Origin of the sequence: Streptomyces sp. NPDC091272 (genome assembly GCF_044757485.1) — a bacterium.
GTDB lineage: Bacteria > Actinomycetota > Actinomycetes > Streptomycetales > Streptomycetaceae > Streptomyces.
This window is the reverse complement of record NZ_JBIVVC010000006.1, coordinates 1-114537: the sequence shown is the minus strand read 5'-3', so window position 1 is coordinate 114537 and position 114537 is coordinate 1. Positions and strand designations below refer to the sequence as shown.

Genomic DNA, 114537 nt, shown 5'->3' with positions numbered 1-114537 from the left:
ACAGGAGAAGTCACTGCGGCGCCGAGCGCCGCCACGTCCGTCGTTCGTCATGAGAGGCAGCCCGTCATGATCACCCCCTCACCGCGGACCCTGCGTCCGCTCCTCGCCCGCCACGCCGACGCACTGGCCAGGTTCGAAGCGCATCCCGGCGAAGAGTCCGCGCGCGTGGTGGAGGATCTGAGATACACGCTGTGCGTGATCACCGGGACCTCCCGCATCGAGGACGCGCTGGCCGCGGCGGAGCGGATCCTCCAGCGGGCCGCGGCGCCCGTTCCCGTTCCCGTCCCTGTCCCCGTACCGTCCGCCGTACCCACCGCCGCCCCCACTCCCGTCCCCGCCTGCGCGCAGAGCTCCGAGGCCCTCGCGGCGTGAGGGCCGGGAGTGCGCGTCGGCCCACTCGCGAACGGTGTGCCGCACCTCTCGATTCGCCGGCCCGCGCGGGGTCACCCGGTTGACGGGCCATCGGCCTCGGACGACAGAAGAGCACGGGAAAGGCAAGAACGAGTACGTGATGAACTGGGTACGGGACGTCGGGGCATGGCTGGCACGGGCCTGGCGGTCCTCGGGGCACGAGCGGAACACGGTCCTGGTGATCGTCAAGAGCGCGCTGGCGGCGACTGCGGCGTGGTGGGTGGCGTACGACCTGATCGGCGCGACGTCACCGGCGTTCGCCCCGTTCTCCGCGGTGCTGATCATGAATGCGACGGTCTATCAGTCGCTGTGGCAGGCCCTGCGCTACACGGCGGCGGTGACCGCCGGAGTGGCCGTGCAGGCCGTGCTCGGGTTCCTGATCGGACCCGAACTGTTCGTCTTCCCGCTGGTCGCCGTCATCGCGCTGGCGATCGGGCAGTGGCCCGCCCTGGGGGAGCAGCGCGCCCAGGTGGGCACGGCCGCGTTCTTCGCCTTCTCCACCTACACCATGGCCTCCGCCACCGGGGACCAGGCCGTCCAGCTCGGACAGATCGTGCTCCTGGTCCTCATCGGCTGCGGGATCGGTCTCATCGTCAACCTGTGCGTGGCGCCGCCGCTGCGCTACCGCGGTGCCGAACAGGGCATCCAGGTGCTGAGCCAGGAGGTCGAGGCACTGCTCGACGACATGGCCGACGGCCTGCGCGACGGGGACGTCTCGTCCGAGCGCACCGAGGGCTGGATCGCGGCGGGCAAGCGCGCCCAGCGCTCGGTCGACCAGGCACGCGCCGGTCTGACCACGGCGGAGGACAGTCTCCCGTTCAACCCGCGGCGCCTGCTGCCCGCCCACCGCGGCTATCTGACCTTCGACCGCTACCGGCAGGTCCTCGTGTCCATGGAGCGCGCCGTCTACCAGCTGTCCTCGCTCAACCGAAGCCTGCACCGGTGGCAGGAGACGGAGAACACCTACAGCTACGCCCCCGTACTGCACACCTACGCGGACTTCCTCGTCTCCCTGCGCGACGTCGCCCATGTGCTGTCCTCGATCGACAGCGACACCCTCACCGAGCAGGCCCAGGAGGCGTGCCGGCTGTCGGGCACCGCCCAGGAGAAGCTCCAGGACGTACTCGGCTCGGCGCAGGAAGCGGATCTGCCACTGGCCGACTCCACCCGCCCGTACGGCGTGCTCATCGTGGAGGCGACCAGGCTGATGGAGGAGTTCCAGTACACCTGCGACGCACTCCTGACCACCGCTGACGCGTAGCGGGCCGGGAGCGGGCGGTCCGGGGCGCCGAGCTCGGGTGCGGCCCGGTTGAGTTTCGGCGGGGCGGGGGCGGGCAACGGGTTTCCATGGGCGACGGGCATGGCGGTATCCGGTTGGTACAGACGGTGCTCGACAGCACCGACGCGCGGCAGCTGGCGGAGTTCTACCGTGTGCTGCTGGGGCTCACCTACCGCCCGGGGGACGAGCCGCCCCCGGTGGGGCAACCCGACGAAGGACGGGACTGGCTCGTGCTGAGGGGCCCGGCCGGCGGTCCTCGCATCGCCGTCCAGCAGGTGGCCCGGCTCAGCGCGCCCACCTGGCCGCAGGGCCCGGTCCCGCAGCAGCTGCACCTCGATCTGAGCGTGCCCTCGGTGGCGGAGCTGAGGACGCAGCACGGCCGTGTTCTCGCCCTGGGGGGCACCCTGTTGGCCGACCGCGAGCTGCCCGCCGACGGCGACGACGAGGTGTTCCGCGTCTACCGTGACCCGGACGGCCACCCCTTCTGCATCTTCGTCGAGCAGTCGGGGGCGGACACGTAGGCGGGAGCGGACACGGCTTCGTCGAGTGGGCGGGGGCGGACACATGGGCGGGGGCGGATCTGGGCGGGGGCGCACACCTGGGCGCAGGTACATACCCGGCCGGCTCAACCGCCCGTACGCGTACGGCTCCTCCGGGTCCACGACAGGAGCTTGTCCACGTCCCATGTGTTCACCACCCGGTCCGCGGGCACTCCGCACTCCTCTGCCCGCGCGCACCCGATCACCTGCCAGTCCAATTGGCCGGGGGCGTGCGCGTCGGTGTCCACGGCGAACAGCGTCCCCGCCTCCACCGCCCTGCGGAGCAGCCGGCGGGGCGGGTCCAGCCGTTCCGGGCGGCTGTTGATCTCCACCGCCGTTCCCGCCCGCGCGCACGCCGCGAACACCGCGTCCGCGTCGAACTCCGACTCCGGCCTGCCCCGGCCCGTGACCAGCCGGCCGGTGCAGTGGCCCAGTACGTCGGCCCTGGGGTTGCTGACCGCGGCCACCATCCGGCGGGTCATCGCCGCCGCGTCCATCCGCAGTTTGGAGTGCACCGACACCACGACCACGTCGAGCCGGTCCAGCAGCTCGGGCTCCTGGTCGAGCGCGCCGTCGTCGAGGATGTCGCACTCGATGCCCGTCAGCAGCCGGAAGGGCGCCCAACGGGTGTTCAGCTCCGCCACGAGATCCAGCTGCTCGGCCAGCCGCTCCGGCGACAGGCCGTGCGCCACGGTCAGCCGGGGTGAGTGGTCGGTGAGCACGGCCCAGTCGTGCCCGATGTCCCGCGCCGTGCGTCCCATCTCCTCGACGGGGCTGCCGCCGTCCGACCAGTCGGAGTGCAGATGGCAGTCGCCCTTGAGCAGCGCGCGCAGCCGGCCACCCGCGCCGTCCGCCACGAGCGGGGTGCGCGCCTCACCTTCGAGCCGCTCCAGATAGGCGGGCACCTCGCCCGCCAGGGCCTCCGCGATCACACCCGCGGTCTTGGGGCCGATGCCCTTCAGCCGCTCCAGGGACCCCTGCGCCGTGCGCTCGGCCAGCTCGGCGGGTGCCAGCTCGCGGACCACTGCCGCGGCGGTACGGAAAGCCCGCACGCGGTACGTCGGGGCGCCGTCGCGCTCCAGCAGGAACGCGATGCGTTCGAGTGCCTCCACGGGCCCCATCGCCCACCTCCTGCCGCATCCGGGGTCCGGCCACGTCCGCCCCGCCCCTCCAGGCTCCCCCGACACCCGCCGCGCGGCACCTCGGCCCGCCCGGGAGCCGTCGTACGCCTCGAACCGGGCCGCGGGTCCCGCTACGCCGGTGGCCCTTCCCGGGGCCGGGGCTGCCCCTCGCCCAGCCCGGCCGCCGCCGGGTCAAGCAGGCGGGCCAGGAAGGAGCGGGTACGGGCGTGCCGCGGCGAACCGATCACCTGGTCGGGGGTGCCCTCCTCGACGATGACACCGCCGTCCATGAAGACCACCCGGTCCGCCACCTCCCTGGCGAAGCTCATCTCGTGCGTGACCACGAGCATCGTCATCCCCTCGTCGGCGAGGGAGCGCATCACCGCCAGCACGTCGCCTACCAGCTCCGGGTCGAGCGCCGATGTCGGCTCGTCGAAGAGCATCAGCCGCGGGTCCATCGCCAGCGCGCGGGCGATGGCGACGCGTTGTTGCTGGCCGCCGGAGAGCTGCGCCGGGTAGGTGGACTCCTTGTCGGTGAGCCCGACCCTGGCCAGGCGCTCACGCGCGATCTGTGCGGCCCGTGCCTTGCCCCGTCCCAGCACCCGGCGTTGCGGCAGGGTCAGGTTCTCCAGGGCCGTCAGGTGCGGGAAGAGGTTGAACGACTGGAAGACCATGCCGATGCCGCGGCGCACCTTGTCGATGTCCACGTCCGGATCGGTGACCTCGTCACCCGCCACCAGGACCGTGCCCGAGGTGGGCTCCTCCAGCAGGTTCACACACCGCAGCAGTGTCGACTTGCCGGAGCCCGAGGGGCCGATGACGCACACCACCTCGCCGTACGCGACGGTGAAGTCGATGCCCGAGAGCACCTCCAGCGCACCGAACGACTTGTGCAGGGCCCGCACCTCGATCGCCGGCGCGCCGGCCGGCGCCGCCGGGGACGGAGAATCCTTCACCGTGCTCACCTCGCCCTTGACGTACGTGCTTCGAGCCGCCGGACGAGATGGCCCAGCGGCAGGGTGATCACCAGGTAGCAGAGCCCGGCGATCAGGATCGGGGTCAGGCTGCGGTTCTGGTTCAGCGCGTCCCTGCCGAACTTGGCCAGCTCGTACTGGGACAGCGAGAGACCCAGCAGATACACCAGGGACGAGTCCTTGGTCAGCAGGATCAGCTCGTTGGTGAGCGGCGGCAGCACGATGCGCAGTGCCTGCGGGATGACGATGGACACCATCGCCCTGCCTTGCGACATCCCGAGCGAACGCGCCGCCTCGGTCTGCCCCTTGGGTACGGCCAGGATGCCCGCCCTGATCGTCTCCGCCATGTACGCGGCGCCGACGAGGCCGAGCGCCAGCATCACCGTCACGTACTGGTTGAGCGACATCTGGAAGGCCAGCGGGACACCGAAGCCCAGCGCGATGAAGACCAGGAGCGCGGGCACCCCGCGGAAGAACTCGATGTACGCGACGGCCAGCCAGCGGTACGGCGGAACCTTCGAGAGCCGCATCAGGGCGAGCAGCAGCCCCAGGGTCAGGCCGAAGCCGAAGCCCAGCAGGGTGTAGAGGACGGTGTTGACGAGCGCGGTGGTGATGATGTCGGGGAACTGCGCCTTGGCGACCTCGACGTCGAAGAAGGCGCGCCGGATCTCGCCCCAGTCGGCGGCCAGCGCGACCACGAGCGCGACCACGAGGAGAGCGGCGTACTGGACGCCCCGTACCGCGCGGGTCCGTTGTCGTCGGGACATGGACATCGGCAGGGGTTCCTCACTTCTTGGGAGCGGCGGGGAACCACTTCTGGTACAGGGCGTCGTAACGGCCGTCGGACCGCGCGGCCTTGATGACCTTGTCGATCTCCTTGCGCAGGGCGGTGTTGCCGGACCGGACGCCGATGCCGTACTTCTCGCCGGTCTCGAACTCGGTGGTGACCGCCAGGTCGGCGTTCTTGCGGACGTACTCGAAGAGGACGCCGTTGTCGTTGACGGCGGCGTCGACCTGTCCCGTCTTCACGGCGGTGAGCAGCAGTGCCACGTCCTCGAACTGCACCGTCTCGACGCCCGCGCCGTTCTTCTTCGCGTACGTCTCCCCGGTCGTGCCCTGCTGGACCCCGAGCTTCTTCCCCTTCAGGCTCGCCAGCGAGGTGTAGGGGGAGCCCTTCTTGGCGATCAGGGCCTGGGTGGCGTCGAAGTACGGCCCGGAGAAGTCCAGGTTCTCCTCCCGCACCGGCGTGATGGTCATCCCCGCGGCGGCGAGGTCGCACTTGCCCGCGTTCAGGTCCTCACCGGTCTGGATGCCCTCGAAGGGCGTGTCGACGACCTCCTGGGTGACCTTGAGCTCCTTGGCCACCAGATCGACGATGTCGACGTCGAAACCGACGACCTCGCTGCCCTTGCGGAACTGGAAGGGCTCGTACGGCAGGTGGGTGCAGGTGGTGAGTTTTCCCTCGGTCACGAGGGTGATCTCGGTCCCGCCGGACCCGGCGGTCTTGGTACTCGTACAGCCGGTGGTCACAAGGGTGAGCGCGGTGACGGCCGTGACGAGGGACAGCACGGTGCGAGCGGACAAGACGCCTCCTGGGTCGTGGTGCGCGTGCGATGCGCGTGAGCCCTGCGGAATCGTGGTGCGCGTGCGTTGCGCCGATCTTGCCACCGCCGGTGCCGGATGTCTCCAGAGCGCCGGACATCGCCGTTCGCCGACGGTGTTGCCCGGGGCATTGCGGGGGGTTACGACCGGTTCCTGCGGTGCGGGGCGGCCACCGGGGCCGAGGGCGGTTGGTCACAGCAACGTTCTCGCTGTAGCTTCAGATGACGGCGAACAATCCGACCGGCTTCACCGGTTCCTCCGGCAGCGCCTCCAACTGCGTACGCCCGATGACGGATTCGCCCCGTATGAGCACGTGAGCACGCCCGACACCGGCGCGCCGCGCCGCCACGCCCGGACGCCGGGCCTTCTCCCCGGGTCGTGAGCTGCCCGGTCCGACCCGAGCGGGCACAGTCCTCTGCGCCGCCTCACGCATCAGACCTGAGCGCGCACAGTCCTCTGCGCCGCTTCACACAGCGGCTTCCGGCCTCCGCCGGGGCTGCCGCCCGGCTGCGACCGCGTTCACCGGGTCGCGCCACTTCGAAGGGATCATCGTGCAGCTGAGCGAGTTGTTGGCCGGACAGGAACACCGGGTGCTCCAGGGCGACCCGAGCACCACCTCCATCACCGCGGGTGTGACCTTCGACGTCGACCGGGTCACCACCGGGTCCGTCTTCGTCGCCGTGCCCGGCCACCGCGGGGGCGGGATCGCCGCCATCCCCGCGGCGTTCGCCCGCGGCGCGGCGGCCGTCCTTGTGGAGGGCGCCGACCCCGCGCTGTCGGAGACCCTGTGGCCCGCGAGCAGGTGCGCCGTGCGGGTGCCGGACGCGCGGAGGGCGGCGGCCGTGGTGGCCTCGCGGTACCACGGCGAGCCGGGGCGGCGGATGGACATGGTGGCGATCACCGGCACCAACGGCAAGACCTCGGTGTCCTACATGGTGGAGTCCGTGCTGCGGATCGCCGCGTCGGCGAAGGTCGGCGTCATCGGGACGGCGGGCAGCCGGATCGGCGACGAGCAGATCCCGATGCCGCCCTCGGTGCTCACCACCCCCGAGTCGCCCGACCTCCAGTACCTCCTGGGGTACATGCGCGACCGCGCGACCACCAGCGTGGTGCTCGAAGCCACCTCGATGGCGCTGCTGACCCACCGGGTGGACCGCACCTTCATCGATGTCGGGGTGTTCACCAACCTGACCCAGGACCACCTGGACGACCACGGCACGATGGCCAACTACCGCGACGCCAAGCTCCGGCTGTTCCAGGGGCTGTGCCGGCGCGCGGTGGTCAACGCCGACGACCCGGTGGGCGCCTCGATTCCCGCGATGATGCCGGGCGCGGTGACCACGTACGCCCTCGACGTGCCGGCGGACTACCGGGCGACGGACCTGGAGGTGAGTGCCTCGGGCACCCGGTTCACCCTGTGGCACGAGGGGCGCGCCCGCCAGGTGTCCATCCCGTTCCCCGGCCGGTACTCGGTGGCCAACGCGCTGGCCGCGCTCGCCTCCTGCCACGTGCTGGGGCACGAGCTGGAGCCCCTCGTCGACGCGCTCGGCCAACTGCCGCCCGTACCGGGCCGGTTCGAGCGCTTCGAGACTCCGGACGACGTCTCGGTGATCGTGGACTACGCGCACTCCCCCGACTCCCTGGACAAGGTACTGACCACCATCGGCGGCTACTCGCGCGGCCGGGTGATCACGGTGTTCGGCTGCGGCGGCGACCGGGACACCACGAAGCGGGCCGACATGGGCAGGATCGCCGGAACCCACTCCGACCTGTGCGTCCTGACCTCGGACAACCCCCGCAACGAGGACCCGGGGGCGATCCTGGACGAGATCACCCCCGGGCTCCTCGGGACGGGCACCCCGTTCGAGCGGCTGGCCGACCGGCGCGAGGCCATCGCCTTCGCCCTGTCGGCGGCGGCACCCGGGGACATCGTCCTCGTCGCGGGCAAGGGCAGCGAACCGCACCAGACGGTGCGCGAGGAACTGATCCCGTTCAGCGACATGGCCGTCGTGCGCGAGCTCGCCCTCCAGCAGACCGCCGCGCGCTTCCCTGCGGCGCCGCCCGCCGTGGCCGGCCGTACGCGGCCGGCCGCCGGAGCGCCGCGCGCGCCGTTGGCGCACGAGGTGGGCCGACCTTAAGGTGCGGCCATGACACGGACCTTGGATCCCGCCCGTACCGCACTGGTACTGGTCGACCTCATGCCCCGCATCATCGGCCTGCCGCTCGCGCCGCGCTCAGGCGACGAGGTGCTGCGGGCCGCGTGCGAACTCGCGAAACAGTTCGGCGCGGCCGGGGCGGCGGTGCTTGCGGTGCGGGTGGAGCGGCCGGGGGAGGAGCGGCAGCCACCGGGCAGCGAGCTGCATCCGGACGTGGCCGGGCTCGCGGACGCCGTGGTCGTCAAGCGGACCACCGGCGCCTTCCAGGACACCGCTCTGGACGCACTGCTGCGCGAGCGCGGCGTCACCACGCTGGTGCTCGGCGGGATCGCCACCAACCTGGGCGTCGAGTCCACCGCCCGGGTCGCCGACGACCTCGGCTACAAGCTGGTGTTCGCGGAGGAGGCGATGACGGCCCTGACCGCGCAGGAGCACGAGGCGGCGGTCCGCCTCAACTTCCCGCGCATGGGAACGGTGGTGGCCGGTGTGGATCTGACGGTGTCCCACCAGGACAGTCGGCCCACGGCGTAGCCCGACGCGGGCGCGGGCGCATGCCGCCGGGTAGCTGCGGGCACTCGAATTCGACGTCGTCGCAGCGGAGTTGGTGGAGTGAGGACGCATGCGTGCCGCAGACTCCCCGGGCCCGCGGCGCGACGGAGGTACTGGCCCGTGCGATGTGCGTGTACGCCGCGGTGTGGCTCCACCGGCGCAGCCACCGGGCGAACGTCCGCAGCGTACTGGCCGCCATCGAGAGCGGCCCGGCGGCCCCGCCCGTGTAGCCGGCCCGAGCGCGGTCACCGGACGGGCGAGGCCACTGCCAGCAGCGATTACCCGTCGGCCCGGGGCGGTGTGCACGCGTTGACGCGGACGGACATCAGCGCGATGTCGTCGTTGCCGTCCGGAGGGAAGCGGTGCAGCAGGTACGCGCAGAGGTCCTCCGGGTTGCGCGGGGCCTCGCCGTGGGCGACGGCCAGGTGGCGCAAGGAGTCCTCCATGTCCTGGTTGCGGCGCTCGATCAGTCCGTCCGTGACGAGCAGGAGGTCCGAGTCCGGCGGTACCTCCACGCGCGTGGGCGGCGGGTGCGGCAGCCCCATGCCGAGCAGCGGGCCGTGCTCGCGCAGGTAGCGGCTCGCCCCGTCGGGAGTGCGCAGCAGGGGCGGCAGATGACCGGCGTTGGCGACCTGCACGGTGTCGCTGCCGGCCTCCAGGAGCAGGATGCACAGGGTGACCATGGTGCCCGGCTGGACCGTGCAGAGCAGCCGGTCAAGGCGGTCGAGGACGGCGTCGGGCGGGTGCCCTTCGGTGGCGTACGCGCGCAGGGCGTGCCGGACCTGGCCCATCACCATCGCCGCGTCCAGCGAGTGGCCCGCCACGTCACCGACGGCGACCACCAGGCCCGCCGGGGTCTCCAGGGCCTCGTAGAAGTCGCCGCCGATCTCGGTGTGCTGGCTGGCGGGAAGGTAGCGCACGGCCAGTTCGGCGCGTGAGGTCTCGGGCAGCGACTCGGGCAGGAAGCCGCGCTGGAGGGTGAGCGCCAGCGCGTGCTCCTCGCTGTAGGCGCGCAGCGCTTCGAGGGCGAGCGTGCAGGCGTGGGCGAGCTGGGCCAGGAGCTCCTCGTCGTCCGGGCCGCCGACAGCGTCGGCCGGCACCGCGAGATGGACGGGCGGTCTGGCCGGCTTGGCTCGCGCGGACACCATGGTCAGCGTCGGGTACGGGGAAAGTACGGCCGGGGCCGTCGCCCACTCGGCGGTCCTGACCGTACGGACACCGGTGCCGGTGCCGAGCGGAATCCCGGTGCCGGTGCCCGAACCCGGCGCGTCCCCGAACCGGCCGCCCGACAGGAAGGGCCGGCCGGTGAGGGTGGAGCCGGGCGGCGGCCCCGGAGGCGTCGAGCCGTACCCGGGGGCCGGCTGGTGGGGGCCCATGTCGGGCAGGGCGGACGGCCGTGGGGCCGCGGCGACGTGGACGTGCCCCTGCTGCACGGTCAGGGCGACCGCCGCAGGCGCGTCCAGGAGGTCGGCCGCGCTGTCGGCGGCGGCCTGGGCGAGGGTGCGCGGGTCCTCCGCGCTGTACAGCGCCAGCGTGGCCTGGTTGAGCCGGTGCAGCCGCCTGGCCAGGGTCTCCGCCCGGCGTCTGGCGCGCGCGTACCGCAGGGTCGCGGTGACGGTGGCGAGCATCTCGTCCGGGGCGATGGGCTCGGTCAGATAGGCGTCGGCGCCCCGGTTGAGGCCCTGGGTGCGGTCGGTGACCGTGATGGCGGAGGCGGAGATGTGGATGACCGGCAGCGAAGCGGTGGCGGGGGCCGACTTGATGCGCTCGCAGACGTCGAAGCCGGTCATGTCCGGCAGCCGCACGTCGACGACGGCGACCTCGGGCAGCTGTTCGGCCGTACTCAGCAGGGCCAGCGCCTGGGTGCCGTCCTCGGCCTCGACCACGCTGTGGCCGGCGCGGCGCAGGGTGGTGCTGACGACGTAGCGGTTGGTGGGGTTGTCGTCCACGACCAGGACCAGCGCGGGGGCGGATTCGAAGAGGAAGGGAGTCATGCGGTGTCGTGGTCCTCCGCAGCAGGGGAAGGGGCCGCCCCGGCGTCCGGTGGGCGCAGGGAGAGGGCGGAGGCGATACGGGCGGGTGTGAGGTGCGTCTTGCCCAGAACTTCCCGGGCATGTGTGAGACGGGAGCGGTCCACGTCGCTGAAGTCGGCCGAGGTGAGGACGACGACGGGCACGTGCGCGGTGCCCGGGTCGGCGGCGAGCTGCTGGAGGACCTGGTAACCGTCCAGCACCGGCATCATCAGGTCGAGCAGGATCGCCTGCGGGTCCAGCTTCTTCACGGTCTCCAGGGTGGTGGTGACGTCGGTGACCTCGACGACCTTGAGGGCGATCCGGTCCAGGGCGGGGCGCAGCGAGGCCACGAACGCCGGATCGTCGTCGATGACCACCAGGCACGCCATCGGGTCGGGTTCGGGTCCGCCGGTGGCGCCCTGGCCGGGGACGCCCAGCTGCGGGTCGGCGGGCAGCTCGACGGTGACCCGGGTGCCCTTGCCCTGGTCGCTGCTGAGGGAGAGTCGGCCACCGAGCAGTTCGGTGAGCTTGCGGGCGTACGGCAGCCCGAGGCCCGTGCCGCTGCGTCCGCGCTGGTGCGGGCCGCGCACCTGGTAGAACTCCTCGAATATCCGGTCCTGCTGGTCCGCGGGGATACCGACACCGGTGTCGGTGACGGTGAAGACGAACCACGGGCTGCCGTTGCGGTCCTCGGCGCCGAGGGTGAGGCGGACGGTTCCGGCGTCGGTGAACTTCAGCCCGTTGGACAGGACGTTGCGCAGCACCCGGGTCAGCATCACCTCGTCGGTGACCAGGTGCAGGCCCTGCGGGACGTCGGGGATGTCGAGGACCACACCGGGCTGGGCGGTGCTCAGCAGCGTCCCGCGCAACTGGTGGAGCAGGGTGAGGAGATCGGTGGGCACCATGTGCGGGTCCAGGCGGCCCGACTCGGCCTTGGCCACGTCCAGGAGCTCCTCGACCAGCGCCAGCATGGTGTTGCCGGAGCCCGCGATGAGGGAGATCTGCTGGACCTGCTCCTCGGACAGCGGCTCGCCCTCGGGCGCCAGCAGCAGGTGGGCGAGGGAGATGACGGAGTTGACCGGGGAGCGCAGTTCGTGGCTGACGTTGGCCCAGAACCGCGTCTTGGCCTCGCTGGCGAGGCCCAACTGGCGGGTCTTGTCCTCAAGTTCCGCGTAGAGGGCCACGACGCCGCTGTTGGTCTTCTCCAGTTCCTGGGCGAGTTCGGAGTAGAGGGCCACCACCCCGCTGTTCGTGTCCTCCAACTCCTCGTTGAGCTGCTGGAGTTCGTCCTGCTGCTGCCTGGACTCCTCCAGGGCGGCGAGGAGCTGGCGGTTCTGCGCCCGCAGTGCTTCGAGTACGTCGACGTCCTCGGAGCCGCGCAGCTCGACGCAGGCGCGGGCCGCACGGTCCGCGATGGCCTCGACGGAGCCGTGCAGCACCTGTCCCACGACGAGTTCGGCGCCCCGGCCGCCGTCCGGCGGCCTCGGGTCGTAACGGCACTCGTCGAGCAGCCGGTCCGCGGCGTGCACGAGTTTGGGGTCGAGGACGGTGGCGTCGTGCCACCGGAAGCGGGCGAGCAGCCGGGGCGGCGCGGACGGGTCGAGCCCGTCCACCCGCAGGGTCACGGCGAGCCCCGCGGCGCCCACCAGGCTCTGGGCGAGCTCGCTCAGCACCGTCACCAGCCGGACCGGGGCCGAGCCGGTGAGGTCGAGGATCCGGCACGCCTGCTGACCGGAGCGGCGCAGGACGAAGACGTCCTCCGCCGCTCCCAGCGGGAGGTCCAGCAGGTCACTGACGAAAGGTGACAGGCTCTGCCCCGGGTGCTGCTCGGTCATGACCGGCCCGGCCCGCCGCGCCGCCCGGTCATGACCCGGGCGTGGTGATCACCACGATGCCGGCGTCGTCCCTGCGCACGCCGGCCTGTCCGAGGATCTGCCCCGCGATCATCACGGGCTGCCGGCTGAAGAGGCCGGGGAACTCGGCCGGCATCCAGCGGTCCTTCAGGCCGTCGGAGTGCAGGACGACCGTGCTGCCCGGGGGCAGCGGGGCGTCGAAGGTACGCAGGTGGGGCAGGTGGCTGCCGACGATGCCGGGCAGCGAGAGCAGGGCGCCGCGGCGGTGGCCGTCCACGGCGAAGGCACTGATGTTGCCGACGCCGCACGCCTCGACGCGGTGCGTGCGGAAGTCTGCCGAGACCACGCACAGGGCGGCGCCGCGGGTGCCCCTGAGCGCTTCGTGTATCTCCCGCACGATGTCGGTGAGGGTGGTCCTGGAGGTCTCCTGGAAGACCTGCCGGGCGCGTTCACTGGCGCGGGCGGCCAGCGGTCCGTGCCCGAGCCCGTCGCACATCATGGCCATGACGCGGCCGGTGCCCCCGGTTTCGGAAGGCTCGGCCCTGGCCGCCCAGGCGTCGCCGCAGACGCTCTCGCCGCTGATCGGCCTGGTGAGACCGCCGACGTGGCGTGCCGTCGTCCGGGCCGCCCCGCGGTCGTCGCCGGAGCCCGGGGCCCAGAACCGGGCGAGGACGAGGGTGCCGCGGTCGGCGAGGGAGTGCACGTCGAACTCGTCGGAGAGCCGGGCGACGGCGCCCAGACCGATCCCGAGGGTGCCGCCCTGCGAGTGCCCGTCCCGCAGCGCCGTCTCGACGTCGGGGATGCCGGGGCCGGAGTCCAGGGAGAGCAGTTCGAGCGCCGCCCCGTCCGCGGCCCGGCTCACCCGCAGGATGAGCGCGCCGTCGTCGGCGTGCCGCATCAGGTTGGTGGCGACCTCCGTGGCGGCCAGCTCGACCTGTGCGACACGGACGTTGGTCATGCCCAGGCGCAGGGCGAGCGTGCCCGCCTCCCGGCGCGCGGCCATGGCGAGCGCCTCACCGGCCCGCAGCCAGACGACGTCCTCGGCGGCGGAGAGCAGGGTGGCGTTCACCGCACCCACTTCACGACGCTGACGGTGGTGCCGGCACCGGGCGCCGTACGCAGCTCGAACTCGTCGACGAGACGGCGTGCGCCGCTCAGGCCAAGACCCATGCCGCTGCCGGACGTCCAACCGTCCGTCAGCGCCAGTTCCTGGTCCGGGATGCCGGGGCCCTCGTCCTCGAACTGGACCCAGACGCCGCTGCGGCCGTTCACCGTCACGAGGCCGGTGCGGGCCACGCCGCCGCCGCCGTATATCAGGGTGTTGCGGCCCAGTTCACTGGCCGCGGTGACCAGTTTGGTCTGGTTCACCAGGGACAGACCGCTCTTCTGGGCCAGGGTGCGGACCGACTGCCGCGCCTTGACCACGTCACCGCTGGTGGCGATCGGAACCGATTCGACCTGGCTGGCCTCGGCGGCGAAATCTCTCACCTCTGCGCCGAGGGATTCCGGTGCAGCCGCTTGATCTGCGCCATTCCCTGTTCGAGGCTGAGGGCGGTACGGACGCCGTTGAGCGACAGGCCGAGCTCGACCAGGGTCATGGCGACCGCGGGACGCATGCCGACGACCACCGTCTCGGAGCCCAGCACCCGCGAGATGGAGGCGATGGTGGCGAGCATCCGGCCGACGAAGGAGTCGACGATCTCCAGGGCGGTGATGTCGATGACCACGCCCTCGGCGCCGGTGTCGACGATGCGCTGGGAGAGGTCCTCCTGGAGGTCCAGGACCATCTGGTCCTCCAGGTCGGTCTGGATCGAGACCAGCAGGATCTGACCGATCTTCAGGACCGGTACGCGGTCCGTCACAGCAGCCCCTCCGGACGGACCTTCTCGGCGGCCTGGATCTCGGCGAGCGCGGACTGCAGGGCGGCGGCGAGGGTCGCCTTGGTGGCGATGTCACCGAACTCGATGCCGAGCGCCACGATGGTCTGTGCGATCTGCGGGCGGATGCCGGAGATGGTGCACTGGGCGCCCATCATGCGGGCCGCGACGACCGTCTTGAGCAGGTGCTGGGCGACCTGGGTGTCCACCGCGGGCACACCGGTGATGTCGATGATGGCGTGCGTGGAGTTGGAGTCCAGCAGACCCTGGAGCAGCTTCTCCATCACGACCTGGGTGCGGGCGGAGTCCAGGGTGCCGACCAGCGGCACACCGAGGATGCCGTCCCAGAGCTTGACCACCGGGGTGGACAGTTCGAGGAGCTGCTCGGCCTGCGAGGAGATGATTTCCTCACGGGTCTTGGCGTGCTCCTCGACCGTGAACAGGCCGAGGTCGTCGAGCAGTTTGGAGAGCTTGAGGTAGGCCTGGGCGCCACCCTCGGTGTTGACGAGCGCGGCCTCCAGCACCCCCTTGAGGGAGAACACGCACAGCGCGGTCTCGGTCGGGGTGAAGCCCCGCCGGGCCCGGGTGCGCGACAGCTCCACGAGGAGACTGCGCACCTCGCTGAAGTGCTCGCCGCGGCTCGCGAGGCCGCCCTGCTTGAGGGCGCCGAGGAGCGCGCCGTAGATCTCGTTGAGTTCCTGTGCGGCCTCGGCCGCGCTGAGCCGCCCCCGCAGGGTGGCACTGACGGTGCGCACCCACTCCTGCGCGAACTCGTCGCGATGCGTCTCCAGCAGTGCCAACAGCTCCAGGGAGCTGTCGTTGTTCGTCTCATCTACGTTCGCCACGCGTACCGCACCCACCCCACATTGGATTTTCACAAGTATGTCGACACTACGGCATGCCCGTGCTCCGACTGAAAAACTACGTCGGCCGAGGTAGACATTATGGGCTCGGCGTGGTTATGGTTTTCTCGTAGCCCAGAGAGACAAAGAAACGCAGTTCGCAGTTCCGTCAAGCAAGCAGTTGTTCATCGAGGGAAGAACGGAGGAGCGGACGCCATCAGGATCGCCCGGACGGAAGCCGTTGGGTCCGGGTACCGCAGGACATCGACAGTGAGGTGGTCTCCGGTCAAGCAACCGCGATCCCCGCAGCCCCGACCTCAGACGTGTCGGGCCCGCGGAAACAGAGAGCCGGTCTCCACCAGGAACCGGCGGATGGTGTAGCAGTTCCTTCGGGGCCCGGGTGCCGCACAGGCAGCCGGGCCCCTCCAGCGCGTTCCAAGAGAGGTGCCAATGGCAGCAGACAACACGTTCGACCGACTCGACGACGACGACTATCCCGCCTACACCATGGGCCGGGCCGCGGACATGCTCGGCACCACCCAGGGCTTCCTGCGCGCCCTCGGCGAGGCCCGCCTCATCACCCCGCTGCGCTCGGCCGGCGGGCACCGCCGTTACTCCCGCTACCAGTTGCGCATCGCGGCGCGCGCCCGGGAGCTCGTCGACCAGGGCACCCCGATCGAGGCCGCCTGCCGGATCATCATTCTTGAGGACCAGCTCGAAGAGGCACAGCGCATCAACGCCGAGTACCGGCGCACGGCCAAGGCGGCGGGCCCGCCCGCCGCGGCCACCGGCGGTTAGCGTCCCACCCGGACGGTGAGCTGGCCGCGATACTACGGCCGGTTCGCCTTGCCGGCGCTCATGGGCAGTTGCCGCCCCTGCTCGTGCCAGAGCCGGGCAAGAGCGTCGAAGATGGGGGTACCCGCGTCGGCGGTGCGACCGGAGGGCAGGACGCGGGTCCAGACGGGAGCCGGGGGCGGCGAGACAGGTGCTTGTGTCTGCATGACGTGGCCAACGACCCAGCCCCTCCTCATGTGCCGGGCCGAGACCGTTTCGACACGTACAGAAACCTTTCCTCGGTCCGCGGGGCAGTTCCGACGCGGAGCGTCGGGGGCCGTCCGCCGGTCCGTGGCGCAGTTCCGACGTCAAGCGTCGACGGCCGTCTGCCGGTCCGTGGCGCAGTTCCGACGTCAAGCGTCGACGGCCGTCCGCCGGTCCGCCGCGGAGCTCCGGCATCAAGTGTCGAGAGCCGTCCACCAAGCCAAGACTTCAAGTCGTGACGGCCCGGCGCCGCCCAACTCCCGCCCGTGTGCAATCTATTGACACCCAGGTTTCCGGAGTTCTACGTTCCTTGACGTCTGAGAGCGCTCTCGATAGGCCCTTCCCGTCAAGACTTCGAGGTGCCGTCCATGTCAGGTCCCCGCTCACACCCCGCCCCCCGCAGCAGACCGGCCGCCGTTCTGGTGCTGGCAGCCGCCCTGGCCGCCGTCGGTCTCGGTCCCGCCGCCTCGCCGGCCGCGGCGGCGACCGTGCCGGTCGGTTCCGGCAGTTACTCCGACACCCGCCCCGCCGGAACCTCAGGACCCACCACCAACACCGGCGCCCCCGTCACCCCCAAGGTCACCCCGGCGGCCAAGGGCAAGCCCGTGCCCACCAACGACTGGTGGTCCTCCCTGGCCTTCCAGCGCTACGGCGACAACCCGTACTCCACCCCGATGTACGGACACCCGCTCACCTACCAGGCCACCGCGGGCGGTCTGGAGGTCGGCTACCCCACCAGTCCCGCCGTCGTCGGCGACGGGCGCCAGTACGAGTACGCGCACAAGCGCGACCTCACCCTCGGCCTGAGCGGTCTCAACTCCGCCAACACGCAGGCCGACGCCTGGTCCGACTGGACCGTCACCCCGTACTGGTCGGACGGCACCCGCACCCTGCGCACCACCATCGGCCACGGCCTGCCCTTCGTGTACGCCAAGGGCTCGGGCGGCAACGCCCAGATCACCACCGCCGCCGCGCCGGCCGTCTTCGCGGACCAGGGCAACGTCCTCGGCATCACCGTCGCGGGCCACCACTACGCCCTCTTCGCGCCGACCGGCACCGACTGGAACGTCTCGGGCTCCACGATCACCGCGGGCCTCGGCGGCAAGGACTACTTCTCGCTGGCCGTCCTCCCGTCCACCGACGCGCTGGCCACCTACAAGAAGTACGCGTACAGCTTCGTCACCGGCTCCAAGGCGACGTGGTCGTCGGCAGCGGGCTCGGTCAGGGCCGGCTACACGCTCACCACCCAGCCCCAGGAGGGCAGCGAGACCGGCACGCTCCAGGCCCTCTACCGCCACCAGTGGCTGCACACCACCGACCCGCTGACCGCCTACACCTATGTGTCGCCGCGCGGCACGATGAAGGTCCGCGAGTCCACCACCTTCACCACCACGCAGAAGTCCTCACCCGTACTGCCCGCCCTCCCGAAGTCCTCCGGTGTCGACGCGGCCCGGCTGAGGACGTACCTCAACGAGGTGGCGAACGCGCCCGACCCGTTCTCCGGAGCGGCGGACACGTACTGGACGGGCAAGGCACTCGGCCGGCTCGCCCAGCTCGTCCCGGTCGCCGACCAGATCGGCGAGGGCGCCACCCGCGACAAGCTCCTCGGGCTGCTCAAGGGCCGGCTCCAGGAGTGGTTCACGGCCGGCGGCGCGAGCGAGTTCTCGTACGACAAGGACTGGAAGACCCTGACCGGGTACCCGGCGTCGTACGGCAGCGACACGGAACTCAACGACCACCACTTCCACTACAGCTACTACGTGTACGCGGCGGCCGTCGTCGCCCAGTACGACCAGGCCTGGGCCGCGGACTCGGCGTGGGGCGGCATGGTCAAGACCCTCATCAAGGACGCGGCCAACCCCGCGCGCGGCGACACCGCGTTCCCCTTCCTGCGGGGCTTCGACGTCTACGCGGGCCACAGCTGGGCCTCCGGGCACCAGGGCTTCGCCGCGGGCAACAACCAGGAGTCGTCGTCCGAGTCGACGAACCTCAGCGCGGCCCTCGTGCTCTGGGGATCGGCCACCGGCAACACCGAACTCCGGGACCTGGGCGCCTACTTGCTGACCACCGAGTCGGAGGCCGTCGCCCAGTACTGGTTCGACGCCGACCAGCAGGTGTTCCCGGCCGGCTTCGGCCACGACACGGCCGGCATGGTGTGGGGCAGCGGGGCGGCGTACTCGACCTGGTGGACCGCGAACCCCGAGGAAATCCACGGCATCAACGTCCTGCCGGTCACCGGCGGCTCCCTCCACCTGGCCGGGCACAAGGCGGCGATCCGGCGCAACCTCGCCGAGCTGGTACGGGAGAACGGCGGCCCCGCCGTCGAGTGGCGCGACATCCTCTGGGAGTTCGAGTCGCTCGCCGATCCTGCCCCCGCGAAGGCCAAGTGGGACGCGGGCAACGCCGGTTACACCCCCGAGCAGGGCGAGTCCAAGGCGCACACCTACCACTGGATCGCCACCCTGGACGCGCTGGGCGCCCCCGACCCGACGGTGACGGGCGACATCCCGACCTCGGCGGTCTTCACCAAGGGCACGGTACGCACCTACGCGGCGCACAACTTCGGCGCCTCGCCCCGCACGGTGACCTTCTCCGACGGCGCGACCCTCTCGGTCCCGGCCCGAAGCACGGCGACCGGCACCGGGACCGGCGGCGATCCGGACCCGGACCCGGACCCGGACCCGCCCACCGGGAACCTCTTCCAGCTCCGCACCGGGGGCACACTCACCACGGCGACCGGAGCCACGGCCGGCAGCGACACCGTCGCGTCCGCGGGCGGCACGAACCACGACGGCACGCCGTTCCAGCCGCTGGTCTACGAGGCGAAGAGGGTCAACGGCACCCTCACCCCGGGCAAGGCCACCGCCTTCCGCCTCCAGCTGGACGCGGGGACCGCGGTCGGCCTGGGCCAGCAGGCCAGGGTCAGCTACGACCTCACGGGCGACGGCACCTTCGAACGGGCGGAGACCTACCGGTACTTCGCCACCGACCCGGCGCCCGGCTGGGAACCGTACAGCGAGGGCAGCGGTCTCAGGTCGGCCACCGGGTCGCTGGGAGACCTCAAGGGCGGGACGGTACGCCTGGAGGTGTGGTCGGCGATCGGCAACGCGCCGGCGAAACTGCGGACCGGTACGACGGACTCGGTCCTGACGATCCCGTTCGGCTAGCCGGTCCGTCCGGCCGGCCGATCCGGCAGGACCTTGCACACGAACGGCCGCCGACGGGGAGCTTCCGGCCCCGTCGGCGGCCACCGTCCTGAGGGGCGTCATCCGCCGCCCCCGTGCACCGCCTACCCGGAAACCCTCCGTACCAGCACGGTGGGCGTGATCACCGGCTCCGGGACCGCCGCGTCCTCGCCGTGCGCGCCCAGCATCCGCATCAGCAGCCGTACCATCAACCGGCCCATCTCCTCGACGTCCTGACGGACCGTCGTCAACGGCGGGTCGGTACGCCCCACCACCGAGGCCATGTCGTCGAAGCCGACCACCGCGACATCCTCCGGAACCCGCAGCCCCCGCTCGCGCAGCGTCCGCAGCGCCCCCGCGGCCATCAGGTCGTTGGCGGCGAACACCGCGTCCAGGTCCGGCCGCCGGTCGAGCAGTGCGGCCATCGCACGGGCACCGCTCTCCTCGGTGAAGGCGCCCTCGCCGATCAGCCCGGCCTCGGCGGCCGGCAGCACATCGCGGTAGCCGTCGGTCCTGTCCAGCGCGGAGGTCTGGTCGAGCGGGCCCGTGATGTGCGCGATGTTCCGCCGCCCGAGCGCCACCAGGTGCCGTACCGCTTCGCGCGCCCCGCCCCGGTTGTCGCAGTCGACGTACGGCACACCTGGGCCGTACACCGCCCCCGGCCGCCCCCCGAACACGCACGGCACCCTCATCCGACCGATGATCGCGGGGAGTTCGTCGTCGGCGTGCAACGAGAAGGCGAGCGCGCCGTCGACATGGCCGCCGCCCAGATAGCGGCCGATACGCTCGTAATCGCCCTGCCCCTCCACCCACAGCAGGACGAGCTGGGAGTCGTGCGCCGTCAGCTCCCGGCTGATGCCGCGTATCTGCTGCGCGAAGAAGGGGTCCGAGAAGATCCTGAACTCCGGCTCGGCGATGATCACGGCGACCGCGCCGTTGCGCCGGGTGACCAGGGTGCGGGCCGCGTGGTTGGGGACGTACCCCAGCTCGTCGACGGCCCGGTAGACCTTCTCCACCAGGGTCGCCCGGACACCCGCGCCGCCGTTGACGACGCGCGAGACGGTGGCCCGGGAGACACCGGCGCGGGCCGCGACCGCTTCCAGGGTGGGGCGGGCCGTACCGAACCCAGGAGTCTGCTCGGGCAAGGGGCGCTCCTCGGCTACGTCGCTCGGCTGCCGCAACAGGCTACCGGTACCGCTCAGCGAGCTCACCTCCTGTCCGATCCTGCCCGAACGTCTGATCCCGCGACGGCGAACAGGGTGACCGGCCGGGCGGCGTCCCCGCGCATCCTCCGTGCTGTCCCGGTCGTTCTCGGGGTATGAAGAAACTCAAGCTCGTGCTGGGTCCGGTTCTCGCGTCGGGGTTCGCGGCGGCTGCCTTCACCGCGCCCCCGGCTGCCGCTCAGGCTCCTCTGCCCCCCGTGCCGCCCGTTCAGGCCGACGAGGTACCGTCCGCGCCGGACCTCCTGGCCGAGCCGAAGTGCTCCTGGCCCGAACTCCGGGGAAGCGCCCTGGGGGCCGCCGAGCGCGCCATCGGACACGACCGCCCCGATGTCACGGTGGTACCCGTCCCCGAGGGTTCCGCGGTCACGATGGAGCTCAGGGAGGACCGGGTCCGGGTCGTGCACGACGCGGCCGGACGCGTGGTGGGGAGCCCGCGGTGCGGCTGACCGGCTGCCGCCCTTCCTCGCCGGTCGGATCTCGTCGGAGCCCGGCGGGCCGAGACTGTCGAGAACGCGCCACCGGCTCCGTCCCAGGGGCATGAGCGGCCACCACCGGCCGCACGAGAGCGAGGGAGAGGCCACCATGGCTGTGCAGCGGATGGACAACGTCGGCATCGTCGTCGAGGACCTGGATGCCGCCGTCGCGTTCTTCGTGGAACTCGGACTGGAGCTGGAGGGCAGGGCGGAGGTCAAGGGCCCGGTCGCCGACCGGTGCACCGGACTCGACGGTGTGCACTGCGACATCGCCATGGTCAGGACCCCGGACGGCCACAGCCGGCTCGAACTGGCGAGGTACCGCAGCCCGGCGGCGGTCAGCACCGGTCCGCGCGACAAGCCGCACAACATCCTGGGCACGCACCGCGTCATGTTCGCCGTCGACGACATCGAGGACACCGTCGACCGACTGCGCCCGCACGGCGCCGAACTCGTCGGCGAGATGGCCAGGTTCGAGGACAGCTACCTGCTCTGCTACGTCCGCGGCCCGGAGGGCATCATCGTCGGACTGGCCCAGCAACTGCACTGAGACCGGTGCCCGGACCTCGCAGCGGTGTGCCACCTCCTGCCCCCTGCCGAAGAAGGGGGACCAGGAGGAAGCACCTGCGGGGTCTACTCCTCGGGCGGGACGCGGTCGGTGAGCAGGTCGGCGAACCAGGCCGCCTCCTCCGCGAGTTCGTCGTCCTCGGCGGCGACCATGCGCAGCAACCGCATGAGGTCATGGGCCTCGTCCAGGGTGAACAGGGCGAGACGTGCAGCAGTAGGTCCGGTGGTGCCGGCCAGCGGCATCTCGGGTGTTTCGGGAAGCGTCACGATCCTCCAACGGGCCCCTCGGGCGATGGGATACGCGTCGCCCTCATATGATCACCCGTTCCGCCGAGCGAAGGCGGCTTCGAGGCGCGGCACGTAGTCGGCGAAGGCCGGGGCCCAGCAGCCGTAGTTGTGGCCGCCGTTGCAGGTGGGCGACAGCGAGGCGCCGTTGCCGTAGTCGACGAGGCGGCTGGGGATGTTCAGCTGGTCCAGGCGGGCCTTGACGTTCTTGGACGCCACCGCGGTGCGGGCGTCGAACAGGTCGTTGTTGCCCGTGTAGATCGTGACGTCGGTGGCGGACAGCTTGGCGAGGTTCGCCGGGGCGGCCGGGTCGACCGCCTTCCACACCCGGTCGGCGTCGAAGATCGGGTAGGGAGAACCGAAGATCGCGTCACTGTCCACGGCCGGGCCGTGGTCGGGACAGCCGAGTGAGCTGCTGGAGCCGCAGATGGCGCCCGCCAGGCTGAGTTCGGTGGCGAGGACGACCCCGCGCATCTCCGCGAGCCCGAGGTCGATGGCGCCCGACAGGGTCGCCACGTGCCCGAACAGGTCGGGCCGGGCCTGTGCGTAGTGCAGGGAGCCGAAGCCGCCCATGGACAGTCCGACGACGGCGCGCTGGGCCCGGTCGGTACGGGTGCGGAGGTTCGCGTCGACGAACGGGACGACCTGGGTGAGGTGGAAGGTCTCCCAGTTCGCCGCCCCCACGGCGGTGTTCTGCATCAGCCAGTCGGCGTACCAGCTCTTGAGGCCGCCGTCGGGCACCACGGTGATCATCGAGTCCGAGCGCAGCGCCGGGGCGGCGACGACGTCGTTCACGTTGCCGCCGGCCCCGTGCAGGAAGTAGGTGACCGGCCACCGCCGGGCGGTGTCGGCCTCGTATCCGGCGGGCAGCAGGATGCGGATCTTGTGCCGGCCGGACAGCTGCTCGGTGGTGACGGTCAGGGTGAAGTCGGTGGGGCTGTGCACCTCGGTGCCACCGGGCACCACGGTCAGGCCCTGCCCGTCGCGGAAGACGGGGATGCCGGCCGAGGAGGCCTGCGAGGCGGGCGTCTTGGCGGTGGTTGCCTGCGCGGCGGTTGTTGTGGCCGGGACGGCGGCGGCCGGGGCGGTGGGCTGGGCGCCGGCGTGTGCCGCGCCGGTGCCCGTCAGGAGGGCGAGCGCCAGGGCCGCGCCTGGGACGGTGAGGCGGTGGGGAGTCATCGGGGACCCTTCGTCGAGGAGGCTCGCACCGCGGTGGGCCGCCGCGAGCAGGACACCCGAATGCTGCTGTCCCGTACCGCCCGACCGACAGGCCACGCCACCGGCCATCGGTGACCGGCCGGTGTCACCTGGTGCGTCCGCCGGGCGGCGGCGGGCCGCGTCACGTGGCGCGTCCGTCGGGTGGCGCCGGGGCCGGTGTTACTTGTCGCGTTCACCTGTCGGTGCCGCCCGGGGCGGGAAGGTGGCCGGCGCGAAGTCCCGGTGGCGGTGGCGGAACGCGGTTCCGAGGTGGTGCTGCAACCGGACGTGGCGGAACTGGTACACCGCACCGGTCCTGCGCAGTACCCCTCGCCGATAGGCGTCGTCCAGGAAGGCGGCCGGATTCCAGGGGAGCCGGCCGGTCAGGGGCAGCAGGAAGCGGGCGAGCAGGAGCCACTGGCCCCAGGCGGTGAAGGTGAGCAGATAGGCCGTCGCACCGCCGAGGCCACCGATCCCGCCGATGAACAGCCCGTCCTCGAACCCCCAGACCAGGGCCCCCAGCGAGTCGTGCAGCAGCAGGACGACCAACCGCCCGCCGAAAGCGATGGCCAGGGCGAAGGTGGGCGCCAGGATCAGGAACTGCCGGATCACCGTGGTGCGGTTGGCGAGCAGCAGACCGACCGGGGTTGCCGCCGCGGTGACGTCCACGGGTGCTTCGAGCATGGCGACGAGGCCGAAGACCAGACCGGCGGCAGAGCCGAAGATCAGCGCGAAGACCACCATGTTGATGAGGGTGCCCTCGACGAGGCGCGGGTCGACGAGGGACCCACCCGCCGCCAGCGTCCGGCCGACGGTGAGCACGCAGGCGCTGCCGATGCCCATGAGGGCGCCGCCCAGGAGGCCGTGCCCGAACCGTACGGCGAAGGTGCGCAGGGGCCGGCGGGCCAGGCCGTCGTGCGTGGCCCTCAGTGTCAGCCGGGCCCGGGCGGGCTCGGGGCCCGCACCTCCCGCGGCCCGGTCCGTGAGCGCGTAGACGCAGCCGAAGGCGAGCCCCGCGGCGGGGCCCATGAGGCAGCCCTGCAGCAGGAGTTCGACGAGGTCGAGCGGCATGAGCACCAGCCCCACCAGCCAGTTGGCGAGGGTGATGCTCAGGCCGGTGGCCAGGACGACGGCCAGGGTCCGCCGGGAACGGGACACCGAGTCGCCGAGCTGCCACCACGCGAGGTCCTGCCGCTCACGGTCGAGGCGTACCAGATGGTGGGCGAGGTGCCCCAGCCAGTGCTCGGCGCGCGCGGAGTCCGCGTACGGCGTTCTCGGCCGTTGCCCGTGGGTGTCCCGTTCGGGGACGCGACGCCGGTAGACGGCGGGCACGAAGCCTGCCAGCAGGTGCTCCTCCAGGCTGCGCACCGAGGGGAAGCGGGAGGTGTCGAGGAGTTCGGCGGGATCGCGTCCGGGAGTCTCGCTGTACAGGGTGCGGGCGAGGATGACCATGAGCGGGGTGGTCAGCGCCTCCGCGAGCTCCGTACCCGCCGGGGCGCCTGGTGCGCGGAGCTTCGTGAGCACGGCGTCCCAGCTGCTGCGGGAAGCGTCCGCGTCGTCCGCGTTTACTGCGTTGTTCGTGTCGTCCGTGTCCCTTCCTGTTTCTGCGGGCCGGACGTTACGGGTGGTACGGGGGAGGTAGTCGGCGAGGTCGTCCAGGGTGAGGTCGGCGAGCTCGACGCCGCCCGCCCAGACGAGCGGTGCGTGAGCCGCCCGGACCGCTTCGGCGTACTCGTCACGCCGGCTGGTCACGACGAGCGGCGCCGAGGTCGCGTTGAGGGCGTCCAGCGCGTCGCGCCGCAGACCTTCGGCGATCTCGTCGAACCCGTCCAGCACCGGGAGGATCAGATCCGCGTCGACGAGCGCGGCGGCCAGGGTCGACCCGTGGGAGCCGCGCCGGGCCAGATGGGGGTGGTCGCGCAGCAACCGGGCGACGATCCAGTCCCGCAGCGCGGTGGCCGACGGGTCCCAGGAACCGACGCTGAAGATGACCGGTACGCGGCCGTCCGCCGGCGCCTCCAGGAGGTCCAGGGTGAGTCTGATGGTGAGGATGGACTTTCCCGACCCCGCCCGCCCGAGGATCGCCAGTCGGCCGGAGGGGATGCGGCGGTACACCTCGGCCACGCTGCGCAGGTCGCCGTCGAGATCCACCTCGGCCGGCGCTTCCCCGGGCCCGAGCCGCTGGATGTTCTCCGCCCGGTCGGTCAGGGCGGCGGGCGCAGGCCGCCAGCGGACCGGCAGGGGGAACGGGTCGTGGACCCGGCGCTGCGCCTCCTCGCGCCGCCAGCGACGCCGGACCTCGGTCGCCATCTCCCTGGCGGCAAGGGCGAGGGCTTCGGGTACGGGTACGGGCGGGCGTACGGGCGGGCGTACGGGCGCGAGCGCCGGCACGGGCGTGGCCGTGGGCGCGGGCACAGGCTCCGATCCGGGCGTGCGCCGCGTCTCGACTTCCCGCTGCGCCCCGTCGTCCTCGGCCGGAGCCCGGTTCAGGGGTCCTGACCCGGCGGCTGGGACGCCCCGCGCTCCGGCGAGGGTGGCGGCCAGGCGCCCTCGGTCCCGCTCTCCGAGAGAGAGCGCTTCCGCGAGGAGGTTCACCGTCCCCATCCGGTGGTTGGTGGACCCGCCGCCCTCCAGCCTGCGGATGGTACGCACGCTGACCCCGGACCGCTCAGCCACCTGCTCCTGGGTCAGACCGGCGCTGTCGCGCAACTCCCGTAACAACGTGCCGAGACTGTCTGCCACCGAACGTTCCCCCTACTCCCCAGTACGGACGGCGGTGAGCCTACCCGTGGCCACCGGCCACGGATGGCCGGTTCCCTGGCCTGGCCGGCGGACATGACCAAGGTCACCGTCGGGTTCGGTGCCCCGCCCGCACCGATCGCGAGCGAGGAGTCGATGTGGCCAACCGCTACTGGTGCAGCGAGTGCACCTTCAGGACGCCCTGGCTCGCCGGACCCGAGGGGCGTCGCCGCCAGATCGAGCACTACGCCCGCAAACATCCCGGGACACAGCCCGGGGGACAGGTCGAAACCCGCCGGAGGTGCGCGGGCGGGGACCGCGGGCGGCGTCACCTGTGCGCGGTGGTCGTGCTGGCTCTGCTGGTGACGGCGGTCGCGCTCGCACTGGTGATCATGGCGACCGGGCACCGCCGGTGACCGTGACGGCCGCGCGTAGCCGCTGTTCCGCAGCCGCGGCCCCCGGGTCCTTCCGGTTGCCGCCGGAGCCTGTGTGAGTGAGCTTGTTAGGGGTACTGGAGGCCGACAAGGATCTTCCCGGTGCGCCGCAGGCCCCTCTATTCGCAGGAGAGAACATGACTCACCCCGAGCAGGACCCGAACCAGCAAGAAGGACCCGCGGACGGTGGCGCGGCCGGCAAGCCGGGCGTGCACGACGGTGGCGCCGACGGCGGTGCGGAAGGGCCCGCGGACGGTGGTGCGGCCGGTACGCCCGGTGTGCACGACGGTGGCGCGGACGGCGGTGCGGAAGGGCCCGCGGACGGTGGTGCGGCCGGTACGCCCGGTGTGCACGACGGTGGCGCGGACGGCGGTGCGGAAGGACCCGCGGACGGTGGCGCGGCCGGTACGCCCGGTGTGCACGACGGTGGTGCCGATGGCGGTGCGGAAGGACCGGCGGACGGTGGTGCGGCTGGTACGCCCGGCGTGCACGACGGCGGCGCGGACGGCGGAGCCGAAGAGTCCGGCAGGGCAAATTGAGCATTGGCTCCCTCACCGTCCAGGACACCGCGGCCGAGCAGGGCCGCGGTGTCCTGGCGGAACGCCTCATCCGCAGCAGCCGTGACGAATTCGCCCGCCACGTGTGGGCGCGCACCCCTCTCCTCACCCGTGCCGCGAGCGACTTCTCCGACCTCTTCTCCACGGAGGCCGTCGACGAACTGATCGCGCGCCGTGGACTGCGTACGCCCTTCCTCCGCGTGGCGAAGAACGGAGCCACCCTCCCCGACTCGTCGTTCACCTCTTCGGGCGGAGTCGGGGCGACGGTTGCGGACCAGTTGGACGACACCGCGCTGTGGCGCAGCTTCGCCGACGGCGCCACGCTCGTCCTGCAGGCGCTCCAGCGCACCTGGGAGCCGGTCGCGGACTTCACCTCCCGGCTCGGTACGGAGCTGGGCCACCCGGTCCAGGCCAACGCCTACGTCACCCCGCCGCAGAACCGCGGTTTCGACGCGCACTACGACGTGCACGACGTCTTCGTGGTCCAGATCGCCGGCACCAAGCGCTGGGTCATCCACGAGCCCGTACACCCGGACCCGCTGCGGGACCAGCCGTGGACCGACCACAAGGCAGCGGTCGCCGAGGCCGCCAAGGGCGAACCGCACATCGACACCCTGCTCGCTCCCGGGGACGTCCTCTACCTTCCGCGCGGCTGGCTGCACGCGGCGCAGGCGCAGGGGGACGTCTCGGTGCACCTGACGCTCGGCGTGCACAACTGGACGCGGCACACGCTGGCCGAGCAGCTCGCCCAGTCCGCTCTGGCGCTGCTGCGCGACGACCCCGGAATGCGTGGTTCGCTGCCGCTGGGCGTGCAGAGCCCGCAGGACGAACTCGCCCACGTACGGGAACGCCTCGCCGCCGCACTCACCGAGGCCGACCCCGCGCCCCTCTTCCAGCGGGCCCGCCGAAGCCAGGCCCGCCCGGCCCCGATGGGACCGCTGTCCCAGCTCGCGGCCGTCACCTCCCTTGCCGGGGACACCCGGGTACGCCTCCGTGAGGCGCTGGCTGCGCGGCTGGAGGGCGGGCGGCTCACCACCCGGGTGGGCTGGCTGGACTTCGCCGAAGCGGACCTGCCTGCGGTACGACGCCTCCTGGACGGCGACGCGCACACCGCTGCCGAGCTCGGGCGCGAACTCGTCGAACGACTGCTGCGCGCGGGCGTGTTGGTGCCCGCCGGCCAATGAGGCGGCGCCCCGCGGACGAGTGGCCACGGTGACGGCGCAGCCTCGCTTCTTCTGTGCCGACGCCGCCCGCGAGCGGGGGGACGCGCTCGCGGGCACCGCGCCGTACGGCTCCGTCTGGATCCTCGTGGAGTACCGGGGCGGCTGGCCGCCCAACGGCTACGACGGGCTCGATCTCGACCCCGCGACCAAGTCCCACGTCTACGCGGCGGCCCAGCGGGTGCGCGCCCGCATCCTGCTGATCAGGCGGCACGGGCGACGCCCGGTAGAAGGCCCGAAGCGGTGGGCCGTCCTGCACGGCGAACGCGACGGTGCGCACCGCCAGCAGTGGGGCACCTGGGACGACGACCAGGACTTGGCAGCGATCGCCGACGCACTGGACGCCCCAGGTGAAACCGGCTGCCCGCCCGTCCTGCTCGTCTGCGCCCACGGCCTGCACGACACCTGCTGCGCCCTGCGGGGCAGGCCGGTCGCGCGAGCGCTCGGGGACCGCTGGCCCGAACTGGTCTGGGAGTGCACGCACATCGGCGGCGACAGGTTCGCCGCCAATGTCGTCGTCGCACCGGACGGCGTCTACTACGGCAACCTCGATGCCGACGCCTCCCTCACCACCGTCGAGCAACACCTGGCCGACCGCGTGCACGCCCGTCATCTGCGCGGTTACACCGACCTCACACCGGCCCAACAGGTCGCGGTGGTGGCGGTGCTCGAAAGCGCGGGGCCCGCCGGGCGACGCGACTACCTGGTGGAGCGGACGGTGCGCGACCAGGACCGGTGGTTCATCCGGGTGTCCGGCGGGCCGGCGGGACTCTCGACGTACGACGTCGAGGTCCGCTCCCGGCGCGAACCGGCGACGCGGCTCACCTGTCACGGACGGTTCCGCAGCTCCGCCCTCTCGTACGAGGTCGTCTCCCTGCGGGAGCGGGAGGTCTGACGTCGGAGCCGGCAGAAGCACGACGGGCCCGCCACCGAGGAGATGGCGGGCCCGTCGTGAAAGGGTTGGGGGTCAGGCCGCGAGAGCCCACTTCAGGAGGTCGCCCGGCTCGGAGGCCACTCGATCCTCGCACGTGGCGCAACCGGTGGCGCGCTCGGCGCAGGTGGGGGCGCACGGCGCTGTGTGCTGTTGCCGCCGGTCCCGGAGCATGGCGCAGCAGACCGCAATGTAGGCGGGTCCCGTCGTGATCGCGGCAACGGCGATTTCAGTGATGTCCATCGGTCTCACCTCCAGGGGCTCCATTTCGTGTTCCGTTCACGTTAGGGGAACGTCCGGCCGGCGGGGAAGAGCATTTCCGGCGCACTCGTTCCGGCCACGGTGACACGGGCGTGACCTGATGGCGCGCATTCGTCGCCGCCGTGCGGGCACAGGGGCACATACGACAACTCCGTCGGAACGGAACAGAGATGAGAGTGATGGCATGTCCTACCCCAACAGCGCCCAGTCGTCCAGCGATTACGGTCAGACCCACCCGGGCGCGGGAGTGAAGCAGGGCAACGGCATGGCGATCGCGGCGCTGGTGCTCGGCATCCTGGCAATCCTGTCCTTCTGGACCGTCATCGGTGGCATCCTGCTCGGCGTGGTGGCAGTGGTCCTCGGCATCATCGGCGCCCGCAAGGCACGTGGCGGGCAGGCACCGCACCGCACGATGGCGATCATCGGGGCGGTGCTCGGCGGGCTGGGGCTCGTCGCGTCCGTGGTGATCATCGCGGTGGGCGCGTCGATCCTCAACTCGGACGAGTTCAAGGGCTTCAACGACTGCGTCCAGCACGCCAAGACGCAGAGCGAGCGCGACGCGTGCGCCAAGGACTACAACAAGGACATGAACAACTGACCGCCGACGGGCCGGTCGAGCCCGTCGACACGCTCAAGCCCCGCCGTACGGACCGGGAGGGCGGGCCGGAGGGCGAGCCAGGAGAGCGGACGCGTAGGCCCGGCTCGCCCCGCGTTGCGTCGTCGTTGCCAGTTATAGGTATCTTGCGGCGGTGCCCGATCCGCTTCCGTCCCCCGACGACTCCACGCCCCCGCCCCCTCCCGTCACCACGGGCCACGGGGTGATGGGCCAGTACCAACTGGGGCAGGCGTGCGTGCTGGTGGCGTCCGGTGACCTGGACGCCAACACCACCCCTGCTCTGCGCCAGGCCCTCGACGACGCGGCCAGGGCCGCGTCCGTGCTCGTGCTGGACACCCGGCACGTCACCTTCGCGGACTCCTCCTTCCTGACCGTTCTGGCCCGCGCCCACCAGGCGGGCGACTTCCGGGTGGTGGGGCTGCCGCCGTCGGTGCTGACCATCCTGAAGATCACCGGTCTCGACATGGTCCTGCGCCGTTACGACACCGTGGCCGCCGCGGTCGCCGTCCCACCGCCGCGGCGCTGAGCACGCCGATGCCGAGCACGCCGATCCCGTTACAACCGTCCCGGCCGGGTAGGGAAACCCGAACCATTGCCGGACGGAAGGCAGAACCGCATGACGGGCAAGGTTTCGGCAGAGGCGTCAGAGGCGTCAGAGGCGGCCGACGGTAGCGGCAGCGGGGTGGAAAGCGACGCGTGGTGGAAATCCGCGGTCGTCTACCAGGTGTACCCCCGCAGCTTCGCCGACTCCGACGGCGACGGCATCGGCGACCTCGCAGGGATCGCCGACCGGCTGGACCACATCGCCGCTCTGGGCGTCGACGTGGTGTGGCTGTCGCCGGTGTACCCGTCGCCGCAGGCCGACAACGGCTACGACATCAGTGACTACCAGGACATCGACCCCGTCTTCGGCGATCTGGAGACGTTCGACCGGCTCCTGGCGGCCGTGCACGAACGGGGCATGCGGCTGGTGATGGACCTCGTGGTCAACCACACCTCCGACGCCCACGCCTGGTTCCAGGAGTCCCGCGACCCGGCGAGCGCGAAGCGGGACTGGTACTTCTGGCGCTCACCGCGCGACGGGCGCGAGCCGAACAACTGGGGTTCGTTCTTCTCAGGACCCGCCTGGACGTACGACGACCGCTCGAACGCCTACTACCTGCACCTCTTCTCGTCCCGGCAACCGGATCTCAACTGGGAGAATCCCCAGGTCAGGCAGGCCGTGTACGCGATGATGCGCTGGTGGCTGGAGCGTGGCGTGGACGGCTTCCGGATGGACGTCGTCAACCTGATCTCCAAGGACCCCGCCCTGCCGGACGGTGTGGTGCAGGGCGACGGGCCGTTCGGTGACGGCTCGCCCTCGTACCTGTGCGGCCCGCGCGTGCACGAGCACCTGGCGGAGATGCACCGCGAGGTCATGGCGCACCGACCCGGCCGGCTGCTGTGCGTCGGGGAGATGCCGGGGGTCACGGTCGAGCAGGCCCGCCTCTTCACCGACCCCGCGCGCCGCGAACTGGACATGGTCTTCCAGTTCGAGCACGTCGGCCTCGATCACGGCCGGGACAAGTTCGACCCGCGTCCGCTGCGCCTGACCGACCTCAAGGCGTCCCTGGCGCGCTGGCAGACGGGGCTGGCCGGGACCGGGTGGAACAGCCTGTACTGGAACAACCACGACCAGCCCCGCGCGGTCTCCCGGTTCGGCGACGACTCACCCGCCCACCGCAGGCGTTCGGCGACGATGCTGGCCACCGTCCTGCACCTGCACCAGGGCACTCCGTACATCTACCAGGGCGAGGAACTGGGCATGACCAACGCCCCGTTCGCCTCCGTCGAGGACTTCGCGGACCTGGAGTCCCGCAACCACCACACCGAGGCCGTCGCGGCCGGCGCCGACCCCGATGACGTCCTGCGCGGGCTGCGGGCCATGGGCCGGGACAACGCGCGCACCCCGATGCAGTGGGACGCCTCCCCGCACGCCGGATTCACCACCGGCACCCCGTGGCTGCCGGTGAACCCGAACCACACCGAGATCAACGCCGAGGCCGAGCGCGCCGCGCCGGACTCGGTGTACCACCACTACCGGCGCCTCATCGAGCTGCGCCACACCGAACCGGCCGTCGTCCACGGCGACTTCACGCTCCTGCTGCCCGACGACGAGAGGGTCTACGCCTTCCTGCGTACGTACGAGGAGACCGCGCTGCTCGTCCTCGGGAACTTCACCGGCGACACCGTCCGGGTACCGCTGCCGGACGGCTGGGCGGGGGCGGAGCTGCTGCTCGGGAACGTTCCGGGGCAGCCGGCGTCCCAGGACTCGCCGCCCTCCCCGGTTTCCCCGCCCTCCTCTGACCTCGCGGGCGAGGGCCCGCCGAACCGTGGGCAGGCCGGCGACCTCGTGCTGGCGCCCTGGGAGGCGCGGGTGCTGCGCGGGGCGGCGCCCGGCGCCGGGTGATCCTCTCCGGCCGGCGCCGATGATCCCCGGCATCGGGGGCACGCGCAGCCCATGACCGTCTACGGATTCCATGCCTCGCACGAACAGGCGCCCCCTGCCGCCCTGTTGGCGGCCGCCGTCCAGGCAGAACAGGTCGGCTTCACCGCTGCGATGTGCTCGGACCACTTCTCGCCCTGGAGCGCGCGCCAGGGCGAGTCGGGGTTCGCGTGGTCGTGGCTGGGGGCCGCCCTGCAAGCCACCGAGAGCATTCCCTTCGGGGTGGTGAACGCGCCCGGCCAGCGCTACCACCCCGCGATCGTGGCGCAGGCGATCGGCAGCCTGGCGTCGATGTACCCGGGCAGGTTCTGGGCCGCGCTCGGCAGCGGCGAGGCGTCCAACGAGCACATCACGGGCGCGCCCTGGCCCCGCAAGGACGTCCGTAACGCCCGGCTGCGGGAGTGCGTCGACGTGATCCGGGCGCTGCTGCGGGGCGAGGAGGTCAGCCACGACGGCCTGGTGACCGTGGACCGGGCCCGGCTGTGGACCCGCCCCGAGCAGGTGCCGCCGCTGGTCGGAGCCGCGTGCAGCGAGGCGACCGCCCGCTGGTGCGCACAGTGGGCGGACGGGCTCATCACGGTGAACGCGCCCGTCGAACAGCTGCGCCGGATCGTCGACGCGTACCGGTCGGCCGGCGGGGCGGGCCCGCTGCACCTCCAGGTCCATGTGAGCTGGGCACCCGACGAGGAGAGCGCCCTCGCGCTGGCCCACGACCAGTGGCGTACCAACGTGCATGGCCCGCCCGCCAGTTGGGACCTGGACTCCGCAGAGGTCTTCGACCTGGTCAGCGAGCACGTCACGCCCGAGCAGGTGGCCCGCTCGGTCAACGTGTCGGCCGACCTCGGGCGGCACACCGCCTGGCTCCAGGAGTACGCCGACCTCGGCTTCGACGCGGTCATGGTGCACCACGTCGGCCAGGAACAGGGCGCCTTCCTCGACGCGTTCGGCGCCAAGGTGCTGCCCCAGCTCGACGTCACCCGCGCACCCTCCTACTCGGCAGGCGGTTCCCGATGAGGCTCACCCGAACGTCCGACCTGTGGTGGAAGAACGCCGTCGTGTACTGCCTGGACGTGGAGACGTACCAGGACGGCGACGGCGACGGCACCGGCGACTTCGCCGGCCTCACCCAGCGCATCGACCACCTGGTGCGCCTGGGCGTCACCTGTGTGTGGCTGATGCCCTTCTACCCGACCCGTGAGCGCGACGACGGCTACGACATCACCGACTTCTACGGGGTCGACCCCCGCCTGGGCACCCTGGGCGACTTCACCGAGTTCGTCCGTACGGCCCGCGACCGGGGCATCCGGGTCATCGCCGACCTGGTGGTCAACCACACCTCCCGGGAGCACCCCTGGTTCCAGGACGCCCGCTCCTCGAAGGACTCGGCCCACCGCGACTGGTACGTGTGGCGCGACGAGCCGCCCGAGGACGGCCCGAAGGACGTGGTCTTCCCCGACGCCGAGGACAGCGTGTGGGAGTACGACGACGCCACCGGCCAGTACTACCTGCACCGCTTCTACAAGCAGCAGCCCGACCTGAACATCGCCAACCCCCGCGTCCGCGACGAGATAGCCCGGATCATGGGCTTCTGGACCCAGCTGGGCCTGTCCGGCTTCCGGGTGGACGCGGTGCCCTTCCTCCTGGAGACCGACGGCCAGCAGGACGCCGGTCAGCTCCCGGACCCGCACGAGTACCTGGCCGACCTGCGCGCCTTCCTGGGCCGGCGCAGCGGCGACGCGGTCCTGCTCGGCGAGGTCAACCTGCCCTACGACGACACCGCGCTCTTCTTCGGCGAACCCAGCTCCGGCCGGGGCGACGAGCTGACCATGTGCTTCGACTTCATCGGCATGCAGCAGATGTACCTGTCGCTGGCCCGCGGCGATGCCGCCCCGCTGGCCCGGTCCCTGCGCGAGCGCCCGGCGGCGCCGCGGGACGCGCACTGGGCCACCTTCGTGCGCAACCACGACGAGCTGACCCTGGACAAGCTGTCCGACGCCGAACGGGCCGAGGTCTTCGCGGCGTTCGGCCCGGAGAAGGACATGCAGCTCTACGACCGCGGACTGCGCCGGCGGCTGCCGCCGATGGTCGACGGCGACCGGCGCCGCCTCGAACTCGCCTACAGCCTGCTGTTCACACTGCCCGGCACCCCCGTCCTGTTCTACGGCGAGGAGATCGGCATGGGCGAGAACCTGGCCGCCGATGGCCGCCAGGCGGTGCGTACGCCCATGCAGTGGACCGCGGACGAGCACGGCGGCTTCTCCACGGCCGACCCCGCCCACTTCCCCAACCCGGTCGCCGACGGTGCCTTCGGACCGGCGGACATCAACGTGCACGACCAGTCCCGCGACCCCGGCTCCTTCCTCGCCCACATGCGGCGCCTCATCGAGCGCTACCGGGAGTCGCCGGAACTGGCCTGGGGCGATTTCGAGCTGCTGGACAGCGGGGACACGGCTGTCCTGGCCCACGTCAGCTCGCTGCCGGAGGGCACGGTGATCGCGGTGCACAACTTCTCCGCCGAGGCCGCCACGGCCACCCTGTCCGTGCCCGACGCGGGCGCGAAGGCCGAACTCACCGACATCCTCACCGGCGCCACGCACAGCACCGGGGACGGCGGACGGCTGCGGCTCGACCTGGAACCGTACGGGTACCGCTGGCTGCGCCTGGCGACCCCGCGCGACGACCCGGACCGGACGACGGCCTAGGGCTGTTCGCCGTTCTCCTGGAAGGCCAGGAGCAGACCCGCCGCCACGCTCACCGCGATGGTGGCGGGTTCCTTGCCGGTGATGTCCGCCAGCCCGATCGGCGTCCTGATCCGGTCGATCGTGGCGTCGGCGTGGCCGCCCTCCTCGGCGAGGCGCTTGCGGAACCTCGACCACTTGGCGGAGGACCCGATCAGCCCGATCGGGCCGAGCCCCGGAGTACGCAGAGCGGCGTCGCACAGGGCGGCGTCCTCGGCGTGGTCGTGGGTCATGATCAGGACGTGGGTGCCGGGCGCCAGCTCCGCGAGCACCTCCTCGGGGAGGAGGGGCACATGGTGCGCGTGCACCTGCGCCACCGCGTCCGAGAGGACGGCGAGCCGCTCCTCGGACACCATCTCAGGACGGGTGTCGACCAGATGCAGATCCAGGTCGTGGCGGGCCAGGATGCGGGCCAGCTCCATGCCGACGTGCCCGACGCCGAAGACGGCCACCGCCGGGACCACGGGCAGCGGTTCCAGCAGCACGGTGACGGCTCCGCCGCAGCACTGCACGCCGTGCGGCCCCGACGCCTTGTCGTTGAGGGCGAACTCCATCAGTTCCGGCTCCGCACGCGAGACGTCGATCAGCTCGCGCGCCCGGTCGATCGCGACGGCCTCGATGTTGCCGCCGCCGATGGAACCCCACGCCTGTGTCCGCCCCACGACGAGTTTGGCGCCGGCCTTGCGGGGGGCGTGGCCGCGTACGGTCGCGACGGTCACGAGCACGCCGGTCTCCCGGCGTTCCCGCAACCGCGCGACCGCGGCCACCCAGGTCATGTCAGGCATTGCTGAGCGCGCTGGTGCTGGTGTTGCCCCGGGTCGCGGACGCGGCTTCCTCGTGGCCCTCGCGGGTCGACTCGATGGCCCAGTACACCGCCTCCGGAGTGGCCGGGGAGGCGAGCTCCACGCTCGCGCCGGCGGGACCGAACGCGGCGGCGGCCTGCCGCAGCGCCTCGCGTACCGAGAACGCCAGCATGAGGGGCGGCTCGCCGACGGCCTTGGAGCCGTACACCGCGCCTTCCTCGGTGGCGTTCTCCATCAGCGTGACGTGGAACTCCTCGGGCATCTCCGAGAAGCTCGGCAGCTTGTACGTGCTCGCCGCCTGCGTCTGGAGCCGGCCGCGGTGCGGGCCGTCACTGGTGTCCCAGCGCAGGTCCTCCAGCGTCAGCCAGCCCGCGCCCTGCACGAACCCGCCCTCGACCTGACCGATGTCGATCATCGGGGAGAGGCTGTCGCCGACGTCGTGCACGATGTCCACGCGCCGGATCCGGTACGCGCCGGTGAAGCCGTCCACCTCGACCTCGGTCGCGGCGGCGCCGTTGGAGAAGTACTTGAACGGCGTGCCGCGGAAGGCCTTCGCGTCCCAGTGGAGCCCCTCGGTCCGGTAGAAGCCGGCCGCCGAGAGCTGCACCCGCTGGAAGTACGCGGTGCGCACCAGGTCGTCCCAGGCCAGCTCCTTGTCGCTGCCCAGGACCCGGGCGACGCCCTCGACGATGCGTACGTCCGAGGCGTTGGCGCCGAGCTGGCTGCCGGCCACCTGGTGCAGCCGCTCGCGCAGCTGCTCGCAGGCGTTCTTGATCGCCCCGCCGTTGAGGTCCGCGCCCGCGCTGGCGGCGGTGGCGGAGGTGTTGGGCACCTTGTCCGTACGCGTCGGGGCGAGCCGCACCTTGTGCAGCGGGATGCCCAGCGTCGTCGCTGCCACCTGCATCATCTTGGTGTGCAGGCCCTGGCCCATCTCGGTGCCGCCGTGGTTGATCAGGACGGAGCCGTCCTTGTAGATCAGCACCAGCGCGCCGCCCTGGTTGAAGGCGGTGAGGTTGAACGAGATGCCGAACTTGATGCCGGTCAGCGCCAGCGCCCGCTTGGTGTGCGGGTGCGCGGCGTTGAACGCGGCGATCTCGCGCTTGCGGTCGGCGATGTCGCCGTTCTCCTTCACCTGCTCCCAGACGGCGGAGATCCGGTCGGCCTGGGTGACCAGCTGTCCGTACGGGGTGGTCTGGCCCTGGCCGGGCTGGTAGAAGTTGCGCTCCCGCAGCTCCATCGGGTCCAGGCCGAGCAGCGGCGCGACGCGACCGAGGATGTCCTCGATCACGAGCATGCCCTGGGGGCCGCCGAAGCCGCGGAAGGCCGTGTTGGAGACCGTGTTGGTCTTCGCGATGCGGCCGGCGACCCGGGCGTTGGGGATCCAGTACGTGTTGTCGATGTGGCACAGCGCGCGGGCCAGCACCGGCTCGGAGAGGTCCAGGCTCCAGCCGCCGTCGGCGGTCAGCGTGGCGTCGAGGGCCTGGATGCGGCCCTCGGCGTCGAAGCCGATCTTCCACGAGGAGTGGAAGCCGTGCCGCTTGCCGGACATGGTGAGGTCCTGGGTGCGGTTGAGCCGGAACCGCACCGGGCGGCCCGTGAGCTTCGCGCCGAGCGCGGCGATGGCCGCGAACCCGTGCGGCTGCATCTCCTTGCCGCCGAAGCCGCCGCCCATGCGCAGGCACTGCACGGTGATCTCGTGCGCCGGGACGCCGAGGACGTGCGAGACGATCTCCTGCGTCTCGGAGGGGTGCTGGGTGCTGGACTGGATGAACAGCTGGCCGCCCTCGTCGATCAGGGCGAGCGCCGCGTGCGTCTCCAGGTAGAAGTGCTCCTGCCCGGCGAAGGTGAACTCGCCGGTGAACACGTGCGCCGAGTCGGCGAAACCGGCGTCGATGTCACCGGTCTCCATGTGCGGGCGGGCGCCGTGGAAGCTCTCCGCCTCGATCGCCTCCTGCACGGTGACGATCGCGGGCTTCTCGTCGAGTTCGACCTCGACGGCCGCCGCACCGATGCGGGCGGCCTCCAGGGTCTCGCCGAGCACCCAGGCGACGGCGTGGCCGTGGAACATGACCTCGTCGGGGAAGAGCGGCTCGTCGTGCTTCATGCCGGCGTCGTTCTCGCCGGGCACGTCGGCGCCGGTCAGCACGCGGACCACGCCGGGCACGGCGAGCGCGGGCTCGGTGCGCAGCGCGGTGATGCGGCCGTGCGCCTTCATCACCTGGACCGGGTAGGCGTGCAGGACGTCCTTGGTCCGGTGGATGAGGTCGTCGGTGTAGAGCGCGGTGCCGGTGACGTGCTGGTAGGCGCTCTCGTGCGGCATGGAGACGCCGACGGTCGGCTTTTCGGGGCGTTCGGACAGATGGCTCATGACGAAACCGCCTCGGTGGTCTGGGCGTAGAGCTTCCGCAGGCTCGTGCCGAGCATCGCGGAACGGTAGAGGGAGCTGGCACGGTGGTCGCTCATCGGCGTGCCCTCGCCGCGCAGTACGCGGGCGGCGGCCTCGACGGACTCGCGGGTCCAGGGCTTGCCCTCCAGCGCCGCCTCGGTGGCGAGGGAGCGGATCGGCGTGGCGGCGACGCCGCCCAGACCGATGCGGGCCTTGCGGACGATGCCGCCCTCGATGTCGAGCGCGAAGGCCACGGCGACGCTGGAGATGTCGTCGAAGCGCCGCTTGGCGATCTTGTGGAAGGCGGTGACCCGGGACAGCGGCGTCGGGATGCGCACCGCGCGGATCAGCTCGTCCGGGCGGCGCACGCTCTGCCGGTAGCCGGTGAAGTAGTCGGCCAGCGGCACCACGCGCTCGCCGTCGGCGTCCGCGAGTACGAGCGAGGCCTCCAGCGCGAGCAGTACCGGCGGGCTGTCGCCGATGGGCGAGCCGGTACCGAGGTTGCCGCCGAGGGTGGCGCCGTTGCGGATCAGCCGGGAGGCGAACTGCGGGAACAGCTCCGCCAGCAGCGGTACGGTCCCGTCGAGACGGCGCTCGATCTCGGTGAGCGTGACCGCCGCGCCGATCTCCAGGTAGTCGGACTCGACGCGCAGCTCCCGCAGTTCGGGCAGCCGGTCGATGGCGACGACGCAAGTGTCCCGGCGGGAGCGGATGTTGACCTCGACGCCGTAGTCCGTACTGCCGGCGACGAGGACCGCCTCCGGGCGCTCGCGCAGCAGCCGGACGGTCTCGTCGAGGGTGGCGGGCCGCAGGAAGGTGCTGTCGCCCTGGGTGTACGCGGTGGCGGCCGGGGCCGGCGGGGACTGCTCGCGGCGCTGGGCCAGCGGGTCGTCCTCGGCAGGCTCGCCGACGGCGTACGCGGCGTCGCGGATGGGGCGGTAGCCCGTGCAGCGGCAGAGGTTTCCGCTCAGCGAGTGCAGGTCGAAGCCGTTCGGCCCGTGCTCGGGGTCGGAGCCGTCGTCCGTCGTCCCGGCGGCGTCGCTGGTGTCGGCCGACGCGTCGTGCGCGCAGCGGTCGGGCCGGTAGTACTCCGAGGCCATGCTGCAGATGAAGCCGGGGGTGCAGTAACCGCACTGGGAACCGCCGCGGACCGCCATCTCCTCCTGCACCGGGTGCAGCGTGGCGGGCGTGCCTGCCTCGCCGGGGGTGGCGAGGCCCTCGGAGGTGATGACCTCCTGGCCGTCGAGCGCAGCGGCCGGGATCAGGCAGGCGTTGACCGCCACCCAGTCGGTGGGCCGGTCGACACCGGGACGGGCCACCAGCACCGAACAGGCACCGCACTCACCCTCGGCACAGCCCTCCTTGGTGCCGGTGAGGCCACGCTCGCGGAGGAAGTCGAGCACGGTGGTGTGGGGTGCGTCCGGAGCAAGAGGGGTTTCGTTCCCGTTGACCGTGATTCGCGCGCTTACCATGGCAGAACCTCTTTTTGGTGCGCAGTCGACCTAATCGCCAAAGTGGCCATTTCAGGAGCTTTCTTTGTTCGGTGGCGCAGCCTTCGGTGGCGCGTCCCGAGTAAACGGGTGCGCAGACCGGCACGCGAGGAGGCGCGCGCCGTGCCGCAGGCAGGGGAGAGAGTCAAGAGATGCCGGGGAGCCGCGAATCGGCGGGCCGGCGGAGGGGCCGCGTCAGCAGCCGTGTGCCACCCGCCCCGGCACCCAGGCGGCGCGCCGGACGAGGCGCTGCAGGTCGGAGATGATCGACATCCGACTTCGCCTCCTTCCGGCTCGACGGCTCACGGGTTGATCTGTTCGAAATTAGGTCGCCGCAGGCCGACGGGTCAAGGAACCTGAGGCAACGCGCAAGCACTTAGGCAGAAGCTACGAGCAAGAAAACGAATGCTCCAAAGCGGGCGCCACGGGCCACGACGGCAACGCACACCGGACGAAGGGGGGCTTTTCGTCCGGTGTGCGCGGGTGGGCCGGTGCGGGCGACGGGGATGGGGTCCGTCGTCGGCCGGTGCGGGCCAGGAGGGGTGCCGTCGGTGTGCGGCGGAGTGTGTGCGCGGCGCCGACAGGTTGGCCGCCTCGGCGTGTCCTCGGCGGTCAGGCGCTGACCGCGGACTCGTCGGCGGCGAACTTCTCCACGAACTCCCGTGCGCGCTCGTCGAGTTCGGCGTACTGCTTCTCCCGTGCCGTTCCCGCGACCGCGTCGCCGACTCGCAGGTTGCCCTCGGCGTCGACGCGTTGCGGGCGCTCCTCCGCGTCGGTGAGCAGAGCAACGGTGGAGCGGGAGAAGCCGCAGTAGTAGGCGATGCCCTCGCTCAGGTTCGTCTCCAGGATGCTCTGTATGCCGGCCACCACGGGGTCGTCGCTCGTGGCGCCCGCGAGGCCCAGCCACAGGATGCGCTTGCCGGCGAGGCGGGGCTTGCTGCGGCCGTAGGCGAAACCGTAGGTCCAGACGCGGTCGATCCAGCCCTTGAGTATGGCAGGCACGGACTGCCAGTACACCGGGAAGACGGCGACGATCGCGTCGGCGTCGAGGACGCGCCGCATGTGGGCGTGCACCTCGGCCGAGTACGGCTTCTCCCGGTTGCTCCAGTCCGGCTGGTCCGCCTCGTTCATCCGGGGGTCGAACCCCTCGGCGTGCAGGTCGAGCAGGTCGACGCGGTACCCGGCGGCTTCGAGCCTGGCGACCGCGCGGCGGGCCGTGTGCGCGGTCAGGGAATCGGTGCGGTGGTGTGCGACGACGACGAGGGCGTTCCTGGCGTGGCTGTCGTGGCTGTCGTGCTGTGTCACGGTGACTCCGATGGGTGTCGGCCGGGTCTCGGCAGGTCCTGGGCGGTGCGATGTCTCCAGTACAGTCGCGGCGGCGTAGATGATCCATAGGAGAAACGCTCCAGAACATAGGAGATCGTCTACGATGCGTTCCGTGGATCCTCTGAGTTCATTGCTGAGTGGCATACGGGCCGAGGGCTCGGTCGTCACTCACGCCGTACTGTCGGCCCCCTGGGCCATCCGCTTCGCCGACGCCGCACCGCTCACCATGATCAGCGTGCTGCGCGGCGGGGGCACCCTGCTGCTGCCCGACGGCACTCGGCGCGCGGTCGAAGCGGGTGACACCGCCGTCGTGCGCGGCCCCGCGCCGTTCCATCTCGCGGACCACCCCGCCGCGGTCCTCGGCGCGCACACCACGTACGAGATCGCCTGCTTCACCGATCCCGAGTGCGGCGGCCAGGAGCTCAGCGGTATCCGGTGGGGCGCCGAGTCCAGGGAAGCGACCGCGCTGATCGTGGGTGCCTACCGCGCCGCGGGCCACCGCCACGAGCGGCTGCTGCGCGCCCTGCCGCCCGTCCTCGTGGTCACCGAGGACGCGGAGGTCTGCGCGTGGCTGGAGCAGGCCGCGGCCGACGCCGCCCAACTCACGGCCGGTTCCCAGGCGTTGATGGACCGGCTCCTCGACTGGGCCCTGGTCTGCACGTTGCGTAACTGGTTCGACCAGGCCGGCGCCGACGCGCCGAGCTGGTACCGGGGTCTCGCCGACCCGGTTCTCGCCCCCGCCCTGCAAGCCTTCCACGACCGGCCCGCCGGCGCCTGGACGGTGGCTTCGCTGGCCGCGCGAGCTGGTGTCTCCCGCGCCCTGTTCGCCAAACGCTTCACCCAGCTGATGGGCCGCCCGCCCCTCGCCTACCTCACCGAGTGCCGCATGGACGAGGCGGAGACGCTGCTGGCCGACACGGACCTCAGCATCGCGCAGATCGGCAGGTCCGTCGGCTACGCCGACGCCTTCGGCTTCAGCGCCGCGTTCAAACGTCACCGGGGCCTGAGCCCCAGCACGTTCCGCGCTACGGCGGCGTAAGTTTCGGGTCGCCGTCCGTCGGCGGTTCGCCGCGGATGGCGCCGCGGGGGGAGGCGGAGGGGGAGGGGGCCTGTCCGGCAGGGAGATCGGGGGGCGATTCACCCGCGGCGAGGTGCTCCAGGACCTCGGCGAGTTCCCGGCAGGCGCTCTGCACCGATCGCCGGGTCGCGCGCTGATCCGCGACCATCGCCGACAACAGCAGCGCTGTCAGTGCCGCCGCCCCGTTGAAGGCCTGCAGTTTGACCATGATCTCGTTGGGGGACAGGCCGACGAAGGCGCCGTGCTGCGTATTCGCCTCGAAGGTGGTGAGCACGGATGCGAACAGCGCGCACACCATGCTCCCGGCCAGCTGGAAACGCAACGCGGCCCAGATGAGCAGCGGAAAGACCAGAAAGAGCAGGCTCATCTCACCCAGTACCGCCAGCGGCACGATGATCACGGCCGCGATGCCCAGGCACACCATCTCCTTCCAGCGCTTCAGCTTCAGCGGTCCCGCCGCTCCCATCAGCACCAGCAGGAGCGGAGTGACGAGCAGGACCCCCATCGCGTCGCCCACCCACCAGGCAAGCCATACGGACCAGAAGTCCGCCGTCCGGAGCGAGCCCGTCACCACCTGCACCCCGACCCCGGTCGTCGCGCTGAGCAGCATGGCACCGAGCCCGCCCAGGAACACCAGGGCCAGACCGTCCCGCACACGCGAGACTCCGGGCCGGAAACCGACTGCGCGCAGCATCAGACAGGCGCAGATCGGGGCCAGGGTGTTGCCCGCCATGGTGACCAGGGTGGCGGGCTGGGGCGTGGTGAGGGAGGCGATGACGAGGAAGGAGCCCACGGCGATCCCCGGCCAGACCGACAGGCCGTAGACGAGCAGAGCGGCGACCGCGACGCCGGTGGGCGGCCAGATGGGGGTGACGGTCGCACTTTCGACGGTGAGCCCGCCGAGCAGACCCAGACGCCCGGACACGTAGTACAGCAGAGCTACGGCCAGCGTCTTGAGGACTGTCTCCGATGACCGAGGAAATCGTCGGGTCACCGGTACGGAGGGCAGGCGAAATCGTCGGGTCACCAACACAGCAGCCATTCGACACCGGGCGGAGCGTTTCGGCCATGCGAGCGTCGGCGCCCGTCCGCGAGGTACGCACGGTGATCGAAGGGTACGTACACCCTCCTGCGAGCCCCGCACGCTGTCCCTGCGAGCCCCGCACGCTGTCCCCGAGGCCCCGCACGCTGTCCCTGCGAGCCCCCCACGCCGTCCCTGCGAGCCCCGCACGCTGTCCCTGAGGCCCCGCACGCGTCCCCGGGAGCCTCACACGCCGTCCCCGCGAACCCCGCACGCCGTCCCCGGGACTCCGCTACATCGCGCCGCCGTCGTGGCCGATGACGAGAACGGCGGCATCGTCCTCGTGTCCCACCGTGTCCGCCAGCCTCATCACGCCGTCAACGAGGGCCTTGATGCCCAGTCCGGCAGCGGCGGTGATCTCGGCGAGCCTCGTCACCCGGTGCAGCCCCTCGTCGAGGCTCAGCGAAGGACCCTCCACCACCCCGTCGGTCAGCAGCACCACCACGCCACCCGTGGTGAGCCGGTGGCAGACCACCGGGTACTCGGCGCCTTCGAGTACGCCGAGCGGGGGACCGCACTCTCCCTCGTCGACACCGGACCGGCCGTCCGCCGTGGCCCAGATGTGCGGGATGTGGCCGGCCCGTGCGCATTCCAGGACGCCGGTGGCCGGATCGAGCCGGAGGAAGATGCAGGTGGCGAAGAGGTCCGCGCCCAAGGACACCAGGAGGTCGTTGGTACGGGTGAGCAGTTCGCCCGGATCGTTCGTCACATGGGCCAGCGCGCGCAGGCCCACCCGGACCTGCCCCATGAAGGCGGCGGCCTCGATGTTGTGCCCCTGGACGTCTCCGATGGACAGACCGATGCGCCCGTCGGGCATGGTGAAGGCGTCGTACCAGTCCCCGCCGACGTTCAGCCCGTGATGGGCGGGCATGTAACCCGCGGCGAGCCGGATGCCGGGCGGGTCCGGAAGTGTCTGCGGCAGCATGCCGCGCTGGAGTGCCACCGCGAGTTCGACCCGGGAACGCTGCATCTTCGCGAGTTCCCTGGCCTGGGTGGTCAGCTCCCCGAGCCTGCCGAGCAGGTCGCCCGCGTCGTCGGTGTCCTGCCTGCAAAACATTGACCGTCCCGGTTCCGCGAGAGCACCTCACGTCAGTTCAGTGGCTTTCCGGCCGACGGTGGGGCCTCGCGGCCGGTGCGCCGTCGGCGTGACCTCGCGACCAACTCTGCCCGGGTACGGCCCCGGCCGCACCCCGTCACGGTCCTCGCAGCCAGTCGGCGGGCCGGGGGTCGGCTGTCCTACTCGGGCAGGGCGCGGGCGCGGGCATGGACGCATGCGGTGCCGGGCGCGGTGGTGGGGATACGCATGCGGCGCAGCAGGTCACGTGTGGTGCGCAGGGTCAGCGTGCTGCGCCAGGTGATGCCCGGGTGACGGGAGTGCAGGTGTGACAGGGCGCGGGTGGGCAGTCCGCTGGAGAGGAAGCGCTCGTCGATGTCGACACCGGTGATCACGCCCTCCTCGCAGGTGGTGCAGAGCCGGTAGTGGACCTGTCCGACGACCTTGCGGATGTGGACCAGGAGGAGGCACTCGCTGTTGCCGGGGCCGGGGCCGGGGCCGGGGCCGGGGCCGGGACCGGGACCGGGGCCGGGACTGCGGCCGGGGCCGTCGCTGGCCCCGGTGCTGGTACCGGTGCCTGGACCGGGTTTCTCATCGGTGCCGGTGCCGGTGCCGGGTTCGTCGGGGATCCGGGTGGAGAGGAACTCGATGTCGCGGTAGGCGAGGATCCTTCGGCGCAGCCGCCCGCCGAGCCCCTTGCGGCGTCCGTGCCGCGCCTCGTGCGGTGGAGCCTCGCGGCCGGGGCCGGAACGGAAGAGTGCGCTCGTGGGACGTGCGTGTTCTCCGGACATGGACCTCGTGTGCCCGCCTGGCCGCTCCTGACGCACTCGCGACAGGAGCAAGGCACAGGAGGCCACCGGCCCGGGGGCACGGAAACTGCGCCCGGCCCTGTATCCCGGGGGCGCGGGGCGGTGGACCATGCCCCGCGCCCCGCGTCCCCGCCCCCTCACAGCTCCCGCAGCACCTCCAGCCGTACCGCCGCCGACGCCTTGTCCAGTGCGCTGCGGCACTCCTCCTGTGTCGCTCCGACCGTCGTCACCAGCGCGTAGCGGCTGGAGACGTGGCCGTTGGGCGGCAGGCGCAGTTCCTGGCCCGGCAGGGCGATGGCCTGGGCCGTGTCCACCGGGTCCGGAAGGGCGGCCGTGTCGATGACGACCTCGCGTGCGATGCAGTCCCTCTCCGGGTAGTGGAAGCGCACGGCGGCGACCCGGCGCCGGTCCGGCGTGGTGTCCGGCTCCCTCCCGCAGGCCACCCGGGCCGCGACCAGCGCCGCGTCGATGCCGAGCGCGAGGCGGCCGATGTCGGGGATGCGGTCGCCGCCGATCCTGGCGTTGATCTCGACCACCTTCGGGCCGGCCGCCGTGAGCCGCAGCTCCGTGTGCGTCCAGCCGGTGGTGAAACCGACCGCCGCGTGCGCGGCGGCCACCACGTCGAGCACGGCCGGATCGGTGAGCAGCGGGTCGTCGGCGTCGACCAGGTGACCCGTCTCCTCGAAGTACGGCGGGAAGCCGCACTCCTTGCGCGCCACGAAGGCAGGGTGCATCCGTCCCTCGTACCAGGCCGCGTCCACACTGATCTCGGGGCCGTCCAGGTACTCCTCCACCAGGACGTCCCCCGCCGCCACCTCCACCGCGCCCGGCGCCGTCGCCCCGCGCGCCAGCCGGAAGAGGCGGGCGAGCTGTGCGGGCTCCTCGACCTTCGACACCCCCGTACTCGCGTTCAGCGCACGGGGTTTGAGGACGAGGGGATAGCCGACCAGAGCAGCTGCGGTACGTGCCTGGGGCAGTGAGGTGACCAGCTCGGAGCGGGCCTGCGGCACCCCGGCCTCGCGCAGCGCCTCACGGGTGGCCCGTTTGTCGCGGCAGCGCAGCATCGCCTCCGGTTCGCCGCCCGGCAGACCGAGCAGCCTGGCCAGCTCGGCGGTGTGCACGACCCGGGTGTCGTCCCAGGTCAGCACAGCCTCGTACGGGATGTCGCGGACGGCGTCGGCCATGGCCTGGACGTCCGTGGTGTCCAGCACGGTGTGCCCGCTGAGAAAGGGCCCCTCCCACAACGGCGCCCGCTCGGCGAGGAGATGGACCTCGTACTCCTTCGCGACGGAGCGCAGCAGGTACTCGCGGTACGCCTGCGAGCCCGCGCCGACCAGCAGCAGCGTCATGACCGCACCCCCGGCCCCTCGACACGCGCCGCGGGCCGTGTCCCCGGCCCCTCGGTGCGCGCCGCAGGCCCTGCCCCCGGCCCGTCGAGGTGTGCGGCGAGTGCCCGTACGGTCCGGTGCAGGTACAGCTGCGGCAGCGGGAAGGCGGGCATGCCCGACGCGCGCACGGCCGCCAGCATTCGTACCGCCAGCAGGGAGTTGCCGCCCAGGGCGAAGAAGTCGTCGTCCGGACCGATCCGGAAACCGAAGACCTTCTCCCACACCGCGCGCAACCGCGAACCGGTGTCGTCGCCCTCCGGCACCGGCTCCCCCTCCTGTGCTCCGCCGGTGAGCGGTTCGGGCAGCCGTGCCGTGTCGACCTTGCCGTTGGGCGTCAGGGGCAGGGCGGGCAGGGCGGTCAGTGTGGACGGCACCATGTGTTCGGGCAGGAAGCGCGCCGCGTGCCGCCTTACCTCCGCGGTGTCCCCCTGGACGCCGTCGCGGAAGACCACGTACCCGTCGAGACGTGCGCCCGCCGTGTCGGCGGTGTCGCCCGCCTGGCGCAGGACCACCGCGGCGGCCCCCACGGCCGGTGCGTCCAGCAAGTTCGCCCGGATCTCGTCCAGTTCGATGCGGAAGCCGCGCAGCTTCACCTGGCTGTCCAGGCGCCCGAGGTGCTCCAGGCGCCCGTCGGGCAGCAGTCGGCCGCGGTCGCCGCTGCGGTACATCGGGCCCGGCGCGTGCGGGTCGGGGAGGAAGCGCCGGGTGGTCAGCTCCGGCCGGTTGAGGTACTGGCCGGCCACCCCGAGGCCGCCCACGTAGATCTCGCCGGGGACCCCCGGAGGTACCTCACGGCCCTCCGGGTCCAGGACGTACAGGTGCCAGCCCGGCAGGGCGGGGCCGACCGAGCGCGAGCCCGCCAGCGCCTCGCGGCGGGTCACGGTCTGCGCGGTGACGTGCACGGTCGTCTCGGTGATGCCGAACATGTTGACCAGGCGGCACGTCCACTCGGGATGCCGGTCGAACCAGAAGCGCAACGGCCTCGTGTCGAGCGGCTCCCCGCCGAAGACGACCAGGCGCACCGAGTCCGAGACCCGCTTCTCCCGGTCGGCGGCCATGAGCTGGGCGAAGGCGCTCGGCGTCTGGCTGAGTACCGTCACCCGCTCGGTGGCGAGCAGCGCCGCGAACTCGGCCGGCTCGCGCGACGCCCAGTAGGGCACCACGACCAGGCGTCCGCCCGTCGTCAGGCACCCCCAGATCTCCCACACCGAGAAGTCGAAGGCACTGGAGTGGAAGAGCGTCCAGGTGTCGTCGGGGCCGAGCCCGAAGTCCTGCTGTGTGGCGTGCATCAGCGCGCCGACGTTGCGGTGCGGGACGACGACGCCCTTGGGGCGGCCGGTGGAGCCCGAGGTGTAGATGACGTACGCGGCGCCGTCGGCCGGCAGGTCGGCCGCCTCGAAGGGATCGCGGCCGGCCCCCGCGAGCGTGTGGGGACGCAGGGTCCGTACGCCCTCCCGCCGCGGGAAGTCCTCCGACTCGGTGATGACCAGGGTGAGTTCGGCGTCCTCGCTGGTGTAGGCGAGCCGCTCGGCCGGGTACGCCGGGTCCATCGGCACGTACACCGCCCCGCAGGTGAGCACCGCGAGGAGCACCACGACCAGGTCGAGCGACCGGTCCAGGCAGACACCCACCCGGTCACCCGGCAGGCAGCCCAGGTCGCGGAGACCGGCCGCGTACTCGTCGGCCCGCTCAACGAGTTGACGGTACGTCAGCTCGGTCTGCTCGTACGACACGGCCGGTGCGTCCGGCGTGCGCCGGGCCCAGGACCGTACGACCTGCTCGATGCGCTCCTGCGGCACCTCGGGGGCGCGGCCGAGACCGCCGAGCACGGCCAGTTCGCGCAGCCGTTCCTCGTCGAAGAGCGGCACCTCGCCCACCGGGGTGGCGGGGTCGGCGCCCGTCAGCGCGCGGTGCGCGGTGACCAGCATGCCGGTCAGCCACTCGACCGACGCGTCCGCGAACGCGTGGTGACGGTGGTGGGCCACACCCTCCAGAACGGTGGACCCGTCGTCGGCCACGTGCACCGACAGCGCGTGCACCGGGTCCAGGAAGGGCCGGTGCGCCAGCGGTTCCGCCTTGACGCCCTCCCCGGTCAGGGCCTCCGGCGCCTCCGTGGTGACCAGCGAGGCGAGCGGGGCGGGCCCGGACGCGGGTACGGCCCCCGCCACCTGCTCCAGGTACCGCGCCACCGTCGCGGACGCGTCGACCGTGAAGGTCAGCGACCGCTCGGCGTCCACCCCGAGCGTCACCTCGGAGCGGCCGGTGCAGCGGGCGAGCACCAGACCCAGTGCGGCCCGGAGCGTGAGCGAGGCGGGAGCGCCGCCGGCCGCCGGGACCGAGAAGCGGTGCAGCCCCGTCGTCGTGGCGCCCGGTGTGCCGAGCCCCCACTCGGGGGCCTCGGCCCGGTCGAGGCCGGCGAGCGCGGTACGCAGCCGCTCGCCCTGCCCCTGCGGTACGGCGACCGGCCTGACCGGCTCCACGAGCAGCGCCTGCACCAGGTCGTACGGGTCGGCCAGCACCGCCCGGTGGGCGACCACGACCAGGTCGGCCGCCCCGCCCTCGTACCGCAGCAGGACCGTGCGCAGCCCGGGTCCTGTGCGCGGGTCGGCGGGCCGCGACAGCTCCCGCTCCCGGTGCAGCGCGGCGGTGTCGGAGTCCGCGCCCGCGGGCACGTCCTCGACCCACAGGCGTACGCCGTCGGCGACCTGCGCGAGGTTGCGGCGCAGCCGCTCGGTGTCCGCGCCCGTGTGCAGCCGCAGCGCGAGCGCCTGGCACAGTCGTCCCGTGTCGTTCATCGTCTTCCCCTCCGGGTACTTCTCGCGGGCGCTCACCGGCTCGTGAACCCGCCGTCGACGGTGACCGTGGAGCCCGTCACCTGGCGCGAGGTGTCCGAGCCGAGCCACACCGCGGCCCCCGCCACGTCCTCGGGCTCGATCAGCCGGTTCATCGGCTGGGCCGCCACGAAGGTCTCCTCGTGCTCCTCGACCGGTACCTCAAGGGACCGGGCGATCTCGGTGAGCATCCGGCCCTCGGCGGCGTCGTCGTCGCGCACCGAGCCGGGGCACAGCGCGTTCACGCGCACCCCGAACGGTGCGAGGTCCAGCGCCGCCGCCTTGGTCAGACCGACCAGCGCGTGCTTCGCGGTGACGTACCCGGCGAAGTGCCGGTAGCCGACCAGCCCCGCCGTGGACGCCACGTTGATGATGCTGCCCGCGCGCTGCGCCGTCATCGCCGCGCCCACGGAGCGGATCATCCGCCAGGCGCCCGAGACGTCGACGTCGAGCATCAGGTCCCACTCGTCGGGCGTGATGTCGTGGACCGTCTTGCCCGAAGGGGCGGCGATCCCCGCGTTGTTGAGCAGGACGTCGATGCGGCCGAACCGGTCGAGCGCGCCCTCCACGACCTCGCGCACGGCCGCCAGGTCGCGGACGTCCGCCGTCGCGGTCGACACCGCGGCGCCGCCCTCCTCCCGGCAGAGCCGGGCGGTGTACGCCAACTGGCTGGCGCTGCCCAGCGGGTAGGGGACGCCGTCGAGATCGTCGCTGATGTCGGTCAGCAGCAGGTCCGCCCCGGCGCGGGCGTACGCCAGGGCGCACGCCCGGCCCACGCCACGGGCCGCGCCCGTGACGAGAGCGACCTTGCCGGTGAGCGGGCCCGCGGTGAGTACGGCGCTCATCGGCCGACCCCCTGGGCGGCCAGTTCCTCGTCGAGGAGCCGGACCAGACCGGCGGGCGAGTCCACCAGGTACATGTGACCGCCGGGGAGCTCGACCTGGCGGCAGCCGCCCGTGGTCGCCGCGTCCCACTCGGCGGCCTGGGCGCGGTCCACCAGCTCGTCGACCTCGCCCCTGATGGAGACGATCGGCACGTTCAGCGGCACATCGGAGGGTGCGCGGTAGCTCTCGTGCATCTCCACGTCGGCCCGCAGCGGAGGCAGCAGCATCTCCCGCAGGTCGGGGTGTTCCAGCGCCGGGTGGGTGTACCCGGCGAACTCCTTGACCTGCTTGAGGAACGCCTCGTCGGTCAGCCCGGTGGCGCGGGCCTCGCGCTGCGTCCACGGCCCCGGCGAGCCGCTGACGAACAGCTTCACCACCTCGGGACCGCCGAGCGCGACGAGGCGATGGGCCATCTCGTACGCCAGGACGGCGCCGAGGCTGTGCCCGAACAGGGCCACGGCGGGGCTGCCCGCGACCTGGTCCAGGACGCCGGGCAGCAGGTCGTCGACCGCGGACACCACATCGGTGTACAGCGGCTCGCCGAACCTCTCCTCACGCCCGGGGAGCTGCACCGGGCTGATCAGTACGGTGTCGCTGCCGTACTCCTGGCAGCGGCGGAACGCGGATGCTCCGGCGCCCGCGAACGGGAAGCACAGCACGGGGATCTGCATGTCAGCCCTCCAACTCTGCGGCGGACGCCCACGCCCGCGCGATCAGTTCACCGGTGCCGGCGGGGTTGCCGCGCACGAAGTAGTGCCCGCCGCCCGCGAGTTCGCCGAAGCGCACGTCGGTCGCGACGCGCTCCCAGCAGCGGTACTCCTCGACGGCGTGCGCAAGGCCCTTGTCGTCGTCGGCGACGACGACCGTGAAGGGTGCCTCGATGCGCCAGTCGGGCTCCTCCTCGGTCACGCCGATGAAGTAGCGGTAGCCCCCGCACACGTCGTGCCGGAACAGCTCGCCCATGAAGGACGTGTAGCGCCGGTCGAGTCCGTCCAGCTCGCTGTAGCCGGTCTCCTCGACCATGTACGAGATGATCTCGTCGTCGGACCAGGTCTCGATCATGTCGATCGACGCCTGCATGTCCTTCGCCGGCGGCAGCAGCTTGGACCCGATGAACACGTGCCTCAGGTCGAAGCCGCGCTCCTCCAGGACCCGGGCCAGCTCCACCGTGACGGCGGCGCCCCCGCAGTGTCCCCACAGGATGAGCGGCAGATCGGCCTTGCGCTCGATCTCCTCCACGGTCCGCCGCACCGTCTCCAGGACGTCGGTGAACTCGCCCGGGTGGCTCGGGCTGTGTCCCGGCGGCTCCAGTCCGTACACCACGAGCGACGGGTCGAGCTTCTCGATCTCCTCGGCCAGCGGCTTGAAGTTCACCGGGTGCCCGCAGGGGTACGGCACGCACACCACGGCGGCCCTGGCGCCCTCGGCCTTCGAGGAGAGCAGTTGCAGCAGCTCCTCCACGGCCTCCTCCTGCCCCCTGCCGTCGATGAGCGAGGCGAGTGCGGTGAGGCGCGGGACCCGGGTCAGGTCGGAGAGCGTGACCAGCCCGTCGAGCTCCAGGACGACCCGCAGCGCCGACAGGGAGTTGCCGCCGAGCGCGAAGAAGTCGCCGTCCGCGCCGATCTCCTGTGCGGTCAGCCCGAGGACGTCCTGCCACGCCTCCCGGATCCGCGCCACGGTCGCCTCGGTGGCCGGGCCCGCGGGCCCTTCCGCCCCCGGCAGCACCTCGTCGGACGGGGAGCGGCCCAGCAGCGCCAGGTCCTCCTCGGCGAGCAACTGCCGTGCGCCGTGCGGCGCGTCTGGTTCGGCGGCCATCAGTTCCAGGACGCGGACGAAGTAGCCGCCGATGCGGTCGATCTGCTCCTCGTCGTAGAGGTGGGTGTGGTAGTGCAGGCAGAGCTGGACCTCGTCGTCGAGGAAGTGCCGGGAGAACTCCGTACGGAACGGGAACTCCGTCTCGGAGTCCACCCGCATGTCGAGCATCGAGAACTCGGGCAGTTCCTGGAGGTTCTTCAGCAGGTAGAAGTGCGTGAAGTTGAAGGTGGTCCCGAACAGGGTGCGCTGCGTGGCGAGGTCCTGCTTCATCTTCGCCATCGGGTAACGCCGGTGCGGCAGCAGGTCCAGCTCCGCGCGGTAGACCCGGCGGATCAGGTCCGCCCAGCTCCCGCCGGACAGGTCGACCTGGAACGGCACGCTGTTGAGGTGCAGGCCCAGGGTCGTCTCCGCGCCCGGCAGCTCGGGGCGCCCGCTGTGCTCGTAGCCGGTCATCACCCGGTCCTGGCCCGAGACGAGGCCCAGCACCTTCATGTGCGCGGCCAGCAGCACGTCCTTGAAGGGCACCGAGAGGGCCTCGGCCGTCGCCTCGATGCGTTCGGTGAGCCCGGTGGGCAGCGCCACGTCCCGCAGTACGACCCGGAAATCGTCGGTCGCCACCGCGTCCGCCTTCGGCGGGACGTCGGCGGGCACCGCGCCCTCCATCACGTCCAGCCAGAACTCCCGCGACGCCGGCGAGCGCAGCGCCTCCGACTCCAGCCCGACGAAGTTGCGCAGGTGGTTGTCGACCGCGGGCCGCGTGGTGTCCCGGCCGTCACGCACCTGGTGGTAGAGCTCGAAGAGCTGGGTGTGCAGCAGCGAGATCGACCAGCCGTCGAGCGCCGAGTTGTGCTGGCTGACGGTGTAGCGGTAGAGCTCGTCACTGAGCACCTGGACGTGCAGGGTGACCAGGCCGCCCTCCTCCCACACGAACCGGCGGGCCTTCTCGGCCGCCAGCCACTCCTCGTGCCAGGCCTCCTGCCCGGCTGCGTCGAGGTGGCGCAGGTCCGCCACGGTCAGCGGCGGCGGGACCTCGCGGTGCACGACCTGGAGGAACTCGCCGAAGCCGGTCAGGTGGTACGTCGTCCGCAGGATCGGGTGCCGCAGGGTCAGCAGCCGCACCGCCTCCGTGAACGCCTCCGGCTCGAAGGAGCCCGTGATCGAATAGCTCAGCACGTCGTGGTACTGGCCGAGCCCGCCGGTGATCTCCGTCTGGAAGATGAGCCCCGCCTGCAGCATCGACAGCGGGTAGGCGTCCTCCGCGTCCGCGGGCAGCAGCGCCCGGTCCTCGTCGGAGACCAGCTCGAACGGCTGGAAGGCGCCCCGCGCGGCGACGTCCTCGGCGACCGTCGCCGTCCTCGCCTCCGCCGCGATCGACTGCGCGAGCAGCGCGATCGTCTGGTGCTTGAACAACTGCTGGAAGGTGAAGTCGAGACCCGCGGCACGGGACTTGGCGAGCACCGACACGAAGTGGATCGAGTTGCCGCCCAGCGCGAAGAAGTTGTCGTGCACGCCCACCTTCTCGCGGCCCAGCACCTCCTTCCAGATCCCCGCGAGGACCTCCTCGCGCTCGTCGCGGGGGGCGACGTGCACCGGCGCCTGCTTGCGCAGGGCCTCGGGACGGCGCAGCGCGGCCCGGTCCAGCTTGCCGTTGGCGGTGAGCGGCAGCTCGGCCAGCGACACCACCCGGCCCGGCACCATGTACTCGGGCAGCGCGGCCCGCACGTGCTCCTTGAGCTCGGCCTCGGTCGCCTCGCCCGTCAGCACGACGAACCCGCGGAGCGACGTCTGCCACCCGTCGTCGACGGCCACGACCGCGGCGTCGCGTACCGCACGGTGGCCGAGCAGCCGCTCCTCGATCTCACCGGGCTCCACGCGGAACCCGCGGACCTTGACCTGGAGGTCGACGCGGCCCAGGTAGTCGAGGGTGCCGTCGGGCAGCCTGCGGGCCCGGTCGCCCGTGCGGTACAGCCGGTCCTCACCGGTCGCCGCGCGCACCGCGTCGCCGGAGACGAACTTCTCGGCGGTCAGCTCCGGGCGGCCCAGATAGCCGCGGGCCACGCCCACCCCCGCGACGTGCAGTTCCCCGGGTATGCCGACAGGTGTCTGGTGGCCGTCCGCGTCGAGCACGTACAGCCTGATGTTGTCGATCGGGCGGCCGATGGGCAGCCGGGCCCGGTCGGTGAGTCCCTCGACGGGCTGGTGCGTGACGTCGACGGTGGCCTCGGTCGGCCCGTACAGGTTGATCAGCCGTACGCCGGGCAGGAGTTCGGCGAACCTGACGGCCTGCGCGGTGCCCAGGGCCTCGCCGCTCGCGAAGACCTGACGCAGCGCACCGGGCCCGGCGCCGGCACCGAACCTGGCCAGGTGGCCGAGGAACATGGTGAGCATGGAGGGGACGAAGTGCATGGTGGTGACGCCGTACCGCGCCAGGGCGGCCACGAGCGCGGCCGGGTCCTTCTCCGCGCCCGGCGCCGGCAGGGCCAGCGCGGCGCCGGTGAACGACCACCAGAACAGCTCCCACACCGATACGTCGAAGGAGACCGACGTCTTCTGGAGCACCACGTCCTCGGGCCCGATGGGGTAGGCGTGCTGCATCCAGGTGAGCCGGTTGACCGCGCTGCGGTGCTCCACCACGACGCCCTTGGGGCGCCCGGTCGAACCCGAGGTGTAGATGACGTACGCCCCGTCGCCCGCGCCGGACACCGGTTCCAGGGCCGAGGAGTCCGCCGCGTACGACAGCTCGTCGTCCAGGTCGACGCCCTGCGTGTCACCGGTCAGCGGGGCGAACCGCGCCTGGTGCAGCACGAGGGGGGCGCCGCTGTCGGTGAGCAGGTGGTCGATGCGGGCCTGCGGGTACGAGGGGTCGACGGGAAGGTAGGCGCCGCCGGCCTTGAGCACGGCCAGGACCGCCGTGATCAGCTCGGGCGAACGCTCGGCGACCAGCGCGACGACCGAGTCCCGGACGACGCCCCGCTCGCGCAGGGTACGGGCCAACTGGTTGGAGCGCGCGTCGAGTTCGGCGTACGTCAGGCTCCCGGCGTCGCTCAGCAGGGCGGGCGCGTCCGGGGTACGGGCCGCCTGCGCGGCGAACATGCCGTGCAGGGTGGCGTCCGCGTCGAAGGGGTGCTCGGTCGCGTTGCTCGCCGTGACGAGCGCCGCGTCCTCGGAGGTGCGCAGGTCGATCTCGGCCAGGGCGGTGTCGGGCGCGGCGGAGGCCCGCTCCAGGAGCAGGGCGAAGTGCGCCCCGATGTGCGCGACCGACGCCTGCGTGTAGCGGGTGGCGTCGTAGGAGAGCGTCACGAGCAGCTGTGCGCCGTCGCGGGACGCGGTGAAGCGGATGCCGTCGCCCGATGTGTCCGGGGCATCGTGGAAACCGTCGAGGTTCAGCGCGGTCGCGAAGACGCCGGCGTGGCCCAGCTCGGCGGCGAGTGCGGCGACCGCGAAGTCCTGGTGGGTCTGCGCCTCGCGGACGGCGGACGCCACCCGGCCGAGCAACTCCCGCAAGGAGCCTGTCGGTTGGACGCGCACCGGCAGGGGGCCGCCCGCGAACTCGGGTGCGGCGCCCCGCGTCGGCTGGGACACCACCACTTCCTCCTCCCCGGTGTACCGGCCGAGGAGGGCCGCCAGGGCTGAGGTGAGGACGACGGACAGCATTTCCGGCTGGTTGCGGCTGATCCGGTCGAGCCGTTCGGTGAGCGTGCTGCCGAGGCGGACGGCGTGGGTGCCGTGCTCCGGGCCTTCGCGCCCTGCCTCGGCCGCCGGGAGCGGCCTGAGGTCGGGAAGGAAGCCGGGTGCCTGCGTGAGCGAGGCCAACTGGGATCGCCAGTGGGCGGCCTGCGGCTGCGAGGCGGAGCGGTTGGCCTCAGGGTCGAGCAGTAGCATGCGTTTCTCCTGCACTGAGCTGTGAACCGTCAGAGAGCGAAGCGGTGAACTGTCAGAGGGCGGTGCGCCGCCGGATGCGGCGGACCGTCGAACGCGCTGAACCGTGGGAGAGGGCGAGCCTTCGGAGGTGGCGCACCTCGGAGGTGGCGCCCCTGCGATGCGGCGGGCCTTCAGAAGTCGAAGTCGAAGTCGGGTTCCGGGGCAGGACCGGGCGCCGTCGGTTGCGGCGCCGGTGCCCGGCCGAGTGCGGGCAGGAGCGAGACGAGCGTGGCCGAGGGGTCGGTGGCGACCGCGTCGAGCAGCCGGACGAAGTCGTCCCGCCAGGCGCAGACGGTCTCCCTGCGCAGCAGCCCCGATGCGTACCGCCAGGCCACCCGCAGCGCGCCGGCCACCTCGTACACCTGCAGATCGAGGTCGAAGACCGACTGTCCGGTCTGTTCCAGCCGCAGCGGGACCCTGGCGCCCGCGAAGTCGACCGTGAGGTAACGCCCGCTGTGCAGCGCGATCAATGCGTCGAACAGCGGGGTGCGGCTGTAGTCGCGTACCGGGGCCGCCAGGGCGACCAGGTCCTCGAAGGGGAAGTCCTGGTGTGCGAAGGCGTCGTCGGCGGCGTCGGCGATGACGCGCAGGTAGGCGGAGAAGGGCAGGTCGGGCTCGGCCGTGCCGCGCAGGACCACCGTGTTGGCGAACATGCCCACCGTACGGTGCAGCCCTGGGACGGTACGTCCGGAGACCGGGGTGCCGACGGAGATGTCACGGGTTCCCCGCAGGGCGGCGAGCAGCATGCCGTAGGCGGACGCGAGGACGGCGAAGAGCGTGACCCCGTGCTCCCTCGCGGTGCGCCGAAGCCGGTCGGTGAGTTCGCCCGTCACCTCGAACTCGACGGTCTCTCCCGGCAGTTCGCGCAGCGCGGGACGGGCGTGGTCCGTCGGCAGGTCCGCCGGGTCGCACGGCGTGCCGAAGGCCTTGCGCCAGTACGGTTCCTGCGCCTCGCGCAGGGCGGCCCCCGCCGGGCCGGTCAGCCAGAGCGCGTAGTCCCGGTAGCGGGGCGTCGGCGCCGGCGGGGAGCCGCCGGCGTAGAGCGCGGCCAGATCCTCCAGGAGCGGCGCGAGCGAGAATCCGTCCACCACGATGTGGTGCAGATCCATCCGCAGCGTCACCCCGGACGGGGTCCGGTGCACGTCCGCCCGCCACAGCGGGGCCCGTGCCAGGTCGAAGGGGCGCACGAACTCCGCCACCGGCCCCGGCGGCCCGTCCAGCACCCTGACCTCGGCGTCGACGTGCGGCTCCACGCGCTGTCGTACCTCCGCGCCCTCCATGACGAAGCTGGTGCGCAGCGCCTCGTGGCGCTCGGCCAGCCCGGCGAGGGCCGCGGCCAGCCGGTGCGGGTCGGTGTCGGCGGGCAGTTCGAGGCTGAGCGGCACGTTGTAGTGCACCGCCCGGTGGTCCTTGGCCTGCTCGAAGTACAGCTGCCGCTGCTGCGGCGCCGCCGGGTAGGTCTCCTGCTCGGGCGCGGCGGGTACGAAGTGGGAGGCCGCGGGCGCCGCCTCCCGCAGCAGTCGCGCGAGCGCGGCCGGTGTACCGGCGCGCAGCACGGCGCTGACCGGGCAGTGCCGGCCGAGACGTTCCTGCACGCCCGCCGCGACCAGGGTGGCCGTGAGCGAGTCCGCTCCCAGGTCCCGCAGGTCGTGACGGACCCCGATGCCGCTGATCCCCAGGGCCCGCTCGGCGAGCTCGACGACCACCCGTTCGGTCTCGTCCGCCGGAGCGGCGTAGTCCGCCCCCGACAGCAGGTGCGAGCCGTCGGGGTCCGGCAGCCGGGACCTGTCCACCTTGCCGCTGTGGTTGAGCGGCAGCGCGGGCAGCGGCACCAGGTAGGAGGGGACCATGTGGCCCGGCAGCTCCGCGGCGAGCCGGTCGCGCAGGTCACGCGGTTCGGGCGGGCGCGGCCCCGTGTAGTAGCCGCACAGGTACTTGTCCCCCCTGCCCGGCCTGGACCTGGCCACCACCACGGCCTCGGCGACGTCCGGGTGGGCCAGCATGGCCGTCTCCACCTCGGCGGGCTCGACCCGGAAGCCGCGCACCTTCACCTGGAGGTCACGGCGGCCCAGGAACTCGATGACCCCGTCGGCGCGCCAGCGCGCCAGGTCGCCGCTCCGGTAGAGCCGGGCCCCCGCGGGACCGAAGGGATCGGGGACGAAGCGGTCGGCCGTCAGCTCCGGGCGCCCCAGGTAACCGCGGGCCACCCCGGCGCCGCCGAGGCAGAGCTCGCCCGGCACCCCGACGGGGCACGGGCGCCCCTGCTCGTCCAGGACGTAGGCCGTCGAGTTGGAGACCGGCCGCCCGATCGGGATGCGGCCGAGGTCCGACCTCTCCAGGCGGTGCGTCACGGAGAAGGTGGTGTTCTCCGTCGGGCCGTAGCCGTTCACCAGGACCACGTCCGGGCAGGCGTCCATGGCCTTCGCGATGTGCACGGACGACAGGGCGTCCCCGCCCACCACCAGTTCGCGCAGCGGCCGGAAGATGCTCGGGTCCTGCTCCACCAGCTGGTTGAACAGGGGCGAGGTCAGCCACATCGTGGTGATGCGCCGATCGGCCAACTCCCTTCCCAGTGAGGGTGCGTCGAGCACGACGTCGGCGTCCACGAGACGCAGGGAACCGCCGTTGAGCAGGGCGCCCCACATCTCGAAGGTGTTCGCGTCGAAGACGATCGATCCCGTGGGCAGGATCCTGGTGTCGGGGCCGAGGTGCACGTACTCCGCGCCCTTGACCAGCCTCACCACGTTGCGGTGCACGACCTCGACGCCCTTGGGCTTGCCGGTGGTGCCCGAGGTGTAGCAGACGTACGCGAGGTCCTGCGCGGTGCCCGTGATCCCGGCGGGCGCCTTGGTGGCACCCGATGCTGCGGCTGCACGCGGAGCCGCGACCGAGGCGGGCGCCGGCTTCGCCATGCGGGCGTGCGTGCAGGGGCGAAGGACCACCCCGTCGAAGGCGAGGTCCGCCGGCAGGTCGCCGCTGGTGACCAGGGTGCGCACGGACGAGTCCGCGAGCAGCCAGGCGGTGCGCTCGGCCGGGTAGTCGGGCTCCAGCGGCAGATAGGCGCAGCCCGCCTTGAGGATGCCCAGCGCACCGACCACGAAGTCGGGGGTGCGGCCGGTGCGCAGCGCGACCCGGTCTCCGGGTGCCGCGCCGCCGGCACGGATGCGCTCGGCCAGTTCGTCGGAGAGCAGGTTGAGTTGACCGTACGTCAGCTCCTGTGTGCGCCAGCTGATCGCCGCGGCCAGGGGCGTCAGCCGGGCCTGCTCCATGAACAGGCCGTGGACGGTGGCCGTTTCGGGGTACGGGCGTGCGGTGGCGTTGAAGGCGCCGACGACCAGGTCCCGCTCGCCGTCGGCGAGCAGTTCCACGTCCCGGACGAGGGCCGCCCCGTGGTCCCGCAAGAAGGCACCGGCCAGAGTGAGTTGCCCAGCCATCTGCCGCACCGAAGCGTCCTCGAAGAGGGAGGTGCGGTAGCCGATGAGCAGGTCGTCACCCTCGCACGACAGGTCCAGTTCGTACGATCCGCCGGACGTGGACGTGGACGTGGACGTGGACGTGGACGTGGACGTGGACGTGGACGTGGATGCGGGTGGGGGTGTGGACGTGGAGGCAGCTGCGGCCGAGGTCGCGGAGAGGTCCGTGTAGCGCACGGCGGTGCCGGTCGCCGGTCCCTGCGGTCGGACACCCGACGTCCTGGCGAGCAGAGCGGTGACGGGTTCGTCCGGGTCCACGGTCAGGGTCAGCGAGCCCACGCCGCCCTCGGCCGTCCCGATGTCGAGGAGCAGCCTGCGCTGGCCGGTGTGCCGGTGCAGCACCACGGCCAGGGCCGCGAGGGCCGTCGGCCCGCCCGCGCCCGGCACCCGCAGGGTCCGGACCGGACCGGACACGGACTCCCTGGTGCGGGGACGGTCGGTGACCAGGAGCACGGCGGCGCCGTCCTCGTCGGTCAGCGGTTCAGGAGGTGGCGGATACGGCGTCGGGGTCTGAGTCCCGCTGCTTTGCACGCTGGTCATCGGCTGCTGTCACCCCCAGCCGGAACGGGGTGCGGCGGAAGAGCACGACGGTGAGTACGCCGGGAGCGGCGGCGAGTGCGGAGACGACCAGGATGAGCGCGCTGTAGTGGCTGCCGGCCAGCAGCACACCGCCGAGTGCGGAACCCGCGGGCAGGGCGCCCGCCATCACCGTGCGCATCAGCGTCATGGCCCGGCCGCGCATCGCGTTGGGCACCCGGGTCATGCGGACCACGCCGCCGAGCACCGTCATGGGCGCGGAGAGGATCCCGTTCAGCGCGAGGCCCAGCAGGATCCACGGAAGCGCGGTCGGAAGGAGCAGGAACAGCACCGCACCGGAAAGGAGTTGGAGTATGCCGATACGGAGCATCTGCCGTTCGGAGGTCTGCACCGCCCCCGATACCAGGGAGCCGATGAGCTCGCCCGCCGCCATCACGGCCAGCATCAGACCGAGAATGCCGGGGCCCCCGCCGAACTCGAACTTCGCGAGCCACGGAAGCGCCACGATCAGGGCGCCCGCCGAGACGTTGAAGGCACCGAAGGCCAGGGTGAGTACGAGGAGGAACCGGTCCCGCACGATGAGCCGGAACACCGGGGCCCAGCCGGCCTTGGAATCCTTGGTCCCGGGCGTCCCGGTCGGTTCGGGGCGGCCCATCGGAGCCTTGATGCGGCTGATCAGGAAGGCGAAGACCAGGTAGGTCACGGCGTCCAGGATGAGGACGTGGGGGGCGCCGACGGCGGTGATCAGGGCCGCGCCGATGGCCGGGCCGAGGACGTTCGCCGCGCCCATCGCCGTGGCCTCCAGGCCGGAGGCAGCCTGCAGCTTGTCCTCGGGGACCAGTTCCGGCAGCACCGCGGGGGTGCCGGCCAACGGGATGATCTTGAGAAGTCCGTAGATCAGCGCGACCACGTACAGGTGCCAGGTCTGGAGCGCGTCCGTGAAGGCGAGCAGCGGGACCAGGGCGACGACGAAGCCGCGGAACACGGAGTCGTAGATGAACAGCTTGCGCCGGGAGAACCGGTCGAGCAGTGGTCCGACGACGGCCCCGCCCAGGATCACCGGGAGGGTGAGACACACGCCGAGGACGCCGAGCCCCGCGGCCCCCGCCTTCTCCAGCGTGATCCACGCGAGGGCGGCATAGGTGGCGCCGTCCCCGAGGAGATTCAGGACGAGGGCCGACCAGAGCAGTCGGTAGTCACCGATGCGCAGGATGGCCAAATATGCTTTCACGTTCCACACCGTTCAGTAGGCCGAAATGGCAGGAGAATATGGCGGGACGGCGTGCAGAACACGCCAGAACCGCTACGGGTGTGCGAAGGAAAGGCGCCGGCCTCTGTCTTGCCGAGAGAGTTGTGCGGGCATGCGGAAAGGCGACAGAGAAATTGGCGTCAAGTGTTTGAGCTGCGAATTAATGCGTGATCCGGCGTTGCATGCCGGAAGCCCCCGTAGTTGTGCCCCCCAGAAGTGCCCCCACCTCAGTTCTGCTGTCACCAGAGGCGACGTAGGTTTTCCGCCGCTTGTTCTAACAGCTCCCCCGGGGGCCGTCAAGCATGGTTTGTGGAGGGTTCCGGTTGGCTGGATATCGCCTTGATGCTCGCTCGAAGACCTCTCTCGACCTGGTGAATATCGCAGGAGCGGCCGGTGTCCGGGGGCGGTGGGACGGGGCATGTTCTGAACTACGCCATGAAATCGGGCGTTCCGGTGCACGACCGTTCCAGGCCGCCGGGTCCTCCGAAAGAGGGAAAGTCAGCCTTTCCCTGCGGGTGCGGCCCTCTTGGCGTGTTGCGGGCCTATTCCGGGCCCGGCCCGGCCTGGACCGCAGCACCCGCCGGGCTGCCGTACAGCACCAATAGCAGGTGCCGCGCGGTGCGTACTTTCGTAACCGCACTTCGAAAGTCCGGGGCCTACGACGAAGTGATTGCTGACAGCGCATCGGTCCCGGAGCGGGGGTAAGGGTTTTCTTTGCCGTTCCTTGCCAGAGCCCGTTCTTCACGATGTCGCGCATGCGAAGGGTGGCGCGGAATCTTTCCTCCGGGAAGTGGCGGTCCCTTTCCGTGACGGACCCGCTGGGCCGCTTTCGCCCGCGGGGGCGCAGAGGCGCCGGGGGCCGTCGTGCACGGCCGCCGGGCAGCAGGGCAGGCCGGCGGTGTTTCGGCAGTCCGCCTGCCGGATTCGCACGGGTATGCGCATGTAGCAACACAGTGCCCCCGGCCGGGCGTCCGCTTGCCGGACACCTCCGCGCTCCCGCGCGTCGGCACGGGACCGTACCGAGGACCGCGGTGCGGACCCCGACGGGTCGCCCTCCCGTCGCTCTGTGTGAGAGGCCGCCGCCACCGCGCCCGGCGCGCGGGCCCGGTTCTTCGCACCCGGGCGTTTGCGTTTCCCGGACCGCTACGTGTCCAGGCCGATTTCCGTCCACTAGGCCGGGAGGGCCGTGGCGGGGGGCGTCGGTTGACGCGCTGCCCGTACGTGGCAGTTGGCGCGCCGGAGAAGGGTGACGAGTGGCGACACGCACAGGGCGCCGGTGGCGCAGTAAAGCCGAGCGGCCGGGCCCCGGGTGGCGCAGACGCAGGTGCGCACCACGGGGGAGGAGCGCGTACTGCACACCGCGCACAAGGATCGCGCGGACCCGGGGGACAACGGACGACGCGGGCGGATTTATCGCCCAGTTCATCGTGGGGTGAGGGCGGCGCCGAGTTCACGGTGCGGCAAGTGGCGCCGAGTTGCTGGTTTGGTACGGACGGCGCCGAGTTCAGGGTGCGGCAAGTGGCGCCGAGTTGCTGGTTCGGTACGGGCGGCGCCGAGATACTGGTTACGTACCAGTGGCGCCGAGTGCGTCGTTCGGTACGGGCGGCGCCGAGTTACTGGTTACGTACCAGTGGCGCCGAGTGCGTCGTTCGGTACGGGCGGCGCCGAGTTCATGGTTCGGCACGCGGGCCTGCTCGGCGCGTTGCTCAGGGATGCGCCTTGGCGGTGCTGGTGCTGGTGCTCGGGCCGGAGCGGGGTCTCGTGGCGGTGTGGCGGGTGGCCGCGGCCTGAAGTGCCTCGCGCACCGGTCTGGACGGGGCGGGCCCGTGGGCGCTGTCCGCGATGCGCTCGGCGATCTCGTGCAGCTTGACGTTCGTCCGCTGGGAGGCATCGACCAGGATCTGCCAGGCCTCGGCCGGCGTGCACCGGTAGGCGGCCATCAGAACCCCGAGGGCCATGTCGATCATCGGGCGGGAAGCAAGCGCCCTTCGTAGCCCCTCGACCTCCTTGCCCAGCCGCAGGCGCTCGGCCGACCCGTCGGACACGGCGCAGGAACAGGGGTTACCTGACCCGAGGTGTGTCCCGTTTCCTCGCGGGGCGTCGGATCCGACACTGTCCATCTGCTGCCTCCCAAGCCGCCACCGCAACCAGGCGCTCGGAACGTAGCACGCCGGCCCCGGTCAACCGGCGGGGCACACGGTCGGCTCGCGCAGTCGGTACGTACCGACAGGCCGCCGCGGCTGCGCATCGTCCCGGCTGTTAGTTTTCCGGTCGTGCGAGGACACCATGAGCAGACCAGGGCGGCCTATGACGGGGTCGTCGAGCTGTACGCGTCAATGTTCGACGACCGGCTGGAGACGCAGCCGTTCGCGCGGCACATGATCGGCGCGTTCGCCGAGCTCGTGCACGGTACGGGGAACCGGCGGGTGGCCGACGTGGGGTGCGGCCCCGGGCATCTGACGTCCCTGCTCCAGGACTTGGGACTGGACGCGTTCGGGCTCGACCTCTCCCCGGCCATGATCGAGCATGCTCGGCGTGCCCGTCCGGCGTTGCGGTTCGACGAAGCTCGGATGGAATCCCTGCCGATCGAGGACGGCGCCCTCGGCGGGCTGCTGGCCCACTACTCGACGATCCACACACCGCCCGCCGCCCTGCCCGCGCTGCTCGCCGAGCAGGTGCGCGTGCTGGCTCCCGGAGGGCTGCTGCTGGTGTCGTTCTTCGGGACGCGGGGGCCGGAGCCGGTCCGTTTCGACCACAAGGTGACGCCCGCCTACAGCTGGCCGGCGGAGCGGATGACCGAGTTGCTGACCGGGGCCGGACTCGCCACCGTCGCTCAGCTGCTCCACGACCCGGCCTCCGAACGCGGCTTCCTCGACGCCCACGTGCTCGCCCGCCGTCCGTAGTGCCCCCGGTACCGCGGCTGGCGACCGCCGCGGGGCCACGGCACACACGCCCGTGGGATGATTTGCCATGTCGGCAGCGTGTCGACCGTGGGAAGGGGGCCATCGCATGGCCGCAGGATTTTCGGCATGGAAAGTCAACCAGCAGTACGCGGTGAACGACCGCACGGCCCTCAACGGCAAGCACTACCTCTGCCTGGTGGCGCACAAGTCCAACTCGGCGAACAACCCCAAGGGCGCCACCAAGATCTGGAAGCGGTACGAGACCTGACAGATCGGCCCCCGGCGGGGGTGCGCGCCCACTGACCCGGGCGGCTCCCCCCCCAAGCTCGACACACGAATGTAAAACAGCCGTCACACAGAGCCGGAATGCGGTGCCGGCCCCCGACGGTTCTCGCAGGCATGACTATCGGAGTAGCACTCGACGCGACCGGCGCCGACAACCAGATCGACGGCTCCGTGCGGCTCGCGCACGAGGCCGCCACCGCCGGGCTGCGGTCGGCCTGGTTCGGACAGACCTTCGGGGCGGACTCGCCACAGCTCGCGGCGATCGTCGGGCGGGAGGTTCCTGCCCTTCAGGTGGGCACGTCGGCGATTCCTGTCTTCGGCCGCCACCCGCTGCTGGTCTCCAGCCAGGCCCAGACCGCCCAGGCGGCCACACACGGCCGCTACCACCTCGGACTGGCACTCGGCACCAAGCTGCTGACCGAGGCGGGCTTCGGCATCCCGCACGAACGGCCCATCGCGCGGCTGCGGGAATTCCTCACCGCCTTACGGCAGTTGACTGAGACCGGTACCGCGGACTTCCACGGCGAACTGCTCACCGCGACCACACCGATCCCCGCGCGCGTGCCGGGCGCCGAGGCGGGCGTGCCGTTGCTCGTCGCTGCGATGGGGCCCCAGGCGCTGCGCGCCAGCGGTGAGTTGGCCGACGGGATCCTGCCCTACCTGGCGGGACCGCGCGCACTGGGTGAGCACATCGTTCCGGCCGTCACCGCGGCGGCCGAGGCCACCGGCCGGCCCGCCCCCCGTATCGTCGCGCTGGTGCACGGGGTGGTCACCGACGAGGTGGACCGGGTCAGGGACAAGGCCGCCGAACAGCTCGCGTTCTACGAGCAGTTCCCGTCCTACGCGCGGGTCATCGGGCTCTCCGGCGGACGGCGCGCGGTCGACGTGGCGGTGATCGGCGACGAGCGGAAGGTCACCGCCGAGGTGCAGCGGTACCGGGATGCCGGGGCGACGGAAGTGGTGTTCTCGGGCACGGACCTCGCCGGAGAGGCCGACCGCCTGCGCACCTGGGCACTGCTGGGAGAGCTGGCGGGCTGAGGCCCGGGAAGGGAGGGGCCCGGGGGAGCGGCGGGGCCGAGCGGACCTCCTCCGCGCACCGCTCGGCCCGGGGGAGAGGCGGGGCCGGGCGGACCTCCTCCGCGCACCGCTCGTCGGATCTTCCCCCGCGCGCCGCTCAACGGGTCTGCGGAGCGATGTCGGCGAGCAGGTTCTCGACGAGCTTCCTGATGTCGTCGCGGATCGGACGTACGGCCTCGATCCCCTGGCCGGCGGGGTCCTCCAGTTGCCAGTCGAGGTAGCGCCTGCCCGGGAACACGGGGCAGGCGTCACCGCAGCCCATGGTGACGCAGACGTCGGACTCCCGCACGGCGTCGGGGGTGAGGACCTTGGGACGCTGCGCGGAGATGTCGATGCCGACCTCTGCCATGGCCTCGACGGCGGTGGGGTTCACCGCGGCTCCGGGGTTGGAGCCCGCGGAGCGGACCTCGACCCGGTCGCCGGCGAGGTGGGCGAGCCAGCCGGCGGCCATCTGGGAGCGGCCCGCGTTGTGGACGCAGACGAACAGCACGGTGGGCTTGGCGGGCATGATTCTCTTCCTCGTCCTGGCGAGGGCACCCTGCCCTCGGTCGCCACGGTCAGCACCGGTCGGTATCAGTGGCGAGTGATGTGACAGTATCAGTGCATGCTGACTTCAGTCGACAGTGATGTGATGCGGGTGCTGGCCGACCCCCTCCGTCTGCGGATCGTGACCCTGCTGGCCCGCGAGACCCTGTGCACCACACACCTGGTGCAGGAGACCGGGGCCAAGCAGACGAACCTCTCCAACCACATGAAGGTGCTGCGCGAGGCCGGGGTGGTGGACACGGAGCCGTGCGGACGCTTCACGTACTACAAGCTGCGCCCCGAGGTCCTGGAGTCGCTGTCCGCACAGTTCGCCGGACTCGCCGCCACCGCCCGCGCCACCGGCGAGAACAAGCGAGCCTGCTGATGAGCGGCGCGCGACCGGCAACAGCCCCGGCCCCGAGCGGCGGTGCGGCGTCCGTGGTGGCCAAGCTCTCCACCCTGGACCGCTTCCTCGCCGTGTGGATCCTCCTCGCGATGGCGCTGGGCCTCGGCCTGGGGCGGCTCGTGCCCGGCCTCAACGACGTCCTCGCCAGGATCGAGATCGGGGGCATCTCGCTGCCGATCGCGGTCGGGCTGCTCGTCATGATGTACCCGGTCCTGGCGAAGGTCCGTTACGACGGACTCGACGCCGTGACCGGCGACCGGAAACTGATGGTCTCCTCGCTGGTCGTCAACTGGGTCGTCGGCCCCGCGGTGATGTTCGCCCTGGCCTGGCTCTTCCTCGCGGATCTGCCCGAGTACCGCACCGGCCTGATCATCGTCGGTCTGGCCCGCTGCATCGCGATGGTCGTCATCTGGAACGACCTCGCCTGCGGCGACCGCGAGGCAGCCGCCGTACTGGTCGCCCTCAATTCCGTCTTCCAGGTGCTCGCCTTCGGCCTGCTCGGGTGGCTCTACCTGGATCTGCTGCCCGGCCTGCTCGGCCTCGGTGACGGCGAGCGCCTCGACATCTCCATGTGGAAGATCGCCCTCAACGTGGTCGTCTTCCTCGGTGTCCCCCTGCTGGCCGGGTTCCTCACCCGCCGACTGGGCGAGAAGAAGGCGGGCCGCGAGGCCTACGAGGCGAAGTTCCTGCCGAGGATCGGACCCTGGGCCCTCTACGGCCTGCTGTTCACGATCGTCGTCCTGTTCGCCCTGCAAGGGGGGACGATCACCTCGCGACCGCTGGACGTCGTACGGATCGCGCTGCCGCTGCTGGTGTACTTCGCGGTGATGTTCTTCGGGACGTTCCTGCTCGGCAAGGGCCTGGGCATGGCGTACGACCGCACCACCACCCTCGCGTTCACCGCGGCCGGCAACAACTTCGAACTCGCCATCGCGGTTGCCGTCGCCACCTTCGGCGTCACCTCGGGCCAGGCCCTGTCCGGAGTGGTCGGCCCGCTCATCGAGGTCCCGGTCCTGATCGCCCTGGTGTACGTGGCACTGGCCTGGCGCAGGAAGTTCGCACCGGCCCCCGCGAGCACCTGAGCTGCCGCAGCCCTCCGCGGCGGGAGCGTGCGTCATGGCCTGCTAGTTCTGCCGGCGGATGTCCAGCATGCAGAAGACCTTGTCGTAGCGTTGCTGCCCGACCGCGACGTAGTCGGGCAGCCTGCCGTACTCGGTGAAACCCAGCGACCGGTACAGCCGCAGGGCACGGGTGTTGTCGCCACGGGCGTCCAGCGTGAGGACCTCGATACCCGCATGCCGGGCGTCGTCGACCAGGGCGGCGGTCAGCGCCCGGCCGACACCACGGCCGTGTGCGGCAGCGGCCACCGCGATCTTCTCCAGATCGGCGTGCGGCCGATGGGTGGGCCGGGTGTGCCGAAGCCAGTACCCCAGCCCGACCAGCCGACGGTCGAGGTAGGCGACACGCAAGGACGCGTCCCCGGCCCGCACCGCGGAGACGACATGGCGCAGAAGTTCCGCCACCTCGTCGTGTGCGGGTGGGTCGACCCAGCCCAGCGCGGCGCCTCCACGGACCAGTTCCGACAGGATCCGGTGGGCGGACTCCGCGAAAGCGGCCCGGAGTTCCGGGTCGGACGTCAGCTGCCCGGCGTCAAGGACGCCGAGCTCGGCAGACGCGCCGCCGGTCGTGGCCGGGTTCCTTGCCTTCATGACCGGGAGTCCAACCAGCGTGTCGGCGCCGGGCGGAAGCTCGCTCGCCCCTGCCCGTGCGTACGCACGTGATGACGTATCGGGCAGCGGGGCGACAGTGCGCCCGGCCACCCGTGCACCCGGCCGGGCGGCCTCAAGACGACTCCCGCACGATCAGCCTGGTCGGCAAGGTCACCTGCTGCCGCTCCGCCCCGTGCCGCGTGATGTCGGTCAGGATCCGGGCCATCGTGCGGCCGAGTTCCTCGACCGGCTGACGCACCGTGGTCAGCGGCGGGTGGGTGTGGCGGGCGAGCACGGAGTCCTCGAACCCGACGACGGCGACGTCGCCCGGCACCTGCCGGCCCTGCCGGCGCAGTTCGGCCAGGGCGCCCACCGCCATGAGGTCCGACGCGGCGAAGACAGCATCCAGATCCGGTGCGCGTTCAAGAAGCGAACGCATGGCGTGACGCCCCCCTTCCTCGGTGAAGTCCCCGCCCGCCACCAGGGATTCGTCGGCGTGCACCCCCGTCCCACCGTGGGCGTCGCGCCAGCCGGCCAGCCGGCTGCGGCTGACGTCCATGTCGAGCGGGCCGGTGATGGTGGCGATGCGGCGGCGACCTCCGTCCAGCAGGTGCCGGACGGCCGCCGCGGCGCCGCCCGCGTTGTCGGAGTCGACGTAACTCAGGTTCTCCCGCTCGTCCCGGCGGCCGGCCAGCACGGTCGGCAGGCCCATCTCCTCCAGCATGCCGGGCAGCGGGTCGTCCGCGTGGACCGAGACCAGCAGCACGCCGTCGACCCGGCGGGTGGTCACCGAGGCGATCATCTGGTCCCGTTCGGACCGGTCGCGGACGAGCGTCAGTTGCAGCTGTGTCCTGGTGTCGGCGAGCGCCGCGCTCACCCCGCGGATCAGGGCGGCGAAGTACGGCTCCGAACCGAGCCGGCTCTCGGACTCCGGGATCACCAGGGCCACCGAGTCGGTGCGGCTGGTCACCAAACCCCTGGCCACGGAGTTGGGAACGTAGTTCAGCTCCTTGATCGCCGCAAGGACCCGTGCGCGGGCCTCCGCGCTGACCAGGTCCGAGCCGTTGACCACGCGGGACACCGTGGTCCGCCCCACACCGGCGCGCGCGGCGACGGTTTTGATCGTGGGCTGTCGGTTGCCTGGCATGGGCTCCTCCGGACGGCTGCCGCAGCATCGCCGCGGGGGACGTGACCAGCCGCAATTGTGGCAGACATCCCGGCGGCGGCAGCACCCGTCCAGCGTCATGAAACGAACGCGGGCCGACCGTTCGGGCAACCAATTGTTTACAAGCCATTGACATGAGCGCTCGACACCACGAGTCTTCGATCCGCCGGTGGGCACGTTCCCAGTCAACTTTGGGCACGTACCCACAACGCATTTGGCCGCCTTTGCCCCACCCCCTTGAACCGTCACCGGTGCGTCAGCGCCGCCGCTAGGAGGAAGTCATGAGTACTGCTCGCAGGACATCGCGTACGAGGGTGGTCGCCGCCGCCGCGACCGCCGGTGCGCTCGCGCTCGTCGTCGGTTGCGCAGGCGCGGACGGGTCGGCGACGGGCGGCGGCACGAAGGACGGCAAGGTCACCATCACCATGGGCATGTACGGGGTGATGGGGTTCAAGGAGACGGGCCTTCTGGAGCAGTACGAGAAGGAGAACCCGAACGTCGACATCAAGGCCGAGACAGCCGGTGACGAGCAGACCTACTACACCGCCCTGCAGACGCGGCTGGCCGGGGGCAAGGGCCTGAAGGACATCCAGGGCATCGAGATCGGCCGGGCCAAGGAGATCGTCGACACCCAGGCCGACAAGTTCGTGGACTTCGCCGACGTGAGCGGCACCGACCACTTCCTGCCCTGGAAGCAGTCCCAGATCACCACCGCCGACGGCCATGTGCTCGGTCTCGGCACCGACATCGGCCCGATGGCCATCTGCTACCGCAAGGACTACTTCGAGAAGGCCGGTCTGCCCACCGACCGTGCGGCCGTCGCCAAGCTGTGGCAGGGCGACTGGAAGAAGTACGTGGCGGTCGGCCGCACGTTCAAGAAGGACTTCAAGGGTGACGGCGTGGCGTACATGGACGCGGCCAGCGGTCTGTTCAACGCCATGGTCTACGGCCACTCCGAGCAGTACTACAACGCCAAGGGCGACCTGATCTTCGACAAGAATCCCGCCGTCAAGGAGGCCTGGAGCCTCGCCGCCGACGCCGCCGAGGGCGACCTCTCCGCCAAACTGCGCCAGTTCCAGCCCGGTTGGGACCCGGGCCTGGCCAACGGCACGTTCGCCACGGCGGTCTGCCCGGCCTGGATGCTCGGTCACATAGGGGAGAAGGCAGGGCCCGCCAACAAGGGCAAGTGGGATGTCGCCAAGGCCCCCAAGGGCGCCAACTGGGGCGGTTCCTTCCTCGGTGTGGTGAAGCAGAGCCCGGTGCAGGAGGAGGCCAAGAAGCTCGTCGCCTGGCTGACCGCCCCCGAGCAGCAGGCGCACATCTTCGAGAAGCAGGGCAGTGTGCCGTCGTCGCAGCAGGCGTTGCAGGCGCCCGAGGTCCAGAACGTCACCTCCGAGTACTTCAACAACGCCCCGATCGGCCAGATCTTCGGCGCGGCCGCCCGCGAGATCCCGGACAAGCAGGTCCTCGGCCGCAAGGACGGCACGATCAAGGACACCTTCTCCCAGGGACTGGCCCTGGTGGAGCAGGGCACCGCGCGCGACAAGGCCTGGCAGACCACCGCGCAGCGCATCGAGAAGGCAGTCGGCTGACCGTCGTCCACCGGGCCGTCCGGGCCCGCCGCACGACGTCGGCGGGCCCGGGGCAACGGCCCACATCCCTGCTGTCAGGAAGGAAATCCGGTGGCCACCTCCACCAGCAAGGCCAGGACCGGCCGGCGCCCTGGGCCGTCCCGCGCGCCGGGCGAAGAAGACGCGGGCGGCCGGCGGCGCGTCCCGCTGCTGCACCGGCTGGACGTCAAGGGCGCGCCGTACGCGTTCGTCGCCCCGTTCTTCGTCGTGTTCGCCGCGTTCAGCTTCTACCCCCTCGTCTACACCTCCTGGATCTCCCTGCACCGGGTGGAGCTGGCCACGCTCGACCTCATGGAGTGGGTGGGTCTCGACAACTACATCGACCTGTGGAACGACCCCCGGTTCTGGAACGCCGCCGCCAACACCGTCACCATCGGCGTCATCTCCACGGTGCCGCAACTGCTGTTGGCGCTCGGTCTGGCCCATCTGCTCAACTACAAGATGCGCGGCTCACTCTTCTTCCGTATCGCCTCGCTCGTGCCGTACGCCACGTCGGTGGGTGCCGCCGCCCTCGTGTTCACGATGCTCTTCGAACGCGACTTCGGCATGATCAACTGGGTGCTCGGGCTGGTCGGTCTGGACCCGGTGAACTGGGAGGCCGACAAGTGGCCCGCCCAGGCCGCGATCTCCGCCATCGTCATCTGGCGCTGGACCGGCTACAACGCGCTGCTCTACCTGGCCGCCATGCAGGCCATCCCGGCCGACCGCTACGAAGCGGCGGCCCTCGACGGCGCCTCCCGCTGGCAGCAGTTCACCCACGTCACCGTGCCCGGCATCCGCTCCACGATCGTCTTCACCATCGTGCTCTCCACCATCGGCGCGACGCAGCTGTTCGGCGAGCCGCTGATCTTCGGGCAGGGCCCCAACGGAGTGACGGGCGGCGCCGACAACCAGTACCAGACGCTCGGGCTGCTGCTGTACGAGGAGGGCTGGAAGAACTACCAGATGGGCCGCTCGGCGACCGTCGCCTGGGCGATGTTCCTGCTGCTCGTCCTCGTCCTCCTGGCGCACCGGCTCATCAAGCGCCTGCGCTCCCGTACGTCCTGACCAGGAGCCCCCATGACCACAGACAGCCTCCCGGCCCGGACGGACCCCCGGCCCCGGACCGCCCCGGAGAAGGCCGCCCGCACCGGCCGCCGGCTGCTCGGCCAACGCGCCGGCCGTCAGCACCACGCCGGTCCGCTCGCCTACATCCTGCTCGCGATCACCGCCATCGTGTCGATCTTCCCGCTGTACTGGACGATGGTGGCCGCCTCGACCGACAACACCCGGGTCAGCCAGACACCGCCACCGCTGCTGCCAGGACCCAACCTCCTCAGCAACCTCGCCCGCGCCTGGACCGAGGCGGCGATGGGCAAGGCCATGCTCAACAGTCTGATCGTGGCCGGTGTCATCGCGCTGTCCACGGTCATGTTCGCGACGCTGGCCGGGTTCGCCTTCGCCAAGCTGCGCTTCAAGGGCCGCAACGTCCTGCTCATGCTCGTGATCGGCACCATGATGGTGCCGCCCCAACTCGGCGTCGTCCCACTGTTCATGATGATGTCCGAGCTGGGCTGGTCGCAGGAGCTGCCCGCCGTCATCTTCCCCACCCTGGTGAGTGCGGTCGGCGTCTTCTTCATGCGGCAGTACCTTGCCGAAGCGCTGCCGGACGAACTGGTCGAGGCCGCCCGCGTGGACGGGGCGCACTCCCTGCGCATCTTCTGGAGCATCGTGCTGCCCGTGGCACGGCCCCCGATGGCGGTCCTGTTCATGATCACGTTCGTGCACGCCTGGAACGACTTCTTCTGGCCCTTCGTGGTGCTCGACATCACCAACCCGACCGTCCCCGTCGCCCTCACCCAGCTCAGCGCCGGATACGTACGCGACCAGTCCCTGATCATGGCCGGCGCGCTGCTCGGCACGCTGCCGCTGCTGGCGATGTTCGTCGTCTTCGGGCGTCAGATCGTCAGCGGCATCATGGCGGGCGCCGTCAAGGGCTGACGCCCCCACCCACGGCAGATCGTCCCCCCACCCACGGCAGATCGTCCCCCCCACCCACGGCAGATCCCCCCCACTCACGGCAGATTGTCCCCCCACGCACGGCAGATCGTCCCCGCGCCGACGGCCGCTCGTCCCTGCGCCGAGCGTCCCCTTCTCACCCCACTTCGCACACTTCACCAGGAACGGACACACGTGGTCACCGAAGCGCACCAGCACACCGTCCCCACCCCGGAGCCCGCCCGCACCTTCCCCGAAGGCTTCCTGTGGGGCTCGGCCACCGCCTCCTACCAGATCGAGGGTGCTGCGGCAGAGGACGGCCGCACGCCGTCCATCTGGGACACCTACGCCCGCACCCCCGGCCGGGTCCGCAACGGCGACACCGGGGACACGGCCACCGACCACTACCACCGCTGGCGCGAGGACGTCGCCCTCATGGCCGACCTCGGCATCGGCGCCTACCGCTTCTCGCTCGCCTGGCCGAGGATCCAGCCCACCGGCCGCGGCCCCGCCGTACAGAAGGGACTCGACTTCTACCGGCGGCTCGTCGACGAACTGCTGGCCAAGAACATCCAGCCGGTCGCCACCCTCTACCACTGGGACCTGCCGCAGGAGTTGGAGGACGCCGGCGGCTGGCCGGAGCGCGCCACCGCCGAGCGGTTCGCGGAATACGCGGCCCTGGCCGCCGACGCGCTGGGGGACCGGGTCCACACCTGGACCACCCTCAACGAGCCCTGGTGCAGCGCCTTCCTCGGCTACGGCTCCGGCGTGCACGCCCCCGGCCGCACCGACCAGGTCGCCGCCCTGCGCGCCGCCCATCACCTCAACCTGGCCCACGGCCTGGCCGTCCAGGCGGTACGGGAGCGGACCCCCGCGGACAGCCGGTGCTCGGTCACGCTCAACATCCACCACGTGCGCCCGCTCACCGGCAGCGACGCCGACGCCGACGCGGTCCGGCGCATCGACGCACTGGCCAACCGGGTCTTCACCGGCCCGATGCTGCGGGGCGCCTACCCGGAGGACCTGCTCAAGGACACCGCGGCGCTGACCGACTGGTCCTTCGTCGACGACGACGACCTCCGGCAGATCCACCAGCCGCTGAACTTCCTCGGCGTCAACTACTACACCCCCACCCTCGTCTCCCAGGCCGACGGAAGCGGCGCCCACACCTCGGACGGACACGGCAGGAGCGCCCACAGCCCGTGGCCGGGCGCGCGCGAGGTCGCCTTCCACCAGCCGCCGGGCGCGACCACCGCCATGGGCTGGGCCGTCGACCCCAGCGGTCTGCACGACCTGCTGCGCCGACTGGCCTGCGACTTCCCCGGCACGCCGCTGGTCATCACGGAGAACGGCGCCGCGTTCGACGACTACGCCGACCCCTCGGGCAACGTCAACGACCCCGCCCGCATCGCCTACTTGCACGGCCATCTCGCCGCCGTCCACCAGGCCATCGCGGAAGGCGCGGACGTACGGGGCTACTTCCTCTGGTCGCTGCTGGACAACTTCGAGTGGGCACACGGTTACAGCAAGCGCTTCGGCGCCGTCTACGTCGACTATCCGACCGGCGCCCGTATCCCCAAGGCGAGTGCCCGCTGGTACTCCGAGGTCGCGCGGACGGGCGTCCTGCCGGCCTGACCGGGTTCCGGTGCACCCTCCTCGAAGGGTGGTGCCGAGACACGAGCCCGCCCCGTCCCCGGCATCCGGGGGAGGGGGCAGGCTCGTGCCGCTCTCACTCCCCGGGGTAGCGCACGCCGATCAGGGCGCGGACCGCGTCCAGCGTGTCCATGACCGCGAGGGTGCCGGCCAACGGCACGAGCGGCGACTCGGTCAGCCCCGACCGCAGGCACCGCATCACCTCCTGCGCCTGGTGACCGTATCCGTTGCCCCGCTGCGGCGGTGCGGTGAACTCCCGCGGCTCGTGTCCGTCGCGGTGGAGCACGAAGGAGGGCGGGTTGTAGAAGTCGGCCGGTATCTCGATGCGCCCCTTCGTGCCGTACACCACCGCCCCGTGCTCGTCGTCGGCGAGCAGCGAACACGACAGCACGGCCATGGCCCCGCCGGGGTGTCCCAGCAGGATGCCGGTCTGTTCGTCGACGCCCCGCGGCGACAGTCGCGCGTGCGCCGTGACCGACTCCGGGGCGCCGAGGAGCAGTTGCGCGAACGACACCGGGTAGGTGCCCAGGTCCAGCAGCGCGCCACCACCGGCGGCCGGGTCCCGGAGCCGGTGCTCCGCCGGAACGGTCACCCGGGCCCCGAAGCGGGCGTGCAGGGAGCGGATCTCGCCGATGGCGCCGTCGGCCGTCAGTTCCACGACACGGCGCACCAGCGGATGCACGTACGTCCACATCGCCTCCATCAGGAACAGACCCCGCCGCGCGGCGAGTTCGGTCAGGAGGCGGGCCTGCCGGCCGCTCAGCGCGAACGGCTTCTCGCACAGCACCGGCTTTCCGGCCTCCAGGCAGGCCGTCGCGGCCGTCACGTGGTGTGCGTGGGGGGTGGCGACGTAGACGACGTCGACCTCGGGGTCGGCCGCCAGCTCGTGCGGACCACCGTGCACCCGGGGGATGCCGAACCGACGCGCGAACTGCCGTGCGCCGGCCTCCGACCGCGACCCGACGGCCGTCACCCGAGCACCGGGCTCACGCGACAGGTCCTCGGTGAAGGCGGCGGCCATGGCGCCGGTGGCCAGAATTCCCCATCGGATGATCTGCTCGCTCACTCGCCACTCCTGATTCCGGTGCGTGCGGGTGCGTACGGATGCACGCGGCTGCGTACGGATGGCGCTCGGATGCGTACGGCTGCGTGCGTGCGGCGAAGCCCGCACAGCCCTCGCCGCACCCACCGCACTCTATGGGTACGTTCCCATTCGCGGAACGGCTACGTCACAGGTGCACAGGCCGTCGCGTCATGGCCGTTGGGCGGGCCGTGCGCACGCGGCGGTTCCGCCGGGCAGACGGTGGCGGTTGTCGGCCACCAGCCGGTAGAGACCGTGCGCGACCCAGCGCACGGGCGGCAGCGTGAGAAGGGCGCCCACCAGCGGCCATGCCCCGCCCGCACTCAGCAGAGCCTTGGCCACTGCCTGCGCGCCCCCGTACACCGTGCCCACCGGAGTCACCCACAGCACTTCGTACTCGGCTCGCTCCTGGCGGACGCCGAGTGCCTCCAGGTCGCTGAACTGCCACGCGACGACCTCGCAGCGAGGCCGGACGTGCCGTACCGCGAACTCCGCCGAGGCGGTGCAGAAGCCGCAGTCGCCGTCGAAAACAAGCACAGGCAGAGTCCTCATTGCCCCATCATGGCGGACCGGTGCATTCGGTGCGTCCGTACGTGTGTGGCCCGCGCGTGTGTGCCGCAGTTCCACCCCGTCCATCCCGTCAATTCCGCAGCCAGACCCGCAGCGGAGCGACCGGCTGGAAGCCGTGGCGGACGGCCGCCGTCAGATCCTGCCCGTGCTCGTAGCCGACCAGGGGCAGGCCCGGGAACAGCCGGTGCGCCGCGTCCAGCACGAGCGGCCATGCCGCGTCGGGGCCGCCGTCCAGGGCGAAGATGTTGGAGATTCCGACCGCGTGACCGCTGCGGCCGGCCACCGCTCCGGCCACCACCCGGCCGTCGGGCGACCGTCCGGCGAGCACGAAGGTGGCCGGGTCGTCGAGCAACTCGGGACGGAAGAGGCCGGCGTCGCCGTTCCCGCCGTCCCAGGCGTGCGCCCAGTCGCGCAACAGGTCCGCATCGCGCACCACGACCCAGCCGAGGTCAGAGACACCGGCGGGCGCGCCTGCCGGGCGGTGGATCCACTGCGCCTCGAACAGCACGCGGAAGCCGGCTCCCGACAGGTCGAGGTCGGCGAAGCTGTCCTTGACCGAGGCGCCGGGCGCGGTGACGTCGATACGCGCCGTCAGCGCGGCCGGGTCGGCGCCGGGTACCAGCGTCACGGCGTCGGGGTAGTAGAGGGGAGTACGGGCCGAAGCCGTCCAGGCCTGTCCGTCGAACGAGCTTGCCACGTCGTGTGCTCGGCTCATCGCCGCGCACCATTCGGCGTTGTTGCGGGCGGCGATCTGGACCAGGAGCTGCTGCGGTGTCGTCACGAGTGGGGAGCATGCCCTGCACAGGACGGATCGTCGAACGGTTTTTCGACGGCGCGGACACGGAGGTCATCGCGGTGGCGGGCGCGCGGGACAGAATTGAGAGAGCCCGTTCCCGTGCTCGTCGTCCTCGACCAACCTCGCGAAGCTGTCCTTCGCGCCCCAGGAGGAAACCGCCATGACCCAGCCGTTCCCGACGGTTGAACCGTACGCGCACGGTTTGCTCGATGTCGGCGACGGCAACCAGATCTATTGGGAGACGAGCGGCAACCCGGACGGAAAGGCGGCCCTGTGCGTGCACGGCGGCCCCGGCAGCGGGGGGCGCCGCGGCAGTCGTCGGATGTTCGATCCCGAGACGTACCGGATCGTCCTGTTCGACCAGCGTGGCTGTGGCGAGAGCACACCGCACGCCTCGGACCCGGACGTCAGCCTCGAACTCAACACCACGCACCACCTCGTCGCCGACATGGAGCGGCTACGTAAGCATTTGGGCATCGAGCGCTGGCTCCTGTACGGCGGCTCCTGGGGCTCGACGCTGATTCTCGCGTATGCCGAGCGTCACCCCGAGCGGGTCTCCGAGATCGTCGTCGCAGGCGTCACCATGACCAGGCCCGAGGAAACCGATTGGCTCTACCACAGGGTCGGCCGGCTGCTGCCCGGCCCCTGGGAAGCGTTCCGCGACGCGCTGCCGGAGGCGGACCGGGGAGGCAACCTCGTGGCGGCCTACAACCGACTGGTGAACAGCCCGGACGAGGCAGTCCGGGTAAAGGCGGCCCAGGACTGGTGTGCTTGGGAGGACGCCGTCATCGCCCACGAGGCACTGGGCAGGCCCGGCGCGTACAGCGACAAGCCCGGCGATGCGCTGATGGCCTTCGTGCGGATCTGCGCGCACTACTTCGCGCACGATGCTTGGCTTGAGGACGGTCAACTACTGCGCGAGGCGGGCAGGTTGGCGGGGATTCCTGCGGTGCTGGTGCACGGCCGGCTCGACCTGGGGAGCCCGCTGAAGACCGCGTGGGAGCTGGCCAAGGCGTGGCCGGACGCGGAACTCAAGGTGATCGACGACTCGGGCCACACGGGAAGCCCCGCGATGCAGGACGCGATTCTCGCGGCGACGCGGAGGTTTGGGGGAGGGTGAGGGGTGAAGGGCCCCGGCCCGGGGGCCGACGCGGACGCGGCGAGGAAGCCGGCGGTCTGGCCGATGATGCGGCGCGCAGTGGGCGGTACTGCGGCCCGCTCCGGCCGTCGACCTGAGCGGTCCGCTCCGGCCGTCGACCTGTCCATGGGTGGGGCGAACCGGAGCGGGTGCACGTGGGGCGCCGCGCGGTGTACTGGATGGACGTGGCGCGATCCCTGCACCTGTGCGGCCGGCCGGACAAGGCGGTGACGGCGCTGCCGGCTGCGGAGAAGGAAGCGGAGGAGGAAGTGTTGTCGCGACCGGTGGTGAAAGAATTGATCGGCGAGATGGTGGCACGTGATCGGGCGGTCCGACTGCCCGAGCTGCGGCAACTGGCTTCCCGTGCGGCGGTGCCGGTATGACCGCCCCGGTGTTGTACGTCGTGGCCTGCGCGGCCGGCCCCGCCTCCGAGGTCGGCGCCTTGGTCGGCGAGGCCGTCGACACCGGATGGGATGTCTGCGTGATCGGCACGCCGGTGGCCGTCGAGGCGGCCTCCTCGACGTGCAGGGGCTGGCCGAGGTGACGGGCCGGCCGGTCCGCTCCGCGTGGAGCCGCTCGGGCGAGCAGAAGAGCAATCCGAAAGCGGACGCCGTGGTGTGTGCGCCGATGACGATGAACACGGCGAACAAACTGGCTGCCGACATCTCGGACACCTATGCGCTGGGGGTCATCATCGAGATGGTCGGGGTCGGCGTTCCCACCGTCGCCCTGCCATTTTGGTCGACCGCACTGGATGCTCACCCCTCGACGCGTCGTTCGGTGGCGGTCCTGCGCGAGTGGGGTGTTCGGGTGCTGTACGGGCCGGGTGAGTGGGAGCCTCACGAACCGGGCACGGGCGGCGAGCAGTTGGTCAAGTACCCGTGGGCGCTAGCTCTGTCGGAAGCGCGGCGCCTCTCCGGGTGACCTCTCTCCTGTGCAGGAGACCCGGTATCAGGTGCTGCTGGTGGTGAGGGTGGACACGGTGCGCGCGGGCTAGTCGAGGCGGTCCGCCGGACGATTGCCCCGCCCCGGCACCGGCCATCGCCAAGAGCCCCGCTTGCCCTAATCAAGCGCCAGAGCGCGCAGGGAGGGGAGGTGCGACCGGCCCTTTGACCTGCCGCGTCTCCGGGCCGCGGCCTGAGGCCTGGGCCCCAACCCCGGTCCCCACACCCCCCGACCACCCCTCCGCCCCGACCGCCCCGCCCCCTCCATCTCCCTTGACGCGCCCACCCCGCGTCCGAACAATGATCGCCAGCTGACAACGTTGTCGTTCGGAAGGTCGTACCGCTATGTCGCCCATGTCGCCGCAATCCTCGGGACTCACGCGCCGGAACGCCCTGCAGATACTCGGTGTCGCCGGTGTCGCCGCCGCTCTCCCGGTCGCCCTCGGTCCGGGGGAGGCCGCGGCCGCCGCGGCGCCGGACGCGGTCGCGGAGACGTACTACCGGGTCCTCCTCAATCACACGCGCTGGTCCGAGACCCGGTGGGACCCGGCCCAGGGGCACTACACCGACAAGGACTTCGGGTTCGCCGTCGTGCTCGGCAACGCCGTCCTGCTGACCCGGGGCACCTTCGACGCCGAACGCGCCGGGGTCGACCTGGACACGCTGCGCACCCGGACGCTCGCCACGTTGAAGCACTTCGCCGCCTCCAACCGGCTCACCGGCGGCACGCAGTGGGGCAGGCGGCTGTTCTTCGACACCACCTTCCAGTCCTACTTCGTCCTGGCCGCACGTCTGCTCTGGGACGACCTCGACGACGTGACGCGACGTCATGTCGACACGATTGCCCGTGAACAGGCGCAGTTCACCACGGCGTTGGGCACCGCTGACGACCCCGACTCCGGAGACTGGGGTCCGAACGGGCTCCTTGGCGGCTTCGACGGTGACACCAAACTGGAGGAGATGGGCATCTACGCCCAGGCACTCGCCCCCGGCCTGGCGTGGGCGGGCGACGACCAGCGGTACGAGACGTGGCGCGCCGCCTTCGGCCGGTGGAGTCGCAACGAGGCGGGCCTCCCGGCCGCCGACCTCGCCAACCCGGCCCGCGTCGACGGGGTCTCCGTCAGCGCGAACACCGCGCAGAACCTGTACGACACCTTCATCGTGGAGAACCACGGCTCGTTCGGCCCGCACTACCAGCAGGAGCTCTGGCGCACCTCCGGACGCAACGCCGCCCACTTCCTGACCGCGGGCCGCGCCCTGCCCGAGGTGCTCACCTCGCAGCCGAACGCCGCTCCCCTGTGGCGCACCCTGCTGGGCGTGATGAGTGACGCGGGCGAGCCCCTGATGCCGATGGTCGCCGACCGCGAGCGCCTCTACGGCCGCGACGTGATCCCGCTCGCCTTCCTGGCGCAGGTACTCGGCGACCGTACGGCCGCGGCATGCGAACTAGCTCTCGCAGAACGCCTGGAGGGGTACCAGCAGTACCCGCCGGAGCACCGTATCGCCAAGTTCTCGGGGGAGCCCAAGTACGAGCCGGAAGCGCGCGCGGAGGTGGCCATCAGCTATCTGCTGCACGAGTGGCGGGCCCGCTCGGGGAACGGCCGCGTACGGCCCCTGTCCCAGGCCGAACTCTTCGAGCAGGCGAGCGGCGTCCAGGACCACGGCGCGGGACCGGGCCTGGTGTCCCACCAGTCCCCCGGAGCGTGGGCAGGCGTCGTCAGCAAGCCGGACTTCGTCAAGTTCGCCTGGCAACCCGCGCACGACGACTGGCTGTTCGCGCTCAGTGGTACGACACCGATGTTCCTGCCGAGCACCCGGGCCGAGGTCGTCGGGCGGAACGTGGTCACGTACGAGCGACTGCGGGACGGCTTCGACGGAAGCGCGAGCGTGCTGACCCTGGAACAGGGGCACGCGGGGTTCGCCACGCTCCCGTCGGGAGCGGTGGTGTACGCCTCCTCCGGCACGGCGGACGGTGAGGGGCACCTGGAAGTGCACAACCTGGCCATGCCGGGCGTGCCCGGCCTCGACGGCAGCCGCACCTACCGGGTGTCCGAAGGGAGCGGGACGGTCCCGGCGAAGACCGGCAGCTCGACGTCCGCAGGGCCGCGCGTGGACGAACTGACCTTTCCCCGCGACCAGTTCCGCCACCTTCGGATGCAGGGCGTACGGCCCGACCCGTCGTACGGCTACTCGCTCCACGCCTTCGAGATCCGCGACGGCTCGTTGGGGGACGACCTGGCCCGCCGCGCCGGGGCGACGGCTTCCGCCTCGTCCTTCGAGCCGGGCAAGGAGCCCTCGCTGGCGGTCGACGGGGACGGGACGAGCCGCTGGGCGGTGTCGCGCGCGGACCGCTCCAAGGCGGACAGCTGGCTCGCCGTGGACCTCGGTGCCTCCCTCGCGGTGGACCGGGTGACGCTGCGCTGGGAGAGCGCGGCGGGTCGCGCGTACCGGTTGCAGGGGTCGCCCGACGGGCAGCGGTGGACCGATCTGGTCGTCTGGCCGCGCCCCGACCTCACCAGCCGCGGCGGGTGGCTGGACGTCGACGGCCGGGCCGGCCTGGTGGTGCGGGGCTCCGCCACCCACCCGATCTCGGTGTACGGCGACACGGTCGTCCTCTCCGACGGGCCGGCGACGAGCCTGCTGGTCGAGGGTTTCCCGGGCGCGACGCCGACGGAACTGCGCGCCGCGGCAGCCCGCAAGACACCGGCGACGGACTCCGCGCACGTCAAGGCCGCCCTCACCGAGTACCACCTGAGCCTCTTCAATCTCTCCTCGGCCCCGGTGGCCACCACCGTGACGATCCCGGACCCGGCATCCGGGGGCGTCCGGCTCTACGAGGGCGTCCAGACCCTCACGGAGTCCGGCACGGACTACCGCGCCGAACTGGGCGCCGCCTCTGCGGTGTTGGCACCACCGCGCATGGTCCTTTCCGCGGGGCGGCGCCCCGTCGGTCTGCGGGCCGAGGTCATCGACGGCCGTACCGTACGGCTGAGCGGACCGGCCTGCCGTGTCACCGTCTCGGCCCAGGGCCGGAGCGTCGGTGCCACGGTCCGCGCGGGGCGCGCGACCACCGTCACCGTGCCGCGTGCCACGGCGTATCCGCTGGCCGACCTGGCACTCGGCCGCACGACCTTCCCGACCTCGCCACTGCCCGCCGGTATGACGGACCCGCGGGCGGCGGTCGACGGGGACAGGGGCACGGCCTGGACCCCGGGGCCCGGCGGCCGCATGGTCGTCGACCTCGGCCGGGAATGCCACATCGGCGAGGTCCGCGCCGAGTGGCGGGGCGGTCGGATTCCGGCCGCACAGGTAGAGTTCAGCCTGGACGGCCGTACCTACAAGGACGCGGCACAGCTGTCGCCACGCGGAATCCTGCGCACCGACCGCACGGCGCGCTACCTGGCGCTCCAGCTCCTTTCCCCGGGCGGCGCGGGCGGCGCGGGTGAAGCGGGTGAAGCGGCGCTGGTCGCCCTGACCTGCACCTCGTAGCGGGAGCGGCGGCCGCCGGGGGGCGCACTTGCCCGGGGAATCGTCGGTTCGCCGCCTGCGACGGTCAGGAATCCGTCGGGCTGCGCCGACCGCGACGAACTCGTCGACAGCACCAAGGCCCGCACCGTGCTCGGCCGGCGACCGCGCCACCCCGGAATTCTTGAGGACATCCTCACCTACTACGCGGCGTGGGACCGGGCGCGGACGCGGAACAGCCGGTGAAGCCGTCCTAGGCGGCGAGCGCCTCGGTGTCCTGCTTCCGGTGCTGGACCGTGGGGTGGGCCAGCAGGAGCTCCGCGGCTGCGAGGGCCTCGGGTACGCCGGTGGTCGCGGTGATCACGCACAGCGTGTAGGAGACGTTCTCCAGCGCGAGCCGGTTGGCCTCGTCGGGGGAGGCGTCATAGGCCTGCTGGGCCGCCGCCCGGCGGTTCAGGACGTCGCGCAGGACCTGCGGGTTGGGTACGAGCATGATGGGTGACCTCTCGGACGGAGCCTGCGGCGGCAGAAGCATCGGCGGCGTACGGCATCGGGGGGCGCCCCCGGGGACAGCGTCGGAGGATGAGACCCCTCCGCCCCAACGGTTTCCCCGTCCTCCCGCTTCATGCACTCCACTCTGTCCGGGTGCCGGAGCGCATTCCCCCGCCGGCGGGCGGCGGGCAGCGGGCGGCGCGCGGCGGGTAGCGGGCAGCGGGCGGCCGGGGCCGCGCGGTTACCTCTGATTCGGACGCCCAAGAATCTATGCTGGCTGGAGTAGACATTGGGGTGTGGGGTGGTTATGGTTTCTCTCGTAGCCAGAGAGACAGCAAGCCCGGCAGAGACGAACTGCCGGGAAGTTGTACCGCAGTTGCAGTCCGTAACGCGGTGCGGTGGTGGAGTTCCGAAGCCGGTCAGTGGCAGATGGCGACGGGGCTGACCACCGGACCGGGTGGCCCGCAGTGATCAGGGGCCGCCGCCGGTAGTTCCGCAAGTGCAGTACGAAGCAAGTGCAGTACGCAGTACCAGCAGTTGAGTGAATGATCCGCAGAGGGATGAACGGAGGAGCAGGCGCCATCAGGATCGCCCGGACGGAAATGCAGAGTCCGGGTACCGCAGGACATCGCGTAAGTGAGGTGGTCTCCGGTCAAGCAACCGCGATCCCCGGGCCTCCGACGGCACACAGGTCGGACGGTCGGAAACAGTAGGCCGGCGCAGAGCCAGGGCCGGCAGATGGTGTAGCAGTTCCTTCGGGGCCCGGTGCCGTACGGCACCGGGCCCCTCCAGCGTGAACCCGCCAGAGCACGAGGGACCGGTTCAGGAGGAGAAGTCCTGGCCGAAGCGGTAGCCGCGCAGGCAGTACTCGAACCCGGACTCGCCGAACGGGTCGATGTCCTCCCGGCGGCAGTACCGCGCCAGGCCTTCGGAGACGTGCCAGTGCGTGCCGTCGTACCAGAAGACACCGCCCGCGTAGTGAATGGAACGGCCCGTCGCGGAGTCCGTGAGGTTCAGCGACTCGTAGTTCTCGGGACGGTCGCGGACCAGGGCGACGAGGGATTCGGGCACGCCGTCGTAGAGGGACTCCTGAAGGGCGTAGTCCTCCTCGGCATACAGGTTCAGCTCCGACTCGTGGTCGAACGTCAGCAGCAGTACGCGGCCGTCCTCAGCGAAGTACCAGACCGCGGACTGACCGCCGCCGTCGTTCCAGGCCAGACGACGCGCGCCGGGCACGGCCACCGGCTCGACCCCGGCACGTTCGTCCATGACGGCCGCACGGCGCCGCACTTCGGGGAGGGGCGTCGCCACGAGGGCGTCCCACATCGCGTTACTCATCCCCGGAGGGTATCCACCGCCGCCCCGTACGAATTCGCTGGCCCGGAGGCGGGGCCGTGCGGGAGGCTGCACGTGTGATCGAACGGGGTGAGGCCGTCCGGGCCGTCGAGGAGCAACTGGAGCGCGACTACCGCGCGTGGGAAACGTCAACGAGCACGAGCTGGTGTGGATCGTCTCCTGGCAGTCGGTGGAGTTCGTACGTACTCGGGACCCGCGGTTCATGCTGGTCGGCGCAGGTCCCTACCTGGTCGACCGTGTCGACGGCGGGCTGCACCAGGTCGGCGTCGTCTCCGCGGCGAGCGGGGAGTGGGAGGCCGACTACCGGGCCCGGATACGTGGGCTGCCGGTGCGCACCGCGGTGGACGAACTGCACGATGCGCTACGCGGCGCAGCCGTTGCACGCGGACGCACGCACGCTGCGCGGACCTTGCGCCGACGACTGCCGCTGCTCTCGCCCGCGGAGGCCATCGAGTACGTGGGCGCCCTGCTTGCGGGCGAGGCGCCCGCACACCTCGTGGCCGTGGCGACCAGGGAGCTCGTGGAACCTCTCAACCCGGTCCTCGGGGTGCAGACCGTTCTGAGCGGGGCAGAGATCCGCGCCGGTCGGAGAGTCGGGGAGTAAGGGGAAGGCCGGTCGGCGTGCCGACCGGAGCGGGGAGAGCGGCTGTTGGCTGCTCCCCGACTCCGGCTCGCGGACTCCGCCCGGCGGGGCGGCCCGCTCAGGCGGCCCGGACCACCTGGCAGGAGCAGTGGTGGAATTCCAGGCCCAGTTCCTGGTCCACGGCCGCGCTCGACCGCGTGGCGGCCCCGGTGACCTTCTCCCAGGAGCCGTACTTCACGTAGAGCTGGTCGGCGGTCGGGCCGAGGGGGTTGCCGTACTTCTTCAGGTTGCGCGCCTCCAGCTCCGCGACCTGTTCGCGGGTCATGCCGGCCCGGACGACGTCCTTGGCGTCGTTGCGCATGTCGACCAGGGTGCGGGCGATCTCCTCCTCCGAGCGCCCCTGTGCGCGCATGTCGCACTCGGTGCGTCCCATGTCCTCGAGAAGGTGGTGGTAGCGAAGCCGCTGATCACGGGCGACCTCACGCTCCTGCGGGGTCTCCCGTCGGATCAGGCACACCACCGGTTCCGGGCTGGAACAGGGGCCGAAGTCAGGGGTGGCCTGGGAGACGGGGGCCACGACCACCGAACCACAGCCGGCGTCGGACCGGCACGGGGCCCCGAGGGTTTGCGCGGCAGCGGCAGCGGCAGGCTGCAGGGGGAGGAAGGCGACCTGGGCGGCGAACAGCGCGGGAACCACGCGAACGGCGAGAGAACGCAGACTGGGTGACATCCGCTCATCGTGGGGACCGAACACGACGGGACCGCGGCGCGGCTGGCCGAAGTACCCCGAGCGCGGCACCGACTCCACTCGGCAGAGTGAAACGGTCACGAGCTCACGCGGTGAGGGGGAGCTGAGGACGGCTCAGCCGGCGTACGGTTCGGCTGAACGTTCGGCTCAGCTGACGCGCGGTTCGGCTGAACGCTCGGCTCAGCCGGCGCGCGGTTCGGCTGAACGCTCGGCTCAGCCGGCGCGCGGTTCGGCTGAACGCTCGGCTCAGCTGACGCGCGGCTCCGCTGACGCTCGGCTCAGCCGCTCGGCTGACGCACCGCTCAGTGCATCGCCCTCGGGCCCAGCGTGCGGGCGAAGTCGGCGAAGGCGCGGATCAGTGCCGATTCGGCGGTGGTGCGCCACACCAGGGCCCATTCGGTGGGCGGGACGTCCCGGATGGGAACGAATGTGACACCGGGGTGGGAGTAGTAGCGCAGCACATGGGCGTTGAGCGGCGCGACCCCGGCGCCGGCCGCGACCTCGGTCAGGGCCTCGTGGAAGGTCTCCAGCGGGGAACCGCTCGTGCTGACGGGCCGGCCGCCAGGGGTGCGGACGGGCAGCATGGCCGCGCCCCACGGCTCCGGAAGGCCGAACCTCGGCCTCAGCACCGGGTGGTCGGCGAGCACCTCGATGCTCACGTCCGCGTGCCCCGCAAGCTCGTGCCAGCCGGCCACGGCCAGCACCCGGCCCTCGGTCAACAGCACCGGCCCCACCGTGAGGTCCGGCTCCGCGACGGGCAGCCAGATCAGCAGTACATCGGCAGCACCGCTGCGCAGGGGTGCCAGGGGGTCACTGAAGTGGATCTCGCGGAACCGCACACCGCAACCCGGGTGCTGGGCCTCGAACCCGGCCGCCATGCCCCGCAATTCGTGCCCCAGGGCCCCCATGACACCGAGGGTCAGGGTGCCCGAGACGCGGTGGGTGGAGGCGGTGGCCTCGGACAGGGCGTGCTGGATGCTGTCGTACCCGCTGCGCAGAGCCTTCGCCAACTGATCGCCGAGCGGGGTGAGTCGCACGGTCCTGCTGGTCCGCTCGAACAGTGCGCCACCCAGGCGCCGTTCCTGAGTCTTGATGACCTGGCTGACCCGGGCCTGGGAGACATGCAGGCGTTCGGCGGTCCGGCGGAAGTGCAGTTCCTCGGCGAGCGTCAGAAAGATCTCGATGTCCCGGAGCTCCACTCCCCACCTCCCCCTGCGGCCCCTCCCCAGGTTCGGGCCCGGATCAATAATGCCGGGTTATCGATCATTGCGGAAGTCGTTGTTGATGCGCGTGCCGCCTCGGTGCAGGCTCGGTCCTGGCGGTGGAAATTGGCTCACCGCCCTTGTGAGTCAAGGAGTTTCGCTGTGTCCCTCGCCGTTGTCCTGACCGTTCTGACCGCTGCGTGGGTGGCCTTCTCGGGGGTCTCCCTGCTGCGGCGCGCGCCCTTCGTGGTCGACCCACTGGTGTCCTACGGGGTCCCGCGTTCCTGGTGGCCCTGGCTCGCCGCCGCCAAGCTGCTCGGGGCGGCCGGTCTGCTGGTGGGCCTCGCCGTACCGGTCGTCGGCGTGATCGCTGCGGCGGGGCTGATCGCGTACTTCCTCGGAGCGGTCGTCACCGTACTGCGCGCACGTTCGTTCAAGACCGTCGCCTTCCCCGTGCTGTATCTGGCGCCGGTGGTGGCCACCTTGGCCGTCGGCTTCGCCTGAACCCTGCGGCGGGGCCGGGGCCGGGGCCGAGCCGGGTCGGGGACGGACCGAGCGGTGCTCCGGCGCCGTGGGCACACGTACGGGCGCTGTGGGCACACGTACGGGCCCCGTGCTGTCGGTACGGGGCCCGTCACAGGAGCGTGCGTGCGGATCAGGCCTGGGTGAGCATTCCCGCGCGGAGCTGGGTCAGGATGCGGGTCAGCAGGCGGGAGACCTGCATTTGCGAGACACCGAGTTCCTGGCCGATCTCGGCCTGGGTCAGTTCCTGGCCGAAGCGCATCGACAGGATCCGCCGGTCGCGGTCGGAGAGCTTCGCCAGGAGCGGGGCCAGGGTGTGGAGGTCTTCGAAGAGTTCCATGCCCGGGTCGCAGGCGCCGATGAAGTCCGCGTACGAGGTGGGCGACTTGGAGCCTGCGTCGCCCGTGTCGGCGGGCAGGTCGAGGGAGCCGGCCGTGTAACCGTTGGACGCCACCAGTCCGTCGGTGACCTCGGCCTCGGCGAGTTCGAGGAGTTCGGCGAGTTCGGCGACTGTGGGGTCACGGTCCAGGACCGTTGCCAACTGCTCCTTGGCCTTGGCCAGTTCCGTACGGAGTTCCTGGAGCCGGCGCGGTACGTGCACGGCCCAGGTGGTGTCGCGGAAGAAGCGCTTGATCTCGCCGGTGATGTACGGGATGGCGAAGGAGGTGAACTCCACCTCACGGGACAGGTCGAACCGGTCGATGGCCTTGATCAGCCCGATCGTGCCGACCTGGACGATGTCCTCCATGTCGCCGCTGCCCCGGTTGCGGAAGCGGCGGGCGGCGAACTTCACCAGCGACAGGTTCATCTCGATGAGGGTGTTGCGCGCGTACGCGTACTCGTGCGTGCCCTCTTCCAACTCCTGGAGCCGGTCGAGGAACAGCTTCGAGAGCTCGCGGGCATTCTTCGGAGCGACCGTTGCGGGGTCCGAGATCTGCGGCAGGGTCATCTCCTCGATCGCCGTGCCGGTGTTGTTCCGTTCCGCCACCGTCGCGACCCCTGCTGCTGCCACCATCGTCGTTTCCTTCCAGTCTGCGCCTGTTGGCCGGCCCGTTGCCCGCCCCCTCGTGCCACTCCAGCTCTGCCCTGCGTATAAACACCCATGCGCCATCACGCGCAAGAAATTCACATCAAATGCTCGGGCGACCGCAGATGCCGGGGTAACCGCACGCAGGGGCGCGGCAGATACGCAGGGGCACGGCAGGCACGCACGGGCGCGGCAGGGACAGCCAGGGCCGCAGGGACGCGCCAGCGACGAGCGGTCCGCAGCGCGGACAGGGCGAGCAACCGGACGAAGAGGGCATACCCGGGGGCGGGGCGGGCACATGCAGTGATGTCGCTGCACCGAACACCTGGCGCAGCTCGGAAACGCAGCCTTACAGGAGGTTCTGCCATGCCCCGCACCGCCCCCGCACAACGGCCCGCACCGGAGGACGCCTTCCAGCTGGCTGCGGAAGAGTGCGGGGACCAGACGGCATCGACCCGGGCGCGTGCCCTGATCACCGAGCTGCTGCACCGTTGCGCCCGCACTCCCAACACCGCCCGCGTACGCGGCGACGCCCATCTGGCAGCCACGGAACTGATCAGCAACGCGCTGCGTCACGGGGGCGGGCTGACCGGCTTCCGCGCGCAGCTCAACCCGGAGGCCACGCAACTGAGCCTGCAGGTCGAGGACACCAGCTCCGCGCTCCCGCAGTTGGCCTCGCCGGCGGACCCGGCAACTCCGGGAGGACGAGGCTGGGCCATCGTGAAGGAACTCGCCACCGCCTGCACCGTCGCCCTGCTCCCCGCGGGCAAGCGCATCACGGTCACCCTGGCCGTCTGAGGCCGTCTGAGGCCGCCCGGGGGCACCCCGGCCCAGGATGTCGTGGCCCGAGGGCGTCCCGGCCGCAAGTACGCGGGCCCGCCCGCGCACCCGATGTACCAGCGCACCCGATGTACCCGCCCGCCGGAACGCCCTTCCCGTACGGGCTCCTCTCCCCGATAATGGCCTTCCGCTGTCTGGCCTTGGGGGGCTTGTGTCGGATCGTGGATCGACTCCTGTTCCGTCCGTCATGCGCAGAGTCGCGAGCGAATTCGAACTCGGCTCGCGCCAAGGGCTGGTGTGGACCGAGCCCAAGCGCTTCCCGTGGCTCGTGGTCCTGCTGCCGACGCTCGTGGGACTGCCGGCGCTCTGGCTGGGGATTTCGGCGGCGCTGGAGGGCGCGCGGAGCGACGGCGCCTGGTACTTCGGGCTCCCGCTGCTCATTGTGGGGATCGCCATGGTTGCCGCGGCCGGTTATTTCCTCTTCCTCGCGCTCAGGAGAAGGCAGGCGCAGGTCTGGGTGGGCCACTACCAGCACGGCATTGTCCGGGAGGTCGCCGGGCAGGTCCCGGAGGCGTACACATGGGACGAGCTCGACGGCATCCGTCGGAGCAGCACCAGAGTGACGAACGGGATCACCGGCGTCACCACGCACGAGCTCTGGATAGATCCCCGCGAGGGCGCCGAGATCACGGTGACCGACGCGTACAAGGGGGTCGCACGGTTCATCGAGGAACTGGACGAGAACTTCACACGCGTACGGCTGCCGCAGGACAGGGACCGCCTGAAGGCGGGCGAGCGCATCGACTTCTTCGGGGCCCACCTCGATCCCACCGGCGTCGGGTACCTCGGCCACCGGCTCGGCTGGCACGAGGTCGAGCGGGTGGCGGTGGAACACGGCTGGCTGGAGATTCACCGCCACGGCGAACGAAAGCCGTGGGCCAGGCTCCCCGTAGCGGCGGTGCAGAACCTCTCGGTCTTTCTGGCCCTCGCCACGACGATGCGCCAGGAGGCGGTAGCGAAAAGACCCCGGCCGAACGATCCGGCCTGACCGGGCGATGTGGCCGCGACCGGACGACCGGACGACCAGACGACCGGGCCTGACCGGGCGACCCGGCCGCGACCGACGACCCGGCCTGACCGGGCGATGTGGCCGCGACCGGACGACACCCGCGGCCTGACCGGGCCTGCTTGGTTCAGGCAGCTCGGGAGACGTCCAGCCGTTCGGGCGACGGTTCGTAGCCGGCTGCCCTGTAGGTGGCAACGGCGGCGGTGTTCGAGCTCGGCGTGCTGACGAGTGCGCTGGACGCACCCAGTTCGCGCAGTACTGCTGCGGCGGCGACGCTGATGGCCGTCCCGTGGCCGTGGCCGCGATGGTCGGAGTGCACGCCCACCGGTTCCAGCAGGCCGGGTTTGCCGGGGCCGGCCGACCAGACCGTCGCGGCGGCCACCGCGTTGTCCTGGTCGTCGTAGCCGATCAGGCAGCGGGCGTCGGCATAGACGGGCCCGGTCGCGAGGACGTGCCAGATCTCCTCGGTGAAGGCCGGGCTGCCGAATGCCGAGCGGTGCACCGCGGTGCGCACCCCCGCCGTCCGCGGACCGGCCACCTCGATCCGCAGGCCGGAGTCCTTCACCGGTCCGGAGAGGTCGCGGCGCAGCGGCGTCCACGGCTCGTCCAGGTTCCAGCCCGCCTCCAGGAGCACCTCGCGGAGCAGCGCGCCGTGGGGGACTTCCAGGCCGACCTTCCCCGGCGGCAGGACCTCGCGCCCAGGATCGTCGAGGTCCGCCAGCAGCCGGCGGGCCAGCTCACCGTCCTGGCGCAGCTCCGGTGCGGTCGTCAGGCGCAGCACATCAGGCGCGTCCAGGTATCCGACGGCAATGATCCGACCGGCCACGCTCCAGGTGCGGACGGCTGCGGCCAACCGCTCCGCGCCCAGCGCCCAGGCCCAGCCGAGGTCTCCCGGATGGAGTTGCAACGGCGTGCGATCGTCCTGCCAATCGCGCAGAGCGTCCACGGCCTCGGTCAACCCGTCGACACCGGGCTCGTTCAGAACGATCGTCATGTCCCGCATCCGACACCATCGCGGCGGCAGGGCGCACCCGGTTTTACCCAGCCGGAAAGGGCCGCCGCCCGGAATCCGCGTCGTATGACGACGTGACGCCGGGGGCGGCCCCCAGGTTGGTGCGTGGTGGAGTTACGGCTGTACAGCGGGCGTTTCGGCAGCGGGTGTCCGCCCGGCCGACGTCACCGCGGCCGGTGGCTCAGTAGTCGACGCGGTCGGACTTCGCCAGCCACGCGTCGAACGGCTGCGTACGGTTCGGCAGGTCGAGCTGCACGATCTGCGCCGGCCACTCCGACTGCGGCCTCTTCTCGAAGAGGTCGTAGAACTTGCGGTCGTCGAAGCCGGCCACCGCTGCGTCGTCACGGTCCGCGGCGAAGACGATCCGGTCGACCCGGGACCACAGCGCGGACGACAGACACATCGGACACGGCTCGCACGAGGTGACCAGGACACAGCCCTCCAACGAGAAGGTGCCCAGCTCCTTGCACGCGGCGCGGATCGCGCTCACCTCGGCGTGCGCCGTCGGGTCCAGGCTCGCGGTGACCTGGTTGTTGCCGAGCGCGACGATCTGACCGTCCTTCGCGATCAGGGCGCCGAACGGGCCGCCGCCGTTCGCGACGCTGGTGGTGGCCAGACCGATCGCCTCTTCCATCCAGGCGCGCTCAAGCTCCGGGAGGGTCTTCTCTTCGGTGTACGCGGTCATGGTCACTCCTCTTTCGGCAACGTTCGGGGGGCTGTCCTGATGCGCCGCCCGCCGGGAGACGACCGGGGCTGCGACCAGGACCTGCAAGACATCGCGGGTGCCGCCCGGAATCAGAGCGGCCGACGGCACCCGCGGGAGCTCATCTCGGCGCGGCGCCGCGGATGTGCTCGACGACAAGGGCGGGCGGGCCGAGCTGGATCGGGGCGAACGGGCGAGGACATCGTGCAGCGGCCACGGATGAAACCCTCCTCGGTCTCGGCGTCGGACGAAACCGACGGTGGAGGGCCCATCGTCGGTGCAGGACGCCGAGGCCGACAGCCACCGAGGATGCCCCGCGCACGGATCTGCGGCGAACCCACGGCGCTCGACCCTCGCTTGGTTGCGCCTTGTGTGAGGAGTACACAGCCAGCCGAGTGGAGTCGGCCAGGGGTAAAAGGCCTAAAGACATCCGCAGGTCAGGACCGGGCATTCGTAGACTCCTACAAGTGACGGTCCGGCGCCCTCCGGTCCGTCCGCGGACGATCCGCCCATGGCCGGGCCGAGTGGCCGCCGCCCTTCTACCGCCAATCAGTGTTGTTCATAGACTGACCGGGTGGAGGACATCAATGCGATCGCGGCCCTGCAGGATTCCGTACGGCGCGCTCTGTACGAGTACGTGGCGGCGCGGGGTCGCGAGGTCGGCCGTAACGAGGCGGCCGAGGCGGTAGGGGTCACGCGCACGCTGGCGGCGCACCATCTGGACAAGCTGACGGAGGTCGGGCTGCTGGAGAGCGGCAGCCGCCGGCTGACGGGCCGCTCGGGGCCGGGGGCGGGCCGCCCCGCCAAGGTCTACACGCTGGCTCGGGCCGAGCGGTCGGTCTCGCTGCCTGCCCGCGACTACCGGACGCTCGCCGAACTGCTCGCCGAGGCCGCCGAACAGGCCGGGCTCGACACCCGGCTCTTCGCGGCGGCGCGGCACCGTGGCGAGGCCGAACGGGGGGCGCAGGCGCCCCCCGAGGGGCTGGAAGAGGTCATGGAAATGCTGGCCGCCCGAGGGTATGCGCCTCATCTGGAGAACGTCGCGGATGGTGGGGGCGGTGCGGACCGCGCACACGCCGCAGGGCCCGCGGACCCCGCAGGGCCCGTGGACCCCACACGCCCCGTGGACCCCGCACGCCCCGCACGCCCCACGGACCCCGCCCGCTCCGAGGCCCCGGACGGCCGCGCGGGCGCCGGGGTAGCTGGCGACGCCGCGGGAACTGACGGCGCCGAAGGAGCTGACGGCGTCGGCAGGATCGCGCCGCGCGTCGTCCGGATGCGCAACTGCCCGTTCCACGTGGTCGCCGAACGCTTCCCGCCCCTCGTCTGCGGCATGAACTTCGCCCTTCTGCAGGGGCTGCTCGGCAGCGGTCCGGTCACCGCCAGGATGGACGCGCGGCCGGGCGAGTGCTGTGTGGTGCTCGAAGATTCTAAAAACAATACTGATTGACATAGAAAAGGGGGTCGTGCTGGGATGAGCTCATGACCTCACCCCAACACGCCTTCCACCTGGCCGAGTTGAACGTCGTGACGCTGCGCCACGCGTTCGACGACCCGCACATGGCGGACTTCGTCGAGCTGCTCAACCCGATCAACGCCACCGCCGACGCCGCCCCCGGCTTCGTGTGGCGGCTGGTGGCGGACGGGGCGGACGACGCCACCGGCCTGCGCCCGGCGGGCGAGGACGTCGTCGTCAACCTCTCGGTGTGGGAGACCTCGGAAGCCCTGTGGGACTTCACCTACCGCAGCGGGCACCTGGAGGTGATGCGCCGGCGACGCGAGTGGTTCGACCGGCACGTCCAGGCGCACCTGGTGCTCTGGTGGGTCCCGGCGGGACACATCCCCACCGTCGAGGAGGCCCTGGACCGGCTGGCCGTCCTGCGGGCCGACGGGCCTTGCCCGCGGGCGTTCACGTTCGCCCACTCCTACTCGGCCGACGAGGCGGCCCGAGCCGTTGCCGCCGGGCCGGATGCCGAAGCGGGGAAGGTGGTGGCGTGACCACCGGCAGCCGGTCAGCGTGATCGCGTTCCGGCCGGGCGTCTGGAAAGGGGCTGCTGTACATGGGGAATGTCCCGGCTTCCCCATGTTTTCGGTGATAAGAAACATTATTCAAATGTTTCGTTCGCCCAGGGAAGGTAGGTGGGGCCACCATGCAGCCCCCCGACACCGCGTTGACGGGCTTCCTTGCCGATCCGCTCAATCTGCGGCTGGACCTGGCGACCTCGATCACCGAGTGCACCCGGTCGCTCGGGTTGGACAGCGCGGCGGTGTACCTGGCCGACCTGCAACAACGTCACCTGTTGCCTCTGGACACCGCCGAAGACGCACTCGGCGTCGACGACAGCCTCGCGGGCGCCTGCTACCGCACCCAGTCACCGCGCGTCGGCGCGGAACAGCCCCCGGGACCTGTGACCGCGTGGCTGCCCCTGGTGGACGGCTCCGAACGCCTCGGGGTCATGGCGGTCCGGGCCCCGCGCATGGACGAGGACGCGCTGCGCAGAGCCGGTGCCCTCGCCGCCCTGTGCGCCATGATGATCACTTCCAAGCGGGCCTACAAGGACACCTTCGTGCGCCGGGCCCGGACGGAGGACATGACGCTGGCGGCGGAGATGCTGCGCGCCTACCTGCCGCCCCGCACGATCGGTTCCCCCCGCGTGGTGTCCACCGCGGTCCTCGAACCGGCCTACGAGATCGGCGGTGACGCCTTCGATCACGCCCTGTCCAACGACACCCTGCACGCCGCGATCGTGGACGCGGCGGGACACAACCTCGCCTCCGGCCTGACCACCGTCGTCTCCCTGGCGGCCTGCCGCAACGCCCGCCGTACCGGAGCCACCCTTCCCGAGCTGGTCGAGTCCGTCGACGCGGCGCTGTCGACCTGGCTGCCACAGCTGTTCTGCACCGCGGTGCTGAGCCAGCTCGACCTGGCGAGCGGAAGGTTCCGCTGGCTCAACTGCGGCCATCCGGCGCCCCTTCTGCTCCGCGCCGGACGGGTGGTTCCCGGGGCGCTGGAGCGGACCGCCGAACCTCCCATGGGACTGCCCGCCCTGTTCTCGTCCACCGCTCGGCACGTCCACGAGGTCGCCCTCGAACCCGGCGACCGGGTCCTGATGTACACGGACGGTGTCGTCGAGAGCCGGACGATCGAAGGCAAGCAGCTGGGCATCGAGCGCTTCATCGACCAGATCCTGCTCGCCACCGCGGCCGAGGACCTGGCGCCCGAGACGCTCCGCCGCGTGATCCACTCCCTGCTCGACGCCCCCGAGCACAAACTGAGCGACGACGCCACCATCCTGATGCTCGAATGGTGTCCCGATGACTGACTCGTGGTGTCCCGGTACCTGATCCCCGGTCGGCATCACCGAGGCGTCGGCCGCGCTGAGCCGGTCGGCGCCGCGGACCGCCGGCCGCTCGTCCGCCGGGGAGTGCGACGGGCGGGTCAGGCGTACCAGATGGCAGTGCCGTAGGCGACGACCTGTCCGCGGGCGGTCGGGCTGAGGCGGACGCCGATGATCTCGCTCGCCCCCATGTCGTTGCCGACGGCGCTGATCCGGGTGATGGCATCGGCGGTGTGGGAGCCGAAGCCGCTGCAGAACTCGCGCCGGCACACGGGCCTGGCGCGGGACGGGGTGTCCACGGTGGCGACGGGTATCGGTTCCTGTGACATGGTGCGACCTCCTGTCGGCCGGGCCCCCGCCCGGTTGCGGGGCGCAGCTGGACCGGGCGGAACGCGGCGTCCGGTACGGCACACCGTTCCTCCGGACGTCCGGTACGGCACACCGTTCCTCCGGACGTCCGGTACGGCACACCGCCCCTCCGGACGCTCGGGACGGTGCCGGCGCGGAAGGTCCCGGTCAGCTCCTTCAGCTCCAGGGTGCCCGACGACGACGGAACGACAGCCAACACGCCATGACGGTCCGCCGAACTCACGGACAACTGCGGGTACGGGGACAGCCGGCCCGTGATCACGACGTCACGGCGGACCAGGACAGCCGCGCGCCGCGGAGCGCTTGTGTGCGCAGAGCAATCTCCCGTTCACCGGTTCGGCACCGAAGCCGCACTTCAACGACCTCCGTCCGCTGCTCACGGTTGTTACAACGGTCCGCATGGCCAAGATCTCGTACCCCCGTGCCGCCGCAGCCGCGGCGGTTCTCGTCCTGACCGTCACGATGCCGTCCGCCGCGTCCGCCACACCGCCCGCTGCGCGGGCGCAGACGCTGAAGGTGATGACCTTCAACACCTGGCACGGCGGCAGCCGGGTCACCGACGGCGTCAGCAAGATCGCGCAGGAGATCAGCAAGTCGGGTGCCGACGTCGTCGCGCTTCAGGAGAACAACGGCGACTCCGCGCAGGCCATCGCCGACCGTCTCGGCTGGTACAACACCCGCACCGCCACCCACGTCGACATCGTCTCCCGCTTCCCCTTCGAGAAGACCGACCGCACGGGCACCGGCAACGGTGTGATCGCCGCCAGGATCAAGGGCTTCTGGATCTACTCGGTCCACTTCGACTACACCAAGTACGGCCCGTACAACGCCTGTTGGGACAACGACTCCTACCCCACGATCTATGCCGACGAGGCCGACAGGGCCAAGCAGGCCAAGGAGGTCGTCAACTGGGCCGGCGCGAGTCCCGCCGTCGTCGCCGGTGACTTCAACTCGCCGTCCCACCTGGACTGGACGGCGGACACCAAATCCGCCCACTGCGACTCGGTGGTGGAGTGGCCGACCACCAAGGCCTTCTGGGACGGCGGTTACTGGGACTCCTACCGCGAGGTGAACCCCGACGAGGCGAAGCTGCCGGGCAACACCTGGTCCCCGGTGGTGAAGTCCACGGACGGCCGCCCCGAGCCGCAGGACCGGATCGACTTCATCCAGTACAAGGGCGGCACCCTGGACGCGGTGGCCTCGACCGTGATCGGCGGCGGCGCGAACTGGCCGAGCGACCACCTCGCGGTGCTGACGACCTTCACCTACTGACACCGGCAGGAGCCGGCTCCGGGGCCGTGTTGCGGCGTGTCACCGAAGGCTGCCTCCGCGGACGATCTTGACTCCGAAGCGGCCGCCGAGGGCGAGACCGACGGCGGTGTGGAAGTGCGCGTACATTTCCAGGGCTCGGGCCGCCGCGAGGGGGCCGAGGTCGACGAGGTCGTTCCAGCCGTAGGCGTTCAGGAGCCGGCGGGCCGCGGACTTGGCGTCGTCGTGGTCACCGGCGAGGAACATTGTGTGGTCGCCGTCCGCGAACTCGGACGGGTTGACGACGGTTTCTTGTTCCTGGGTGACGAAGGTCTTGACGACGTTCGTGCTGGGCAGGGCGCGCTGGATCCGTTCCGCGAGACTGTCGGTGTCGACGGGGTCCAGTCGCGGCATCTCGCCCCAGGGTGTGGGCCAGGGATGTTCGGCGTCACCGGGCTGCTGGTACACGTACGGGACGGAGTAGTCGATGAGGGTCTTTCCCGCGAGGGCTGACGCGGGCAGGGCGCTGAGGGCAGTCACGGCGTTGGCGCCGTCAATTCCGTTGATGACCATCTCGCCGGCTTCGGCTGCCTCGGCAAATGTGGTCAGCGCGAGCCCGGGACGAGTGCTGAGATAGGCGGCGAAGGGTTCGGTGCCCATCATGTCGGGCTCGGTCCGGGCCAGGGTCGCCTCCGGGACGCGGGTGCCCACGATGACCTCGTGGCCGAGGGTGGACAGGCGGGTCGCGTGCTGACGGGCGCCCGCGCCGGTACCGAGAATCGCGATCTTCATCAGTGGTGCTCCTGTTGGTGAGAGGTGCTGCCGGAGAACAGACGGCCCCACGGCCGTAAAACCGACAATAGGTTCCTTTCAGGACAGGACCTGTCCTCCAACGGGCAACGGGCGGGGCGCGTGGGCCCTCAGCCGGCCGCGTCCAGGGCGCGCCGGGCGACGGTGCGCAGATGGTCACGGACGGCTTCGTCGGCGTCCAGCGTGTAGTCGCAGCCCAGGCCGACAAGGATCTGTGCGATGCCGGGGAGATCGTCGCCCGAGCAGTCCACGGTGCAGGCGCCGGGGCCCACCGGCTGGACGCGGGTGGCAAGCGCCCAGGTCCGGCGACGGACGGTCTCGGCCGGGGCGTGCACGGTGGCGACGGCGCGATACCGGGTGGGAGCGGTGGCGATCTTCGCGGCGACGTAGGAGGCGGGGTCGGCGCCGGGGCCGGGGCGCGGGGTGAAGTGGTGGCGGGTGGGGGTGGGGTCGGCGATACGGTCGAGGCGGTAGACGCGCCAGTCGTCCTTGCCGGTGTCGTGGGCGAGGAGGTACCACAACCCGCCGGAGGCGACGAGGTGGTGGGGCTCGATCCGGCGGGGCGCCCGGGTGCCGGCACGGGTGGTGTAGTCGAAGGTCACCGTCTCGTGGTCGCGGCAGGCGGCTGCCAACAGGGCCAGGGTCGCGGGATCGGCCCGGGGCCCCCGCCGCCCCCAGTCGATGGTGGCCGAGGACTGCTGGAGTGCGGTGACGTGGGTACGCAACCGGTGCGGCAGCACCTGTTCGAGTTTGGCCAGCGCGCGCAGCGCGGACTCCTCGAAACCGGTGACGTTTCCGGCGGCGGTGCGCAGGGCGACGGTGAGGGCCACGGCCTCCTCGTCGTCGAGCAGTAGCGGAGGCATGTCCGCGCCGGACCTGAGCCGGTAACCGCCCGCGGGACCGCTGACACTGTCCACCGGGTATCCGAGTTCGCGCAGCCGGTCCATGTCGCGGCGGACCGTGCGCACGGTGACCCCGAGACGCTCGGAGAGTTCGGCGCCGGACCACTCGCGGCGGGTCTGGAGCAGGGAGAGCAGTCGCAGCATCCGGGCGGGCAGATCGGTCGTCATGCTCTCCACTGTGCCCGACTTGGAGGACATGTGCTGTCCGCGAAGGGGCCTAGCGTGCAGGAAGTGGCCGGAGCACCGCTCCGCCGGAACCCGCTTCCACGCATCACCACGAAGGGCCCCTCATGAGCTTCATGTCTCCCGGCAGCGTCGTCTGGTTCGAGATCGGCACCACCGACCCGCAGCAGGTACAGGACTTCTACGGCCCCGTACTGGGCTGGACGTTCGCCGTAGACCCGGACTCGTCCGTGGACGGCCGTACCTACATCCGGATCATGGCGCCGGAAGCCCGCTGGCCGATGGGTGCCATCCAGCAGGGGGACACGGGTGGCGAGGTGATCAACCTCTCCGTGCTCTCCGCGGACGTCTTCGCCGACACCGGGCAACTCACGGCGCTCGGGGCGAAGGTCCTCGTCCCGCCGACCCGGGTGGGGGACGTCACCGTCTTCGCCCGGTTCGCCGACCCGCGGGGCAACACCTTCTCCCTGTTCTCCCAGGGTGCCTCCACCCACCTGGCTGACCGTCAGAAGGCCACCGAGCAGCACCTGGAGCAGACCGCCCTCGCGCCGCGGCCCGGCTCGACGGCCGGTTTCCAGATCGCCACCACCGACCTCGCGGTCACCCGCGACTTCTACACGGCGGCCTTCGGCTGGCGGTTCGAGCCGCGTCCGGCCGCCCCCGCCGACCACCTGGTGTTCACCCCGGGCGCGCGGTGGCCCGCCGGAATCCTGCGTGCGGAAGCGGCCGACTTCGCGATCCCCTCGATCCTGTCCGCCGACGTGACCGCGACCGCCGAGGCCGCTCTCAGGCGCGGCGGCCACGTGGATCAGGCGCCGACCACGGAGGCGGACGGCACCGTACGGGCCTGCCTCACCGACCCGTTGGGCAACCGGTTCGGCGTGCATGCCCTGCCGGGGTACGCCGCCTGACCGGAGCCCCCGCATCGCGAGGCTCGTACCTCCGGCAGCCCGGTGTGGCTCGCTGCCTTCTCCTGCCCCGCCCCGCAGCACACTTCCCCGCCCCGCAGCACCCTTGCCCACCCCGCAGCGCACTTCCCCACCCCGCCGACCGAAGCCACGGCCGCGGTCGCCCCGATCACCCTCGAAAAGGAAAAACCATGAAGATCGCCCTCCTGGGAACCAGCTTCGGCCAGGCGCATGCCGCCGTCTACGCGGCACGCGACGACGTGGACGTGGTGATGTTCGGCCGGGACCCGGACAGGACCGCCAAGGTCGCCGAGCAGTTCGGCTTCACCGCCTGCACCGATCTGGACACCGCCTTCAGCGACGCCTCCTTCGACCTGGTCGACCTCTGTCTGCCGACGCCCCTGCACACCCCGATGGCGCTGCGCGCCCTCTCGGAGGGCAAGCATGTCCTGACCGAACTCCCCATGGCCGTTTCCATGGCGGAGGGCCGCAGTCTCGTGGCCGCCGCCGAGGAGAGCGACCGGCACGTGTTCGTGGACATGTTCGAGCGGTTCGTCCCCGCCAACCGGGTACTCGACGACGCCGTGCGTGACGGCACCTACGGGCGGCTGGAGGAGCTGACCTGCTGGTCGGCCACGGCACCGCTGTGGCCCGGCGCCTGCCTGGGCGTGCAGGTCCTGCCGATGGAGGCCATGCACAGCGACCTCGACCTGATCACCCGAGCCCTCGGCACCCCCCGCGAGGTCCACGTCACCGCGGTGGAACGGGACACGGACTCCGGTGCGGTCGAGGCGGTCATGGCCTTCGACGGGGCGATCGCCCGCAGCTCGGTCTCCTCCCTGCGGCCCATGCCCTGGGGTGGGCGCGGCGGTTGGACCGCCGCCTTCACCGACGGCGTCCTGGAATCGGTCTCCACCATGGGCTACGACGGCAAGCCCGTCACCACGCTGACCGCATGCACCGCCGATGGCACCCGCGAGGTGGACCTGGAACCGGCCGACCAGTACACAGCGATGATCAACCACGTGCTGGCGGTTCTCGCGGGCGAGGCCGACAACCTCATCACCCCCGCAGGCGCCCTGGAAGCGCTGGAGTTGACCCTGCGCGTCCACCACCAGGTCAACCCCGGCCGCTGAGGAACGCTGCCGTCAGGTGCGCGCGCCGCTGCCCAGGACGACCTGAACGGCAGCGCGGCGATGCCGTGTCCGCCGTGAGCGGGACCTGCACCGTGGAGGTCCGACCCGACGCGCCTCGTCCCCCCGCGGCCGGACGCCGTCAGGGCGTCCGGCCGCGGGTGACCTCAGTGACCGAGGAACGCGTCGTGGAAGGTGAACGCCGACCTGTTGCCCTGCTTGTCGACGATCTCCGCGCGCAGGGAGACGGCCTTGCCCTTGGCGGGGGCGAGCATGGTCACCCTGCCGTGGCCGGCCTTCAGCTTCGTCCAGTGCGCCGCGTTGTCGTACGACGCCTCGACGGTGAGCGACCGGAGGTTGCTCCCGGCCGCGGCGCCCTGGATCTCGAACGGCACCGACATCGGGCGGTGGGCCCTGGCCCGTGACTGCAGATCCAGCTCCGGGTGGAAGCGGATCACGGAGGCGGGCAGCGCCTTGTCGCCGTCCTTGGAACGGAACGTCCAGCTCGTGTCGGTCCGGGTGCCGACCCTGGCGGTCTTCGCGTCACGGGTGGCCGTGGAGCTGAGGGTGTACTCGTGCTCCTCGGCCGGCACCGGGAAGGACTGGAGGTCGATCGTCCTGTCGTTCTCGGCAATCACCTTGCCGTCCTGGGCGAGGGTGGTGCGGCCCTGCGCGGTGCCGACGTAACCCTCGTGTCCCTGGCCGTCGGCGAAGACGCTCGTGAACAGGTAGAGCGTGTTCTGGGACCGCGACAGTCCCTCGTAGGCGCTCGGGTCGAGCGTCGGCCCGAACACCCCGGTGCTGAAGTCCTCCTGGTACGTGCGGCCCGCGCGGTAGGTCGCGAAACTCACCCGGTGCGTCGAGTCGGTCACGCGCCAGCCGTTGGGCAGCGTGTCGCCCAGCTGCTGCATCGACAGGCTCCACCGTGCCTCGTCCGACGTGGAGAGGTACAGGTGCTGTGCGGAGGGTGCGGGCAGGGTCCGGCCCGAGGAGAAGCCCAGCAGGCCGTCCTTGAAGTCACCGATCGGCGCGAGCCAGGCGTCCTTGCCCGGGACGGCCTCGCCGATCCCGACGTTCACCCGCGCGAGCCCCCGGCGCGTCTCGTGCTTCGTGAAGCCGGTGGCCAGACGCGTGGCCCGGCCGGCGTAGACCAGCGCGTACTGGGTGTCCTCGCCCACGGAGAAGTCGGCGTCCCACAGCTGCGTCAGGGAACCGTCCGTGATCTCCGGGCCGAGGTGTGCCGACCGGAAGTTCTGGTACGAGGCCAGCTGCCAGCCGAATTGGTAGGTGGTGGCGGCCGACTTGACCGCGTAGACCATGTACGCCTGCTGGGCCTTCGCCTTGCGGTCGGGCACGGTGATGTCGACGGGCTTCGCGGTGCGGGCGTCCAGGTCGACCTTCTGGTCCTTGCCGTCCACGACGAGCTTGGGCTGTGCGATCCAGTCCGTGCCCTTCGTGGAGTCCTCGCGGTCGGCGAGTATCACCCCCTGCACGCTGTACTCGCCGATCGGCAGCCGCACCTTCGAGGACTCGCTGTTCTCGTCGAACGCGAACTCCTGGCCTGCGGCTTCGCCGGTCAGGCCCTTGACGTACGTCTGGAAGTGCGCGGCGGGCTTGCCGTCGCGGCCGGTGTGGCGCAGGTCCAGCTCGTACGAGGCGACCTCGCGCCTGACGACGAACGCGCTGCGCACGGTCTGGTCCGCGCCCTTCGCGACGACGGCGCCCGAGTACTGCCCGTCGGCCGCCTCGACCTTCGTGTTCGCGCCGACCGTCACCTCGGCGGTCTTGCCCGCGGGTACGGTGACCTTTGCCGGGAGGGCCGTGAACATGCCGGCGGGGGCGGCATTGCCGTCCTCGTCCGTGCCGCTCGCGGCGAGGTCGAGGGTGACGTCGGACGTGCCGGTGTTGCGGTACGTCAGCGTCCGGGTGATCGGCTGGTCGTCGTCGTGCGGCCAGGCGGCGGTGCCGAAGTTCAGCGAGGTCTGCTCCGCGTACACGCCCGCCTTGATCGCCCGGTCGACCTGGACGCGGCCCGCGCCCTGGTCGAACGCGGAGAAGCCGGTGTCCTTCGTGGAGCCGGTCAGCACACCCTTCAGCTGGGCGGCCTGCCAGTCCGGGTGCTGCTGCTTCAACAGGGCGGCAGAACCCGCGACATGAGGCGTGGCCATCGACGTACCGGAGATGGTGACGTAACCCTCGGGGTTCTCGCCGACCTGACCGGCGATGACGCTGCCCGGTGAGGAGGCCGCGGTGATGTCGACGCCGGGCGCCGTGACGTCCGGCTTGATCGCGCCGTCGAGGCGCGGGCCGCGGCTGGAGAAGCCGGCCGTGACGTCGTCGCTGTCGACGGCGCCGACGGTCAGCGCGCCGTCGGCGGAGCCCGGGGAGCCTATGGTGCTCGGGCCCGGACCCTCGTTGCCCGCGGCGACGGCGAAGAGCACGCCGGCCGTCTCGCTGTAGTGGTTGACGGTCGCTTCGAGCGGGTCGACGGCCGCCGTGTCCGTGCCGCCCAGACTCATGTTCATCACGTCGGCGCCCTGCGCCGCGGCCCAGTCGATCCCGGCGATGATGTCGGACTCGGCGCCGCTGCCGGTGTCGTCCAGGACCTTCGCGGCGATGATGCTGGCCCCGGGGGCCACGCCCTTGTACTTGCCGCCCGACTTCGCGCCCGACCCGGCGATCGTGGAGGCGACGTGGGTGCCGTGGCCCTGGTGGTCCAGGTTGTCGGGGGAGGTGGAGAAGTTCTCTGCGGCGACCACCTTGCCGGCCAGGTCAGGGTGGTCGGCGTGGACGCCGGTGTCGATGACGGCGACCTTCACGCCCTTGCCGTCGAAGCCCGCCTGCCAGGCCGCCGGTGCGCCGATCTGCGGGACGCTGACGTCGAGTTGGGCCTTGACGGGGGCGTCCAGCCAGATGTGGCCGACACCCTGCGCCACGGTGGTGCTGACATCGTTGTCGCCGCGCGTGAGGGACTTCCACAGCGCGGGTACGTCCTTGGCGGGCGTCGCGAGCGCCTCGGCGTTGAGCGCCTTCAGACTGTGGCGGACCTCGGTCTTCCCCGCGTCGCGCACCTCGGCGCGGGCGGTGGCGGCCGCGCCGCGGTAGCCGACGATGACGCGCAGGCCCCCCATGTCCGTGTCGCGGGCGGAGCCGGCCAGTTCTCGTGCGTCGAAGAGCCGCTCGTCGAGCGTGCCGTCGGAGATCAGGCGCTGGGCGTCCAGCGGGACGACGAGCGAGCGCCTGCCGTCGTCCGCCACGCGGACGGGTATGTTCTCGCGCCCCGGCGCGGGCCGGAACCCGCTGACGCGGCCGTCGGTCACCTCGGCGACATCGCCGGTGATCAACTGCACGCGCCGGGCTTCCGGTTGCCGCTCGGGCTGCTGCAACTGCTGCGCCGACGGGGCGGGCTGCGAGGAACCGCCGGCGGTGGCCGGCGTCCAGGCGCCCGTGGTCATCGCGGCAACCGCGGTGGCGGCCACCGCGACGAGGGCCGGTCGTGGAACGAGTCTTCGCACATCAGTCCTTGGGGATGATCGGGCCACGTGGCCCCTGGTGGGATGGCCTGGGGCTTCGTACCCGTGGTTGGTATACCGACAACTTGTGCGAGGCGCAGTATTCATGCAGCCGTTGCCTGCGACAAGAGCCCCACCGTCCCGACACACCCCCTTTACCCACTCGTCACAGCGGGCGCCGGCTGTCTCCCCCCGCGCGTGCGCGGAGGGTTCATGGGGCTGCCGCGAGGCAGCCATACATGTGATGCACCTGATTCCCCGGCCCTTCACCTTGCTGTTCGCACCATCGGCGGGTGACGACACCACAGAGCAGCACACCGTCCAAAGCCCCTGCTGCACACCGGAGTTCAGCCACAGACGGGCTCGGCCGCCGGACCTTCCTCACCACCTTGGGGGCGCTGGCCACCACCACCGCACTCGGTGTCCCGGCCTACGCGTCCGAGGCCGCCCGCGACGCCGCCACCGCCGACGAGTACGTCGACGTCCAGTTGCTCAGCATCACCGACTTCCACGGATACCTGCAGGGCCCCACCGGCAGCGACGCCGTCATCCGCGGCAACGGCGGCAAGACGTACACGGTGGGCGGGATCGCCGCCATGGGCACCCATCTGGAGCGGCTGCGCGACGGACGGCGCAACTCGCTCTTCTTCGCGCCGGGGGACCTCTTCTCCGGGTGGGAGTTCGACGCTGCCGCGTTCTCGGACGAGCCGACGATCGAGGCCCTCAACCGGTTGGGTCTGGACTTCGCGACCGCCGGGAACCACGAGTTCGACAAGTCCCCCGCCCATCTGGTCGAGCACATGGAGCGCGGGCGCGCCCACCCGGTCGTCGGCCAGGACACGGGGTTCCGCGACTCCACCGGGCGGCGCTTCAAGGGGGCGGACTTCCCGTACTACTCCGCCAACGTGGTCCGCACGCGCGGCGGGCGGACCGTCCTGCCGCCGTACCACGTCGAATGGGCCCGGGGGCCGGGCGGCCGGCGGATCCCGATCGGCTTCATCCATCTCACCGTCCACGGGGCGGAGTTGCTCCCCAACTCCTTCCACCCGGGCCTGCGGACCCTCGACCTGCTCGGCACCGCCGAACGGTGTGCGAAGGAGCTCAAGCGGCGCGGGGTGCACGCGATCGTCCTGAGCACGCACGAGGGGGCCGTGGCAGGCGCCGACTTCAACAGCGGCAGCAACCCGTCGGGCCCCGCCTACGACCTGGCCCTGAAGCTCACCCCGGACATCGACGCCATCGTGGCAGGGCACTGGCACACCCGGTTCAACATGATGCTGCCCGACCCGAACGGCGTGCCCAGACCCTTCGTGGAGGCCGGGTTCCACGGCCAGGTCATCAACGAGATCAACCTCAAGCTCGACCCCCGCACCGGGCGGGTCGTGCGCGGGCTGACCGTCTCCACCAGCCACCCCAACACTCGTGACGTCACCCCGCACCGCGACCTCAAGGCGATCGCCGACTACTGGGCGGGGCAGGCCACCGCCCGCGAGCGCAGCACGATCGGCCGGCAGTCCGGGCCGTTCACCCGGGCCCGGAACGCGGCCGGACAGAGCACCATGGGCGACCTCGCGGCGGACTGGGCGCTGTGGGCGGCCCGCAGGCCCGTACCGGCCCACGACGACTCCAACGTCCACCGGTACGCACCCGCCCACCTCGCCCTCGTGCCGCTCGCCCCCACGGTCGGCCAGTCCCTGGTGCGCGGGGACCTGGTGCCCGCCGCCGGTTCGCAAGGAGCGGTGAGCTTCGGACAGGCCTGGCGGGCGATCGGCTACGGCAACCCGACGGTCTGCGCCACGGTGACGGGCCAACAGATCCACGACGCCCTGGAACAGCAGTGGTCCACCGGTGCGGACGGCGGGTTGCGGTTCGCGCCGCTGGCCGTCTCCGCGAACGTGCGGTACTCCTTCGACGCGGCCGGTGCGGTCGGTGACCGCGTCGCCCCGTCGGACGTGCGCATCGACGGCGTCGCGCTGCGGCTCGACCGGGACTACCGGCTGGCCACCGCCTCGTACACCTTCCTCGGCATGGACGGCTACCCGGCGCTCAGCAGGTACCGGGAGCCCTACCGGCACCAGCGGGACTTCGAGAGCTTCATCGCCTACGTACGTGCGCGGCAGGTGCTGACGCCGTCCGCGCCGGACCGCGTCACGGTGCGCAACGCGGTACTGCGGAGCGCCGGAACCGGGCAGATCACCGACCCGCCGACGCCGTTGCGCGAGGACGGCAGCGCGCTGCCGCCCGCGGTCGCCGCGATCGTCACCGCGGGCGGACCGCACGCACGGCGCCACGGAGATTTCCGGCCGCCCTGCTGACGAGGGCACACGGCCCCGGTCGACGCGCCCCCGGGAGGGGGCGCGTTGTCATGTCCGGCCCGCTCACAGTTCGCGTGAGCCGATCAAGGGGTGCCCGGCCGGGCCGTCGTCCGCGGGGCCGGCCGGGGCCTGTTCCGGTCCCGCGTCGCTCCGCGCCAACGCCGGAAGGGGCCCGGTGAAGTAGTCGGCGTCCCTGGGGCGGGCCCTGGTCAGCCGCAGGGGCCGGGGTGCGGGTTCGAGGTGGGGGATGTGCTTGGAGCAGTGCACGTACGCCTCGTGGAGCGTGATGTACGTCCACAGCACCGGCTGTCGCCCGGGAGCGGTGTCGACGGGTATCCAGGGGTGGGCGGCGCGGATGTCCTGGTCGCCGACGATCCGGGCGGAGCCGTTGACGTGCAGCCCGACGTGGTCGCGGGTGAAGTCCATGAACAGCAGGCCGATGTGCGGGTTCTCGGTGAGGTTCCCCGCACTGGCCATGACGCCGTTGCCGCGGTACTCCGGGTAGGCGAGGGTCTGCTCGTCGAGGACGGTGACGAAGCCGGGAGGGCCCGCGCGGAAGGTGGCGTCGCAGTGGCCGCGGGCGTCGGCGGTGGAGAGGAAGACCATCGACTGGCGGCCGATGAACTCACGCATGGGCGCGGTGAGGTACGGGCGGACCTGTCGGTCGTAGAAGGCGTCGGCGCGTTCGCTGGTGCCCAGGTGGGCCTGCAGCCTGCGCTCTCCCTGCGAGGGGGTGGCGTCGGGGTGGGTCACAGCTGGTCGATCTCCTGAGCGGCTCGGGGCGGTGTGAGGGGAGCGTTGAGAACGGGAGTGTCGAGCGGGTCGTGGTGGATGCGGCTCTCGAGTGCGCCCTGATCCAGGAGGGTGTGCACCGCGGCGGTGACCATGCCGGGCGGGCCGCACAGGAAGGCTTCGTGCTGGTTCCAGGGCCCGAACTCCCGGAGTACTTGCGGGAGTGTGCCCTTCTGTCCGGGGATGTCCTCGTGCGATACGGCCGCGCGTACGGTCAGCCAGTGGTGGCGTTGGGCCAGGCGCAGCATGTCGTCGAGGCCGTACAGCTCGCGGGCGGTGCGCGCTCCCACGAACAGCTCGGCGTACCGGCGCATGCCGGAGGCGGCCGCCTCTTCGAGCAGGGCGCGTATCGGTGCGAGGCCGGTTCCCCCGGCGACCAGCAGCAGGTCTCGGTCGCCCGCGGAGGCGAGAGTCATGTCACCCTGCGGCGGCCCGAGCCGCACCAGGTCCCCCGGGGCGGCATGGTGGACCAGCGCGTTGCTGACCTGCCCCCGGTGGACGGCGCGGACGTGGAAGGTGAGCGTGTGGTCCGCGCGCGGAGGATGGGCGGGGGAGTAGTGCCGCCACGTACGGGGGTACCACGGTGTTTCCATGCTCACGTACTGCCCGGCGACGTAGGGGTAGGGCAGGTCGGTCCGTACGGTGATCTCGGCGAGGCCGTCGCCGCGGTGCTCGTGGCGGACGATCTGCGCCTGCCAGGTGGCGGGGCGCAGCCGGGTGTCGTCGGCGGCGGCCGCGGTCATCACCTGGGCGGCGACGGTGTAGGCGTGCGTCCAGGCCGCGGCGGTCTCGGAGTTCCACGCGGTTCCCGCATAGCGGGCCAGTGCGGCCAGCAGGCACTCGCCCACGGCCGGGTAGTGGGCCTCCAGGGCGCCGAACTTGCGGTGGTCCCGTCCGAGCCGGGAGCAGAACCGTACGAGGTTGTCCACGTCGTCGACGAGATCGATGATGCGCAGCAGCCCCCGCAGCAACCGGTCGCGTTGCACATCCATGTTGTCCGGAAAGAGTCCGCGCACTTGCGGATACCGGGCGAAGAGGACGGCGTAGAAGTAGACGGTCATTTCCGTGGCCTGCGGCGCGACCACCGCCAGGCTCGTGCGGATGAGGGATGTCTCCCGGCCCGTGAACGGCGCGGACGTCACGGCCGTCTCCTGAGGGGCACCGGGCTTGTCCGGGGGAGCGGAACCGGGTGGGGGAACGGAACCGCGTGGGGAAAGCCGGGCTTCGCGCGCTGCGAGGGGACCGCCGGGCTGAGGGGAAGTGCTGACAAGAAGACGTTCGCAATCGTAGAAGGGGCGTTCCGTTTCGCTGGGGCCGGGACCGGCCCGAAAATGTGATCGGCGGACGAGTCATTGTGCACGGTCCGCGACCCGGCGGGAGCCCGTTCCTCCGGTTCCGAAGCGGTCGTTCCGGTCACCGGCGCCGAAAGCGGACTCCTTTACTCCGGCACCGGTTCGTTCGGCGGGGACACATCCGGCAGGGAGCCCGTTACTGCCCGGTCTCGGAGTCCGGTGTGCAGCCGTGCCAGTCGAAGCAGACGATCATGGCGTCGTCGCTGCCGGGCCCCGGGTTGCGGTGTTCCGCGAGGGAGGCCAGGACGGCCTGCGGCACCTGGGGGGCCGGGAGGAGCCGGGTCGCGGAGAGGGCGCGGGCGAGGGGGCGGGCGCTGAAGAGTTCACCGGCTGGCGACTTCGAGTCGTAGACCCCGTCGCTCACCAGCAGGAGGCGGTCGCCCGGCTCGACGGTCAGGTACTGCGGGGCGTACGCCGTGTCCTCGAACATGCCGAGGGGCAACTGCGGTTCCAGCACCAGGTGCTCGACCGCGCCGTCGCGCAGTCGCCATATCTTGGGTGAGCCCGCGTCGATGACCTCCACGACGCCGGTGGCGAGGTCGAACTCCAGGAGCAGGGCGGAGACGTGGAGTGCGCCCCGGTGCTCGCCGTAGAGCGCCTGGTCGGCCAGGGCCGCCTGGTCGGCGAGGGAGAGCCCGGCGCGGCGGGCGTTGCGCAGGGCATTGATGGCGAGGTTGGTGAGCAGGGCGGCCTTGATGCCCTCGCCCATGCCGTTGGTGACGGTGAGCGTGAGGGTGTCGGCGGAGGTGGCCCAGTCGAAGTTGTCACCGTAGATCGCGTAGGCGGGTTCGAGCTGTGCGCCGAGGGTGTACTGGGGGCGGGCGCAGGACCGGCCGGGCAGGAGCTGCCACTGCATCTCGGCGGCCAGGGTGAGGCGGGTGGCGCGGCGGGCCTGGAGGTAGAGATCGGTGTCGCGGTCGGCGACGACGAGTTCGTGGGCGAGCACGTCGGCGAGCTGTTGCAGCTCGGCCAGGGTCTCGGGGGCGGGGGCGGAGCCCGGCAGGGTGAGGGAGAGCACGCCGAGCCGGTCGCCGCGGACGCTGACGGGCAGGTGGGCGACGACTGCCGGGGCGGACGCGGGTGCTTGCGCCGAGGGGCCGGGAGCGGTCGTCGAAGGGTGTCCGTCGTCCGTCGGTTCAGCCGTCCGGCCAGGCGCGGGCTTCGGCGTCTCTTCCCCCTCCGGATCGGCCAGGTGTGCGTCGCCGGACTCCGGGTAGCGGAGCTCTCGTACGTAGGGCTGCTGGGCTCCCAGGGCCCGGCCGGGGTCGCTGCCCTGGACGGGGACCGGCTCGGCGGTGTAGGGCAGTACGGTGACGGGCTGGAGCGTGTTCATGGCGTAGTCGGCCATCCACAGGTCGACCTCGGTGGCCCCGTAGTGGGTGGTGCACATCTCGCGGACCGTGTCGAACAGGGCGTGGGGCGCTGCGGTGCGCAGGGCGCGTTCAGCGGTGGTGAAGCGGTCCATGGACGGCAGAGCCTTTCCCTGAAGTTCGAGAGCTTGAGAAGTCCGGGAGTCCGAGAACTCCGGGAGTTCGAGAGTTCGAGAAGATTTGAGAAGTTCGGTGTTCCATGTGGTGGGGCACGTACGACTGGCAGACTGAGTGCTTGACGGCCGCAGGGGCCGACGGGCTGAATCGGAGTTTCGCGGTGCGGAGTATCGACCCGGCTGGCACCCACCCCCCGGTCGCCGAGGCCGCGGCCGTGGCACGTGAAGTGGTCGAGCAGCTGGAGATGTTGTGGGAGCGGGGCCGGGAGGCGGTGCCGACCGCGCCGGTGTCCACGTCACAGCTGCGCGTGCTGTACATCCTCGATCAGCGGGACGGCATAAATCTCCGCGAGCTCGGCGAGCAGTTGGGAGCGGCGCCGTCCTCGGTGAGCCGCCTGTGCGACCGGCTCCAGGCGCTGGGACATCTCGACCGCTCCTTCAGTTCGGCCGACCGGCGCGAGGTGACCCTGCACATCACGTTCTCCGGCCGCTCCTATCTCTGCGAGCTGCGGGCGCACCGGGAGGAGGAACTGTCGGCGACGCTCGCGTCGATGACACAGGAGGAGCGGGCGGCCCTCGCACACGGCCTGGCCGCTTTTCGCAGGGCGCACGGTTCGGCCGGGCCACGCCCGGTGCCGGGCACCCGTGGCAACCGGCAGACGGACCGTAGCAGGGACAGGACGAAGAGACCCCCGGCAGCTGACGGGTCGGGCACCACGCCGGACGTCAGGCTTCCGCTCCCGCAGGACCGGCAGATGAAAGCGGTCCGACCCGCCTAGCCACAGGGGCGGCGTGGCCGGGTGGGAGAAGTGAGGGTGCACCGTGGCCGCGTGGCAAGAGTGAGGGTGCACCGTGGCCGGGTGGCAAGAGTGAGGGTGCACCGTGGCCGGGTGGCAAGAGTGAGGGTGCACCGTGGCCGGGTGGCAGAAGTGAGGGTGCACCGTGGCCTCTCCGTTCCTGCCCGGCACCGTCCCGGGACACAGTGGTCAGCGGCACGGTTGCCGAGGCCGCGTCAAGAGTGTTGCCTCGCTCCTATTGTTGTCAAACGGCAAACATCTCCCGGGTCGTGCCCGCGGTGCCCCGGGGTGTGCTCACCCCCTCGGCCTTCCCTGCGAGGCACTCCCCGTGCTTATATTTGCCATTCGGCAAATGTTTAGACTGTAAGAGCTGCCCTCGTGCGGCCGAACGCAGCGGCGGGGAGGGGACGCTGAATGGATGTCAGCGAGAGGTCCGTACTGCGTCGGGCCACCGCGGCCCCGCGAGGCCACGCCGAGTGTGGCACGGCCCACGCACCGCCGACCGGAGGGCGGCCCCGCACATGACCCGTCCCGTCGACACCCTTGCTCATCCCCGGGGCCCCGCCACCACCTCGGACCGCAACGGCCAAGGGGGCGCCCAGGAGGGCCCCGGGTTCGCTCTCGACACGGAGGAGGAGCTCCTGGCGGTACGTCACACCGTGCGGTCCGCGACGCTCGCGGCGGGATTCGGGCTGATCGACCAGACCCGTGTGGTGACGGCGGCCAGCGAACTGGCCCGCAACGCCTTCGTCCACGGCGGGGGCGGCCGGCTGCGTGTCGACATACTGCACCGGGCGGGCGAGCAGGGGGTACGCCTGACCGTGACCGACCAGGGCCCCGGCATCGCGAACGTCGAGGCCGCCCTCGTCGACGGCTACACCACGGGCTCCGGGCTGGGCCACGGGCTGGGCGGCACCCAGCGCCTGATGCACGAGTTCGAGATACACAGCGCCCCGGGAGAAGGCACCCGGATCATCACCACCCGGTGGGCGCCGGCCTGACCCGGTGGCCGCCGTCGGTCGCGGGAATCGGGCCGCGCGACTGTTCCGTCCCCTGCCTGCGCGAACCACGGGGTGAGCTTTCGTAGGGTGAGGGGTATGGCAGACACCGGGGAAACCACGCCACTGGTCATCCACCTGGGCAAGGAGGAACTCGTTGTCCGGCGGCGCTACGAGGCGGCCAGCATCGCCAACGACGTGCTCATCGCGCTGTGGTTCATCGCCGGCAGCATCATGTTCTTCTTCGAGCGGTGGACCACTACGGGCACCTGGTGCTTCCTCATCGGCAGCATCGAACTCCTCATCCGGCCCGCCATCCGCCTCGCCCGCCATGTGCACCTGCTGAAGGTCCGGTCCCGCGGGCCGCGCTCCCACCCCGCCGCGCCGGCGGAGAGCTCGCAGGACTACTGAGGCGGCGGCGACCGGTGCCCCGTGTCCCGTGCCCGTCGGGTCAGTGACCGGCCGCGTCGAGCAGGGCGGAGTACCGCAGGCGCAGTGCGCGTTCCATGCTCGCCAGGACGGCCCCGGCCCCCAGCGCGAGGTTCAGCCAGACCGGCAGGTGGACGGGCGACTCGAACACGCCGACCCGCTGTGCGACGGGAGGCATACGGGAGAGGGGTTCGGCCAGCTGCAACAGGTTCAGGCCCAGGCCGATGACCAGCAGGAGCACCGCGCCGATGCCGATCGCCCGGCTCAGTCCCGGACGGCGGGCACCGAGGCAGGCCCGCCGTCCCTCCGCCGACGCCGGGTCGGGCGTGAGCTGACGCGGCTCGCCGGCCGAGGGGCGGTAGTGGCAGCGCCTGATCCCGAAGTTGCTCATCGCCACCTCGATCACGCCCCCTTCGACCGGGAAGATCGCGGGCAGTTTCGACTCGGCGGTGTGCCTGCCGTCCAGGAACAGATGCGCCCGGATCCTGCCGCTGTCCAAGCGCGCCCAGTGCCGCACGTCGACGGCGTACCGGTGGGCGTGGCCGTCGGGCCCGTGGAGCCGGAGCCAGAACAGCGAGCGCAGGGGCAGCTGCCACCCGCGGAAACGCTGCAGTTCCCTACCGTCCCCCGGCCTGAGGCGCTTCGACGCCGCCCACTGCTTCAAGGCCATTGGGCCACTCCCTTCGCTCGTCACCCGCATCCGCACTAGTACGGTGTGTTGGTAGCACGCTAGCACACCGTACTAGTACGGCGTGCTAGTACGGCGTACCAGTAGGGTGTGCGGGAGAAGAAAGTGAAGGTGGCGGAGCATGGAAACACGCGAGAAGATCCTCCTGGCCGCGGCGGAGATGATCGCCGAGGACATGGCGGCGAAGCTGAGCGTGCGCGCGGTCGCCGCGCGCGCGGGAGTGAGCACCGGTTCGCTGCGGTTCCACTTCCCCACCCAGCGCGCACTGCGGGACAGCCTGCTGGCACGGATCTACGCACACGTGCTGCCCGGCGACCCGATCCGGGACCAGGCACTGCCACCCCGCGAGCGGTTGCTGCACTGCCTCCGGCAGGTGCTCGCGCCCCTCGGCGTCAACGACGAGGCGCGGTCCGCGTGGGGCAAGCTGTATCACGACTTCATCGAACCCGAGCCGACCGAGGAACTGCGCACCGCCTACCTCGGTCATGAACAGGAGGCGGAACGCCGGGTCGAACACTGGCTGACGGTGCTCGCCGAGGAAGGGGCACTCCCCCCGGGCGACCACACCCGGAACGTCAGATTCCTGCTCACCGTCCTGAACGGACTTGCGGTCGAACGCGCCCTCCCCACCCGCGAATCGGTCCTGGTCGCCGAGACCGAGACCCTCTACGCGGCCGTCGACCACGTCCTCGCCACCGGTCCGGCGCCTGCCGACAAGGGGTGAGTCCCTGGGGCCGCGCGTCGTTCCCACGCGTCACGCGCCGCGTCCCCACGCGTCACGCGCTCCGTTCCCACCGTTTTCCCACGCTGCTCCGGCAGAGTCGCGACGACCGGTACCTTCGACCCGCCCTGGCGCAACCTGCGCACCACCTCAAGGCCGTCCATGACGAGCAGGCGCGTGCCGCGTGGAACCTCGTGTGCACTCATACCCGGCAGCTTGGCACCACATCCTGTGACGCCGTCAGGCTGTGGTGCCACGGTGAACGACCAGCACGGCCAGACGGTTCAGACGGCGTACGGGGCGCTCCCCGAGCCTGGTGGCACGTGCACGACCGTCAGGGGCGGACGTCGCACGCCGACAGCAGGCACAGGTTGCCGCCCTGTACCCCGCGGTAGTTCCAGAGCGCCTGACGGGCGGGGGGCGCTTGACGGTCCGGGAGTGCCTGGCGGCC

At 71.4% G+C, this 114537-nt stretch carries 100 protein-coding genes (1 of these 100 only partly in view); 49 read left to right on the top strand and 51 right to left on the bottom strand.

Annotation, left to right across the window (positions count from 1 at the left end):
- The 4 genes from ACIQM4_RS18570 to ACIQM4_RS18555 form a co-directional block, all read left to right on the top strand.
- On the top strand, positions 1 to 53 hold the 3' end of the coding sequence (locus ACIQM4_RS18570) for a SigB/SigF/SigG family RNA polymerase sigma factor (RefSeq protein WP_401592582.1). Its footprint begins 832 nt before the window's first position; 53 of the gene's 885 nt are visible here — the last part of the coding sequence; its start codon lies off the left edge, out of view; its stop codon occupies positions 51 to 53.
- A gap of 13 nt (positions 54 to 66) precedes the next feature.
- Positions 67 to 372 carry a DUF5133 domain-containing protein gene (locus tag ACIQM4_RS18565; protein ID WP_401592580.1) on the top strand — a complete coding sequence of 102 codons (306 nt, stop codon included), beginning with the start codon at positions 67 to 69 and terminating at the stop codon, positions 370 to 372.
- 139 nt (positions 373 to 511) lie between these two features.
- Positions 512 to 1672, top strand: coding sequence for an aromatic acid exporter family protein (locus ACIQM4_RS18560; RefSeq protein ID WP_401592578.1), 1161 nt, complete (start codon positions 512 to 514; stop codon positions 1670 to 1672).
- A gap of 125 nt (positions 1673 to 1797) precedes the next feature.
- Positions 1798 to 2211: a VOC family protein gene (locus ACIQM4_RS18555; protein WP_401592576.1), complete on the top strand. Its 414-nt coding sequence runs from the start codon at positions 1798 to 1800 to the stop codon at positions 2209 to 2211.
- Between the two features lie 104 nt (positions 2212 to 2315).
- Here ACIQM4_RS18555 and ACIQM4_RS18550 read toward each other — a convergent pair whose 3' ends face one another.
- The 4 genes from ACIQM4_RS18550 to ACIQM4_RS18535 form a co-directional block, all read right to left on the bottom strand.
- Positions 2316 to 3350, bottom strand: coding sequence for a PHP domain-containing protein (locus ACIQM4_RS18550; protein ID WP_401592574.1), 1035 nt, complete (start codon positions 3348 to 3350; stop codon positions 2316 to 2318).
- A gap of 131 nt (positions 3351 to 3481) precedes the next feature.
- Positions 3482 to 4306, bottom strand: coding sequence for an amino acid ABC transporter ATP-binding protein (locus ACIQM4_RS18545; protein ID WP_401592572.1), 825 nt, complete (start codon positions 4304 to 4306; stop codon positions 3482 to 3484).
- A gap of 5 nt (positions 4307 to 4311) precedes the next feature.
- Positions 4312 to 5097 (bottom strand): amino acid ABC transporter permease, encoded by a 786-nt coding sequence (locus ACIQM4_RS18540; RefSeq protein ID WP_401592570.1) that lies wholly within the window; start codon positions 5095 to 5097, stop codon positions 4312 to 4314.
- 13 nt (positions 5098 to 5110) lie between these two features.
- Entirely contained in the window at positions 5111 to 5908 is a 798-nt protein-coding gene (locus ACIQM4_RS18535; protein ID WP_401592568.1) for an ABC transporter substrate-binding protein, read from the bottom strand.
- A 569-nt stretch (positions 5909 to 6477) separates the two neighbouring features.
- On the opposite strand from ACIQM4_RS18535, the gene ACIQM4_RS18530 reads away from it, so the two are divergent.
- The 3 genes from ACIQM4_RS18530 (at position 6478) to ACIQM4_RS18520 (ending at position 8861) form a co-directional block, all read left to right on the top strand.
- Positions 6478 to 8064, top strand: coding sequence for a UDP-N-acetylmuramoyl-L-alanyl-D-glutamate--2,6-diaminopimelate ligase (locus tag ACIQM4_RS18530; RefSeq protein ID WP_401592566.1), 1587 nt, complete (start codon positions 6478 to 6480; stop codon positions 8062 to 8064).
- Between the two features lie 9 nt (positions 8065 to 8073).
- Entirely contained in the window at positions 8074 to 8613 is a 540-nt protein-coding gene (locus tag ACIQM4_RS18525) for an isochorismatase family protein (protein ID WP_401592564.1), read from the top strand.
- 92 nt (positions 8614 to 8705) lie between these two features.
- Positions 8706 to 8861 (top strand): hypothetical protein, encoded by a 156-nt coding sequence (locus ACIQM4_RS18520; protein ID WP_401592562.1) that lies wholly within the window; start codon positions 8706 to 8708, stop codon positions 8859 to 8861.
- Positions 8862 to 8909: 48 nt separating this feature from the next.
- On the opposite strand, the gene ACIQM4_RS18515 is transcribed toward ACIQM4_RS18520, so the two are convergent.
- Genes ACIQM4_RS18515 through ACIQM4_RS18490 form a run of 6 tightly spaced genes read right to left on the bottom strand, consistent with a single transcriptional unit; the run spans position 8910 to position 15218 of the window.
- Positions 8910 to 10625, bottom strand: coding sequence for a SpoIIE family protein phosphatase (locus ACIQM4_RS18515; protein ID WP_401592560.1), 1716 nt, complete (start codon positions 10623 to 10625; stop codon positions 8910 to 8912).
- Positions 10622 to 12478, bottom strand: a complete 1857-nt coding sequence (locus ACIQM4_RS18510) for an ATP-binding protein (protein WP_401592558.1) — start codon at positions 12476 to 12478, stop codon at positions 10622 to 10624. The genes ACIQM4_RS18515 and ACIQM4_RS18510 overlap by 4 nt, the downstream gene beginning before the upstream one ends.
- A gap of 28 nt (positions 12479 to 12506) precedes the next feature.
- Positions 12507 to 13565 (bottom strand): ATP-binding SpoIIE family protein phosphatase, encoded by a 1059-nt coding sequence (locus ACIQM4_RS18505; protein ID WP_401592556.1) that lies wholly within the window; start codon positions 13563 to 13565, stop codon positions 12507 to 12509.
- Complete coding sequence (locus ACIQM4_RS18500; RefSeq protein ID WP_401592554.1) at positions 13562 to 13984, bottom strand: ATP-binding protein; 423 nt, start codon at positions 13982 to 13984, stop codon at positions 13562 to 13564. The genes ACIQM4_RS18505 and ACIQM4_RS18500 overlap by 4 nt, the downstream gene beginning before the upstream one ends.
- Positions 13981 to 14358 (bottom strand): STAS domain-containing protein, encoded by a 378-nt coding sequence (locus ACIQM4_RS18495; protein WP_401592552.1) that lies wholly within the window; start codon positions 14356 to 14358, stop codon positions 13981 to 13983. The genes ACIQM4_RS18500 and ACIQM4_RS18495 overlap by 4 nt, the downstream gene beginning before the upstream one ends.
- The gene (locus ACIQM4_RS18490; protein ID WP_401592550.1) at positions 14355 to 15218 is read right to left on the bottom strand and encodes an STAS domain-containing protein; all 864 of its coding nucleotides are present in this window, start codon (positions 15216 to 15218) and stop codon (positions 14355 to 14357) included. The genes ACIQM4_RS18495 and ACIQM4_RS18490 overlap by 4 nt, the downstream gene beginning before the upstream one ends.
- Positions 15219 to 15665: 447 nt before the next feature.
- Between ACIQM4_RS18490 and ACIQM4_RS18485 the strand changes: the two genes are divergently transcribed.
- Together ACIQM4_RS18485 and ACIQM4_RS18480 are read left to right on the top strand one after the other, a co-directional pair.
- Positions 15666 to 16013 carry a MerR family transcriptional regulator gene (locus tag ACIQM4_RS18485; RefSeq protein WP_401592548.1) on the top strand — a complete coding sequence of 116 codons (348 nt, stop codon included), beginning with the start codon at positions 15666 to 15668 and terminating at the stop codon, positions 16011 to 16013.
- A gap of 608 nt (positions 16014 to 16621) precedes the next feature.
- Positions 16622 to 19420, top strand: coding sequence for a glycosyl hydrolase (locus ACIQM4_RS18480; RefSeq protein WP_401592546.1), 2799 nt, complete (start codon positions 16622 to 16624; stop codon positions 19418 to 19420).
- Between the two features lie 122 nt (positions 19421 to 19542).
- Here the strand turns inward: ACIQM4_RS18480 and ACIQM4_RS18475 are convergent, their stop codons facing one another.
- Entirely contained in the window at positions 19543 to 20583 is a 1041-nt protein-coding gene (locus tag ACIQM4_RS18475) for a LacI family DNA-binding transcriptional regulator (protein ID WP_401592544.1), read from the bottom strand.
- A 173-nt stretch (positions 20584 to 20756) separates the two neighbouring features.
- On the opposite strand from ACIQM4_RS18475, the gene ACIQM4_RS18470 reads away from it, so the two are divergent.
- Both ACIQM4_RS18470 and ACIQM4_RS18465 read left to right on the top strand, forming a co-directional pair.
- Positions 20757 to 21107 (top strand): serine protease inhibitor, encoded by a 351-nt coding sequence (locus ACIQM4_RS18470; RefSeq protein ID WP_401592542.1) that lies wholly within the window; start codon positions 20757 to 20759, stop codon positions 21105 to 21107.
- A 136-nt stretch (positions 21108 to 21243) separates the two neighbouring features.
- Complete coding sequence (locus ACIQM4_RS18465) at positions 21244 to 21684, top strand: VOC family protein (RefSeq protein ID WP_401592540.1); 441 nt, start codon at positions 21244 to 21246, stop codon at positions 21682 to 21684.
- An 83-nt stretch (positions 21685 to 21767) separates the two neighbouring features.
- On the opposite strand, the gene ACIQM4_RS18460 is transcribed toward ACIQM4_RS18465, so the two are convergent.
- From ACIQM4_RS18460 to ACIQM4_RS18450, 3 genes are all read right to left on the bottom strand, one after another.
- Entirely contained in the window at positions 21768 to 21968 is a 201-nt protein-coding gene (locus tag ACIQM4_RS18460) for a hypothetical protein (RefSeq protein ID WP_401592539.1), read from the bottom strand.
- Between the two features lie 51 nt (positions 21969 to 22019).
- The gene (locus ACIQM4_RS18455) at positions 22020 to 23165 is read right to left on the bottom strand and encodes an alpha/beta hydrolase (protein ID WP_401592537.1); all 1146 of its coding nucleotides are present in this window, start codon (positions 23163 to 23165) and stop codon (positions 22020 to 22022) included.
- 198 nt (positions 23166 to 23363) lie between these two features.
- Positions 23364 to 25904: a helix-turn-helix domain-containing protein gene (locus ACIQM4_RS18450; RefSeq protein WP_401592535.1), complete on the bottom strand. Its 2541-nt coding sequence runs from the start codon at positions 25902 to 25904 to the stop codon at positions 23364 to 23366.
- A gap of 176 nt (positions 25905 to 26080) precedes the next feature.
- On the opposite strand from ACIQM4_RS18450, the gene ACIQM4_RS18445 reads away from it, so the two are divergent.
- Complete coding sequence (locus tag ACIQM4_RS18445; RefSeq protein ID WP_401592533.1) at positions 26081 to 26338, top strand: hypothetical protein; 258 nt, start codon at positions 26081 to 26083, stop codon at positions 26336 to 26338.
- A gap of 137 nt (positions 26339 to 26475) precedes the next feature.
- On the opposite strand, the gene ACIQM4_RS18440 is transcribed toward ACIQM4_RS18445, so the two are convergent.
- Complete coding sequence (locus ACIQM4_RS18440) at positions 26476 to 26847, bottom strand: hypothetical protein (RefSeq protein WP_401592531.1); 372 nt, start codon at positions 26845 to 26847, stop codon at positions 26476 to 26478.
- Positions 26848 to 26891: 44 nt separating this feature from the next.
- Between ACIQM4_RS18440 and ACIQM4_RS18435 the strand changes: the two genes are divergently transcribed.
- The 7 genes from ACIQM4_RS18435 (at position 26892) to ACIQM4_RS18405 (ending at position 35128) form a co-directional block, all read left to right on the top strand.
- Positions 26892 to 28097, top strand: a complete 1206-nt coding sequence (locus ACIQM4_RS18435) for a JmjC domain-containing protein (protein WP_401592529.1) — start codon at positions 26892 to 26894, stop codon at positions 28095 to 28097.
- A gap of 28 nt (positions 28098 to 28125) precedes the next feature.
- Positions 28126 to 29028: a sucrase ferredoxin gene (locus ACIQM4_RS18430; RefSeq protein ID WP_401592527.1), complete on the top strand. Its 903-nt coding sequence runs from the start codon at positions 28126 to 28128 to the stop codon at positions 29026 to 29028.
- A gap of 481 nt (positions 29029 to 29509) precedes the next feature.
- Entirely contained in the window at positions 29510 to 29923 is a 414-nt protein-coding gene (locus ACIQM4_RS18425; protein WP_401592525.1) for a DUF4190 domain-containing protein, read from the top strand.
- A 151-nt stretch (positions 29924 to 30074) separates the two neighbouring features.
- Entirely contained in the window at positions 30075 to 30467 is a 393-nt protein-coding gene (locus tag ACIQM4_RS18420) for an STAS domain-containing protein (protein WP_401592523.1), read from the top strand.
- A 156-nt stretch (positions 30468 to 30623) separates the two neighbouring features.
- Positions 30624 to 32390, top strand: a complete 1767-nt coding sequence (locus ACIQM4_RS18415; protein WP_401592521.1) for an alpha-glucosidase — start codon at positions 30624 to 30626, stop codon at positions 32388 to 32390.
- 51 nt (positions 32391 to 32441) lie between these two features.
- The gene (locus ACIQM4_RS18410) at positions 32442 to 33440 is read left to right on the top strand and encodes a TIGR03885 family FMN-dependent LLM class oxidoreductase (protein ID WP_401592519.1); all 999 of its coding nucleotides are present in this window, start codon (positions 32442 to 32444) and stop codon (positions 33438 to 33440) included.
- On the top strand, positions 33437 to 35128 hold the full coding sequence (locus ACIQM4_RS18405; RefSeq protein WP_401592517.1) for an alpha-amylase family protein: 1692 nt from the start codon (positions 33437 to 33439) through the stop codon (positions 35126 to 35128). Before ACIQM4_RS18410 ends, ACIQM4_RS18405 begins: the two co-directional genes overlap by 4 nt.
- Here ACIQM4_RS18405 and xdhC read toward each other — a convergent pair.
- The 4 genes from xdhC to ACIQM4_RS18385 form a co-directional block, all read right to left on the bottom strand.
- A complete protein-coding gene (gene xdhC / locus ACIQM4_RS18400; protein ID WP_401592515.1) occupies positions 35125 to 35940 on the bottom strand; it encodes a xanthine dehydrogenase accessory protein XdhC in 816 nt (271 codons plus the stop codon). The genes ACIQM4_RS18405 and xdhC overlap by 4 nt on opposite strands.
- Position 35941: 1 nt before the next feature.
- Positions 35942 to 38335, bottom strand: a complete 2394-nt coding sequence (gene xdhB, locus ACIQM4_RS18395) for a xanthine dehydrogenase molybdopterin binding subunit (RefSeq protein ID WP_401592513.1) — start codon at positions 38333 to 38335, stop codon at positions 35942 to 35944.
- Positions 38332 to 39825, bottom strand: a complete 1494-nt coding sequence (locus ACIQM4_RS18390) for a xanthine dehydrogenase small subunit (protein ID WP_401592511.1) — start codon at positions 39823 to 39825, stop codon at positions 38332 to 38334. The genes xdhB and ACIQM4_RS18390 overlap by 4 nt, the downstream gene beginning before the upstream one ends.
- Positions 39826 to 40455: 630 nt before the next feature.
- The gene (locus tag ACIQM4_RS18385; RefSeq protein WP_401592509.1) at positions 40456 to 41148 is read right to left on the bottom strand and encodes an NAD(P)H oxidoreductase; all 693 of its coding nucleotides are present in this window, start codon (positions 41146 to 41148) and stop codon (positions 40456 to 40458) included.
- A gap of 124 nt (positions 41149 to 41272) precedes the next feature.
- Here ACIQM4_RS18385 and ACIQM4_RS18380 point away from each other — a divergent pair, with 124 nt between their 5' ends.
- Entirely contained in the window at positions 41273 to 42208 is a 936-nt protein-coding gene (locus ACIQM4_RS18380) for an AraC family transcriptional regulator (protein ID WP_401592508.1), read from the top strand.
- Here ACIQM4_RS18380 and ACIQM4_RS18375 read toward each other — a convergent pair.
- From ACIQM4_RS18375 to ACIQM4_RS18325, 11 genes are all read right to left on the bottom strand, one after another.
- Positions 42195 to 43289: an MASE1 domain-containing protein gene (locus tag ACIQM4_RS18375; protein WP_401592506.1), complete on the bottom strand. Its 1095-nt coding sequence runs from the start codon at positions 43287 to 43289 to the stop codon at positions 42195 to 42197. The genes ACIQM4_RS18380 and ACIQM4_RS18375 overlap by 14 nt on opposite strands.
- A 271-nt stretch (positions 43290 to 43560) precedes the next feature.
- Complete coding sequence (locus tag ACIQM4_RS18370; protein ID WP_401592504.1) at positions 43561 to 44385, bottom strand: PP2C family protein-serine/threonine phosphatase; 825 nt, start codon at positions 44383 to 44385, stop codon at positions 43561 to 43563.
- A 179-nt stretch (positions 44386 to 44564) separates the two neighbouring features.
- The gene (locus ACIQM4_RS18365; RefSeq protein WP_401592502.1) at positions 44565 to 45173 is read right to left on the bottom strand and encodes a hypothetical protein; all 609 of its coding nucleotides are present in this window, start codon (positions 45171 to 45173) and stop codon (positions 44565 to 44567) included.
- A gap of 155 nt (positions 45174 to 45328) precedes the next feature.
- Complete coding sequence (locus ACIQM4_RS18360) at positions 45329 to 46540, bottom strand: ATP-grasp domain-containing protein (RefSeq protein WP_401592500.1); 1212 nt, start codon at positions 46538 to 46540, stop codon at positions 45329 to 45331.
- Positions 46537 to 49374 carry an amino acid adenylation domain-containing protein gene (locus ACIQM4_RS18355; protein WP_401592498.1) on the bottom strand — a complete coding sequence of 946 codons (2838 nt, stop codon included), beginning with the start codon at positions 49372 to 49374 and terminating at the stop codon, positions 46537 to 46539. The genes ACIQM4_RS18360 and ACIQM4_RS18355 overlap by 4 nt, the downstream gene beginning before the upstream one ends.
- Positions 49375 to 49406: 32 nt before the next feature.
- Positions 49407 to 50255: an SDR family oxidoreductase gene (locus tag ACIQM4_RS18350; RefSeq protein WP_401592497.1), complete on the bottom strand. Its 849-nt coding sequence runs from the start codon at positions 50253 to 50255 to the stop codon at positions 49407 to 49409.
- Entirely contained in the window at positions 50252 to 50965 is a 714-nt protein-coding gene (locus ACIQM4_RS18345) for a thioesterase II family protein (RefSeq protein ID WP_401592495.1), read from the bottom strand. Before ACIQM4_RS18345 ends, ACIQM4_RS18350 begins: the two co-directional genes overlap by 4 nt.
- Position 50966: 1 nt before the next feature.
- The gene (locus ACIQM4_RS18340; protein WP_401592493.1) at positions 50967 to 55991 is read right to left on the bottom strand and encodes an amino acid adenylation domain-containing protein; all 5025 of its coding nucleotides are present in this window, start codon (positions 55989 to 55991) and stop codon (positions 50967 to 50969) included.
- Positions 55992 to 56161: 170 nt separating this feature from the next.
- Positions 56162 to 60043, bottom strand: a complete 3882-nt coding sequence (locus tag ACIQM4_RS18335; RefSeq protein ID WP_401592491.1) for an amino acid adenylation domain-containing protein — start codon at positions 60041 to 60043, stop codon at positions 56162 to 56164.
- Positions 59985 to 61271 (bottom strand): MFS transporter, encoded by a 1287-nt coding sequence (locus ACIQM4_RS18330; protein ID WP_401592489.1) that lies wholly within the window; start codon positions 61269 to 61271, stop codon positions 59985 to 59987. The genes ACIQM4_RS18335 and ACIQM4_RS18330 overlap by 59 nt, the downstream gene beginning before the upstream one ends.
- Positions 61272 to 62995: 1724 nt before the next feature.
- Complete coding sequence (locus tag ACIQM4_RS18325) at positions 62996 to 63334, bottom strand: ANTAR domain-containing protein (RefSeq protein WP_401592487.1); 339 nt, start codon at positions 63332 to 63334, stop codon at positions 62996 to 62998.
- Between the two features lie 228 nt (positions 63335 to 63562).
- Here ACIQM4_RS18325 and ACIQM4_RS18320 point away from each other — a divergent pair, with 228 nt between their 5' ends.
- The 3 genes from ACIQM4_RS18320 to ACIQM4_RS18310 all read left to right on the top strand — a co-directional run bounded on the left by ACIQM4_RS18320 (position 63563) and on the right by ACIQM4_RS18310 (position 65515).
- Complete coding sequence (locus ACIQM4_RS18320; RefSeq protein ID WP_401592486.1) at positions 63563 to 64192, top strand: class I SAM-dependent methyltransferase; 630 nt, start codon at positions 63563 to 63565, stop codon at positions 64190 to 64192.
- A gap of 106 nt (positions 64193 to 64298) precedes the next feature.
- Complete coding sequence (locus ACIQM4_RS18315) at positions 64299 to 64460, top strand: carbohydrate-binding protein (protein WP_401592484.1); 162 nt, start codon at positions 64299 to 64301, stop codon at positions 64458 to 64460.
- A 131-nt stretch (positions 64461 to 64591) separates the two neighbouring features.
- Positions 64592 to 65515 carry an LLM class F420-dependent oxidoreductase gene (locus tag ACIQM4_RS18310; protein WP_401592482.1) on the top strand — a complete coding sequence of 308 codons (924 nt, stop codon included), beginning with the start codon at positions 64592 to 64594 and terminating at the stop codon, positions 65513 to 65515.
- Positions 65516 to 65651: 136 nt separating this feature from the next.
- Here ACIQM4_RS18310 and ACIQM4_RS18305 read toward each other — a convergent pair whose 3' ends face one another.
- Complete coding sequence (locus tag ACIQM4_RS18305) at positions 65652 to 66062, bottom strand: arsenate reductase ArsC (protein WP_401592480.1); 411 nt, start codon at positions 66060 to 66062, stop codon at positions 65652 to 65654.
- Between the two features lie 96 nt (positions 66063 to 66158).
- On the opposite strand from ACIQM4_RS18305, the gene ACIQM4_RS18300 reads away from it, so the two are divergent.
- Positions 66159 to 66464 (top strand): ArsR/SmtB family transcription factor, encoded by a 306-nt coding sequence (locus tag ACIQM4_RS18300; protein ID WP_401592478.1) that lies wholly within the window; start codon positions 66159 to 66161, stop codon positions 66462 to 66464.
- Positions 66464 to 67567: an ACR3 family arsenite efflux transporter gene (gene arsB / locus ACIQM4_RS18295; protein WP_401592476.1), complete on the top strand. Its 1104-nt coding sequence runs from the start codon at positions 66464 to 66466 to the stop codon at positions 67565 to 67567. The genes ACIQM4_RS18300 and arsB overlap by 1 nt, the downstream gene beginning before the upstream one ends.
- 42 nt (positions 67568 to 67609) lie before the next feature.
- Here the strand turns inward: arsB and ACIQM4_RS18290 are convergent, their stop codons facing one another.
- Together ACIQM4_RS18290 and ACIQM4_RS18285 are read right to left on the bottom strand one after the other, a co-directional pair.
- Positions 67610 to 68194: a GNAT family N-acetyltransferase gene (locus tag ACIQM4_RS18290; RefSeq protein WP_401592474.1), complete on the bottom strand. Its 585-nt coding sequence runs from the start codon at positions 68192 to 68194 to the stop codon at positions 67610 to 67612.
- 133 nt (positions 68195 to 68327) lie between these two features.
- Positions 68328 to 69341 (bottom strand): LacI family DNA-binding transcriptional regulator, encoded by a 1014-nt coding sequence (locus tag ACIQM4_RS18285; RefSeq protein ID WP_401592472.1) that lies wholly within the window; start codon positions 69339 to 69341, stop codon positions 68328 to 68330.
- 299 nt (positions 69342 to 69640) lie between these two features.
- Here ACIQM4_RS18285 and ACIQM4_RS18280 point away from each other — a divergent pair, with 299 nt between their 5' ends.
- The 4 genes from ACIQM4_RS18280 (at position 69641) to ACIQM4_RS18265 (ending at position 74602) form a co-directional block, all read left to right on the top strand.
- Positions 69641 to 70951, top strand: coding sequence for an ABC transporter substrate-binding protein (locus ACIQM4_RS18280; protein WP_401592470.1), 1311 nt, complete (start codon positions 69641 to 69643; stop codon positions 70949 to 70951).
- A gap of 90 nt (positions 70952 to 71041) precedes the next feature.
- Positions 71042 to 72037 (top strand): carbohydrate ABC transporter permease, encoded by a 996-nt coding sequence (locus tag ACIQM4_RS18275; protein ID WP_401592468.1) that lies wholly within the window; start codon positions 71042 to 71044, stop codon positions 72035 to 72037.
- Between the two features lie 12 nt (positions 72038 to 72049).
- Positions 72050 to 72970, top strand: coding sequence for a carbohydrate ABC transporter permease (locus ACIQM4_RS18270; protein ID WP_401592466.1), 921 nt, complete (start codon positions 72050 to 72052; stop codon positions 72968 to 72970).
- Positions 72971 to 73162: 192 nt separating this feature from the next.
- Positions 73163 to 74602, top strand: coding sequence for a GH1 family beta-glucosidase (locus ACIQM4_RS18265; protein WP_401592464.1), 1440 nt, complete (start codon positions 73163 to 73165; stop codon positions 74600 to 74602).
- A gap of 94 nt (positions 74603 to 74696) precedes the next feature.
- Here the strand turns inward: ACIQM4_RS18265 and ACIQM4_RS18260 are convergent, their stop codons facing one another.
- The 3 genes from ACIQM4_RS18260 to ACIQM4_RS18250 all read right to left on the bottom strand — a co-directional run bounded on the left by ACIQM4_RS18260 (position 74697) and on the right by ACIQM4_RS18250 (position 77052).
- Complete coding sequence (locus tag ACIQM4_RS18260; RefSeq protein WP_401592462.1) at positions 74697 to 75686, bottom strand: Gfo/Idh/MocA family protein; 990 nt, start codon at positions 75684 to 75686, stop codon at positions 74697 to 74699.
- Positions 75687 to 75872: 186 nt separating this feature from the next.
- Complete coding sequence (locus tag ACIQM4_RS18255) at positions 75873 to 76253, bottom strand: thiol-disulfide oxidoreductase DCC family protein (RefSeq protein WP_401592461.1); 381 nt, start codon at positions 76251 to 76253, stop codon at positions 75873 to 75875.
- Positions 76254 to 76341: 88 nt separating this feature from the next.
- Complete coding sequence (locus ACIQM4_RS18250; protein WP_401592459.1) at positions 76342 to 77052, bottom strand: hypothetical protein; 711 nt, start codon at positions 77050 to 77052, stop codon at positions 76342 to 76344.
- A gap of 175 nt (positions 77053 to 77227) precedes the next feature.
- Between ACIQM4_RS18250 and pip the strand changes: the two genes are divergently transcribed.
- The 5 genes from pip (at position 77228) to ACIQM4_RS18225 (ending at position 82638) form a co-directional block, all read left to right on the top strand.
- Positions 77228 to 78187, top strand: coding sequence for a prolyl aminopeptidase (pip, locus tag ACIQM4_RS18245; protein ID WP_401592457.1), 960 nt, complete (start codon positions 77228 to 77230; stop codon positions 78185 to 78187).
- 197 nt (positions 78188 to 78384) lie between these two features.
- Complete coding sequence (locus tag ACIQM4_RS18240; RefSeq protein ID WP_401592455.1) at positions 78385 to 78588, top strand: hypothetical protein; 204 nt, start codon at positions 78385 to 78387, stop codon at positions 78586 to 78588.
- Entirely contained in the window at positions 78585 to 78749 is a 165-nt protein-coding gene (locus ACIQM4_RS18235; protein WP_401592453.1) for a hypothetical protein, read from the top strand. The genes ACIQM4_RS18240 and ACIQM4_RS18235 overlap by 4 nt, the downstream gene beginning before the upstream one ends.
- Complete coding sequence (locus ACIQM4_RS18230; RefSeq protein ID WP_401592451.1) at positions 78728 to 79129, top strand: flavoprotein; 402 nt, start codon at positions 78728 to 78730, stop codon at positions 79127 to 79129. Before ACIQM4_RS18235 ends, ACIQM4_RS18230 begins: the two co-directional genes overlap by 22 nt.
- Positions 79130 to 79503: 374 nt before the next feature.
- Positions 79504 to 82638, top strand: a complete 3135-nt coding sequence (locus tag ACIQM4_RS18225; RefSeq protein ID WP_401592449.1) for a discoidin domain-containing protein — start codon at positions 79504 to 79506, stop codon at positions 82636 to 82638.
- A gap of 229 nt (positions 82639 to 82867) precedes the next feature.
- Here ACIQM4_RS18225 and ACIQM4_RS18220 read toward each other — a convergent pair whose 3' ends face one another.
- Both ACIQM4_RS18220 and ACIQM4_RS18215 read right to left on the bottom strand, forming a co-directional pair.
- On the bottom strand, positions 82868 to 83107 hold the full coding sequence (locus ACIQM4_RS18220) for a DUF5133 domain-containing protein (RefSeq protein ID WP_401592447.1): 240 nt from the start codon (positions 83105 to 83107) through the stop codon (positions 82868 to 82870).
- Between the two features lie 821 nt (positions 83108 to 83928).
- On the bottom strand, positions 83929 to 84444 hold the full coding sequence (locus ACIQM4_RS18215) for a hypothetical protein (protein ID WP_401592445.1): 516 nt from the start codon (positions 84442 to 84444) through the stop codon (positions 83929 to 83931).
- A gap of 136 nt (positions 84445 to 84580) precedes the next feature.
- On the opposite strand from ACIQM4_RS18215, the gene ACIQM4_RS18210 reads away from it, so the two are divergent.
- A complete protein-coding gene (locus ACIQM4_RS18210) occupies positions 84581 to 85066 on the top strand; it encodes a YrhB domain-containing protein (protein ID WP_401592443.1) in 486 nt (161 codons plus the stop codon).
- A gap of 97 nt (positions 85067 to 85163) precedes the next feature.
- Here the strand turns inward: ACIQM4_RS18210 and ACIQM4_RS18205 are convergent, their stop codons facing one another.
- Together ACIQM4_RS18205 and ACIQM4_RS18200 are read right to left on the bottom strand one after the other, a co-directional pair.
- Positions 85164 to 85775: a hypothetical protein gene (locus ACIQM4_RS18205; protein ID WP_401592442.1), complete on the bottom strand. Its 612-nt coding sequence runs from the start codon at positions 85773 to 85775 to the stop codon at positions 85164 to 85166.
- Between the two features lie 320 nt (positions 85776 to 86095).
- Positions 86096 to 86992 carry a LysR family transcriptional regulator gene (locus tag ACIQM4_RS18200; RefSeq protein ID WP_401592440.1) on the bottom strand — a complete coding sequence of 299 codons (897 nt, stop codon included), beginning with the start codon at positions 86990 to 86992 and terminating at the stop codon, positions 86096 to 86098.
- Positions 86993 to 87157: 165 nt separating this feature from the next.
- Here ACIQM4_RS18200 and ACIQM4_RS18195 point away from each other — a divergent pair, with 165 nt between their 5' ends.
- Positions 87158 to 87499, top strand: a complete 342-nt coding sequence (locus ACIQM4_RS18195; RefSeq protein ID WP_401592438.1) for a DoxX family protein — start codon at positions 87158 to 87160, stop codon at positions 87497 to 87499.
- Positions 87500 to 87650: 151 nt separating this feature from the next.
- Here the strand turns inward: ACIQM4_RS18195 and ACIQM4_RS18190 are convergent, their stop codons facing one another.
- The gene (locus ACIQM4_RS18190) at positions 87651 to 88532 is read right to left on the bottom strand and encodes a SigB/SigF/SigG family RNA polymerase sigma factor (protein WP_401592436.1); all 882 of its coding nucleotides are present in this window, start codon (positions 88530 to 88532) and stop codon (positions 87651 to 87653) included.
- 378 nt (positions 88533 to 88910) lie between these two features.
- Here ACIQM4_RS18190 and ACIQM4_RS18185 point away from each other — a divergent pair, with 378 nt between their 5' ends.
- The gene (locus tag ACIQM4_RS18185) at positions 88911 to 89342 is read left to right on the top strand and encodes an ATP-binding protein (RefSeq protein ID WP_401592434.1); all 432 of its coding nucleotides are present in this window, start codon (positions 88911 to 88913) and stop codon (positions 89340 to 89342) included.
- Between the two features lie 229 nt (positions 89343 to 89571).
- Entirely contained in the window at positions 89572 to 90372 is an 801-nt protein-coding gene (locus tag ACIQM4_RS18180) for a DUF6585 family protein (protein WP_401592432.1), read from the top strand.
- Between the two features lie 145 nt (positions 90373 to 90517).
- On the opposite strand, the gene ACIQM4_RS18175 is transcribed toward ACIQM4_RS18180, so the two are convergent.
- Complete coding sequence (locus tag ACIQM4_RS18175) at positions 90518 to 91384, bottom strand: GNAT family N-acetyltransferase (protein ID WP_401592430.1); 867 nt, start codon at positions 91382 to 91384, stop codon at positions 90518 to 90520.
- 199 nt (positions 91385 to 91583) lie between these two features.
- Positions 91584 to 92087 carry a nucleoside deaminase gene (locus ACIQM4_RS18170; RefSeq protein ID WP_401592428.1) on the bottom strand — a complete coding sequence of 168 codons (504 nt, stop codon included), beginning with the start codon at positions 92085 to 92087 and terminating at the stop codon, positions 91584 to 91586.
- Between the two features lie 592 nt (positions 92088 to 92679).
- Here ACIQM4_RS18170 and ACIQM4_RS18165 point away from each other — a divergent pair.
- The 3 genes from ACIQM4_RS18165 to ACIQM4_RS18155 all read left to right on the top strand — a co-directional run bounded on the left by ACIQM4_RS18165 (position 92680) and on the right by ACIQM4_RS18155 (position 95428).
- Entirely contained in the window at positions 92680 to 93555 is an 876-nt protein-coding gene (locus ACIQM4_RS18165) for a helix-turn-helix transcriptional regulator (protein ID WP_401592426.1), read from the top strand.
- Between the two features lie 32 nt (positions 93556 to 93587).
- Positions 93588 to 94103, top strand: a complete 516-nt coding sequence (locus ACIQM4_RS18160; RefSeq protein WP_401592424.1) for a DUF3291 domain-containing protein — start codon at positions 93588 to 93590, stop codon at positions 94101 to 94103.
- Between the two features lie 152 nt (positions 94104 to 94255).
- Positions 94256 to 95428, top strand: coding sequence for a PP2C family protein-serine/threonine phosphatase (locus ACIQM4_RS18155; protein ID WP_401592422.1), 1173 nt, complete (start codon positions 94256 to 94258; stop codon positions 95426 to 95428).
- Between the two features lie 116 nt (positions 95429 to 95544).
- Here ACIQM4_RS18155 and ACIQM4_RS18150 read toward each other — a convergent pair whose 3' ends face one another.
- On the bottom strand, positions 95545 to 95772 hold the full coding sequence (locus ACIQM4_RS18150) for a hypothetical protein (protein ID WP_401592420.1): 228 nt from the start codon (positions 95770 to 95772) through the stop codon (positions 95545 to 95547).
- A gap of 439 nt (positions 95773 to 96211) precedes the next feature.
- Between ACIQM4_RS18150 and ACIQM4_RS18145 the strand changes: the two genes are divergently transcribed.
- Entirely contained in the window at positions 96212 to 97084 is an 873-nt protein-coding gene (locus ACIQM4_RS18145; RefSeq protein ID WP_401592418.1) for an endonuclease/exonuclease/phosphatase family protein, read from the top strand.
- A 39-nt stretch (positions 97085 to 97123) separates the two neighbouring features.
- On the opposite strand, the gene ACIQM4_RS18140 is transcribed toward ACIQM4_RS18145, so the two are convergent.
- Positions 97124 to 97852, bottom strand: a complete 729-nt coding sequence (locus ACIQM4_RS18140; protein ID WP_401592416.1) for an NADPH-dependent F420 reductase — start codon at positions 97850 to 97852, stop codon at positions 97124 to 97126.
- A gap of 128 nt (positions 97853 to 97980) precedes the next feature.
- On the bottom strand, positions 97981 to 98940 hold the full coding sequence (locus tag ACIQM4_RS18135) for a helix-turn-helix transcriptional regulator (RefSeq protein WP_401592414.1): 960 nt from the start codon (positions 98938 to 98940) through the stop codon (positions 97981 to 97983).
- Between the two features lie 122 nt (positions 98941 to 99062).
- On the opposite strand from ACIQM4_RS18135, the gene ACIQM4_RS18130 reads away from it, so the two are divergent.
- Together ACIQM4_RS18130 and ACIQM4_RS18125 are read left to right on the top strand one after the other, a co-directional pair.
- Positions 99063 to 99866 carry a VOC family protein gene (locus ACIQM4_RS18130; protein WP_401592412.1) on the top strand — a complete coding sequence of 268 codons (804 nt, stop codon included), beginning with the start codon at positions 99063 to 99065 and terminating at the stop codon, positions 99864 to 99866.
- Between the two features lie 188 nt (positions 99867 to 100054).
- The gene (locus ACIQM4_RS18125; protein WP_401592410.1) at positions 100055 to 100999 is read left to right on the top strand and encodes a Gfo/Idh/MocA family protein; all 945 of its coding nucleotides are present in this window, start codon (positions 100055 to 100057) and stop codon (positions 100997 to 100999) included.
- A gap of 164 nt (positions 101000 to 101163) precedes the next feature.
- On the opposite strand, the gene ACIQM4_RS18120 is transcribed toward ACIQM4_RS18125, so the two are convergent.
- On the bottom strand, positions 101164 to 104511 hold the full coding sequence (locus ACIQM4_RS18120) for a S8 family peptidase (protein WP_401592408.1): 3348 nt from the start codon (positions 104509 to 104511) through the stop codon (positions 101164 to 101166).
- 290 nt (positions 104512 to 104801) lie between these two features.
- Here ACIQM4_RS18120 and ACIQM4_RS18115 point away from each other — a divergent pair, with 290 nt between their 5' ends.
- Positions 104802 to 106823 (top strand): bifunctional metallophosphatase/5'-nucleotidase, encoded by a 2022-nt coding sequence (locus tag ACIQM4_RS18115; protein ID WP_401592407.1) that lies wholly within the window; start codon positions 104802 to 104804, stop codon positions 106821 to 106823.
- Between the two features lie 63 nt (positions 106824 to 106886).
- Here the strand turns inward: ACIQM4_RS18115 and ACIQM4_RS18110 are convergent, their stop codons facing one another.
- From ACIQM4_RS18110 to ACIQM4_RS18100, 3 genes are all read right to left on the bottom strand, one after another.
- On the bottom strand, positions 106887 to 107576 hold the full coding sequence (locus ACIQM4_RS18110) for a pyridoxamine 5'-phosphate oxidase family protein (protein ID WP_401592405.1): 690 nt from the start codon (positions 107574 to 107576) through the stop codon (positions 106887 to 106889).
- Positions 107573 to 108757, bottom strand: a complete 1185-nt coding sequence (locus ACIQM4_RS18105; RefSeq protein ID WP_401592403.1) for a globin domain-containing protein — start codon at positions 108755 to 108757, stop codon at positions 107573 to 107575. Before ACIQM4_RS18105 ends, ACIQM4_RS18110 begins: the two co-directional genes overlap by 4 nt.
- A gap of 346 nt (positions 108758 to 109103) precedes the next feature.
- Positions 109104 to 110432: a PP2C family protein-serine/threonine phosphatase gene (locus ACIQM4_RS18100; protein WP_401592401.1), complete on the bottom strand. Its 1329-nt coding sequence runs from the start codon at positions 110430 to 110432 to the stop codon at positions 109104 to 109106.
- Positions 110433 to 110668: 236 nt separating this feature from the next.
- Here ACIQM4_RS18100 and ACIQM4_RS18095 point away from each other — a divergent pair, with 236 nt between their 5' ends.
- From ACIQM4_RS18095 to ACIQM4_RS18085, 3 genes are all read left to right on the top strand, one after another.
- Positions 110669 to 111232, top strand: coding sequence for a MarR family winged helix-turn-helix transcriptional regulator (locus tag ACIQM4_RS18095; RefSeq protein WP_401592399.1), 564 nt, complete (start codon positions 110669 to 110671; stop codon positions 111230 to 111232).
- Between the two features lie 539 nt (positions 111233 to 111771).
- Positions 111772 to 112251: an ATP-binding protein gene (locus tag ACIQM4_RS18090; protein WP_401592397.1), complete on the top strand. Its 480-nt coding sequence runs from the start codon at positions 111772 to 111774 to the stop codon at positions 112249 to 112251.
- Positions 112252 to 112347: 96 nt separating this feature from the next.
- Positions 112348 to 112659 (top strand): YrhK family protein, encoded by a 312-nt coding sequence (locus ACIQM4_RS18085; RefSeq protein ID WP_401592395.1) that lies wholly within the window; start codon positions 112348 to 112350, stop codon positions 112657 to 112659.
- A 40-nt stretch (positions 112660 to 112699) separates the two neighbouring features.
- Here the strand turns inward: ACIQM4_RS18085 and ACIQM4_RS18080 are convergent, their stop codons facing one another.
- Entirely contained in the window at positions 112700 to 113347 is a 648-nt protein-coding gene (locus tag ACIQM4_RS18080; RefSeq protein WP_401592393.1) for a hypothetical protein, read from the bottom strand.
- Between the two features lie 139 nt (positions 113348 to 113486).
- Here ACIQM4_RS18080 and ACIQM4_RS18075 point away from each other — a divergent pair, with 139 nt between their 5' ends.
- A complete protein-coding gene (locus ACIQM4_RS18075; RefSeq protein WP_401592391.1) occupies positions 113487 to 114089 on the top strand; it encodes a TetR/AcrR family transcriptional regulator in 603 nt (200 codons plus the stop codon).
- Positions 114090 to 114537 lie beyond the last annotated feature (448 nt).

What these genes read in the sequence shown, in the direction of transcription:
- ACIQM4_RS18565 (WP_401592580.1), top strand. Translation starts at nt 67, where the DNA reads ATGATCACCCCCTCACCGCGGACCCTGCGTCCGCTCCTCGCCCGCCAC.
- ACIQM4_RS18560 (WP_401592578.1), top strand. Translation starts at nt 512, where the DNA reads ATGAACTGGGTACGGGACGTCGGGGCATGGCTGGCACGGGCCTGGCGG.
- ACIQM4_RS18550 (WP_401592574.1), bottom strand. Translation starts at nt 3,350, where the DNA reads ATGGGGCCCGTGGAGGCACTCGAACGCATCGCGTTCCTGCTGGAGCGC.
- ACIQM4_RS18540 (WP_401592570.1), bottom strand. Translation starts at nt 5,097, where the DNA reads ATGTCCATGTCCCGACGACAACGGACCCGCGCGGTACGGGGCGTCCAG.
- ACIQM4_RS18525 (WP_401592564.1), top strand. Translation starts at nt 8,074, where the DNA reads ATGACACGGACCTTGGATCCCGCCCGTACCGCACTGGTACTGGTCGAC.
- ACIQM4_RS18515 (WP_401592560.1), bottom strand. Translation starts at nt 10,625, where the DNA reads ATGACTCCCTTCCTCTTCGAATCCGCCCCCGCGCTGGTCCTGGTCGTG.
- ACIQM4_RS18510 (WP_401592558.1), bottom strand. Translation starts at nt 12,478, where the DNA reads ATGACCGAGCAGCACCCGGGGCAGAGCCTGTCACCTTTCGTCAGTGAC.
- ACIQM4_RS18485 (WP_401592548.1), top strand. Translation starts at nt 15,666, where the DNA reads ATGGCAGCAGACAACACGTTCGACCGACTCGACGACGACGACTATCCC.
- ACIQM4_RS18480 (WP_401592546.1), top strand. Translation starts at nt 16,622, where the DNA reads ATGTCAGGTCCCCGCTCACACCCCGCCCCCCGCAGCAGACCGGCCGCC.
- ACIQM4_RS18470 (WP_401592542.1), top strand. Translation starts at nt 20,757, where the DNA reads ATGAAGAAACTCAAGCTCGTGCTGGGTCCGGTTCTCGCGTCGGGGTTC.
- ACIQM4_RS18465 (WP_401592540.1), top strand. Translation starts at nt 21,244, where the DNA reads ATGGCTGTGCAGCGGATGGACAACGTCGGCATCGTCGTCGAGGACCTG.
- ACIQM4_RS18455 (WP_401592537.1), bottom strand. Translation starts at nt 23,165, where the DNA reads ATGACTCCCCACCGCCTCACCGTCCCAGGCGCGGCCCTGGCGCTCGCC.
- ACIQM4_RS18425 (WP_401592525.1), top strand. Translation starts at nt 29,510, where the DNA reads ATGTCCTACCCCAACAGCGCCCAGTCGTCCAGCGATTACGGTCAGACC.
- ACIQM4_RS18410 (WP_401592519.1), top strand. Translation starts at nt 32,442, where the DNA reads ATGACCGTCTACGGATTCCATGCCTCGCACGAACAGGCGCCCCCTGCC.
- ACIQM4_RS18405 (WP_401592517.1), top strand. Translation starts at nt 33,437, where the DNA reads ATGAGGCTCACCCGAACGTCCGACCTGTGGTGGAAGAACGCCGTCGTG.
- xdhC (WP_401592515.1), bottom strand. Translation starts at nt 35,940, where the DNA reads ATGACCTGGGTGGCCGCGGTCGCGCGGTTGCGGGAACGCCGGGAGACC.
- xdhB (WP_401592513.1), bottom strand. Translation starts at nt 38,335, where the DNA reads ATGAGCCATCTGTCCGAACGCCCCGAAAAGCCGACCGTCGGCGTCTCC.
- ACIQM4_RS18390 (WP_401592511.1), bottom strand. Translation starts at nt 39,825, where the DNA reads ATGGTAAGCGCGCGAATCACGGTCAACGGGAACGAAACCCCTCTTGCT.
- ACIQM4_RS18380 (WP_401592508.1), top strand. Translation starts at nt 41,273, where the DNA reads ATGCGTTCCGTGGATCCTCTGAGTTCATTGCTGAGTGGCATACGGGCC.
- ACIQM4_RS18375 (WP_401592506.1), bottom strand. Translation starts at nt 43,289, where the DNA reads ATGGCTGCTGTGTTGGTGACCCGACGATTTCGCCTGCCCTCCGTACCG.
- ACIQM4_RS18370 (WP_401592504.1), bottom strand. Translation starts at nt 44,385, where the DNA reads ATGTTTTGCAGGCAGGACACCGACGACGCGGGCGACCTGCTCGGCAGG.
- ACIQM4_RS18365 (WP_401592502.1), bottom strand. Translation starts at nt 45,173, where the DNA reads ATGTCCGGAGAACACGCACGTCCCACGAGCGCACTCTTCCGTTCCGGC.
- ACIQM4_RS18360 (WP_401592500.1), bottom strand. Translation starts at nt 46,540, where the DNA reads ATGACGCTGCTGCTGGTCGGCGCGGGCTCGCAGGCGTACCGCGAGTAC.
- ACIQM4_RS18355 (WP_401592498.1), bottom strand. Translation starts at nt 49,374, where the DNA reads ATGAACGACACGGGACGACTGTGCCAGGCGCTCGCGCTGCGGCTGCAC.
- ACIQM4_RS18350 (WP_401592497.1), bottom strand. Translation starts at nt 50,255, where the DNA reads ATGAGCGCCGTACTCACCGCGGGCCCGCTCACCGGCAAGGTCGCTCTC.
- ACIQM4_RS18345 (WP_401592495.1), bottom strand. Translation starts at nt 50,965, where the DNA reads ATGCAGATCCCCGTGCTGTGCTTCCCGTTCGCGGGCGCCGGAGCATCC.
- ACIQM4_RS18340 (WP_401592493.1), bottom strand. Translation starts at nt 55,991, where the DNA reads ATGCTACTGCTCGACCCTGAGGCCAACCGCTCCGCCTCGCAGCCGCAG.
- ACIQM4_RS18335 (WP_401592491.1), bottom strand. Translation starts at nt 60,043, where the DNA reads ATGACCAGCGTGCAAAGCAGCGGGACTCAGACCCCGACGCCGTATCCG.
- ACIQM4_RS18315 (WP_401592484.1), top strand. Translation starts at nt 64,299, where the DNA reads ATGGCCGCAGGATTTTCGGCATGGAAAGTCAACCAGCAGTACGCGGTG.
- ACIQM4_RS18310 (WP_401592482.1), top strand. Translation starts at nt 64,592, where the DNA reads ATGACTATCGGAGTAGCACTCGACGCGACCGGCGCCGACAACCAGATC.
- ACIQM4_RS18305 (WP_401592480.1), bottom strand. Translation starts at nt 66,062, where the DNA reads ATGCCCGCCAAGCCCACCGTGCTGTTCGTCTGCGTCCACAACGCGGGC.
- ACIQM4_RS18300 (WP_401592478.1), top strand. Translation starts at nt 66,159, where the DNA reads ATGCTGACTTCAGTCGACAGTGATGTGATGCGGGTGCTGGCCGACCCC.
- arsB (WP_401592476.1), top strand. Translation starts at nt 66,464, where the DNA reads ATGAGCGGCGCGCGACCGGCAACAGCCCCGGCCCCGAGCGGCGGTGCG.
- ACIQM4_RS18290 (WP_401592474.1), bottom strand. Translation starts at nt 68,194, where the DNA reads ATGAAGGCAAGGAACCCGGCCACGACCGGCGGCGCGTCTGCCGAGCTC.
- ACIQM4_RS18285 (WP_401592472.1), bottom strand. Translation starts at nt 69,341, where the DNA reads ATGCCAGGCAACCGACAGCCCACGATCAAAACCGTCGCCGCGCGCGCC.
- ACIQM4_RS18280 (WP_401592470.1), top strand. Translation starts at nt 69,641, where the DNA reads ATGAGTACTGCTCGCAGGACATCGCGTACGAGGGTGGTCGCCGCCGCC.
- ACIQM4_RS18270 (WP_401592466.1), top strand. Translation starts at nt 72,050, where the DNA reads ATGACCACAGACAGCCTCCCGGCCCGGACGGACCCCCGGCCCCGGACC.
- ACIQM4_RS18255 (WP_401592461.1), bottom strand. Translation starts at nt 76,253, where the DNA reads ATGAGGACTCTGCCTGTGCTTGTTTTCGACGGCGACTGCGGCTTCTGC.
- pip (WP_401592457.1), top strand. Translation starts at nt 77,228, where the DNA reads ATGACCCAGCCGTTCCCGACGGTTGAACCGTACGCGCACGGTTTGCTC.
- ACIQM4_RS18240 (WP_401592455.1), top strand. Translation starts at nt 78,385, where the DNA reads ATGGACGTGGCGCGATCCCTGCACCTGTGCGGCCGGCCGGACAAGGCG.
- ACIQM4_RS18235 (WP_401592453.1), top strand. Translation starts at nt 78,585, where the DNA reads ATGACCGCCCCGGTGTTGTACGTCGTGGCCTGCGCGGCCGGCCCCGCC.
- ACIQM4_RS18225 (WP_401592449.1), top strand. Translation starts at nt 79,504, where the DNA reads ATGTCGCCGCAATCCTCGGGACTCACGCGCCGGAACGCCCTGCAGATA.
- ACIQM4_RS18220 (WP_401592447.1), bottom strand. Translation starts at nt 83,107, where the DNA reads ATGCTCGTACCCAACCCGCAGGTCCTGCGCGACGTCCTGAACCGCCGG.
- ACIQM4_RS18215 (WP_401592445.1), bottom strand. Translation starts at nt 84,444, where the DNA reads ATGAGTAACGCGATGTGGGACGCCCTCGTGGCGACGCCCCTCCCCGAA.
- ACIQM4_RS18205 (WP_401592442.1), bottom strand. Translation starts at nt 85,775, where the DNA reads ATGTCACCCAGTCTGCGTTCTCTCGCCGTTCGCGTGGTTCCCGCGCTG.
- ACIQM4_RS18190 (WP_401592436.1), bottom strand. Translation starts at nt 88,532, where the DNA reads ATGGTGGCAGCAGCAGGGGTCGCGACGGTGGCGGAACGGAACAACACC.
- ACIQM4_RS18185 (WP_401592434.1), top strand. Translation starts at nt 88,911, where the DNA reads ATGCCCCGCACCGCCCCCGCACAACGGCCCGCACCGGAGGACGCCTTC.
- ACIQM4_RS18180 (WP_401592432.1), top strand. Translation starts at nt 89,572, where the DNA reads ATGCGCAGAGTCGCGAGCGAATTCGAACTCGGCTCGCGCCAAGGGCTG.
- ACIQM4_RS18175 (WP_401592430.1), bottom strand. Translation starts at nt 91,384, where the DNA reads ATGACGATCGTTCTGAACGAGCCCGGTGTCGACGGGTTGACCGAGGCC.
- ACIQM4_RS18170 (WP_401592428.1), bottom strand. Translation starts at nt 92,087, where the DNA reads ATGACCGCGTACACCGAAGAGAAGACCCTCCCGGAGCTTGAGCGCGCC.
- ACIQM4_RS18160 (WP_401592424.1), top strand. Translation starts at nt 93,588, where the DNA reads ATGACCTCACCCCAACACGCCTTCCACCTGGCCGAGTTGAACGTCGTG.
- ACIQM4_RS18155 (WP_401592422.1), top strand. Translation starts at nt 94,256, where the DNA reads ATGCAGCCCCCCGACACCGCGTTGACGGGCTTCCTTGCCGATCCGCTC.
- ACIQM4_RS18150 (WP_401592420.1), bottom strand. Translation starts at nt 95,772, where the DNA reads ATGTCACAGGAACCGATACCCGTCGCCACCGTGGACACCCCGTCCCGC.
- ACIQM4_RS18145 (WP_401592418.1), top strand. Translation starts at nt 96,212, where the DNA reads ATGGCCAAGATCTCGTACCCCCGTGCCGCCGCAGCCGCGGCGGTTCTC.
- ACIQM4_RS18140 (WP_401592416.1), bottom strand. Translation starts at nt 97,852, where the DNA reads ATGAAGATCGCGATTCTCGGTACCGGCGCGGGCGCCCGTCAGCACGCG.
- ACIQM4_RS18135 (WP_401592414.1), bottom strand. Translation starts at nt 98,940, where the DNA reads ATGACGACCGATCTGCCCGCCCGGATGCTGCGACTGCTCTCCCTGCTC.
- ACIQM4_RS18130 (WP_401592412.1), top strand. Translation starts at nt 99,063, where the DNA reads ATGAGCTTCATGTCTCCCGGCAGCGTCGTCTGGTTCGAGATCGGCACC.
- ACIQM4_RS18125 (WP_401592410.1), top strand. Translation starts at nt 100,055, where the DNA reads ATGAAGATCGCCCTCCTGGGAACCAGCTTCGGCCAGGCGCATGCCGCC.
- ACIQM4_RS18100 (WP_401592401.1), bottom strand. Translation starts at nt 110,432, where the DNA reads ATGGACCGCTTCACCACCGCTGAACGCGCCCTGCGCACCGCAGCGCCC.
- ACIQM4_RS18090 (WP_401592397.1), top strand. Translation starts at nt 111,772, where the DNA reads ATGACCCGTCCCGTCGACACCCTTGCTCATCCCCGGGGCCCCGCCACC.
- ACIQM4_RS18085 (WP_401592395.1), top strand. Translation starts at nt 112,348, where the DNA reads ATGGCAGACACCGGGGAAACCACGCCACTGGTCATCCACCTGGGCAAG.
- ACIQM4_RS18080 (WP_401592393.1), bottom strand. Translation starts at nt 113,347, where the DNA reads ATGGCCTTGAAGCAGTGGGCGGCGTCGAAGCGCCTCAGGCCGGGGGAC.
- ACIQM4_RS18075 (WP_401592391.1), top strand. Translation starts at nt 113,487, where the DNA reads ATGGAAACACGCGAGAAGATCCTCCTGGCCGCGGCGGAGATGATCGCC.